This is a genomic window from Actinomadura atramentaria DSM 43919 (genome assembly GCF_000381885.1).
GTDB classification, from domain to species: Bacteria; Actinomycetota; Actinomycetes; order Streptosporangiales; family Streptosporangiaceae; genus Spirillospora; species Spirillospora atramentaria.
Map to the genome: position 1 here is coordinate 112,090 of NZ_KB907219.1, position 107,765 is coordinate 219,854.

Here is a 107,765-nt window from a genome sequence, read left to right on the forward strand (position 1 = left end):
GTCAACGCGGTCGCGCCCGGCCCGTTCGAGTCCAAGATGATGGCGGCGACGCTCGACGCGTTCGGCGAGGTCATCGCCGACACCGTGCCGCTGAAGCGGATCGGGCGGCCCGACGACATGGCGGGCGTGGCGGTGTTCCTGGCCAGCCGCGCGGGCGCGTACGTCAACGGCGCGGTGATCCCGGTCGACGGCGGTCTGACGACGCTCTGACGCCGACCCGCCGGAGACGGCGGGCCGCGGGGGCCGGCGCACCCCGCGGCTCCGGCGGACGTCGCTCGTCCGGACGGCGCTCATCCGGCGCTCATTCGAACAGCGTGTGGTGCTCGCCCCGGCGGCGGCGCCGCACGACGCGCCGCGCGACGACCGCGAGGTCCACGGCCGCGACGACGGCCAGCACGCACATCGCCGCGCCGAGCCAGACCAGGCCCGCCACGAAGCACAGCGCGGCCAGCGCGCCGCACGCCACCAGTCCGAAGACGGCGAGGCCGAGCCGCAGGTTGAGCGGGCTGCGGCCGAGGGGCGCGCCCGCCAGGGTCCGGCCGCGCTCGACCTGCTCCGGCCGCTCGTCGTTCTCGTGCTCGTCGCCCGCGTGCCGGCGGGCGTCGCGTTCGGTCCGCATCGGGTTCCTCCTTCGCGGCAGGGGCCGTCCGGCAGCGCCGCCCCTGCCCGCTCCCGGCCGCCTGACACCTCCGGGTCCGCCCCGACACGCCCGACTCTCCCGTGGCACGCATGATCGCCGCCGGACGGGTACCAACGTGCGGGACGGGTCGCGGCACGGGCCGCGGCCGCCACGCGGGAGGCCGGATGGACACGCGCGCCGCCGCGGCCGTGGGCGCGGCCGCCGCCGCATGTTTCGCCCTGTACTGGGCGCTGCTCTCGGCGACCACTGGGCCGCAGCTCGTCGTCGGCGCGGGCGTCGCGGTCGCCGCCGCGCTCGCGGGGCGCGCCGCCGCGCGGGCGCTGACCGGGCCCGCGCCCCGCCCGGCCGGACGGCGGCTCGCCGCCCCGGCACGGGCCGCCGTTGCGCTGCCCGTTCAGATTCTGTGGGACGCGCGGTGGCTGGTGCTGCCGACGCCGCGCGGGGAGCACGCCACGTTCCGTTTCCCCGAGCCGGGCGGCCCCGACCGGACGGGCCTGGTGACGCTGCTGCTGTCGGCCGCGCCCGGCACGTTCGTGACGCGGGTCGACGCCGAGCGCGGCGAGTTCACCGTCCACCGGCTGGCGTCCCGCCCCGACCTGGTGGAACGGGGGCTGCGGCGGTGAGCGGCGGCGTCCGGCCCGAGTGGGCGCTGCCCGCGCTGGTCCTGCTGGCCGGGGGCCTCGCGCCGTGCCTGGCGGCCGTCCTGCGCGGCGGCCCGCTGGCCCGGCTCGCCGCGCTGAGCGCCGCCGGGGCCGACGCCGCGCTGCTGCTCGTCCTGTTGTCGGTCGCGTACGCGCGGCCCGCCTACCTCGACGCGGCGCTGCTGCTGGCGCTGCTGTCCCCGGCGGGCGTGCTGGTGTACGCGCGGTTCTTCGGGAGGATTCCGTGACGGGCCTGGTCCTGGTGTGGGCGGGCGTCGCCGTCGCGGTCGCGGCCGCGCTGCGGGTGGCCTTCGCGGCGCGGCTGCACGCGCGGCTGCACCTGTCCGGCCCCGCCGCCGTCCTCGCCGCGCCGCTGGTGACGGCCGGGCTGCTGCTCGCGCCCGCCGCGCGGACGAGCGGGCACGACGCGGCGAAGATCGCGATCATCGGGGCGCTCGTCATGCTGGGCGGCCCCGCCTGCGTCGTCGCGACGGCCCGCGCCGCGCACCCGCGCCGTCTCGCGGCGCGTGACCGGGAGGGCGGCCGCGATGGATGACGCCCTGATCGTCGCCGCGCTGCTGCTCACCGCCGCGACCGCCACCGCCGTCGTGCTGACCCGCGAGCCGGGGCGGCAGGCGCTCGTCCTGTCGGGGTACGGGCTGGCGCTCGGCGTGCTGTTCGTCGTGCTGCAGGCCCCGGACGTGGCGATGTCGCAGATCGGCGTCGGCACCGTCGCGGTCCCGCTGCTGGTCGTCCTCGCGCTGCGCGCCGCGCGCACGGCGGGCCGGGCGGCGCGGCGGCGCGCGGCCGGGAAGGACGACGGGTGAGCGCCCGCGTCCGGACGGCGGTGTTCCTCGCCGGGGCGGCGGGCCTGCTCGTCCTGCTCGTCGCCGCGCTGGCGGACCTGCCCGCGTTCGGCCGCGACGCGCGCGCGTACGGCGTCCGCGCGGTCCGCGCCGGGCTCGCGCAGGACACCCCGAACATCATCGCGTCGGTGAACTTCGACCAGCGCGCCCTCGACACCGTGGGGGAGGAGCTGATCCTGTTCGCCGCCGCGCTGGGCGCGGTCGTGCTGCTGCGGTCGCTGCGCGACGAGCGGCTGCGCGCGGGCGGCGACCTGCGGCCCGGCCCCGCCGACGCGTTCGACGCGCTGCGCGTCACCGGGGCGCTGCTGCTGCCGGTGACGCTCGTCATCGGCGTGTACGTCGTCGCGAACGGGTTCTCGTCGCCGGGCGGCGGGTTCCAGGGCGGCGTCGTCCTGGCCAGCGGCATCCACCTGGTCTACCTCGCGGGGGACTATCCGGCGCTGCGGCGGCTGCGGCCCGTCCCGCCGTTCGAGGCGGGCGAGGCCGCCGGGGCGGCGCTGTTCGTCGTGCTCGCGCTGTCGGCGGGCGCGATGACGGCGACCGAGCGCGGCGCGCGCACCGTCCCGTGGCTGAACGCGGTCGTCGGCGCGGAGGTCGCGTGCGCGATCGTGCTGGTCCTCGCCCGGTTCTTCGAGCAGGCGATGGAGATCAGGGCGGGGGAGCGGTGAGCTGGGCGCCCTACCTCGCGGCCGCGTGGATTCTGCTCGTCGGGCTGTACGGCGTCGCGACGACGCGGAACCTCGTCCACGCGGTCGTGTGCGTGTCGGTGGCGCAGTCGTCCACCTACGTCCTGCTGCTGCTCGTCGGGTACCGGCGGGGCGGGACGTCGCCGGTGTTCTCCGACACCGCGCCGGGGTCGCGGCCCGTCACCGACCCGGTCGTGCAGGCGATGGCGCTGACCGACATCGTCGTCGGCGCGACCGTCACCGCGCTGCTGCTCGCCCTCGCCGTGCAGGTCGCCAAGCGGCGCGGCACGCTCGACCCGGCGGGGCTGCGGTCGCTGGAGAGCGAGGCGGGGATGCGCGACGAGGGCGCCCGGTGATGCTCCAGCCCGTGATTCTCCAGCCCGTGCTGCTCCAGACCGCCGTCGCGCTGCCGTGCGCGGCGGCCGCGCTGCTCGCCGCGTTCGGCCGCGTGCTGCGCCGCCGGGCCGTGGACGCGCTCGCCGCCGCCGTCGTCCTCGCGCTGTGCGCGCTGCTCACCGCCGTCGTGCTGCGGACGCGGTCCGGGCCGGTCGTGGAGTGGCCGGGCGGCTGGACGCCGCGCGGCGGCGCGCCCGGCATCGCGCTCGTCGCGGACCCGTTCGCGGCGGGCCTCGCGCTGACCGTCGCGGTGCTGACGCTGGCGTCGCTGGTCTACACGTGGCGGTACTTCACCGAGGTGCGGGCGGCGTTCCACGCGCTGGTGCTGCTGTTCGCCGGGGCGATGTGCGGGTTCGTGCTGACGGGCGACCTGTTCGACCAGTTCGTGTTCTACGAGCTGATGAGCGTCGTCGCGGTCGTGCTGACCGGGTACGTGCCGGAGGAGCCCAAGACCGTCCACGGCGCGCTGAACTTCGGGGTCGTGGCGTCGCTGGGCGGGACGCTGACGCTGACCGGTGTCGGGCTGCTGTACGCCAAGACGGGCGAGCTGAACCTGCTGCTGATCGGGGAGCGCGTCCATGCCGCCCCGGACGCCGCCACGACCGCCGGGTTCGTCCTGGTCTGCACCGGCTTCCTGGTGAAGGCGGCGGCGGTCCCGTTCCACTTCTGGCTCGCCGACGCGCACGCCGTCGCGCCGACGCCCGTGTGCGTGCTGTTCTCCGGCGTCATGGTCGAACTCGGCGTGTACGCGGTCGCGCGGCTGTCGTGGACGGTCAGCGGGGCGGGCGTCCCGGCGGCGGGCCGGTCGCTGGCCGTCCTCGGCGCGGCGACGGCGCTGCTCGGCGCCGTCATGTGCGTCACGCAGCGGCACGTCAAACGGCTCCTGGCGTACTCGACGATCAGCCACGCCGGGCTGCTGCTCGTCGCCGTCGGACTGCGCGACGAGCACGCGCTCGGCGGCGCGGCCTGGTACCTCGCCGGGCACGCGGGCGCGAAGGCCGGGCTGTTCCTCGCGGCCGGGACGCTGCTCAACCGGTTCGGGACCGTGGACGAGGACGGCCTGCACGGCCGCGGCCGCGGCATGCGCTACACCGGCCCGGCGTTCCTGCTCGGCGGCCTCGGCCTCGCGGGGCTTCCGCCGTCCGGACTGTGGGCGGGCAAGGCCGTCGTGGAGCACGCCGCGCTGGAGCGCGGCTGGTGGTGGGTCGTCCCGCTCGCGCTCGCCGTGTCGGCGCTGACCGGCGGCGCGGTGCTGCGCGTGTGGCTGCACGTGTTCCGGGGCGCGGGCCGCCCCGCGCGGCACGCCGAGTCGCACGAGGAGCGGGAGACCGGCCGCCGCCTGCCGCGCACGCCGTGGACGATGACCGTCCCGGCGCTGGTCCTGGCGGGCGGCGCGCTGGTGCTCGGCGCGGTCCCCGGGTTCGGCGGGGCCGTCGCGTCGGGTGCGGCGGTGTTCGCCGACGCGGGGGCGCTGCGCGCGGCCGTCCTCGCCGGGACGCCGCACCCCGCGCCGCACGCGGCGGCGACGCCGCTCGGCACGGCCGCCTCGCTCGGCCCCGCGTTCGCGGGCGTCGCGCTGGCCGCGCTCGTCGCGTGGGCGGGCGTCCGGCGGCCCGCCCACGCTGTGGGACGGGCCGCAGGACGGGCCGCCGCACGGGCCGCAGCACGGGTCCTGCGGCCGCTGCACGCCGTCCACTCCGGCCACGCCGGGGACTACGCGGCGTGGCTCGCAGCGGGGACGGCCGTGTTCGCGGCGCTGCGCTTCTTCGCGTGACCGGGGGCCGCGCCGGAGGCGGGCGCGGCCCCCGGTCACGCGTAGAGCGCGTCGATGACGTCGGTGTACTTGCCGTGGACGATCCGCCGCCGCAGCTTGAGCGTCGGGGTCAGCTCCTCGCTCTCGGCCGTCCACTCGGCGGGCAGCACCCGCCACTTCTTGACCTGCTGGACGCGGGCCAGCCGCTCGTTGGCGTCCGCGACGGCCTTCTCGACCTCGGCCAGCACGAGCGGGTGCGCGGCGAGCGCCGTCAGGCCCGTGTCGGAGAGGCCGTGCGCGGCGGCCCACACCGGGGCGACCTCGCCGTCCAGGGTGATGAGCGCGACGACGTAGGGCCGCCGGTCGCCGAACGCGAGCGCCTGCCCGATCAGCGGGTGCTCCTTGAGGTGGTTCTCGATGAGCGACGGCGCGATGTTCTCGCCGCCCGCGGTGATGATGATCTCCTTCTTGCGGTCCACGACGCTGAGGAACCCGTCGTCGTCCAGGACGCCGATGTCTCCGGTGTGGACCCAGCCGTCGGCGTCCAGCAGCTCGGCGGTGGCCTCGGGCCGGTTGCGGTAGCCGGGGGTGCAGGTCGCGCCGCGCACGAGGATCTCGCCGTCGCCCGCGATCCGCAGTTCGACGCCCGCGAGCGCGCGCCCGACCGTGCCCAGTTTGAAGTGGTCGGGGAGGTTCGCGGTGATCGCGCCCGTCGTCTCGGTCATGCCGTACGCGTCGAAGATCTTCAGGCCGAGCCCGGCGAAGAACCGCGCGACGTCCTCGGGCAGCGGCGCGGACGCGCTGGACGCCTGCACGACGCGGTCCAGGCCGAGCAGCGCCCGCATCGGCGCGAGGACGGCCGCGTCGGCGCGGGCGAACGCCTCCTCGACCTCCGGGGTGAGCGAGTTGCCCAGCTCCTGGCCCGTCACGTACGCGCGGCCCGCCGCGAGCGCGCCCTCGACGGCGGCCTTCTTCGCCGCGTCCCGCTCGCCCGCCAGGACCGCCTGGACGCCCGCCATGATCTTCTCCCAGACGCGCGGGACGCCGAAGAACCCGTGCGGCCGCACCTCCCGCAGGACGGTCGTGAGCTGCGTCGGGTCCGGGCAGAAGTGGATGTGCGAGGCCCGGCGGATCGGCAGGTAGTAGCTGAGGACGCGGTCCGCGATGTGCGCGAACGGCAGGTAGGAGATCCCGGCGTTGTGCTCGGGCAGGCCGGGGGAGCTGCCGTTGACCAGCTCGACCTCGTTCAGCGCCATCGCGTGCGTGATGATCACGCCCTTGGGGTCGCCGGTGGTGCCGGAGGTGTAGAGCAGCGTGAGCGTGTCGTCGGGGCGCAGCGCGGTCCAGCGGCCGTCGACGGCGGCGGCGTCGGTGCCGAGCCGTTCGCGGCCGAGGTCCAGCAGCGCGTCGAAGGACAGGAAGCGGTCGTCGCCCTCGGGGACGGCGGCGGGGTCCACCACGACGACGCGGCGCAGCGCGGGCAGCCGGTCCAGCACCGGCAGCCAGCGGGCGAGCTGGTCGGCCCCGTCCAGGACGGCGAACGCGGCCGCGCAGTCGCCCGCGACGAACGCGATCTGCTCGGGCGCGAGCGTGGCGTAGACCGTCGTCGGGACGCCGCCCGCGTGGACCGCGCCGAGGTCGGCCAGGACGTGCTCGGTGCGGTTGGGCATCATCAGCGCGACGACCTCGCCGGGCGACAGGCCCAGCTCGACGAACCCGGCGGCGACGGTGAGCGCGTCGCGGCGCAGCTCCGCCCAGGTGCGGGTCGTCCAGCCGTCCGGCCCGCGGTCGGAGTAGGCGGGCCGGTCCCCGTGCTCGGCCGCCGTCGCGGCGAGCCGGGTGGGGACCGTCTGTCCCGCGAGCGCCCGCGCCAGGTCCGCCCGCACCGCCGCCGCCCCGCGCTCCTCAGCCATGCCGTGCCCCTCTTCCGGAACCGATGTCAGTGAACACTTGCAGACCGCCATCGCACCATGCCGAACGAGGTTCGGACAAGGTTTTCGCCACATCCGGGCGGCCGAACGCCTGGTCGAGGCGGTCCGGACCCCTTCGTGATCATGCGAGTACCGCCTGTTTGTTGAGGGTTTGGCGGGGTTATGGAATAACTGCGCTGGTGATCGCCACCCCCCGCCTCACCCGGTACGCGCGCGCGGCGGGCGGCGCCGGCAAGCTCCCGCCCGCCGAACTCGAACGCCTGGTCGACGGACTCGTCGGACCGCCCGGCGCCGCGCTGCTCACCGGCGGCCGGGACGGCGCCGACGCGGCCGTCCTGCGCCTGGACCCCGCGGCGGGCGGCCGGGCCGTGGTGTCGGCCGCCGGGTTCTCCGCGCCCGTCGTCGACGACCCCTACGACTGGGGCCGGATCGCCGCCGCCGACGCGCTCTCCCACGTCTACGCCGTCGGCGGGACGCCGCTGATGGCCCTCAACCTGCTCGGCTGGCCGCGCGACGCCCTCGGCACCGACGTCGCCCGCGAGGTCCTGCGCGGCGGCCGCGACGCCGCCGCCGCGGCGGGCTGCCTCATCGCGGGCGGCCACAGCGTCGACGACCGCGAGCCCAGCTACGGCCTCGCCGTCACCGGCACCGCCGACCCCGACCGGATGCTGCGGCCCGACGCGGGCGCGCCCGGCCTCCCGCTGACCCTCACCAAACCGCTCGGCCTCGGCGTCCTCGGCGCCCGCCACCGCGCGACCGGCGAGGTGTTCCCGGCGGCCGTCGCGGCGATGACGCGGCTCAACGCGGCCGCGTCCGGGCTCGCGCTGGCGCGCGGCCACACCTGCGCGACCGCCGTGGGCGGGACCGGGCTGCTCGGGCAGCTCCTGCGGATCGCGCGGGCCAGCGGCGTCACCGCCGTCGTGGACGCCGCCGCCGTCCCCTACCTGGAGGGCGCGCGCGGCTCGGCGCGCGACGGGTTCGTGCCGAGCGGCACCCACCACAACCTCGCCTGGGTCGCGGACCGCACCGACTTCGGGCGCATCGCCGAGGAGGAGCGGCTGCTGCTCGCGGACGCGCAGACGTCCGGCGGGCTGGTCGTCGCGGGCGAGATCCCCGGCGCGCCGGTGATCGGGGAGCTCGTCCCGCCCGGCGACACCGCGCTGGTCGTCCGCTGACCCCGGCGTTTCAGGGGGCGGGGCGCAGGACGGGCCGCAGCGCCTCCAGCACCGCCGGGTCCTCGATCGTGGACGGCACCGGGACCTCCCGCCCGTCCGCGATCCCGCGCATCACCCCGCGCAGGATCTTCCCCGAGCGCGTCTTCGGCAGCGCCGGGACCACCGCGACCTCGCGCAGCGCCGCCACCGGCCCGACCTGCGCGCGCACCAGCGCCACCAGCTCGCGCGCCAGCTCCGCCGGCTCCGGCTCCGCGCCCGCCTTCAGCACGACCAGGCCGCGCGGCACCTGGCCCTTCAGCGCGTCCGCGACGCCGATCACCGCGCACTCCGCGACCGCCGGATGGCCCGCCAGGGCCTCCTCCATCGCGCCGGTGGACAGCCGGTGCCCGGCGACGTTCACGACGTCGTCGGTGCGGCCCATGATCCACACGTAGCCGTCCTCGTCCAGGTGGCCGCCGTCGCCCGTCAGGTAGTGGCCCGGATGGCGGGTCAGGTACGACTCCACGAACCGCTCGTCGTCCTGCCACAGCGTCGGCAGCGTGCCGGGCGGCAGCGGCAGCCGCAGCACGACGTCGCCGTCCGCGCCCGGCGGGACCGGCGCGCCGTCCGGGCCGAGGACCCGCACGTCGTACCCCGGCACCGGCACCGACGGCGACCCCGGCTTGACCGGCAGCGGCTCCAGCCCGCGCGGGTTCGCCACGATCGGCCAGCCCGTCTCGGTCTGCCACCAGTGGTCCACCACCGGGCGGCGCAGCACCGCCTCCGCCCACCGCTGCGTGTCGGGGTCCAGCCGCTCCCCGGCCAGGAACAGCGCGTCCAGCGCCGACAGGTCGCACCCGGCCGCCAGCCGCCCGTGCGGGTCCTCCCGGCGGATCGCGCGGATCGCGGTCGGCGCGGCCAGCAGCGCCTTCACCCGGTGCCGCGCGGCGACGCGCCAGAACGCGCCCGCGTCCGGCGTCCCGACCGGCTTGCCCTCGTACAGGACGGTCGTGCAGCCCGTCAGCAGCGGCCCGTACACGATGTAGGAGTGCCCGACGACCCACCCGACGTCGGACGCCGCCCAGAACACCTCGCCCGGCCCGACCCCGTACACGTTCTCCATCGACCACCGCAGCGCCACCGCGTGGCCGCCGTTGTCGCGCACGACGCCCTTCGGCCGCCCCGTCGTCCCCGACGTGTAGAGGATGTAGAGCGGATCGGTCGCGGCGACCGGGACGCACCCGGCGGGCTCGGCGCGCGCGACCGCCTCGGCCCAGTCCACGTCGCGCGGCCGGACCAGGTCGGCGCGCAGCTCGTCGCGCTGGTGGACGACGCAGCGCGGCACCTTGTGCGCCGCCAGCTCCAGCGCCTCGTCCAGCAGCGGCTTGTACGGGACGACCCGCGCGCCCTCGATCCCGCACGACGCCGTCACGACCGCCTTCGGCCGCGCGTCGTCGATCCGCAGCGCCAGCTCCCGCGCCGCGAACCCGCCGAACACCACCGAGTGGACGGCCCCGATCCGCGCGCACGCCAGCATCGCCACGACCGCCTCGGGGATCATCGGCATGTAGAGCACGACGCGGTCGCCGGTCTCGACGCCCTGGTCGCGCAGCGCGCCCGCGAACCGGGCGGTCAGGTCCGTCAGCTCCCGGTAGGTGTACGTCCGCTCCGCGCCCGTGACGGGGCTGTCGTAGATCAGGGCGGCCTGCCCGCCGCGCCCCTCGGCGACGTGCCGGTCCAGCGCGTTCTCGCACGTGTTCAGCTCGCCGCCGGTGAACCACCGGTAGAACGGCGGCGCGCCGTCGTCCAGGACGCGGTCCGGCGGGACGAGCCAGCGGACGTCCCGCGCGGCCAGGCCCCAGAACCGGGTCGGGTCGGCGATGCTGCGTTCGTACGCGGCCGCGTAGGCGCCCATGTCGTCCTCCCGTGGGGGTCGCGCGCCCCGCCTCGGTTCGGGACGCCTCCCTATAGGGCCGCAGGGACGCGCTCCCGTCAAGAGGCCGGACCGGTCGGATGACAGCGCGAGTCAGGCGGACGTTCCCCCCGCGACCGGCCGCTGAAAATTTCATCCCGTGCGCGGACCGCCTTCCGCCGCGGCCCCGGCGCTCCATAGGGTTGGTCCCCACGACCGCCGGCCGGCCCGCGCCGCCCCGCAGGCACGCCGTCACCCCCCGCCGCGCGGTCGCCGCTCCGCCTCCGCACCGTCCTCGCTCGGAAGGGCTCTGATGCAGGTCGCCGTCACCGCCGGGCACGCGGGCCACGGCAAGTCCGCGCTGGTGCGGGCGCTCGCCGGCCGCGCCCCCGTCCCGCTCGCCGCGGGGCCCGGACCGGGCGTCGGCGTCGCCGCCGCCTGGACCGACCTGCCGTCCGGCGCGCGGCTGGCGTTCGTGGACGCCCCCGGCGGGCCCGACGCGCTGCCCGCCGCGGCCGTCGCCGCCGGGTCCGCGACCGCCGCCCTCGTCGCCGTCGCCGCCGACGAGGGGTGGCGCGAGCAGACCGCCGAGCACCTGGCCGTCCTGGACGCGCTCGGCGTGCGGCACGCCGTCCTGGCCGTCACCCGCGCCGACCTGGCCGACCCCGGCCTCGCCCTCCGGCAGGCCCGCGACCGGCTCGCCGCCACCGCGCTGCGCGGCGCGGAGACCGTCGCCGTCTCCACCGCGACCGGCGCCGGGCTCACCGACCTCACCGCCGCGCTGGACCGGCTCGCCGCGCGGCTGCCGGTGCCCGACCCGGCCGCGCCCGTCCGGTTCTGGATCGACGGGGCGTGCCCCGCCGCCGACCTCGGCGTCCCCGGCGGCGGCGCGGACGCGCTGCTGGTCACCGGGACGCTCGGCGCGGGCGCGGTCCAGCCCGGCGACGACCTGCTGCTGATGCCCGCCGGGGACCGGGTGCGGGTCCGCGCCGTCCGCTGCGGCGGCGCGCCCTGCGACCGCGTCCGGGGCGTCGCCCGCGTCTCGCTGCTGCTGCCCCCGACCGCCCGCGCCGCGCCCGGCATGGCGCTGGTGACGCCCGGCGCGTGGACGCCGACGACGGCCGTGGACGTCCGCACCCGGTCCGAGGCGGCCGCCGGGCGGCTCGCGCGCCGGATGGTCCTGCACACCGGGTCGGCGTCGGTCCGCGTCCGGCTGCACCCGCTCGGCCCCGACACCGCCCGGCTCACCCTGAACGCGCGGCTGCCGCTGCACGCGGGCGACGCCGCCGTCCTGCGCGACCCCGAGCGCCGCACGCTCGCCGGGGCGCACGTGCTGGACGTCGTCCCGCCGCCGCTGGTCGGGCGCGGCGCGGCCGCCGCCCGCGCCCGCGAGCTGGCGTCCTGGCCGGACCGCCCGGACGGCGCGGCGCTGCTGCGGCGGCACGGCGTGCTGCGCCCCGCCGACCTGGCCGCGATGGGCTGCGCGGTGCCCGCCGACGCCGTCCGCCCCGGCCCCGGGTGGGTCGCGGACCGCGCGCGGTGGGCGGAGCTGCGCGCCCGGCTCGCCGCCGAGGCCGCCCGGCACGCGGCGCGCAGCCCGCTCGCGCCGGGCCTGCCGGTGGAGACCGCGCGGCTGCGGCTGGGGCTGCGCGCCGGGGAGCTGGTCGCGGCGCTGGCCGCCGTGCCGGGAGACCCGCCGCTGCGGGTCGCGGGCGGCCGCGTCCACGGGCCGCCGCCCCCGCTGCCGCCCGGCGTCGCGGCGGCCGTCGAGCGGCTGGCCGGGGACCTGGCGCCCGCGCCGTTCGAGGCGCCGCCCGCCGAGCGCCTCGCCGAACTCGGGCTGACCGACGGCGCGCTCGCCGTCGCGGAGCGCGCCGGGGCGGTGCTGCGGCTCGCCGGGGACGTCGTGCTGCTGCCCGGCGCGGACCGCGCGGCGCTGCGCATCCTGTCCGGACTGCCGCAGCCGTTCACGTCCGGGCAGGCGGGCCGGGCGCTGACGGCGTCGCGGCGGGTGGTCGTCGCGCTGCTGGACCACCTGGACCGGCTGGGGCTGACGCGGCGCGTCCGGACGGCGGCCGGGACGGTCCGGCGCGCGGCCGGGGACCGGAAAACCGGTTGATCTTCCCGGTGCCGGTCTGGCGTCATGGAACCCGGAAACAGCAACGTTCCGGATAGTTCCGACACCGAGGGGATTGTTTCGTGCCTTACCAGACGATCGAGGGCGGCCGCGTCCCGATCCGCATGTGGACGGACCCGGCGTCCGTCGAGGACGTGGCGCGCGACCAGCTCCGCAACGTGTCGGGGCTGCCGTGGATCGAGGGCCTGGCCGTCATGCCCGACGTCCACTACGGCAAGGGCGCGACCGTCGGCTCCGTCATCGCCATGCGCGACGCGGTGTCCCCGGCCGCCGTCGGCGTCGACATCGGCTGCGGGATGACCGCCGCCCGCTCCACGCTCACCGTCGAGGACCTGCCCGACGACCTGTCCGGGCTCCGCCACCGGCTGGAGAACGCGATCCCGGTCGGACGCGGGTCGCACCGCGAGCCCGTCGACCCGTCCGCGCTGCCCGGCCTGAAGCTGCGCGGCTGGTACGACTTCTGGGCGGAGTTCGACGGCCTGCACCGGGGCGTCCGCGACAAGCTCGGCCGCGCCCGCCAGCAGATGGGCACCCTGGGCGGCGGCAACCACTTCCTGGAGCTGTGCGCCGACGACGGGGGGCGGATCTGGCTCGTCCTGCACTCGGGGTCGCGCGGCATCGGCAACGAGCTCGCCGTCCGGCACATCGAGGCGGCCGTGAAGCTGCCGCACAACCAGGACCTGCCCGACCGGGACCTCGCGGCGTTCGTCGCGGGCACCCCGGAGATGGACGCCTACCGCAACGACCTGTTCTGGGCGCAGGAGTACGCGCGCCGCAACCGCGCCGTCATGATGGCGCTCGCGCAGAACGTCGTCGCGCGGCGGTTCGGCGAGAACCGGTGCCGCTTCGACCAGGTCATCTCCTGCCACCACAACTACGTGGCGGAGGAGACCTACGGCGGCGTGGACCTGCTCGTCACCCGCAAGGGCGCGATCCGGGCGGGCGCGGGGGACCTCGGCATCATCCCGGGGTCGATGGCGACCGGCACCTACATCGTGCGGGGCCTCGGCAACGAGGCGGCGTTCAACTCCGCGTCGCACGGCGCGGGCCGCCGGATGAGCCGCAACAAGGCGCGCAAGGCGTTCACGCTGGAGGACCTGGAGGCCCAGACCAAGGGCGTCGAGTGCCGCAAGGACGGCGGCGTCCTCGACGAGATCCCCGGGGCCTACAAGGACCTGGAGACGGTCATGGAGCAGCAGTCCGACCTCGTCGAGGTCGTCGCGCGGCTCCGCCAGCTCGTCTGCGTGAAGGGCGGCTGACCCGGGCCCCGGCCGAACGGCCGGGGCCCGTCCGCCTTCCCCACCGCCCCGTACCGGAGACCCGCCGATGACCCGAACCACCCCGCCGCGCCCCGTCGACATCGCGGCGGTCTTCCCCGACCTGGCACCGCTCGCCCGCACCGCGACCCGGCTGCACCCGCGCTCCGGCGCGCCCGGCGTCCGCGACTCCTCGGTCGGCGGGCCGCTGCTGTGGCCCGCCGACGAGCCGTGGCCGACGTGCTCCGACGAGCACTACGAGCCCGGGGACCTCGTCCGTCCGGCGGACGTGCGCGCCCGCCGGGCGATCCTGTCCGCCGCGTGGGGCCGCACCCCGCTGGGGGCGGAGTTCGCGATCACCCGCGCCGAGCGCGCCGAACTCGACCGCATCGAGGCGCGGCGCTTCGCCGGAACCCCCGATGGCCCGATCCCGCTGCTGCCCGTCGCGCAGCTCTTCGCCCGCGACGTTCCGGACCTGCCGACTCCGCCCGGCGCGGACCTGCTCCAGGTCCTGTGGTGCCCCTTCCACCACGCGGACAGGCTGTACTGCCCCGCCGTCACGCTCCGCTGGCGGAACGCCGCCGACGTCCGCGCCGTCCTGGCCGGGCCGCCGGAGCCGCCCGCCATCGAAACGGACGACTACCTGCCCGCCCCGTGCGTCCTGCACCCCGAGCGGGTCACCGAGTATCCCTACGTCGACCTCCTCCCCCGTGACCTGCGCGACCGATTGGAGCGCTGGGAGGAAGAGACCGGGCACGACTACTTCGGCGCGCTCTCGGTCGCGGACGGCTGGAAGGTCGGCGGCCACGCGAACTGGAACCTCACCGACCCGTACCCGATGACCTGCGACTGCGGGACCGAGCGGGAACTGCTCCTGCGGATCGACAGCGGCGAGTGGGACAGCGACGCGAGCTGGCGGCCCGTCGAGGACGCCTGGGAGAGCGATTTCCACGAGATGCCGCACCGGCGCGGCGCGACGGAGGTCGTGATCGGCCGCGGCTACTCGCTCTGGGTCTTCCGGTGCCCGGCGTCGTTCGACCACCCGCTCGGGTTCAGCATGGAGTGACGCCCGCCGGGCACGGGGCGCCGAACCGGGCGACCGGCGCTTTAGGCTGGTCACGATCGCGCTCGCCCCGGCGGCGAGAGGAGAGGGGTGTCCCGTGCTGGCCGACGACCACGGCAGGATCGCCACGGACCTGCGGGTCTCCCTGACGGACCGGTGCAACCTGCGCTGCTCGTACTGCATGCCGCCCGAGGGGTTGGACTGGCTGCCCAAGCCGGAACTGCTGACCGATGACGAGATCGTCCGGCTCGTCCGGATCGGCGTCGCGGACCTCGGCATCACCGAGGTCCGGTTCACCGGCGGCGAGCCGCTGCTGCGGCGCGGCCTGCCCGACCTCGTCGCCCGCACCGCCGCGCTGGCGCCCCGCCCGGAGATCTCCCTCACCACCAACGCCATCGGCCTCGCCCGGCTCGCCGCGCCGCTCGCCGCCGCCGGGCTGGACCGCGTCAACGTCTCCCTCGACACCCTCGACGCCGCGACGTTCCGCCGCCTGGCGCACCGCGACCGCCTCGCGGACGTCCTGCGCGGCCTCGCCGCCGCCCGCGCCGCCGGGCTCGCCCCGGTGAAGGTCAACGCGGTGCTCATGCGCGGCGTCAACGACCACGAGGCCGTCCCGCTGCTGCGGTACTGCCTCGACCACGGCTACCGGCTCCGGTTCATCGAGCAGATGCCGCTGGACGCCCAGCACGGCTGGCAGCGCGCCGGGATGGTCACCGCCGAGGAGATCCTCGACCGGCTCGGCGCTGCGTTCGCGCTGACGCCCGACGCGGGGGACGAGCGCGGCAGCGCGCCCGCCGAGTCGTTCCTGGTGGACGGCGGCCCGGCGCGCGTCGGCGTCATCGGGTCGGTGACGCGGCCGTTCTGCGGCGCGTGCGACCGGGTGCGGCTCACCGCGGACGGCCAGATCCGCAACTGCCTGTTCGCCACCGAGGAGTCCGACCTGCGGGCCGCGCTGCGCGGCGGCGCGTCCGACGCGGAGCTGGCGGAGCGCTGGCGGGCGGCGGTGCGCGGCAAGCGCCCCGGTCACGGCATCGACGACCCGGGCTTCCTGCAGCCCGCCCGCCCGATGTCCGCGATCGGCGGCTGACGGTGCCGGACGCGGGGTTCGACGCGGTCGTCCTGGCGGGCGGCGGCGCGCGGCGCCTCGGCGGCCGCGACAAGCCCGCGGCCCCGGTGGGCGGCCGCTCCCTGCTGGCCCGCGTGGCGGACGCGGTGGCGGACGCCCGGACGCTCGTCGTCGTCGGCCCGCCGCGCCCGGACGTCCCGAACGCCCGCGCGGTCCGCGAGGACCCGCCCGGCGCGGGCCCGGTCCCGGCCCTGCGCACGGGCCTGGCGGCCCTGACGTCCCCGGCCCCGACCCTGGCGCTGCTGGCGGCGGACCTGCCGTTCCTGGACGCGACGCACGTCGATGCCCTGCGCGCGGCGGCCCGCGCGGGCTCGGGCGCGGTCCTCGTCGATGAGAACGGCCGCGAACAGTGGCTGGCGGGGCACTGGAGCACCGAGGCCCTGAGCGAAGCGCTGGGAACCTACGAAGGCGCGTCCCTCCACGGCCTCCTGAGCCCGCTGAACCCGGTGAAACTGAAACTGGAGCCCGGCCCCCGCGCACCGTGGTTCGACTGCGACACCCCAGAGGAATTGGCCGAAGCGAACGCGCTGCTCAACCAGAACCGATGAACGACGGGAGATCGTGGGGGTGACCACCCCCAAGCGACGGACCACCGAAGGGGGTTGCCCGGCGGGCGCACGGCCGCGATCCGCCAGGCGAGCGGCCGGGCGCGCGCAGCGCGAAGGGTCGCACCGCAGCGGAGCGAGGATGCGGCGCTTCGCGCCGCGGGGGGCGTGGGGGGTCGACCCCCCACAATGAAACGGTGAACACACTGGAAGAGTGGCTGGAAGCCGCCTGTCTCGAACTGGATCTCGACCGCGCCGACCTCGACCGGGACCTGATCCTGGACCTCGCCCGCGACGTCGCGCACGGTGTGGCGCGGCCGGGCGCGCCGCTCACGGCGTTCCTGCTGGGGCTGGCCGTGGGGCGCGGGGCGCCCGCGAAGGAGTCGGCGGACCGGCTGGCGGCGCTCGCGGCGGCCTGGGCGGACCGCTGAGCGGGCGGTAAAGCGCGCGACAAGGCGCGGTCCGGCCCCGTTTGGCCATTGATCTGCGGGAGAGGACCACGCCATGCCCGAGGAGTCCGCGCCCACCCGCGAGCAGGCCGGCGAGCAGGCCGGGCGCGGCGGGGGCGCCCGCCGCTGGCGCGCGCTCGCCGTCTGCCTGGTCGCCGCGTTCATGACGCTGCTGGACGTCAGCATCGTCAACGTCGCGCTGCCGTCGATCCGGGAGGGCCTGCACGCGTCCGAGGCGGGCCTGCAGTGGATCCTGTCGGGGTACGCGCTGACGTTCGGGCTGGTGCTGGTCCCGGCGGGCCGGCTGGGCGACGCGCGCAGCCGCCGCGCGGTGTTCCTGGCGGGCCTGGGCCTGTTCACGCTGGCGAGCGCGGGCGCGGGCCTCGCGCCGGGCATCGGCTGGCTGGTCGCGGCGCGGCTGGTGCAGGGCGTCGCGGGCGGCGTGCTGACGCCGCAGGTCGCGGGCATCATCCAGCAGCTCTTCCAGGGCGAGGCGCGCGGCCGCGCGTTCGGCGCCCTCGGCTCGGTGATCGGCATCGCGACGGCGGCGGGGCCGCTGACCGGCGGCGCGCTGATCGCGCTGGCGGGCCCGGACGAGGGCTGGCGCTGGGTCTTCTACGTCAACGTCCCGGTCGGCGCGGTCGCGCTGCCGCTGGCGTGGCGGCTGCTGCCCGCCCCGGTGCGCGGCGATCGGGAGGGCCAGGACGTCCCCGGCCTGCTGCTGCTCGGCGCGGGCGTGCTGGTGTTCATGCTGCCGTTCGTCCAGGAGCGCCAGTGGACGGGCGCGCTGAAGTGGCTGCTGGTCCCGGCGGGCCTCGCGCTGCTCGTCGCGTTCGTGCTGTGGGAGCGGCGGGCGCGTGCGCCGATGGTGAACCTCGCCCTGTTCCGCTTCCGCTCGTACGCGCTCGGCGCGACGATCGCGCTGCTGTACTTCGCCGGGTTCACCGGCATCTTCTTCATCTTCACGCTGTACCTGCAGAACGGCCTCGGCTACAGCGCGCTCGGCGCGGGCCTGGCGATCACGCCGTTCGCGATCGGGTCCGGGTCGGGCGCGGCGGCCGGGGGACGGCTCGTGAACCGCTACGGCCGTCCGCTCGTCGCGGGCGGCCTGGTGCTGGTCGCGGTCGGGCTGGCCGGGGCGTGGATCGCGGTCGAGCAGCACCCGGGCAAGGGCGTGGTGTGGCTGACGGCCGCGCCGCTGCTCCTGGCCGGGATCGGCAGCGGGTTCGTCATCTCCCCGAACCAGACGATCACGCTGTCCGAGGTGCCCTACACCGAGGGCGGCAGCGCGGCGGGCGTCCTGCAGACGGGCCAGCGCGTCGGCACGGCGGTCGGCATCGCGGCGGTCGGGTCGGTGTTCTTCGCGGCGGTGGGCGGCGCGCGGCCGGGCGCGGTCGAGGCGTGGGCGAGCGGGTTCCGGCGCGGCCTGGTGGTGATCCTGGCGTTCGCGGGGTGCGCGCTGGCCGCCGCCGTCGCCGACCTCGTCGCGGGCCGCCGCGCCCGGGCCGCGGCCGCGGCCCGGGACGGATCGGACGCCCCGCCGTGCTGACCGGCCGGGTCAGGGGCCGATCTCGCCCGCCGACACGCGCACCGCCCGCAGCGCGCCGGTGATCGCGGCGGCCTGCTCGGCGGTCAGGCCGGGCAGCCCGAATCCCGCGCCGTGCAGCGCGCCCGTCGCGGTCTCGGCCAGCGCGCGGCCGTCGCCGGTGATCTCCGCGAGGACGACGCGCCGGTCCTCGGGGGAGGGGGCCCGGCGGACGAGCCCGCGCGCCTCCAGCCGCCCGATCACGTTCGTCACCGACGCGGGGTGGACCATCAGCCGCTCGCCCATCTTCCCCATCGGCAGCCGCCCGGCGCGGGTGAAGGCCAGCAGCCGCAGCGCCTCGTAGGCGGCGAACGTGAGCCCGTACGGCTTCAGGACGGCCTCGATCCGGCCGAGCAGGATCTGCTGCGCGCGCATCACCGACGTCACGGCCGCCATCTGGTCGGCGTGCTCGGGCCAGCGGGCGCTCCACTGGCGGTGGGCCTCGCTGATCGGGTCGAGGGGCTGGCTGTTCACGGCCCCACCGTAGGCCACCGGGCGTCCTTGACGAGAGCGCGCACGGAAACTACTTTAGCTTCCAAATATTGGACGTCCAAGTATGGAGGCCGCCGTGACCGCGACGCCGACCGAGCGCCCCCCGCTGCACGTCCCGGCGAACCCCGTCCGGTTCGTCACCGCCGCCGCGCTGTTCGACGGCCACGACGCCGCGATCAACATCATGCGCCGCATCCTGCAGGCGCAGGGCGCGGAGGTCGTCCACCTCGGCCACGACCGCGCCGTCCGCGAGGTCGTGGCCGCCGTGCTGGAGGAGGACGCGCAGGGCGTCGCGATCAGCTCCTACCAGGGCGGCCACGTCGAGTACTTCGAGTACCTGGCGCAGGCGCTCGCCGAGGCCGGGGCCGGGCACGTCCGCGTCTTCGGCGGGGGCGGCGGGGTGATCGTCGCCGAGGAGATCGCCCGCCTCGCCGCCGCCGGGGTGCGGATCTTCTCGCCCGACGACGGGCAGCGCCTCGGCCTCCCCGGCATGATCAACGAGCTGGTCCGCGACTGCGACGCCGACCTCGCCGCCGAACCCGCGCCCGTGGACGCCGTCCTGGCCGGGGACCGCCGCGCCCTCGCCCGCGCCATCACCTGCCTCCAGGCCGGGAAGCTGCCCGCCGCCGACGCCGAGGCGCTGCGGGCCGCCGCCGCGCGCCGCCGCGTCCCCGTCCTCGGCATCACCGGGACCGGCGGGTCCGGCAAGTCCTCGCTCACCGACGAGCTGGTCCGGCGGCTGCGCGTGGACCAGCAGGACAAGGTCCGCGTCGCCGTCCTGGCCGTGGACCCCACCCGGCGGCGCGGCGGCGGCGCGCTGCTCGGCGACCGCATCCGGATGAACTCCCTCGACGGCGAGCATGTCTTCTTCCGGTCCCTGGCCACGCGCGGCGCGCGCGAGCTGCCCGAGGGCATCGAGGGCGTCATCGACGCCTGCAAGGCCGCCGGATACGACCTGGTCGTCCTGGAGACGCCCGGCATCGGGCAGGGCGACGCGGCCGTCGTCCCGCTGTCGGACGCCAGCCTGTACGTGATGACGCCCGAGTTCGGCGCGGCCTCCCAGCTCGAGAAGATCGACATGCTCGACTTCGCCGACGTCGTCGCCATCAACAAGTTCGAGCGGCGCGGCGCCGAGGACGCCCTGCGCGACGTGTCCCGCCAGATGCTCCGCAACCGCGAGGACTTCACCGCCCGCCCCGAGGACATGCCCGTCTTCGGGACCAGCGCCGCCACCTTCGACGACGACGGCGTCACCGCGCTCTACCGCCACCTCGCCGGACTCCTGGCCGAGCACGGCCTGCCCCTCGAACCGGGCACGCTGCCCGCCGTGGAGGGCCGGACGTCCACCCGCGCGGCGCAGGCGCTGCCGCCCGGCCGCGTCCGGTACCTCGCGGAGATCGCCGAGACCGTCCGCCGGTACCACGCCGACACCGAGCGGGCGGCGGCCGCCGCGCGGCGCGTCCAGCGGCTCGCCGAGGTCCGCGCCGAGCTGACCGAGACCGCCGAGGTCGACGCGCTGCTGGACCGCGCCCGCCGCGACCTGCGCCCCGACGACGCCGACCTGCTCGCGGAGTGGCCCGCCGTCGTCGAGGCGTACTCCGGCGACGAGCAGGTCGTGCGCGTCCGCGACAGGGAGCTGCGGACCGCCCTCACCCGCGAGTCGCTGTCGGGCACGCGGGTGCCGCGCGTCGCGCTGCCCCGCCTTACCGACCACGGCGAGCTGCTGCGGTTCCTGCGGAGCGAGAACCTGCCCGGCCGGTTCCCGTTCACCGCCGGGGTGTTCCCGTTCAAACGCGACTCCGAGGACCCGGCCCGCATGTTCGCGGGGGAGGGCGGCCCGTTCCGCACCAACCGCCGCTTCAAGCTGCTGTCGGAGGGGCAGCCCGCGACGCGGCTGTCCACCGCGTTCGACTCGGTGACGCTCTACGGCCGTGACCCCGGCGAGCGCCCCGACGTGTACGGCAAGGTCGGCACGTCCGGCGTGTCCATCGCGACGCTGGAGGACATGAAGGCGCTCTACGCCGGGTTCGACCTGTGCGCGCCCACCACGTCGGTGTCCATGACGATCAACGGCCCGGCCCCGACGATCCTGGCGTTCTTCCTCAACACCGCCATCGACCAGGGCGTGGACGCGTTCCGCGCCGAGCACGGCCGCGAGCCCGGCCCGCAGGAGGCCGCCGAGATCCGCGCCCGCGTCCTGTCCACGGTCCGGGGCACCGTGCAGGCCGACATCCTCAAGGAGGACCAGGGACAGAACACCTGCATCTTCTCCACCGAGTTCTCGCTGCGGATGATGGGCGACGTCCAGCAGTGGTTCATCGAGAACGGCGTCCGGAACTTCTACTCGGTGTCGATCTCCGGGTACCACATCGCCGAGGCCGGGGCGAACCCCATCAGCCAGCTCGCGTTCACGCTCGCGAACGGGTTCACCTACGTCGAGTCGTACCTGGCGCGCGGGATGGACGTGAACGACTTCGCGCCGAACCTGTCGTTCTTCTTCTCCAACGGGATGGACCCCGAGTACACCGTCCTCGGCCGCGTCGCCCGGCGGATCTGGGCCGTCGCCATGCGCGACCGGTACGGCGCGAACGAGCGCGGGCAGAAGCTCAAGTACCACGTGCAGACGTCCGGGCGGTCCCTGCACGCGCAGGAGATGCACTTCAACGACATCCGCACGACGCTGCAGGCCCTCATCGCGATCTACGACAACTGCAACAGCCTGCACACCAACGCCTACGACGAGGCCGTCACGACGCCGACCGCCGAGTCCGTCCGCCGCGCCCTGGCGATCCAGCTCGTCATCAACCGCGAGTGGGGCCTGGCGATGAACGAGAACCCGCTCCAGGGGTCGTTCGTCGTGGACGAGCTGACGGACCTGGTCGAGGCGGCCGTCCTCGCGGAGTTCGACCGGATCAGCGAGCGCGGCGGCGTCCTCGGCGCGATGGAGACCGGCTACCAGCGCGGCCGCATCCAGGACGAGTCGATGCTGTACGAGCGGCGCAAGCACGACGGCTCGCTCCCGATCATCGGCGTGAACACGTTCCTGCCCGCCGAGGACGAGAAGGCGGAGCGGCGCGTCGAGCTGGCCCGCGCCACCGAGGCGGAGAAGAGGTCGCAGCTCGACCGGGTGCGCGCGTTCCAGGACGCGCACCGGGAGGAGTCGGCGGCGGCGCTCGCCGCGCTGAAGGACGCCGCGCGCTCCGGCGAGAACGTGTTCGCGGTGCTGATGGACGCGGCCCGCGTGTGCAGCCTCCAGCAGGTCACCGAGGCGTTCTTCGAGGTCGGCGGCCAGTACCGGCGGAACGTGTGACGGCCCGCGACGACACCGGGGCGCCCGTGCCGGTCCGCGGGCCGGTCCGCGGGCCGGTGCGCCGGGTCGTGTCGCTGGTCCCGTCGCTCACCGAGTCCCTGGCGGCCACCGCGCCGGGGCTGCTCGTCGGCGCGACGGACTGGTGCAGCCACCCCGCCGGGCTCGACGTCGTCCGGGTCCGGGGCACCAAGAACCCCGATCTCGACGCGATCCGCGCGCTGGAACCCGACCTCGTCGTCGGCAACACCGAAGAGAACCGCGCGTCTGACGTCGAGGCGCTGCGCAAGTCCGGCGTCCCGGTGTGGATGACGGAGATCACCACCGTGGACGGCGCGCTCGCGTCCCTGCGCCGGATGCTCACCGAGGGCTGCGGGCTGCCCGCCCCCGGCTGGCTGGACGACGCCGCGCGGGCGTGGGCGGCGGTCCGGCCGGGGCCGCTGCGCCGCGCGATCGTGCCGGTGTGGCGGCGGCCGTGGATGGTCGCGGGCCGCGACACCTTCGCCGGGGACGTCCTGGCGCGCCTCGGCGTCGCCAACGTCCACGCGGGCCACGCCGAGCGCTACCCGAAGATCCCCCTCGACGAGCTGAACGCGGCCGGGGCCGACCTCGTCGTCCTGCCCGACGAGCCGTACCGGTTCACCGCGGACGACGGGCCGGAGGCGTTCCCCGGCCTGCCCGCCGCGCTCGTCGGCGGACGGCACCTGACCTGGTACGGCCCGTCGCTCGCCGAGGCCCCGGCCGTGCTCGCGCGCGAACTGGCCGGGGCCCTCGGCTGACCGTCAGACGCCGATGTCCTTGGCGATGATCGTCTTCAGGACCTCGCTGGTGCCGCCGTAGATCCGCGTCACGCGGGCGTCGGCGTACAGCCGGGCGATCGGGTACTCCAGGATGTAGCCGTAGCCGCCGTGGAGCTGCAGGCACTTGTCCACCACGCGGGCCTGCACCTCGGTGCAGAACAGCTTGGCGACGGCGGCGTCGGCGGGCGTCAGCTCGCCCGCGTCCAGCGCCTCGATCGCGCGGTCCACCAGCGACCGGGCCGCCTCGACCTCCGTGGCGCACTCGGCCAGCACGAACTTGGTGTTCTGGAACGTCGACACCGGCTTGCCGAAGACGTTGCGCTCCTTGACGTACCGGCGCGCGAACTCCACGGCGGCCGCCGCCGACGCGTACGAGCTGACCGCGATGCCCAGCCGCTCCTCGGCCAGGTTGTGCGTCAGGTACTCGAACCCGCGCCCCTCCTCGCCCAGCAGGTCCTCCACCGGCACCCGGACGTCGGAGAACGCCAGCTCGGCGGTGTCGGAGCTGTGCAGCCCGATCTTCTCCAGCTTCCGCCCGACCGAGTACCCCTCGCTCTTGGTGTCCACCACCAGGATCGACAGGCCCGCGCGGCGGTTCTCCGGCGTCGCGGGCGACGTGCGCGCGACGATCAGCACCCGGTCGGCCAGCACGCCGCCGGTGATGAACGTCTTCGCGCCGTTCAGGATGTAATGGTCGCCGTCCCGCCGCGCCGTGGTCTGGATGCCCGCCAGGTCCGAGCCGGTGCCCGGCTCCGTCATCGCGATGGCCGTCATCATGTCGCCGGAGATGAACGGCGGCAGCCACCGCCGCTTCTGCTCGTCCGACGCGTACTTCATCAGGTACGGCAGCACCAGGTTGACGTGGACGCCGTAGCCCCCGAAACTCACCCCCGCCCGCGCGCACTCCTCGGAGATGACGGCCTGGTACTTGAAGCTCGTCTCCCCGGCGCCCCCGTACTCCTCCGGCACCTGAATCCCGAAGACGCCCAGCTCACCGAGCTTGCGGTAGAAGTCCCGCGGCGGATGCCCCGCGTGCTCCCACTCGTCGTACACCGGGGCGACCTCCGCCTCGATGAAGTCCCGGATGGTCGACCGGAACGCCTCGTGGTCCTCGTTGTAGAGCGTGCGCCGCATCGGCATGGACAGCCTCCTGGAGAAGAGAGAAGAGCATTCTGGAACAGGATTCTAGTAAAGTGCTGCTTGTGGGGGGACGACCCCCCCACGCCCCCCGCGGCGCGGAGCATGCATCCTCACTCCGCTAGCGCTCCGCTGCGGTGCATCCTCCGCGCTGCGCGCGCCCGGCCACTCGCTAGCGCTCGCGGCCGTGCGCCCGCCGGTGACCCCCCTCGGTTGCTGCTCGTTCGCGGGGGCGCCCTCGCTCGCTTCGCTTCGCCTCGGGGCACCCCCGCGAGCGGTTCTTCTGTCTACGAGCGTCCTTGCGGGTGCCCTTCGAGACTTCCTGCCCAGGGTGCGACCTCGGTGAATCACAGGCTGCGGGAGCGCTCGCCGATGGTCGCGGGTCCGAGTTGCCTCACTCGGCGTTCTTGCAGGTGATCTTCAGGAAGCGGAACCCCGAACTCGCCGTTCCCGCATGTCACGGCGGAAAGGGGACTCCCAGCGTGCGCGGCCCGACCAGTTGAAGATCATTGGCAGGAACCTTAATTAATGCCGTCCGTAACCGCTCCCCGTGGACGCCTCACGCGAGCGCAGCGAGCGCTCGACCCCCGACGACGGCGCGGAACCACAGGGGGTCATCCGGCGGGCGCACGGCCGCGAGCGCTAGCGAGTGGCCGGGCGAGCGCAGCGCGAAGGGCCGCACCGCAGCGGAGCGCCAGCGGAGCGAGGATGCGGCGCTTCGCGCCGCGGGGGGCGTGGGGGGTCGCCCCCCCACAAGTAAAAGGGCGGCGCCGGGTGGATACGGGGGCAATCCACCCGGCGCCGCTTCATCGGTGTTCCGACGGGGGCCCGGAACACCGGCACGGGCGCTCCGACGGGGGACCAGAGCGCCGGTACAAATCGTACACCGAAACCCCCCCGAGTTAGTCAAGAGAATGTCACGACCCGATTTCCGGTCGTCGTCCGGAAACGCGCTTGCGGTGGGGGCCGCGGTCGCCGTCGAGGCGGACGGGCTTCTCGGGGCGGCGTCCGGCGTTGGCGACGACGACGGCGACGTAGGGGAGGAAGACGGCGCCGACGATGAGGACGCCGATGGCCCAGAACGGCGCGCCGGCGAGTCCGGCGGCGACGGCCCCGACGAAGCAGGATGTGCGGATTCCCATCGACACCAGGTAGCGGCGCTGCCGCGCGGTGATGTCCTCGGAGAGCGGGCGCCGCGCTTCGGTGACGACGTGGACGTCCTCGGGACGGCGGGGATTCACCTTCACACCGTCCACGGTAACCCAGGGTCCGGCCTGCGCCGGAGCGGGGCCGGACCAGCCCTGTCACACCTGAACGGCCTGGCTCGGGAGCCCCGGGGGCGGTATGGCCGGGATGTGTCGGAACAGGGCAAAAACCGGGATGAATCGGGCGTGGGGCGGCCGTCGTCCGGCTAGGAGGCGGCGCCGGACCACCATTTCGGACCGCAGAGGAGCCACCGCGATGGCCGTCACCCAAGCGCCGACGATGAGGCGATGCGAGCGCCCGGCCGCCCGGCCGGGGGAACGGAGAGCGCCATGAGCGACCGCACCTACCGGGTCACCGAGATCGTCGGGACCTCGCCCGAGTCCGTGGAGGCCGCGATCCGGAACGGCGTCCGCCGCGCGCACGCCACGCTGCGGCACCTCGACTGGTTCGAGGTGACGCAGGTCCGCGGGCAGCTCGCCGACGGGGAGGTCGCCCACTTCCAGGTGGGCATGCGGGTCGGGTTCCGGCTGGAGGACGCCTGACGGCCGCGCGGTCCCCGGCGGCGCGACCGCCGGGGACCGCGCGCCGCCGTCAGGACGCCTTGGACACCGTCGACATGTTGAAGTCGGGCACCCGCAGCGGCGGCATCGCCGTCCGCGTGAAGTAGTCCGACCACTCGCGCGGCAGCGTCGGGACGGTCGCGCCCGCCTCGGTCACCCGGCCGAGCAGGTCCACCGGGCTCTCGTTGAACCGGAAGTTGTTCACCGCGCCGACGACCTCGCCGCCCTCGACGAGGAACACCCCGTCGCGGGTGAGGCCGGTGAGCAGGAGCCGCTGCGGGTCGACCTCGCGGATGTACCACAGGCACGTCAGCAGCAGGCCGCGCTCGGTGCGGGCGACCAGGTCGTCCAGCGACGCGGCGGCGTCCCCGCCGGTCATCGTGAGGTTGTCGACGGCGGGCGTGACGGGCAGCCCGGTGCGGCGCGCCGAGTCGCGCGTCTGGGTGAGCGCGGCGAGCGTCCCGCCGGAGATCCAGTCGGTCGCGCCGAGCGCGAGCCCGTTGTCGAACACCGACGACTCGCGGCCCGACGCCCGCGCGACGACGAACGGCGCGCACTCCAGCCCGGCCGCGCGCGGATCGCTGGACAGCGTCAGCGGCAGTTCCGCGAGCCGGTCCCCGACGCGGGTGCCGCCGCCGGGCCGGGAGAACACCGTCCGCCCGTCGTGGGCGTCGCGCGCGCCCGCCGACCAGTACAGGTAGATCATCAGGTCCGCGACGGCGCTCGGCGGCAGCAGCGTCTCGTAGCGGCCCGCGGGCAGGTCGACGCGCTTCTCGCCCCAGGCGAGCCGCCGGGCCAGGCCGCCCGCGAGCGCGGCGACGTCCACGTCGGCGAAGTCGCGGGTGCCGGTCCCGGCCCACACCGAGCCGCCCGCGCCCTTGGCGTTCAGCTCCAGCAGCCCGGTCGGCTGGTCGTGGCGGACCCGGACGCCGGTGGACGTGCCGACGAACGTCGAGGTCAGCTCGTGGTTGGCGAACCCGTACAGCCGGTGCCCGGCCGCGTCGGCGCGCGCGAACGCCGCGCCGAGCGCGGGCGCGACGCCCTCGTACACGCCGATGCCGGTGTCGCCGGGCGGGTCCTCCCACGCGGCGGACCCGGCGCCCGCCGCGTCGGGCGCGACGAGCGGGGCGGCGTCCTCGGCGGGGCCCGCGCCCGCCGCGACGGCCTCGGCGGCGCGCACCAGGTCCTCCAGCGCGTCCGCGGTGACGGCCGAGCGCGACACGACCCCGGACGCGACGCCCTCGCCGGTGCGGCGCAGCGCCGCGACGGTCAGCCGCGTCGAGCGGGTGACGCCGTTGGTGGTGAGCGTGTTGCCCGCGAACCGCAGGTTGGCGGTCGTGGACTCCTCCGCGATCACGACGCAGTCGTCGGCGCGCGACAGCGCCAGGGCGCGTTCCACGGCCTCCTGCGGCGCGAGAGTGCCGGTCACTGGCCCGCCTCCTTCAGCGTGTTGAGGATGTTGACGCCGCGGAACAGCGCGGCGGGGCAGCCGTGGCTGACCGGCGCGACCTGCCCCGGCTGGCCCTTGCCGCAGTTGAACGCGCCGCCGAGCACGTACGTCTGCGGGCCGCCGACGGCCTCCATCGACGTCCAGAAGTCGGTCGTGGTCGCCTGGTAGGCGACGTCGCGGAGCTGCCCGGCCAGGCGGCCGTTCTCGATGCGGTAGAACCGCTGCCCGGTGAACTGGAAGTTGTAGCGCTGCATGTCGATCGACCAGCTCTTGTCGCCGACGATGTAGACGCCCCGGTCCACGCCGGAGATCAGCTCGTCCAGGCCCGGCCCGTCCGGCGCGGGTTGCAGCGAGACGTTCGCCATCCGCTGGATCGGCATGCTGGACGCCGAGTCGGCGAACGCGCAGCCGTTGGAGCGGTCGGCGCCGGTGAGGCGGGCGATGCGCCGGTCCGTCTGGTAGCCGGTGAACACGCCGCCGGTGATGATGTCGAACTCCTGCGCGGCGACGCCCTCGTCGTCGTACCCGATCGTCGCCAGGCCGTGCTCGGCGGTGCGGTCGCCGGTGACGTTCATGACCGGCGACCCGTAGCGCAGCGTCCCGAGCAGGTCGGGCGTCGCGAACGACGTCCCCGCGTACGCGGCTTCGTAGCCGAGGGCGCGGTCCAGCTCGGTGGCGTGCCCGATCGACTCGTGGATGGTCAGCCACAGGTTCGACGGGTCCACCACGACGTCGTACGTCCCGGCCTCGACGGACGGCGCGGCCAGCTTCTCGGCGAGCAGCTCGGGGATCGCGGCCAGCTCGCCGTCCCAGTCCCAGTGCTCGCCGGTCAGCCACTCGTAGCCGCGCCCGACCGGCGGCGCGAGCGTCCGCATCGTGTCGAACGCCCCGCCCGCGACCGCGACGGCCTCCACGACCGGGTGCAGGCGGACGCGCTGCTGCGTGGTGACGGTGCCCGCGAGGTCGGCGAAGAACTTGTTCTCGCGGACCTGCAGCAGCGACGCGTCCACGTGGTCGACGCGGGCGTCGCCGATCAGGCGGCGGCTCCAGTCGGCCAGCAGCGCCGTCTTGTCGGCGGTCGCGACGGCGAACGGGTCGGTCTCGTACGCCGACACCCAGGTCCGCTCGCCGTGGGCGGGCTCGGGCGCCAGCTCGATGGGCTCGCGGTTGACGGCGGCGGCGACGCGCGCCACCCCGACCGCCTGCTCGGCGACGCGCGCCGCGCCGTCCGGCGTCAGGTCGACGCCCGCGGCGAAGCCCCAGGTGCCGTCCTTGACGACGCGGACCGACAGCCCGACGTCGTCGGCGTCCAGCGCGGTCTCCAGTTCGGCGTCGTGCAGGCGCAGGGTCTGGCTGCGGACGCGCTCCAGGCGGAAGTCGGCATGCTCGGCGCCCAGCGCGGCGGCCCGGCCGAGGGCCGCGTCGGCGAGGGCGCGCAGCGGCAGCGCGGTGAAGTCCGGATCAATGTCATGCACCTTCCGCAACCTACCCCGTGGGGGGCGGGGCGGCCCCCGCCCGGGGCCGCCGGAACAAAGGCGGGAGCGGCGTTCTTGTCGGGTCGGGACATCGGTCCGGCGACGCGGGACCGCTACGCTCGTCGCCGTTGGAAAGTGGCTGACGAGAGGTACCACATGAGTCGCTCTGTCCTCGTGACCGGCGGTAACCGGGGCATCGGGCTGGCCATCGCGCGGGAGCTGGCGGCCGCCGGCGACCGGGTCGCGGTGACCTACCGGTCCGGCGAGCCCCCCGAGGGCCTGTTCGGCGTCCGGTGCGACGTGACGAGCGCCGAGGACGTCGACGCGGCGTTCGGGAAGGTCGAGGCGGAGCAGGGCCCGGTGCAGGTCCTCGTCGCCAACGCCGGGATCACCAGGGACACCCTGCTGGCGATCATGAGCGAGGAGGCGTTCACCTCCGTGCTCGACACCAACCTCACCGGCGCGTTCCGCGTCGCCAAGCGCGCGGTGAAGCCGATGATGCGGGCGCGCGGCGGCCGCATCGTGCTGGTGTCGTCGGTGGTGGGCCTGTCGGGCTCGGCGGGGCAGGCGAACTACGCGGCGTCCAAGGCGGGCCTGGTCGGGTTCGCGCGGTCGCTGGCGCGGGAGCTGGCGTCCCGCAACATCACGGTCAACGTGGTCGCGCCCGGCTTCGTCGACACCGACATGACGGCCGTGCTCAGCGAGGACCAGCACAAGGCGATCACGTCGGTGATCCCGCTCGGCCGCCAGGCGCGGCCCGAGGAGGTCGCCCGGACCGTGCGGTTCCTGGCGGGCGACGACGCCTCGTACATCACCGGGGCCGTGATCCCGGTGGACGGCGGACTGGGAATGGGGCACTGAGCGGCATGGGAATCCTCGACGGCAAGCGCGTCCTCGTCACCGGCGTCCTCACCGACGCCTCGATCGGCTTCCACGTCGCGCGCGTCGCGCAGCAGGAGGGCGCGGAGGTCGTGCTGACCGCCTACCCGCGCCCGACGCTGACGGCCCGCACCGCCAAGCGGCTCCCGTCCGGGCCGGACAACCCGCCGCCGGTGCTGGAGCTGGACGTGATGAACGCCGAGCAGCTCGGCTCGCTCGCCGACCGGCTGCGCGGCGAGGGCTTCGACCGGCTCGACGGCGTCGTCCACGCGATCGGGTTCGCGCCGCAGACCGCGCTCGGCGGCAACTTCCTCGACACGCCCTGGGAGGACGTCGCCACGGCCGTCCACGCCTCGACGTACTCGCTGAAGGCGCTGACGACGGCGTGCCTGCCGCTGATGAAGGGCGGCGGGTCGGTCGTCGGCCTGGACTTCGACGCGACCAAGGCGTGGCCGGTCTACGACTGGATGGGCGTCGCGAAGGCCGGGCTGGAGTCGTGCTCGCGCTACCTGGCCAAGTACCTCGGGCCGCAGGGCGTCCGGGTGAACCTGGTCGCGGCGGGACCGCTGGCGACGATGGCCGCCAAGAGCATCCCCGGCTTCGAGGGCATGACGGACATGTGGCCGAAGGTCGCGCCGCTCGGCTGGGACATCAAGGACAGCGAGCCGACCGCGCGGGCGTGCGCGGCGCTGCTGTCGGACTGGTTCCCGGCGACGACGGGCGAGATCGTCCACGTGGACGGGGGCCTGCACGCGGTCGGCGGCCCGCCGCAGGACGCCTGAGACGCGAGACGGGGCGGCGGCCCTCCCGGACCGGGAGGGCCGCCGCCCCGTCCTCGTTCCGCGTCAGCGGCGCGACCAGCTCCGCGTCCTGCCGTGCGAACGGCGCGCGAACCCGCGGCTCACGACGCTGATCTGCAGCGCGGCCGCGGCGCCCGCCGCGGCCGCCGCCGCGGCGACCCACAGCAGCATCCCGCGCCGCTGCGGCTCGGCGGCCGCGACGGGCGAGACGAGCCGCATCTGCGGGGCGGCCGTCTGGTTCGCCGTCGTCGCGGCGGCGCCGGGCGCGCCCGCGACCTGCGGGGTCGGCAGCGCGAGCGAGCCGGCGGACGGCGCGCCGGGGGAGTAGGGCTGCGCGCCGGGCCTGCTCAGCTCGGTGACGCCGCCGCCCGCCCCGGCCGCGCCGCCGGGGACCGAGACCGTCGTGCGCGGGGGAGCGGCGGGCCGGTCCTTCGTCGGCTTCGGCTTGGGCTTGGCCGCGGGCGGCTTCGGCTTGGTGGTGGGCTTGCTCGGCTTCGGGGTGGGCGTGGGGCTGGGCTTGGGCTTGAGGCCGTCCGTCCAGTTGTCCCACTGGCACTTCCAGTTCTCCAGCGTGCTCGCCGGATCGGTGCCCTTGGCGCACTCCCTGGGCGCGGCGGCCTGCGCCGACGCGGCGGGAGCGCCGAGGAACACCAGCGCCGCCGCGCCGGCGGACACCGCCGTGGCCGACCCGAGGCGCCGGAAGCGTCGCTGCTGGGGCATCTCACTCCTCATGGCGGGGCGTGCCTGTCGTTGACGTGCCGTTATTGACAATGTGTCCAACATCGTAGCCGCGCGGCCGGACGGCCGCCAGGGTCCGATCCCATGATCGTGCCGCAAAGGCGCGCAGGCGTAAATAGACGAACCGCCGTTTCGCCCGATGCGCCGGGACGAAGTTGTCAGTCAGATGACATCCGGGCGTACGGCCGTCACACGACGACGAGCCCGGCCAGCCGCGTCCGGCGCGGCGCCGGACCCGTCTCCCGGACCGCCCGCGCCAGCGCCGGACCCGCGCCCTGCACCACCGACAGATGCCGCCGCGCCAGCCCGAACGCCGTGGCCGCCACCGGCCGCGACAGCGGCGCGTCCGCCCCGAACACCGCGACCACCGCCGCGCGCGGCGCGAACCGCGCGAGCGCCACCGGCGCCGCCCAGCCGTGCCGCAGCAGCGCCGCGTCCGCCGCCGCGAGCGTCACCGAGCCCGACGCGAACTCGACCGTCAGCCCGTCCGGCCCCGCCGCCGTCACCACGCCCGGCTCGCCCACCGGCGCGGCGGGCAGCGCGGCCGCCGCCAGCACCCGGTCGCCCGCGTCGAACCCGCCGACCGCGCCCGGCCCCGGGTTCAGCCGCTCCTTCAGCGCCCGGTTCAGCGCCGCCGCGCCCGCCGCGCCGCCCGGCGCGGGCGCCACCGCCAGCACGTCCTCCACCGGGATGCCGAGCGCGCGCGGGATCGAGTCCGTGACGAGCTGCACCGCCCGATGCACCGCCTCGCCGTCCGACGCCGCCGGGACCACCACGACCTCCCGGTCCGGGGCGTCCACCGCGACCAGCTCGCCGCCGCGCACCGCCGCGACCAGCGACGCCAGCGGCCCCGGCGGCTCCGCCGGGTCCAGCTCCACCACCGGGACCGTCTGCGACTCCTCCAGGTCGTCCAGCACCCGGCCCGGCCCCGCCGCGGGCGGCGCGCCCGGCGCCGCGCCCAGCACCAGGTGCGCCCCGTCCGGGCACGCCTCGACCAGCACCGCGCAGCCCTCGACGTCGAAGCCCGCCGCGTCCGTCACCACCAGCAGGTCCAGCTCCAGCGGCCGCTGCTCGCCGCGCCCGAACACCACCGCGCCCGGCGGCCCGTCCGGCGCGGCGGACGGCTCCAGCAGCGCGTGGACCGACGCCACCGCGAACCCCGCGCCCGCCGGGACGCGGGCCGCCAGGTCCGCCGCCGCGCGCGCCGTCGGCGCCGCCACCGCCGCCCGCAGGCCCTTCGCCGCCGCCGCGCCCGCGACCGCCAGCGCCGTGTCCTCCACGTCGGCCGCCGCGCCCCGCCACACCGACACGCCCGTGCGCAGCGCCGCCGTCAGCGCCAGCGACCGGTCCTCGGCCAGGCCCGCGCGCAGCGCCCGGACGTCCTCGTCGGGCAGCAGGCCCGTCCCCAGCGCGGTGAGCCGCGCGAACCCCTCGGCCGCCGCCTCCTCCGCGACCGCCCAGCGCGCCGCGCCCACCCGCTCCTCCATCGCGGGCGGCTCGTCCTCCGGATCGGCCTCCGGGTCGAACTCCGGCTCCTCGGTGAGCGGCAGCACCCAGCCCTCGTCCAGCGCGTCCTCGACCGCGCGGGACGCGTCCGCGACGCCCAGCCGCCCCAGCTCCGCCACCACGTCCGCCGCCGCGACGACCGTGTGGCCGCGCCGCGCCGCCGCCGCCACGACGTGCTCGGCCAGCGCCCGGCCGCGCCGCGGGTCGTCCGGCCGCGCCGCGTCGCCGAGCAGCGCCCGCGCGAAGTGGTCGGCCTGCGCGACCGTCACGCCCGGCACCCGCAGCAGCCGCCACGGATCGGCGTCCAGCAGGGCCGCCGCGCCCGCGCCCAGCCGCGCCAGCGCGGGCGCGGCCAGCGCGCGCGGCGCGCCCGCCCGGTCCAGCAGCGCGGCCAGCGCCGCGCCCGGCTCCGTGCTCGTCCCGGTGCCCGTCTCCGCCGTCACGCGTGCGCCCCCGGCATGTCCGAGACGTCGTCCAGCGCCGCCCGGATCTCCTGCGGCAGCGTCAGCTCCTCGCTCTCCAGCGCCTGCGCGAGCTGCGCGGCCGTCCGCGCCCCCACGATCGGCGCGGCCACCCCCGCGCGGTCCCGCACCCAGCTCAGCGCCACCCCGAGGGGGGACGCCCCGAGCCCCTCGGCTGCCGTCACGACCGATTCCACGATCCGCGAACACTCCTCGTCCAGATACGGCTGCACGAAATCGGAGAACCGCGGGTTCGCCGCCCGCGACCCCGCCGGCAGCCCCGTGCGGTACTTCCCCGTCAGCACCCCGCGCCCCAGCGGCGACCACGCCAGCAGGCCCGCGCCCGCGTCCACCGTCGCCGGGACCAGCTCGCGCTCCACCTCGCGGCGCAGCAGCGAGTACTCCACCTGCACCGACACCACCGGGGCGCGGCCCGGCCACGCCCGCTGCCACGCGGCGGCCTTGGCGACCTGCCAGCCCGCGTGGTTGGCGACCCCCACGTACCGGGTGCGGCCCGACGCGACGGCCTCGTCCAGCGCCGACAGCGTCTCCTCCGCCGGGGTCGACGGGTCGTGGACGTGCAGGTGCCACAGGTCCACGTACTCCAGCCCCAGCCGGTCCAGCGAGGCGTCCAGCGCGGCGATCAGGTGCCGCCGCGACCCGTCGTAGCGGCCGTCCGGCAGGATCGCCGACTTGGTCGCGACCACCAGCTCCGACCGGCGCACCTGCTCGCGCAGCAGGTGCCCGAGGATGCGCTCGGCGTCGCCGCCGCAGTACACGTCGGCGGTGTCCACCAGGGTGCCGCCCGCGTCGGCGAACGCCCGGAGCTGCGCCGCGGCCTCGTCGGGCTCGGTGTCCTGGCCCCAGGTCATGGTGCCCAGACCGAGACGGGACACCCGCAGGCCGCTCCGCCCGACGTGACGCTCTTCCATAGGCGGTCAATGTAGCGCTCCCGGGGGACGGACCACCCCGGCCCGCCCGGCCGCGCCGCCCCCGGAACGCTCCCCGAAGACCGGAAAACGACACGAGTGGGCGGTCAATCGCGCACCGACGACGAAACGAGCGCCGCCGCCGCGCACCGCACGCCGTTCCCCCGGCGCGGCCGGACGGTTAAAGTGCGCAGGCATGGCGCCGCCCCCGCAGTTCTCGATGTACTCGCCGACACCGCCCGACGACGGCGATGACGGAGGCGGCGCGCCCGTCCCCGTGCTGACCGCCGCCGACGACCCCGGGTTCGCGGCGTCGATCCGGACCCGGACCCTGCTCGGGCAGTGGCGCTTCACCGCCGTCGCGCTCATGGTCGCGCCCGTCCTCATCCTCGTCGTGTCGCCGCTCATCGTCCGCGAGGGGCCGAGCCTGCTCGCCGGATCGCTGGCGTGGGTGCCGTGGACGCCGCCCGTCCTGGCCGCGCTCGCCGCCGCGCTCGTCGGGCCCCGGCTGCCCCGGCCGCTGCCGCCCGGCCTCGCGCCCGCCCGCGCCGCGCGGCTGGCGACGCTGCAGGCCCGGCAGGCGACGCTCGTGCGGTTCGCGCTCACCGAGGGCGTGATCCTGTGCGGGCTGCCGCTGGCGATGATCGCCCGCGAGGAACTGGTGTTCGTGCTGGCGTTCGTCCTCGGCTACCCGCAGCTCGTCTGGCAGATCCTGCCGACGACCGCCGCCGTCGAGCGGCTCCGCCGGCGGCTGGAGGCGGGCGACGCCGAGTCGTACCTGTGGTCGGGGCTGCTCGCGCCGGTCCCGCGCCCCAGCGACGAGGACGCCGACGAGGACGCCGGCGACGACGCGGAGTGAAGATCTCGTAGAGTGCCCGTGTGACGACCCTCCTCCTGGTCCGCCACGGACTGACCGAGCTGACCGGCCCCGTCCTGGCCGGCTGGACCCCCGGCCTCGGCCTCGACGAGCGGGGCCGCGCCCAGGCCCGCGCCGTCGGCGCCCGCCTCGCGCCCGTCCCGCTCGCCGCGCTGGTCTCCAGCCCGCTGGACCGCTGCCTGCAGACCGCCGGGGAGATCGCCGCCGCGCCGGACGCCGCCGCCCGCCCCGCCGGGATCGAGGTCGACGAGCGGTTCGGCGAGGTCCGCTACGGCGACTGGACCGGCCGCCCGCTCAAGGAGCTGGCCGAGGAACCGCTGTGGCGGGTCGTCCAGGCCCACCCGAGCGCCGCCGTGTTCCCGGGACCGGACGGCGAGGGCCTCGCCGCCGCGCAGCACCGCGCCGTCGCGGCCGTCCGCGCCTGGAACGCCCGCGTCGCCGCCGACCACGGCCCCTCCGCCGTCTACGCCGTCTGCACGCACGGCGACATCATCAAGGCGGTCGTCGCCGACGCGCTCGGCCTGCACCTCGACCAGTTCCAGCGCATCCACGCCGACCCGGCGTCGGTCACCGCGATCCGCTACACCGAGACCCGGCCGTTCCTCGTCCGGCTCAACGACACCGGCGGCGAGGTCGCCGCGCTGGTCCCGCGGCCCGACGAGGCCGAGGGCGCGGCGGCGGGCGACGCGCCGGTCGGCGGCGGCGCGTAGGGTTCGGGTCATGCCGGTCATCTCGTTTGAACAGCCCGACAGGTTCGTGGCGGGGGCCGTCGGGGAGCCCGGCGACCGCGCCTTCTACCTGCAGGCCCGCGCCGGCCGCCGCGTCACCAGCGTCGGCCTGGAGAAGTTTCAGGTGACGCTGCTCGCCGAGCGGCTGGAGGAGCTGCTGGACGAGGTCCTGCGGCGCGGCGGCGCCCCGGCCGTCCCGGCGGCCGCGCCCGCCGAGCTGCGCGACGACGGACCCCTCGACCAGCCCGTCGACGAGGAGTTCCGGGTCGGCGCGATGTCGCTGTCCTGGGACCCCGAGGACGAGCGCGTCGTCGTGGAGGCCCAGGAGGCCACCGACGACCCCGCCGACGAGACCGACCTCGGCGCCGCCGACCCGGCCGTCGCCGTGCTGCGCGTCCGGATCACCGCCGCGCAGGCCCGCGCGTTCGCCGAGCGGGCGCTGCGGCTGGTCGCGGCGGGCCGCCCGCCGTGCCCGCTGTGCGGCCGCCCGCTGGACGCCGCCGGGCACGTCTGCCCGCGCCAGAACGGATATCTCGGCTGAGCCCGCGATGCGCTGGATCATGACGTGCGGGGCCGGGAGAATGGCCCCATGACTCCCTCGCCCGGCGACGCGACGCCGGGGCGCACCGCGCCGATCCCGCCGCCCGACCCGTCCTCCCCCCGCGAGGTCCGCGCGGCCGAGCGGCTGCTGCTCGACGGCCGCCTGACGGTCGAGGGCCGGCTCGTGCAGGCGTCCAACGCGACGCTGTACTGCGCCGTCGAGAACGGCGGCGTGCGCGCCGCCTGCGTCTACAAGCCGGTCGCGGGGGAGCGGCCGCTGTGGGACTTCCCCGACGGCACCCTCGCCCAGCGGGAGGTCGCCGCGTACGCGGTGTCGCAGGAGATGGGCTGGAACATCGTCCCCCCGACCGTCCACCGCGACGGCCCGTACGGGCCCGGCATGGTGCAGCTCTGGGTCGAGCCGGACCCCGACGTCGACCTGGTGGCGCTGTCGCGCTCCACCGACGAGGCGGTCCGCCGCGTCGCGGTGTTCGACGCCGTCATCAACAACGCCGACCGCAAGATCGGCCACCTGCTGCCGCCCGGCGGCGGCCACGTCTACGGCTGCGACCACGGCGTCTCCTTCTCCGCCGAGTACAAGCTGCGCACCGTCCTGTGGCAGTGGCGCGGGGAGCGGCTCACCGACGAGGCCGTCGCCGCGCTCGCGCGGGTCCGCGACGGCCTGGACGGCGCGCTCGGCGACCGGCTCGCCGGGCTGCTGACGGCCGAGGAGGTCGCCGCGACCCGGCACCGCGCCGAGCTGATGCTCAAGCACCGCGTCCACCCGTTCCCGTCCGAGGACTGGCCCGCCGTCCCCTGGCCGCCGCTGTAGGACCCCGCCCGCCGCCGGAACCGCGCGGGATGCTCCAATACGCCCATGTGTACGGCGATCATCCACGTGGACCCGGCCTCCCCGGTCCCCGTCCTGCTCGCGGGCGTCCGCGACGAGTTCACCGGGCGGCCGTGGGAGCCGCCGGGGCGGCACTGGCCCGACCGGCCCCGGCTCGTCGGCGGCCGCGACCTGCGCGCGGGCGGCACCTGGTTCGCCGTCGACCCCGCCGCGCCGCGCGCCGCGTGCGTCCTCAACGGGCGCGGCGCGCTCCCGCCCGAGGCCGCGCGGATCTCCCGGGGCGGGCTGCCGCTGCTGGCCGCCGCCGGGGACGGGCCGCGGGCGCTCGACCTGCCCCGCTACGAGCCGTTCCACCTGGTCGCCGCCGACCCCGGCGGCGTCACGCTGTGGAGCTGGAACGGCCTCGACCTGCGCGAACGCGTCCTCGCGCCCGGCCTCCACATGATCGTCAACGCGGGCCTGGAAGGCGAGGAGACCGCCGAGGGCGGCGCGGAGGAGGCGAGCATGGCGGCCCGGCTGGCGTTCTTCCGGCCGCGGTTCGCGGCCGCCGCGCGGCCCGTCCCGCGCCCCGGCGGGCCGACCGCCGCCGCGTGGGGCGGCTGGCTGCCGCTACTGGACGGCGGCGGGCTGGCCCGCACGGACGCGCGGGCGCTGCTGCCGCTCGTCGACCTCGGCGACGGGCGGCTGTGGGGGACCGGGTCGGTCAGCCTCGCCGCGCTCGCCCCGGACGGCGTCCGCTACGACTTCACCGGGACGCCCGGCGACCCCGCCGGGTGGACCGAGGTACGGCGTGCTGACTCTGAGTGCTAATTTGACTACCTGATGCGATCTTCGTGGGCCGTCGCGGGGCAGCCACTCCCAGACGGGCCCTCGCGGGGGACGTCGCATAGACGGGGGAGTGCAGATGGCAGTCAGCGGTCGGGGGACGGCGGTCGCCGCCGGGGTCGGGGCGCTCGCGCTGGTCCTCGCGGCGTGCGGGGGATCGGGCGGCGGGGGCGGCAACGGGGGCGGCGGCAGCGGCGGCACGCTCAAGGTCGTCGGGTCCGCGGACGTGGACCACCTCGACACCGCCAGCGGCTACACCACCGTCAGCAGCCTGCTCACCCGCCAGTTCGCGCGGACGCTGTTCAGCTTCAAGGGCAGCGACTCCTTCGACGAGGCGATCAAGGTCCGCCCGGACGTCGCCGCCGAGATCCCCACCCAGCAGAACGGCGGGATCAGCGCGGACGGAAAGACCTACACCGTCAAGCTCAAGCAGGGCGTCCGCTGGAACACCCAGCCGCCCCGCGAGGTGACCGCCGCCGACTTCGTGCGGGGGATCAAGCGGATCTGCAACCCGGCCAAGCCGTCGGGCGGCAAGGCGTACTACACCGAGACGATCCAGGGCATGAGCGCGTTCTGCGACGGCTACGCGGACGTGGACGCCAAGAGCGCCAAGGCGATGGCCGACTACCAGGACTCGCACGACGTCGCGGGCCTGAAGGCGGCCGACGACAAGACGCTCGTCCTCAAGCTCACCGCCCCGGCGAGCGACTTCACCAACATCCTGGGGCTGCAGTTCGCGGCGGCCGCGCCCGCCGAGTACGACAAGTACGTTCCCGACAGCCCGGAGTTCCGGTCCCACACCGTCTCCGACGGGCCGTACCAGATCACGTCGTACAGCCCGAACAAGGAGTACGTCCTCGACCGGAACCCCGCCTGGAGCCAGCAGACCGACGAGCTGCGCGCGCAGAAGCCGCAGCGGATCCAGATCACGATGGGCCAGGACTCGCCGGACGTCGTCCAGCAGCAGATGGAGCAGGGCTCGGCGGACCTGGCGTGGGACCAGACCGTCCCGACGTCGAAGATCCCGAGCCTGAAGGGCAACGCGAACTTCAAGATCATGGACGGGTCGACCAGCAACCCGTACCTGGTCTTCAACACCCTCAGCCCGAACAACGACGGCGCGCTCGGCAAGGCCGCGGTCCGCCAGGCCATCCAGTACGCGATCGACAAGACGGCGCTGGTGCAGATCTACGGCGGCCCGGACGTCAGCGAGATCCTCAACCAGGTGATCCCGCCGCGCAGCGTCGGCTACCAGCAGTTCAACCTTTACCCGACGCCGGGCAACGCGGGCGACCCGAACAAGTGCAAGCAGATGCTGTCGGCGGCGGGCTACCCGAACGGCCTGACGCTGCGGTTCCCGTACCGCGTGTCCAGCAACCACCCGCGCATCGCGCAGTCGGTGCAGGCCAACCTCAAGGCGTGCGGGATCACCGCGAACCTCACGCCCGACACCAACGGCACGTTCTACAACACGACGCTGGTGACCCCCGCCGACGCCAAGGCCGGCAAGTGGGACATCGCGGCGCCCGGCTGGATTCCCGACTGGTACGGCAACAACGGCCGCACCAACATCGTCCCGCTGTTCGACGGCCGCCACTACGGCGCGAACTCCACCGACTACGGCGGCTACGACAACCCGAAGGTCAACAGCCTGATCGACAAGGCGCTGGAGGCCAAGGACGCCAACGCGGCGGCGGGCTTCTGGGCGCAGGCCGACCGGACGATCATGCAGGACGCCGCCGTGGTGCCCTTCATGAACCAGAAGTACCCGATCTTCCACTCGTCCCGGGCGAAGAACACCCTCTACCTGCCGATGTACCAGGGCTTCGACTTCAACCAGGTCGCACTGTCCTGACCCCGCACGCGGGGGCCGGGCCGTGCCCGGGCCCGGCCCCCGCGGCCCACCGCAATCGGACGCGAAGGGGCGCCGATGACACTTCTCGAAGTGACCGACCTGCGGGTCTCCTTCGACACGGCGGACGGCGTGGTGCGCGCCGTCCGCGGCATGTCGTTCAGCGTCGACCGGGGCCGCACGCTCGGCATCGTCGGCGAGTCCGGCTCCGGCAAGAGCGTCGCGACGCAGACGCTGATGCGGCTGACGCCGGGCGCCCGCGTCGCGGGCCGGGCGCTGTTCGAGGGCCAGGACCTGCTGACGGTCTCCGACCGGCGGATGCGCGAGCTGCGCGGCGCGGAGATCGGCATGATCTTCCAGGACCCCCTGTCCAGCCTGCACCCGCTCTACAGGGTCGGCTGGCAGATCGAGGAGATGATCCGCGCGCACGACCGCAAGGTCACCCGCGCGCAGGCCCGCAAACGCGCCGTGGAGATGCTCGGCCTCGTCGGCATCCCCCGGCCCGACCGGCGCGTGGACGACTACCCCCACCAGTTCTCCGGCGGGATGCGGCAGCGCGCGATGATCGCGATGGCGCTCGCGCTGAACCCCAAGCTGATCATCGCCGACGAGCCGACGACCGCGCTCGACGCGACCGTCCAGATGCAGATCCTCGACCTGATGCGCCGCCTCCAGCGCGAGTTCGACACCGCCCTGATCATGATCACCCACGACCTGGGCGTCATCGCCGACACCGCCGACGAGGTCCTGGTCATGTACGGCGGGCGCCCCGCCGAGATCGCGGGCCGCCGCGACCTGTACTACAAACCCCACCACCCCTACACCAAGGGCCTGCTGGAGTCGGTGCCGTCCCCCGGCGGCGGCGACCGGCTCAGGACCATCAGCGGGCAGCCCCCGAGCCTGATCAACCTGCCGACCGGCTGCGTGTTCCATCCGCGCTGCCCGTACGTGATGGACCGCTGCCCGGTGGACGAGCCGCCGCTCGACCCGGCGGGCGAGCCCCGGCTGGACCCGTCCGCCGAGCACGTGTCGGCGTGCTGGCTGCCGCACGACGTCGCCGGGCTCGACGAGCGCACCGAGGAGGCACGCGTCCGCGCCGCCGGACGGCACCGGTCCGCCGCGGGCGCGGACGGCCCCGGGGCGACCGCCGCCGGGGACCGCGACGGGAACGGCGGGGGGAGCCGGTGAGCGGCGAGTCGGACGTCCTGGTCTCCGCCGAGGGCGTCGTCAAGCACTTCCCGATCAAGCAGGGCATCGTCTTCAAGAAGGAGGTCGCCCGCGTCCACGCGGTGGACGGCGTCGACCTGGCGGTCCGGCGCGGCGAGACGCTCGGGATCGTCGGCGAGACCGGTTCGGGCAAGTCCACCCTCGCGCGGTGCGTGACGGGCCTGCACCCGGTCACGGCGGGCAGCATCCGGTTCGAGGGGACCGACATCACCAAGCTGTCGCGGGCGGGCCTGAAGGCGTTCCGCCGCGACGTCCAGATGATCTTCCAGGACCCGTACGGGTCGCTGAACCCGCGCCGCCGCGTCGGGTCGATCATCGGCGACCCGTTCGCCATCCACGGCATCGCCGACGGCGCGGACCGCCGCCGCCGCGTGCAGGAGCTGATGGAGCTGGTCGGGCTGAACCCCGAGCACTACAACCGGTTCCCCGCCGAGTTCTCCGGCGGGCAGCGGCAGCGCATCGGCGTGGCCCGCGCGCTGGCCGTCCGGCCGCGCCTCATCGTCTGCGACGAGCCGGTGTCGGCGCTGGACGTCTCCATCCAGGCGCAGGTCATCAACCTGCTCAAGGACCTCCAGGACGAGCTGGGCCTCACCTACATCTTCATCGCGCACGACCTGTCGGTCGTCCGGTACGTCAGCGACCGGGTCGCGGTGATGTACCTCGGGCGGATCGTGGAGTCCGCGTCGGCCGGCGACCTGTACGGGCGGCCGCGCCACCCGTACTCGGCGGCGCTGCTGTCGGCCGCGTCCATCGCGGACCCCGACGAGGCCGAGCGCGCGGAGCGCATCGTGCTCATCGGGGACGTCCCGTCGCCGATCGACCCGCCGCGGGGCTGCCGGTTCCACCCGCGCTGCCCGAAGGCGCAGGACCGCTGTATCGCCGAGGACCCGCCGTTCGTCCCGCGCGAGGGCGACCCGCCCGACCACCGCACCGCCTGCCACTTCCCGGTCCTGCCGGGCGAGCGCCTGGCGGGCCGCGAGGCGGGCATCGCCCAGGTCTCCACCGAACCCGAACTACCCGAGGCCGACCCGGGGGCGGGGGGCTCCTCATGAGCTATTCGGATCTGCAGGCGGAGGCGGTTCCCGTCGAGCCCGGTCCGGGGGCGGCGGTGCGGGGGCGGTCGCCGTTCCAGCTCGCGTGGGCGCGGTTCCGCCGGGACAAGTTGGCGGTGGTGTCGCTGGTCGTGCTGGCGCTCATCGCGGTGTTCGCGATCCTCGCGCCGCTGTGGGCGTCCTGGACGGGCCACCCCTACGACGCGACGTTCCCGAAGACGGCGCTGAACGTCGACGGGCAGCCGGTCGGGCCGTCGCGCGACTTCTGGCTCGGCGCCGACCAGCTCGGCCGGGACGTGCTGGTCCGCGCCGCGTACGGCGCGCGGATCTCGCTGGTCGTCGGCATCCTGGCGTCGGTGCTGGCGTCGCTGCTCGGCGTCGCGGTCGGCACGCTGGCCGGGTTCGTCGGCGGCTGGCTCGACACCGTCCTCGCGCGCGTGATGGACCTGACGCTCGCGCTGCCGTACCTGCTCGTCGCGATCATGCTGGCGACGACGTTCCAGATCTCGTCGGTGTTCTCCAGCCTCGCGATGACGATCATCGTGATCGCGTTCTTCTCGTTCGCGGCGTTCGGCCGCATCATCCGCGGCCAGGTGCTGTCGCTCAAGGAGAAGGAGTTCGTGGAGGCCGCGCGCTCGCTCGGCGCGGGCAGCGTCCGCATCATGTTCGTCGACGTCCTGCCGAACCTCGTCGCGCAGGTCACCGTCCTGACGTCGCTGCTGATCCCCACCTCCATCGTGTTCGAGGCGACGCTGTCGTTCCTCGGCGTCGGGGTGCGGCTGCCGATGCCGAGCTGGGGCAGCATGCTCGGCGAGGGCAGCGACGTGTTCCAGACGGCGTGGTGGCTGCTGGCCGTCCCGGCGGTCCTCCTGCTGCTGACCACCCTGTCGTTCAACCTGCTCGGCGACGGCATCCGGGACGCCCTCGACCCGCGCAGCGAGCGCCTGATCGGGAAGAAGTGAGCTGACCCATGCTGCGTTTCGTCATCCGCAGGCTCCTCTACGCGGTCCTGGTGCTGCTGCTGGTCTCGACGCTGGTGTTCGTGTTCCTGCACGTCTCCCCGGTGCCGGTCGAGCGGGTCATCGGCGGCCCCCGCGCCACCACCGACACGCTCGTGCAGATCCGCCGCAACCTCGGGCTGGACCAGCCCGCGATCGTCCAGTACGGGCAGTGGCTGGGCCGGCTGGTGCGCGGCGACCTCGGGGACTCCTACGTCAACGGCACGTCGGTGACGTCGCTGATCGCCGACCGCCTCCCGACGACGCTGTGGCTGGTGTTCGGCGCGGGGATCATCTGGTTCGTCGGCGGCGTCGCGACGGGCGTGTTCAGCGCGACGCGGGCGCGCGGCCTCGGGGACCGGGTCGCGACGGTGTTCGTGCTGCTCGGGCTGTCCACGCCGCCGTTCGTGATGGCGCTGGTGCTGCTGTACCTGTTCTCGACCAGGCTGGGGGATGCGGGCGTCCATGTCTTCGAGGCGGGGCCGCCGCTGCAGGAGCACTTCTGGCGGCGGATGGTCCTGCCGTGGATCGCGCTGGCGTTCCTGATGGTCGCGACGTACACGCGGCTGACGCGCGGCGCGATGCTCGACGTCCTCGGCGAGGACTACATCCGCACGGCCCGCGCGAAGGGCCTGTCGGAGCGGCGCGTGGTGTACCGGCACGGGCTGCGGTCCGCGCTGACGCCGGTCGTCACCCAGTTCGGCATCGACCTCGGCGCGCTCATCGGCTCGACGATCGTGACGGAGAAGGTGTTCGGGCTCCAGGGCGTCGGGCAGCTCGTGTACCAGTCGATCGCGCTGGGGGACACGCCGGTGATCATCGGGGTGACGCTGGTCGTGACGTTCTTCGTGGTCGTCGCGAATCTGCTGGTGGACATCGGCTACTCGTTCCTGGACCCGCGCGTCCGGCTGTCGTGACGCGGGCGGCCGGGTGGGCGGCCGGGTGGGCGGTCCGTCCGGGAATCGGTGCGGCGATCTCGGCTTAACGCCGCGAACCGGCCACGGATAAGCTCGGCTCATGCGATCGTGGTCCGCTCCCGAAGTCCCCAGCCTCACCGCCGCCGGGCTGCCCGCGGCGACCGGGCCGCTCCGCCTCTACGACACCGCGGCGGGCGGGGTCCGCGCGACCCGGCCGGGGCCGACGGCGCGGATGTACGTCTGCGGGATCACCCCCTACGACGCGACGCACCTCGGGCACGCCAACACCTATCTGGCGTTCGACCTGGTCAACCGGGTGTGGCGCGACCTCGGGCACGACGTCCTGTACGTCCAGAACGCCACCGACGTCGACGACCCGCTGCTGGAACGTGCCGAGCAGACCGGCGAGGACTGGCGGGCCCTCGCGGACCGCGAGATCGAACTGTTCCGTGACGACATGACGGCGCTGCGGGTCCTGCCGCCCGCGCACTACGTGGGCGCGGTCGAGGCGATCCCGCTGGTCGTGGAGATGATCGAAAAGCTGCGCGGGAAGGACGCCGCGTACACCGTCGACGGCGACGTCTACTACCCCGTCGCCGCCGACCCGTCGTTCGGCGCGGTCAGCCGCCTGGACCGGGCCGCGATGGCGCCGCTGTTCGCCGAGCGCGGCGGCGACCCCGACCGGGCGGGCAAGCGCGACCCGCTGGACGCGCTGCTGTGGCTGGCACGCCGCCCCGGCGAGCCCGGCTGGGAGTCCCCGTTCGGCGAGGGCCGCCCCGGCTGGCACGTGGAGTGCGCCGCGATCTCGCTGGAGCACCTCGGCATGGCGTTCGACGTGGAGGGCGGCGGCTCGGACCTGGCGTTCCCGCACCACGAGATGAGCGCCGCGCACGCCCAGGTCGCGACGGGGGAGGCCCCGCACGCCCGCGCCTACGTCCACGCGGGCATGGTCGCGCTCGACGGCGAGAAGATGTCCAAGTCGCGCGGGAACCTGGTGTTCGTGTCGAAGCTGCGCGCGTCCGGCGCGGACCCGATGGCGATCCGGCTGGCGCTGCTCGCGCACCACTACCGGTCGGACTGGGAGTGGACGGACGGGCAGCTCGCCGCGGCCGCCGAGCGGCTGGCGCGGTGGCGCGCGGCGGTCGAGCGCCCGGTGGGCCCGGACGCGGCCGCGACGGCGGCGCGGGTCCGCGAGCGGCTGGCCGACGACCTGGACGCTCCGGCGGCGGTCGCGGCGGTGGACGCCTGGGCCGACGCGGCGCTGCTCGGCGAGGGCGACGACCCGGCCGCGCCCGCGCACGTCCGCGCCCTCGCCGACGCTCTCCTCGGCGTCGCGCTCTGACCATCCGCTGACCCGCCGCCGATCCCTGCGGCCGGGCGTGCCGCCGCGCCCGCCCGCGCGGATCAGCGGGCCGCCGAGCGGCGGGCGCGGCGGGCGAGGCGCCGGCGGGAGCGCCACAGCAGCAGCGGCGCCCCGGCGCGGCGCAGCGGGCCGGGGACGAGCCGGTACCCGAACGCGCCCGTCCGCAGCAGGAACCACAGGAACCGCTCGCGGCGCGGCCCCCACGGCAGCCCGTACTGCTCGCGGATGCGCGGCGGCAGCAGCCCGGCGGTGATGTACCGGTTGAGCCACAGCGCGGGCCCGAGCCAGCGCAGCTTGCGCGCCCACAGCACGGCGCGGGCGACCTCGCGGCCGGTGTCGGTGACCTCCAGCGACGCGATCATGCCGTCCACGTAGGCGCGGAACGCGGGCAGGTCGGCGGGCTGCGCGCCGGGCGGGCAGCCGAGGACGTCCGCGACGTACCGGGCCTGGTCGACGTACGCGGCCGACAGGTCGCCGCCGGGGGAGCCGAGGACCCGCTCGTGGACGTACAGCGCGGCATCGGTGAGCGTCGCGTTCACCCAGACCTGAAGGTCGGGGTCGTTCCCGGAGTAGCCGGGCCCGGTGATGCGCTCGTGCATGCGGCGGATGCCGCGGCCGAGCCGCTCGGCCTCCTCGGGCGTGCCGAACGCGACGATGGTGAGGAAGTCCAGCGTCCCGAACAGCCGGTCGAGGGGCCGTTCGCGCATGTCGCTGTGGTCGGCGACGCCCTGGGCGACCTTCGGGTGCGCGACCTGCAGCAGCAGCGCGCGGCCCGCCGCGAGCATGACGGCGGGTTCGGCGGCCAGCCGCCGCAGCACGTCCCGCGGCGGCGCGGCGGCCGGGGCCTCGGGGGCTGCGGGCGGCCCGGACGCGGGTCCGGGGGCGGGCGCGGGAGTCTGCGGGGTCAAGACGGTCCTTCCGCCGGTGCGTGCGCCGGGCGCGGCCCCAGCATCGTCGCGCACCGGCGGACGCCCCGCAAGACCCTATTGACAGGATGCCAACAACGGGCCGCGCACTCCGTCGCGGAGTACGGGAACACCGCTCACAGCAGCCCGGCGAGTCGGTACAGCACCAGCGACCCCGCCACCGCGACGTTCAGGCTCGTGCCCGTCCCGACCATCGGGATCTCCACCGCCGCGTCCAGCAGGTCCAGCGCCTCGGCGGGGATGCCGTGCGCCTCGTGGCCGAGCACCGCCACCGTCCGGGTCCGGGCGGCGGGCAGGTCCGCCAGCCGCACCGCCTCGTCCGCCAGCTCGACGCCGACGACGCGGCTGCCCGCGTCCCGCTGGCGGGCGAGCCAGCCCAGCGGGTCGTTGACCCAGTGGACGCACGACCGCCGCCGCAGCGTGTTGCCGCGCGCCAGCGCCTCCGGCACCCACGGGAACCGCGGCACCGCCAGGCACGCGCCGACCGCGTCGCACGTCCGCAGCAGCGTGCCGAGGTTCGCGCCGTGCAGCGGCCACAGCGGCGCGGCGATCAGATGGTCCCAGCAGGCGTGCGCGGCGCGGCGGCGGTCGCGGCGCAGCTCGCGGCGGGGACGGACGCGGATCGCGGGCGCGGCGCCCGCCGGGCGGCTCACCGGCCGCGGGCGGCTCCGCCCGGAACGAGGGAAACGATCATGAGAGGGCGCACTCGTCGGCGTGCGCGGGCCATCGGCGGGGCCGGGGACCGGCCCGTTCCCCGCCATCGTAGCGGCCCCGGCTCAGCCCGCGTCGCGGCGCCGCAGGTAGCGCTCGAAGTCGCGGGCGATGGCGTCGCCGCTGGCCTCGGGCAGGTCGGTGGCGTCCTTCTGCTCCTCCAGCGTCCGCACGTACTCGGCGACCTCGGAGTCCTCCTCGGCCAGCTCGTTGACGCCGTTCTCCCAGGCGCGCGCCTCCTCGGGCAGCTCGCCCAGCGGGACGGTGATGTCCAGCAGGTCCTCCACCCGCCGCACCAGTGCCAGCGTCGCCTTCGGCGACGGCGGCTGCGCGACGTAGTGCGGCACCGCCGCCCACAGCGACACGGTGCTCAGGTCCGCCGCCGCGCACGCCTCCTGCAGCACGCCGAGGATGCCCGTCGGGCCCTCGTAGCGCGTCGGCTCCAGGCTCAGCGCCGCGACCAGCCCCGGCTCGGACGCCGACCCCGTCACCGGCACCGGCCGGGTGTGCGGGGCGTCGGCCAGCAGCGCGCCGAGCAGGACGACCCGCCCCGCGCCGAGGCCGGTCATGAGGTCCACCAGCTCCGCGCAGAACGACCGCCACCGCATGTTCGGCTCGATCCCGTGGACCAGCACCACGTCGCGGCCGCCGGGCAGCCGCGCCCGCGTCACCCGCGTCGTCGGCCAGACGATGCCGCGGCTCTCCCCGTCGGTCAGCTCGACCGTGGGCCGCGTCACCTGGAAGTCGTAGTAGTCCTCGGGGTCCACCTCGGCGACCGGGACCGACTCCCACGCCGCCGCGAGGTGCCGCACGACCCCGCTCGCGGCCTCGCCCGCGTCGTTCCACCCCTCAAAGGCGGCGACGACGACGGGATCGACCAGTTCAGGCACGCTCTCCCGCTCGACCACGCGCTGCCTCCTTCCGACGTCGGGTACAGCGTCACCGGACGGCGCGGTATTTCCGGGAACCCTGGCCCGCGCAAGATCGGTTGAGGGCCAGCCTACGTCCTCGCGGGGAGGCCCACCCCTCCGTCGCGCGGCCGGGCGCCGGACCGGCCCGCGCGGCGGGAGGCGGCCGGCGTCGTCAGCGCTTGCCGCCCTCGGTGGTGTGGACGATCAGGACGTCGCACGGCGACCGGTGCGACAGGTTCGCCGGCACCGACCCGAGCAGCCGCCCGGCGAGGCTGTTGAGCCCCCGGTTCCCGACGACGACGAGGTCGGCGGCGCGGTCCTTGGCGATCCCGGAGATGACGTCCACGGCGTCGCCCTCGACCGCGATCTCCTCGATGTCCTTGGCGCCCGCCGCGACGGCCCGCTCGCGCGCGGCGCGCAGCGCGTCGTCGGCCGGGGTCGAGCCCTGCACCTTGTAGGCCAGGTCGCCGAGCCGGTCGGCGGCGTTCAGCCGCTCCCGCTCGGGCATCGGGCTGTAGGCGGACGCGAGCAGCAGCGTGGCGCCGGTGGCGGCGGCGAGCTGGGCGGCGCGGTCCACCGCCCGGAACGAGGTCGACGAGCCGTCGGTGCCGACGAGGATGGTGCGGTACGCGCTCATGCCGCTCCTTACCGGTAAGTAGTCTGGGAGGGGCACGTTATCGGTCCCATGCCCGGTACGCCACGGTCTGGGCGACATGATCGGGTGACCCGCGTCGCGCTCGCTTCTCAAAGCGTGGACGGCCCGCGAGGACGCGCCGCCGCCCGGCTATGGTGGGGCACCATGAGCACTCCCAGCACCCCGTCTTTGCGTCAGGCCCTGAAACAGCGCGTCGTCGTGGCCGACGGGGGCATGGGAACGATGCTCCAGGACGCCGGGCCCACCCTCGACGACTTCGAGGGCCACGAGGGCTGCAACGAGATCCTCAACGTCACCCGGCCCGACATCGTCCGCTCCGTCCACGCCGCCTACTTCGAGGCGGGCGTCGACTGCGTCGAGACCAACACCTTCGGCGCCAACCTCGGCAACCTCGGCGAGTACGGCATCACCGACCGGATCTACGAGCTGTCGGAGGCGGGCGCGCGGCTGGCCCGCGAGGTCGCCGACTCCTTCGCCACCCCCGACCGGCCCCGGTACGTCATCGGCTCGGTCGGCCCCGGCACCAAACTGCCGACGCTCGGCCACATCACCTTCGCCGAACTGCGCGACGCCTACCAGCGCAACGTCGAGGGCCTGATCGCGGGCGGCGCGGACGCCGTCCTGGTGGAGACCTGCCAGGACCTGCTGCAGGCCAAGGCCGCGCTGATCGGCGCGCGCCGCGCCATCGACGCCGCGGGCGCCGACACCGTCCTCATCGGCCAGGTCACCATCGAGCAGAACGGCGCGATGCTGATGGGCTCGGAGATCGGCGCCGCGCTCACCGCGCTGGAGCCGATGGGCATCGACCTGATCGGGCTGAACTGCGCCACCGGCCCCGCCGAGATGAGCGAGCACCTGCGCTACCTGTCGCGGCACGCGCGCATCGGCCTGTCGTGCATGCCGAACGCGGGCCTGCCGGAGCTGACGTCCGACGGCGCGCGCTACCCGCTGACGCCCGCCGAGCTGGCCGACGCCCACGACACCTTCACCCGCGAGTTCGGGCTGTCGCTGGTCGGCGGCTGCTGCGGGACGACGCCCGAGCACCTGCGGCACGTCGTCGAGCGGGTCCGGGGCCGGGAGATCGCCGAGCGCGACCCGCGCCCGGAGGCGGGCGCGTCGTCGCTGTACCAGCACGTCCCGTTCCGGCAGGACACGTCCTACCTGGCGATCGGGGAGCGCACCAACGCCAACGGCTCCAAGGCGTTCCGCGAGGCGATGCTGGAGCGGCGCTGGGACGACTGCGTCAAGATCGCCCGCGACCAGGCCCGCGACGGCGCGCACATGCTCGACCTGTGCGTCGACTACGTCGGCCGCGACGGCGTCGCGGACATGCGCGAGCTGGGCTTCCGGTTCGCGACGGCGGCGACGCTGCCGATCGTGCTGGACTCCACCGAGGTCGACGTCATCGTCGCCGGGCTGGAGACCCTCGGCGGCCGGGCCGTCATCAACTCGGTGAACCTGGAGGACGGCGACGGCCCCGACTCGCGGATGGCGCGGCTCATGCCCGCCGTCAAGGAGCACGGCGCGGCCGTCATCGCCCTGACCATCGACGAGCAGGGCCAGGCCCGCACCGCCGAGAAGAAGGTCGAGATCGCGTCCCGCATCATCGAGATGCTGACCGGCACCTGGGGGATGCGCGTCGAGGACATCATCGTCGACACCCTCACCTTCACCATCGGCACCGGCCAGGAGGAGTCGCGCCGCGACGCCCTGGAGACCATCGAGGCGATCCGGGGGCTGAAGGCCCGCTACCCCGACGTGCAGACCACCCTCGGCCTGTCCAACGTCTCGTTCGGCCTGAACCCGGCCGCCCGCATCGTGCTGAACTCGGTGTTCCTGCACGAGTGCGCCGAGGCCGGGCTGGACTCGGCCATCGTCCACGCGTCCAAGATCCTGCCGATGGCGCGCATCCCTGAGGAGCAGCGGCAGGTCGCCCTCGACCTGGTGTACGACCGGCGCGGCGACGGCTACGACCCGCTGCACCGCTTCATGGAGCTGTTCGAGGGCGTCGACACGGCCGCGATGAAGGCCGACCGCGCCGCCGAGCTGATGGCCCTCCCGCTGTGGGACCGCCTCAAGCGCCGCATCGTCGACGGCGAGCTCGACGGCCTGGGCGCCGACCTGGACGCGGGCCTGGCCGAGCGCCCCGCCCTCGCCATCGTCAACGAGGTCCTGCTGGACGGCATGAAGACCGTCGGCGAGCTGTTCGGGTCCGGCGAGATGCAGCTCCCGTTCGTCCTGCAGAGCGCCGAGGTCATGAAGACCGCCGTCGCCTACCTCGAACCCCACATGGAGAAGTCCGACGACGGCGGCAAGGGCCGCATCGTCCTGGCGACCGTGAAGGGCGACGTCCACGACATCGGCAAGAACCTCGTGGACATCATCCTGTCCAACAACGGCTACGAGGTCGTGAACATCGGCATCAAGCAGCCGATGAACGCGATCCTGGAGGCCGCCGAGAACGAGCGCGCCGACGTCATCGGCATGTCCGGCCTGCTGGTGAAGTCCACGGTCGTCATGAAGGAGAACCTCCAGGAGCTGAACGCCCGCGGGCTCGCCGGCCGCTGGCCCGTCCTGCTCGGCGGCGCGGCCCTGACCCGCGCCTACGTCGAGCAGGACCTCGCCGAGCTGTACGAGGGCGAGGTCCGCTACGCCCGCGACGCGTTCGAGGGCCTGCGGCTGATGGACGCGTTCATGGCCGTCAAGCGCGGCGAGGAGGGCGCGACCCTGCCGCCGCTGCGCGAGCGGCGCGTCAAGAGGGGCGCGACCCTCAAGGTCACCGAGCCCGAGGAGATGCCCGCCCGCTCCGACGTCGCCCTGGACAACAAGGTCCCCGCGCCGCCGTTCTTCGGCGACCGGATCGTCAAGGGCATCCCCCTCGCCGACTACGCGGCGTTCCTCGACGAGCGCGCCACCTTCATGGGGCAGTGGGGCCTCAAGCCCGCGCGCGGCGGCGACGGCCCGAGCTACGAGGAGCTGGTCGAGACCGAGGGCCGTCCGCGGCTGCGGATGTGGCTGGACCGCGTCCAGACCGACGGCCTGATCGAGGCCGCCGTGGTGTACGGCTACTTCCCGGCCGTCAGCGAGGGCGACGACCTGGTCGTCCTCAACGCCGACGGCTCCGACCGCGAGCGGTTCACCTTCCCGCGCCAGCGCCGCGACCGGCACCTGTGCCTCGCGGACTTCTTCCGGCCCCGCGACTCCGGCGAGACCGACGTCGTGGCGTTCCAGCTCGTCACGGTCGGCTCCCGCATCGCCGAGGCCACCGGCGAGCTGTTCGCCAGGAACGCCTACCGCGACTACCTCGAACTGCACGGGTTGTCGGTGCAGCTCACCGAGGCGCTGATGGAGTACTGGCACGCCCGCATCCGCTCGGAGATCGGGTTCGGCGCGGAGGACTCCGAGGACGTCTCGGACTTCTTCAAGCTCGGCTACCGGGGCGCGCGCTACTCCTTCGGCTACCCCGCCTGCCCGGACCTGGAGGACCGCGCCACCCTCGTGCGGCTGCTGCGGCCCGAGCGGATCGGCGTGACCCTCACCGAGGAGCTGCAGCTCACCCCCGAGCAGTCGGCGGACGCGATCGTCGTCCACCACCCCGAGGCGAAGTACTTCAACACCTGACCGTCGCGAGAGGTGAACCCCGTGCCGCGTTCCACCGGGCCGCAGGCCGTCCTGTTCGACATGGACGGCCTGCTCGTCGACTCCGAGCGGCTGTGGCTGGAGGTCGAGGAGGAGACCGTCGCCCGGCTCGGCGGGACGTGGGGCGAGGAGCACCAGCGGGCGCTCATCGGCGGCTCGCTGGACCGCGCCGCCGTCTACATGCTGGAGCTGACCGGCGCGGACGTCCCGCCCGAGCGGATCGGCGACTGGCTGCTGGAGGGCATGATCACGCGGCTCGGCGCGGGCGTGCCGCTGCTGCCGGGCGCGCGGGAGCTGCTGGCGGAGGTCCGCGCGGCGGGCGTCCCGGCGGGCCTGGTGTCCTCCAGCTACCGGTGCCTGATCGAGGCGGCCCTGGACGTGATCGGCCGCGAGCACTTCGCGGTGACCGTCGCGGGCGACGAGGTCGCGCGCACCAAGCCCGACCCCGAGCCGTACCTGACGGCGGCGGCGCGGCTCGGCGCCGACCCGGCCGCCTGCGTGGCGCTGGAGGACTCGCCGAACGGCCTGGCGGCGGCGGAGGCGGCGGGCTGCGCGGTGGTCGCGGTGCCCTCGGTGCTGCCGATCGCGGCTGCGCCGGGACGGACGGTGGTGGCGTCGCTGCACGACGTGGACCTGGACCTGCTGCGCTCGCTCGTGGCGGACCGCCCGCGCACGCCCGTCTCATGATCGTTTCGTGTCCGGTGCGAGACCGTCCGGTGACCTGACCGTTATTTTTTGGGTTATGTCCTAACTTGCATCCCAGGAGTCCGCTCCGGGACGCATCCCGCCGGAGGATGAGGCCGCGCCGGACGCGAACCGTCCCTCCGGAGGATCATCCCGGCCGCATACGGTGTGAAGATGGGGAGAAGCGGCACCGTACGGAGTGAGGGACCGAAATGAGCCACGCAGCCATCGACGCCGTCTGCTACGGCGTGACGATCCTCGGGCTGGTCATCAGCTGGGCGCTGTACCGCCGCCGGGGCGCGGCGACGGCGCTGCGGGGCGTGTCCCTGTCGCTGGTCCCGGCCGCCGCGGCGCTCACGAACGTCACGGGCTTCTTCCTCGGCCTGGCGTTCAACCCGATCCGCTGGCTGGGCGTCGGCGCGGCCGGGCTGGCCGCGGTGCTGTACCTGACCTCGGGCGCGATGCTCAGCCGCCGCGCGGGCGGCGACGACGCGCCGGCCGGGGGCGGCGGTGGCGGCGGCGGCAAGGAGCGCCGCCGGGAGGGCGGCGGGCGGGCGGTGGAGTCCCCGCGTCAGCAGGCCGCGCCGGTCGACCCCGACCTGGCCGACATCGAGGAGATCCTGCGCAACCGCGGCATCAAGTAGCCGCACGGCCCGTCAAGGGCCCAAGTCAGAGCGCGCTTCCGCCGGGCGGGGGCGCGTTCGGCGTTCCGGGGCGGGGCGCCGCCGCCGGTCCGGTGGGCGGCGCCCGATCGCGTGCTTCTTCCGTCGCAGGTCGCCGGGCAGAGGACGGTTGATATCGGATCGGACTCGGATCGGTAAAGCTTGCTGTCCACGGCCTGCTCACGGCCGAGTGGGGTTCGCGTCGAACGTACTATTCGGGCGATTTGTCTGTGACGCCGCGCATGCGCGTGTGCCCGAGATGACGACGAGATCACAAGTCAGAAACGGGTACTGGCGCCAGTCGTCGCACCGATGGACAGTCGTGCTCGAAGCACTAGGTTTCCCTCCGGCAAACACTGGCGTAACGGGCATGGGCGGCAACGGACGATCTCCGCCGCCGACCGGCCCCCGCCGGCGGCGGCAGGGCCGAACCAGCGGCCGGACGGTAGGAGGTATGGAGCGTGACCGCACCCATGGAGGTGTCCGGTTCGGAGGCCGAGGCGCAGCCCGAAGCCGTCCTGGCCGGAGTCGAGGCGAACAAGATCCAGGGCCGTTCCCTGGGCCAGATCGCCTGGCTGCGGCTCAAGCGCGACAAGGTCGCCCTGGGCGGCGGCGTCGTGGTGGTCCTGCTGATCCTCATGGCGATCTTCGCGCCGTGGATCACCAAGCTGCTCGGCCATCCCCCCAACGAGTTCCACCAGGACCTCATCGACCCGACGCTCGGCGGCCCGCTGAAGCCGTGGGGCGGCGCCAACGGCGACTACCTGTTCGGGCTGGAGCCGGGCAACGGCCGCGACCTGTTCAGCCGCATCGTCTACGGCGCCCGCGTCTCGCTGCTCGTCGGCTTCCTCGCGACGCTGGTGTCGGTGCTGATCGGCACGATCTTCGGCGTCATGGCCGGCTACTTCGGCGGCTGGGTCGACTGGATCATCGCGCGGCTCATGGACGTCTTCCTGGCGTTTCCGCTGCTGATGTTCGCCATCGCGATCGTCGGCGTCCTGCCCGACAAGCTCGCCGGGCTGGAGGGCAACGGCCTGCGCATGGCGATCCTGATCTTCATCATCGGCTTCTTCGGCTGGCCCTACATCGGCCGGATCGTCCGCGGCCAGACGATCTCGCTGCGCGAGCGCGAGTTCGTCGACGCGGCGCGCAGCCTGGGCGCGCGCAGCCCGTACATCCTGTTCCGCGAGCTGCTGCCGAACCTCGTCGCGCCGATCCTGGTCTACGCGACGCTGCTCATCCCGACGAACATCCTCTTCGAGGCGTCGCTGTCGTTCCTCGGCGTCGGCATCAGCCCGCCGACGCCGGCATGGGGGAGCATGCTCACCGACGCGATCCGGACCTACCAGATCGCTCCCTATTTCGTGGTCATCCCGGGTCTGGCGATCTTCGTCACGGTCATGGCCTTCAACCTGTTCGGCGACGGTCTGCGGGACGCTCTCGACCCGCGGAGCAACCGCTGATCCCCCGCTGGAACCTCCCATGCTCAGTAGCGAAAGGGTATTCATGAAAAGCCGTTCGAGAATCCTGGCCGCATCGTCGGCCGGGCTCCTCGCCCTGGGCCTCCTCGCGGCCTGCGGCGGCGACGACAAGGACTCCGGCAGCGGCGGCGCCGGCTTCAACGCCGCCGTCGACAAGGTCGTCAACCCTTCCGACAAGAAGGGGGGCGTGCTGAAGATGGCGATCAGCAGCGACATCGAGTCCACGGACCCGGGCAACATGTACTACGCCTGGTCCACGAACTTCGTGCGGCTGTACTCGCGGATGCTGCTGACCTACCCGTCCAAGCCGGGCGACGAGGGCCGCAAGCCGTCCCCCGACCTCGCCGAGGCGCTGGGCGTGCCGAGCGACGGCAACAAGACCTGGACCTACAAGCTCAAGCACGGCCTCAAGTACGAGGACGGCACGGAGATCAAGGCCAAGGACATCAAGTACGCGGTCGCGCGCACCTTCGACCGCAGCGTCCTGCGCAGCGGCCCGAGCTACTTCGCCGACATGCTCGACGCGTCGGGTTACAAGGGTCCGTTCAAGGACAAGAACCTGGACCACTTCAAGGGCGTCAGCACGCCGGACGACTACACGATCGTCTTCCACCTGAAGAAGCCGTTCGCCGAGTTCAACGAGCTGGTGAACTTCTCCGGCCAGACGGCCCCGGTCCCGCAGGACAAGGACAAGGGCGACCGCTACGGCCTGCACCCGGTCTCGTCGGGCCCGTACAAGTGGCAGGGCGACTACCAGCCCGGCAAGGGCGGCACGCTGGTCCGCAACGACCAGTGGGACCAGAGCACCGACGAGAACCGCAAGCAGCTCCCGGACCAGGTCCAGATGATCTCCGGCCTGAACGCCGAGGAACTCGACAACCAGCTCCTCAAGGGCGAGATCCAGATCGACCTCGCGGGCTCGGGCGTCCAGGACAACGCGCGCAAGACGATCCTGACCGACCCGAACATGAAGGCCCAGTCGGACGACCCGAACGGCGGGTTCCACTGGTACATGCCGATCGACACCACGGTCATCCCCAACATCGAGTGCCGCAAGGCGCTGATCTGGGCGGCGGACCGCGACGCGATGTGGCGCGCCTACGGCGGTGACATCGGCGGCGAGCTGGCGACCTCGATCATGCCGCCGGACGTCACGGGCCGCGAGAAGGGCACGGACTACTACACCAAGGCCGAGACCGGCTACCACGGCGACGTGAACCAGGCCAAGGCCGCCCTCGCCAAGTGCGGCAAGCCCAACGGCTTCGAGACCACGATGATCTACCGCGAGGACCGGCCGAAGGAGAAGGCGACGGCCGTCGCCCTCCAGCAGGCGGAGTCGCGGGTCGGGATCAAGCTGAACCTCAAGGGCTACCCGGCCAACACCTACACCACCGACCAGATCGGGTCCCCGGACTTCAACAAGAAGAACAACGTGGGCCTCGGCACCTTCGGCTGGCTGTCGGACTGGCCGACCGGCTACGGCTTCCTCTGGGCGCTGACCGACTCGCGCGCCATCCTCCCGAGCGGCAACATCAACATCTCGGAGATCAAGGACGCGCAGATCGACAAGTGGTGGGACGAGTCCCTCACCCAGACCGACCCCGCCGCCCGCGCGAAGCTCTACAACCAGATCGACGACCGCTTCCGCGCGGAGGCGGCCGTGATGCCGAACGTGTACGCCAAGTCGCTGCTGTTCCGCCCGAGCGGCCTGACGAACGTGTTCTTCCACAAGGGCTTCGGCATGTACAACTACTCCACTCTCGGCGTGGCCAAGTAGGTCTCCGCCGCCTCGCTCTAGAAGGCAGGTGAAGGCCGTGGGCGGCCGGTCCGGGACCACCCGGTCCCGGACCGGCCGCCCTGGCCGCGCACTGTGATCGCTTTCATTGTTCGCCGGCTCGTGGGTGCGGTGGCGCTGCTGCTGGTCATCAGCGCGGTGACCTTCCTCATCTTCTTCGGGCTCCCGAGGCTGGCCGGTACCAGCTCCGACACGCTCGCCGCGCGCTTCGCGGGCAAGTCCCCGACTCCGGAGACCATCACCGCGATCAAGGAACGGTTCGGCTTCGACGACCCGCTCGTCGTGCAGTACGGGCACTTCCTCCACGATCTGGTCCTCGGCGGCACGTACGACACCGGGACCGACAAGATCCACTGCGCGGCCCCGTGCCTCGGCTACTCGTTCCGGACCAACCAGAACGTGACCGACATGCTGCTGGACCGGCTCCCGATCACCTTCTCGCTGGTCATCGGGGCGGCCGTCATCTGGCTGCTGGTCGGCGTGTCCATCGGCGTCCTCTCGGCGCTGAAGCGCGGGTCGCTGTTCGACCGCGCCGCGATGATGGTCGCGCTCGCCGGCGTCTCGCTGCCGATCTACTTCACCGGCCTGCTGTCCCTGGCGTTCGTCGTCCACGGCTGGGGGCTGCTGCCGCCGGTCAACTACTCCTCGTTCCTCTCCAACCCGTTCTCGTGGGCGGGCGCGCTGATCCTGCCCTGGGTGACGCTCGCGTTCCTGTACGCGGCGATGTACGCGCGGCTCACCAGAGCCGGGATGCTGGAGACGATGAGCGAGGACTACATACGCACGGCGCGGGCCAAGGGCCTGCCCGAGCGGACGGTCATCACCAAGCACGCGCTGCGGGCGTCGCTGACCCCCCTGCTGACGATCTTCGGTCTGGACTTCGGCCTGCTGTTCGGCGGCGCGGTCCTCACCGAGAAGACCTTCTCGCTGAAGGGCCTGGGGTCGCTCGCGCTGGACGGGGTGATCGGCAGCGACCTGCCGGTCGTGCTCGGGACCGTCCTCACGACCGCCGTGTTCGTCGTCGTGGCGAACCTGGTGGTGGACATTCTGTACGGCGTCGTCGACCCGAGGGTGAGGTTCAGCTGATGGGGGACGAGCAGCGGGCCGAACTGCTGGACGGCCCGGCGGGGGAGGACGCGGCGGCGCGCCCGCCGTCGGCGTTCCTGGAGGTCCGGGACCTCAAGATCCACTTCCCGACCGACGACGGCCTGGTGAAGTCGGTGGACGGGCTGTCGTTCACGCTGGAGCGCGGCAGGACGCTCGGGATCGTGGGCGAGTCCGGCTCGGGCAAGAGCGTGACGAGCCTCGGCATCCTCGGCCTGCACAACCGCCGCAACGCGCGGGTCTCGGGGGAGATCTGGCTGGACGGCAAGGAGCTGGTCGGCGCGTCGCCCGACGACGTGCGCCGCCTCCGCGGCCGCGAGATGGCGATGATCTTCCAGGACCCGCTGTCGGCGATGCACCCCTTCTACACGGTGGGGCACCAGATCATCGAGGCGTACCGGGTCCACAACGACGTGTCGAAGAAGGTCGCGCGCAAGCACGCCATCGACATGCTGGGCCGGGTCGGCATCCCCAAGCCGGACCGGCGCGTGGACGACTACCCGCACCAGTTCTCCGGCGGCATGCGGCAGCGCGCGATGATCGCGATGGCGCTGTCGTGCGACCCGGAGCTGCTCATCGCCGACGAGCCGACGACGGCGCTGGACGTCACCGTCCAGGCGCAGATCCTCGACCTGATCCGCGACCTGCAGCAGGAGTTCAACTCCGCGATCATCATGATCACCCACGACCTCGGGGTCGTCGCGGAGCTGTCCGACGACGTCCTGGTCATGTACGCGGGCCGGTGCGTGGAGTACACCTCGGTGGACGACGCGTTCCACCGGCCGCTGCACCCGTACACCTGGGGCCTGCTCGGCTCGATGCCGCGGCTCGACCGGGCGCGGTCCGAGCGCCTCAACCCGATCAAGGGCTCTCCCCCCAGCCTGATCAACGTGCCGCAGGGGTGCGCGTTCAACCCGCGCTGCGCCTACGCGGCGCTGAACGAGGGCCGCAGCGAGTCCGAGCGGCCCGAACTGGTCGAGCTGGAGCCCGGCCACTCCGCCGCGTGCCACCTCCCGCTGGAGAAGCGGCGGGAGATCTGGGACGCCGAGATCCGGCCGACGCTGTGACGAGCACGAGTGGGAAGACAGTGAACACTTCGAAGACCCCGCCCGAGGCGGACACGGTCGCGGACGCGGCGGCCAGCGCGGCCGACACCGTGGCGGACGCCCCCGCCGAGCGCGCCGAGCCGCGCCGCCGGCCGGACCCGTCGGACGAGCCGCTGCTGCGCGTCGAGGGCCTGGGCAAGCACTTCCCGGTGACGTCCGGGCTGCTGCGCCGCCAGGTCGGCGCGGTCCGCGCCGTGGACGGCGTGTCGTTCTCGGTGCGCCGGGGCGAGACGCTGGGCCTGGTGGGGGAGTCGGGCTGCGGGAAGTCCACGACGGGCCGGATGGTCATGCGGCTGCTCGACCCGTCCTTCGGCAAGATCGTCTTCGACGGGCGGGACATCACCGGGCTGTCGCAGCGCAGCCTGCGCCCCCTCCGCCGCGACCTGCAGATGATCTTCCAGGACCCGTACTCGTCGCTGAACCCGCGCCAGACGGTCGGCGCGATCGTCGGCGCGCCGTTCCGGCTGCAGAGCATCCGGACCGAGAACGGCGTCAAGAAGGCCGTGCAGGAGCTGCTGGAGCTCGTCGGCCTCAGCCCCGAGCACTACAACCGGTACCCGCACGAGTTCTCCGGCGGGCAGCGGCAGCGCATCGGCATCGCCCGGACGCTGGCCCTCAAGCCCAAGCTGATCATCGCGGACGAGCCGGTGTCGGCGCTGGACGTGTCGGTGCAGGCGCAGGTCGTCAACCTGCTGGAGGATCTCCAGGACGAGCTGGACCTCACCTACGTCGTCATCGCGCACGACCTGTCGGTCGTCCGGCACATCGCCGACCGCGTCGCGGTCATGTACCTCGGCAAGATCGTCGAGATCGCCGACCGCGACGACCTGTACGAGCGCCCGATGCACCCGTACACGACGGCGCTGCTGTCGGCCGTCCCGGTGCCGGACCCGGCGGCGCGCAAGGGCCGCGAGCGCATCCGGCTGCAGGGCGACGTCCCGAGCCCGCTCGACCCGCCGCCCGCCTGCCGGTTCCACACGCGCTGCTGGAAGGCGCAGGAGATCTGCAAGCAGGTCGAGCCGCCGCTGGTGGAGCTGAGCCCGGGCCACGAGGCCGCGTGCCACTTCCCGGAGAACGCGACCGTCAGCGCCACCGACCTGGTGGAGCGCGCGGGAGTGGACGGCACGGTGGTGGATGGCACGGTGGTGGACGCCGCGGGGGAGACCGCCGCGGACTCCTGACCCCGGCCCGGCGAGCGCATGGCGGCGCCGGACGCGACGATCTCCGCACTCGTCGCGTCCGGCGTCGCTTTTCTGTGTATCACGGCGCGCGTCCCGCCGGTCGCGGAACGGGAAGGGCGGCCCGCGCGGGGAGTGCGCGGGCCGCCCGGGGAGGGGAGCGGGGTCAGTCGGTGGAGATCGCCTTGAGGACGTCCATCCGGCCCGCCCGCCACGCCGGCCACAGCGCCGCCAGGACGCCGATGACCGCCGCGACGACCAGGTAGACCACCAGCGTCCCGTAGGGGATCGACAGCACGCCCAGCCCGTCGTCGGACATCGCCTGCTGCAGCGACGCGCCGAACGCCAGCCCGATCGCCATGCCGAGCAGCGCGCCGAACACCGCGATGACGATCGACTCGGCGCGGATCATCCGGCGGAGCTGGCGGCGGCCCATGCCGATCGCCCGCAGCAGCCCGATCTCCCGCGTCCGCTCGATCACCGACAGCGCGATGGTGTTGATGACGCCGACCGCGGCGATGATCACCGACAGGGCCAGCAGGATCGAGATGATCGCGACGACGCCGTCGATGCCCTTGCTGACCTCGTCCTTGAGGTCGGTCTGGTCCTGCACCTTCAGCGCCGGGTTCGCCTTGACGGCGTTCTCGATGCCCTGCCGGGGCGCCTTCGCGCCGCCGGTGTCGACCGCGACCATCCCGATGACCGGCTGCGGCGTGTGCGCCAGGTGCTCGGCCGCCGCGACGAACCGCGACCCCATCAGGTCGTTCTTCTTGTAGATCCCGACCAGGCGCAGCGGCACGGTCTTTCCGTCGGCGAACGTCACCGGGAGCGTGCCGCCGAGCGCGACGCCGCGCGCCTTGGCGGTGTCCTCGTCCAGCAGGACGCCGTCCTTGCCGGGGTCCTCCGACCCCGACACCATCTCCAGCTTCGACGCGCGGCCGAGGGCGGGCATGTCGCCGGAGGAGTAGCCGACCTTCTTGCCCGCGATCACCGCGTCACCGCTGTACGCGCGGGCGATCGACCGGACGCCCGGCACCTGCGCGATGCGCTGCGCGGCCTCGGCGTCGACGCCGTTGCCCGACGAGCTGACGATGTAGTCCGCGCCGAGCTGCTCGTCGATCTGCGCGTTCACCGACGCCCGGATCGACGCGCCGAGCACGTTCACCGTCGTGATCAGCGCGAGGCCGATCATCAGCGCCGCCGCCGTCGCCGCCGTGCGGCGCGGGTTGCGCAGCGCGTTCTGCTGCGCGAGCCGCCCCGGCACCCGCATCACCCTGGCGAACGGCCAGCCCAGCACCTTCACGACCGGGATGCTGATGAGCGGGGCGAGCATCGTGACGCCGATGAACACCGCGAACGCGCCCGCGCCGACCAGGACCGCGTTGGCCGTCCCGCTCGCCGCGCCGCCCAGGCCGAGGCCGATCAGCACCGCGCCGAGGACGGTCAGGACGCCGCCCAGCGACAGCCGGATGCGCAGCGACCGCTGCGGCATCGCCACGTCGTCGCGCATCGCCGCCACCGGCGGGATCTTCGCGGCGCGCCGCGCCGGGAAGTACGCCGACACGACCGTCACGATGACGCCGACCAGGTACGACACGATGACCGTGCGGGCCGACAGCACCAGGCTGCCGCCGCCGTTCATCGCCTGCAGCAGCGTCGCGAGCCCCGCCCCGGCCGCCAGGCCGAGCGTGGACCCGACGAAGCCGACCGCGACGGCCTCGCCGATCACCGCGCGGGTGACCTGCCCGCGCCCCGCGCCGATGGCGCGCAGCAGCGCCAGCTCGCGGGTGCGCTGCGCCACCAGCATCGTGAACGTGTTGAAGATGATGAACGCGCCGACGAACACCGCGATCAGCGCGAACGCGAGCAGGAACGTGCGGAAGAAGCCCATCACGGCCTCGACGTCGCTCTTGTTCTCGTCGCGCATCTTCGTGCCGGTGATCGCCTCCAGCCCGTCCGGGAGCTTGGCCGCGACCCGGTCGCGCAGGACCGCCTCGCTCGGCCCCGAGGACTGCATCTGGATCTCGGAGAAGTAGCCGGGCTTGAGCAGCAGCCGCTGCGCCGTGGCCGTGTCGAACCCGGTGACGGTCGCGCCCATGAGGTTGCCGGTGTCGATCAGCCCGGTGATCCGCGCCGTCCGCGGCGGCCCGGACAGGACGATCTTGACCGTGTCGCCGATCGCGAAGTGCGCCTTCTTCGCGGTGTCGGTGTCGATCAGCACCTCGCCGGGGCCGCTCGGCGCGCGGCCGCTCGCCAGCTTGAAGCTGCCGTCGTCGCCCGTCCAGTTGACGCCCATCTGCGGCGGACCGCCGCCGCCGACCACCTTGCCGTCGCGGCCCACGACCGCCGCGTACCCGCCGACCTGGCCCTCGGGGTCCTTGACGCCCTCGACGGTCTTCAGCGTGTCCACCAGGGACGCCGGAATCGGCATCGCGTTCATGCCGTCGTCGTCGGAGCCGCCGATCTTCTTCGCGCGGACGTCCACCGCGACGTTCTTGCCGACGCTGCTGAACAGGTCGTCGAACTGCTTGCCCATCGTGTCGGTGAACATCAGCGTCCCCGCCACGAACGCGACCCCGAGCAGGACCGCGACGCCCGTCAGCAGCAACCGCACCTTGTGCGCGGCCAGGTTGCGGAGCGTGACCTTGGTCATCATCGGGCCGTGCCCCCCGGCAGGTCGAAGCCCTTCATGCGCTCAAGGACGCGCTCGGCGGTCGGCTCGCGCATCGTGTCGACGATCCGGCCGTCCGACAGGAACAGCACGTCGTCGGCGTACGCCGCCGCGGACGGGTCGTGGGTCACCATCACGATCGTCTGGCCCATCTCGCGCACCGACGACCGCAGGAAGCCCAGCACCTCCGCGCCCGAGCGCGAGTCCAGGTTCCCGGTCGGCTCGTCGGCGAAGATGATGTCCGGGCGCGACGCCAGCGCCCGCGCGCACGCCACCCGCTGCTGCTGGCCGCCCGACAGCTCCGACGGCCGGTGCTTGAGCCGCGGCCGCAGCCCGACCGTGTCGATGACCCGGTCCAGCCACTCCTGGTCCGGCTTGCGGCCCGCGATGCCCATCGGCAGCGTGATGTTCTCCAGCGCCGTCAGCGTCGGCACCAGGTTGAACGCCTGGAAGATGAACCCGATCTTGTCGCGGCGCAGCCGCGTGAGCTGCTTGTCCTTCAACCGCGTCAGCTCCGTGCCGCCGATCCGGACGACGCCGGAGTCCACCGCGTCCAGCCCGGCCATGCAGTGCATCAGCGTCGACTTGCCCGACCCGGACGGACCCATCACCGCGGTGAACCGGCCCCGCGGGATGCCGACCGTCACGTCGTCGAGCGCGACCACCCGCGCGTCGTCGCGGCCGTAGCCCTTGGAGACGTGCTCGGCCGACGCGGCGAAGTCACCCGCCCCGGGCGCGGGCTGCGCGTCGGCGGTCGATGGGGCGGAGTACGTCACGGTGTGTCCCCTGTTCGTGGTGGAAAGCCATGCGATACGACGATTCGTCGTCCACCACAGAACAGTAGGAGCCGGGACGTCCCGGCGGATGCACCGCAGGAAGGGAATATCGGGTCCACCCACGGCATGAGGACCCGCCGCCGCCGTCGTCCTCGGGGAGTAGACCCGCCTCCCCCGCCTCAGGGAAGGCCCCGGAGACGGCCTCGGGGTCAGCCCTGGCCCGGCCTGCTCAGCCCCGTCTCGTACGCGTACACCACCGCCTGCACCCGGTCCCGCAGCCCCAGCTTCGCCAGCACGTTCCCCACGTGCGTCTTCACCGTCGTCTCGCTCACGACCAGCTCCGCCGCGATCTCCGCGTTCGACTGCCCCCGCGCCACATGCGTCAGCACCTCGCGCTCCCGCTCCGTCAGCGTGTCCAGCCCCGGCGGGGGAGCGGAGTCCCGCACCGCCGGCAGCCGCGTCGCGAACTTGTCCAGCAGCCGCCGCGTCACCGACGGCGCCACGATCGCGTCGCCGTGCGCCACGATCCGGATCGCCGCCACCAGATCCTCCGGCGGCGAGTCCTTCAACAGGAACCCGCTCGCCCCCGCCCGCACCGCCTCGATCACGTACTCGTCCAGATCGAACGTCGTCAGGATCAGCACCCGCGGATCGTGCGACGCCGCGCCGTCCCGCACGATCCGCCGCGTCGCCTCGATCCCGTCCATCCCCGGCATCCGGATGTCCATCAGCACCACGTCCGGCAGCAGCGACCGCGTCAGCTCCACCGCCGCCGCGCCGTCGCCCGCCTCGCCGACCACCGCCAGATCCGGCTCCGCCTCCAGGATCAGCTTGAACCCCGTCCGCAGCAGCGGCTGGTCGTCCACCAGCAGCACCCGTACCGCGTTCACCCGGCAGCCCCGTCCATCGTCATCGACCCGCCCTCACTTCGACCCGTCCAGCCCGGCGCGACCGCCGCACCGCCCAACCTATCCGCCCCCGCCGCGCGGCCCGCCCGCGCCGCCGCGCCCCTCACGGCTCCAACGGGAACCGCGCCCGCACCCCGAACCCGCCGCCCACCCGCGGCCCGATCCGCAGCTCGCCCCCGAACAGCGCCACCCGCTCGTACATCCCCACCAGCCCGTGGCCCGGCCGGTCCTCGTCCTGCGCGCTGATCGTCGCCGTCCCGTGCCCGTCGTCCTCGATCTCCACCGTCAGATCGCGCTCCCCGTAGTTCAACCGCACCCACGCCCGCGCCGCCGGACCCGCGTGCTTCAACGTGTTCGTCAACGCCTCCTGCACCAGCCGGAACGCCGCCACGTCCACGCCCGGCGACGGCGTCCGCGCCTCGCCCTCGATCCACAACTGCACCTGCAGGCCCGTCTCCCGGACGTGCTCCAGCAGCTCGCCCACATCGCCCAGACCCGGCTGCGGCGCCAGCTCCCCGCCGTCGCCCTCGTCCCGGTCCGTCCGCAGCACCCCCACGATCCGCCGCATCTCGCTCAACGCCGTCCGACCGACCTCCTCGATCGTCGACATCGCCTCCCGCGCCCCCGCCGGATTCCGGTCGATCACCCGCCGCGCCGCCCCCGCCTGCACCGTCATCACGCTCACATGGTGCGCCACCACGTCGTGCAGCTCCCGCGCGATCCGCGACCGCTCCTCGATCCGCGCCGCCCGCGCGTCCGTGCCCCGCGCCCGCTCCAGCCGCGCCGCACGGTCCTCCAGCTCCGCGAAGTACACCCGCCGCATCCGCAGGTTCCGGCCCAGCACCCACACGCCCACCACCAGCAGCACGTACGTCAGGGACGCCATCACCCCCGGGCTCTCCGGCGCCAGCACCAGCACCACCGCCAGCGCCGCCACCGCCAGCACCCCGCCCAGCACCCCCTGCGCCAGCGGCCGGTACGCCCCCGCCCCGTACACCGCCACCAGCAGCGCCGCCACGTCCGGGACCGCCGGCGGATACCGCCACACCGTCAACGCCACCAGCGCCGCCACCACCGCCGCCAGCACCAGCAGCGGGAACCGCCGCCGCAGCGCCAGCACCCCCACCGCCGCCACCAGCAGCACCACCTGCCGCGCGTCCGGCCCCGCCCACCCGCCGTCCGCCGGCACGTCGTCCAGCAACGCCTGCGGCAGCCCCACCGCGAGCAGCAGCAGGGCCAGCGCGGCGTCGGCGGCCGTCGGACGCGCCCGGAACCACGCCCGGCCGGCGCGCAGACCACGAATGCGGGGTGACACGCTTCTCACCCTAGAAGCTCGCGACCCGCCCGAACCCCTCCTGAGCGCCGATCCCCCGTCCTCCGCAAGGATGACCCCGCGCACCCCGCCCGGCACTCACGGATCAGCCCGCTCCCGCGCCGCCGACTCCCGGTCCGCCGGGGACTCCCGCGGCAGCGGCACCGCCGGCAGCGGCGGCGGCGTCCCCCCGAACTCCGGACACCGCTCCCGATGGTCGCACCAGTCGCACAACCGGCTCGCGCGCGGCCGCCACTCGCCCGTCTCCGTCGCCCGCCGGATCGCCGCCCACAGCGCCTCCACCTTCCGCTCCGTCGCCCGCAGATCCGCCTCGTCCGGCGCGTACCGCAGCACCTCCCCGTTCCCCAGGTACATCAACTGCAGCAACCGCGGCACCCGCCCCCGCAGCCGCCACAGCACCAGCGCGTAGAACTTCATCTGGAACAGCGCCCGCGCCTCGAACTCCGCGCGCGGCGCCGACCCCGTCTTGTAGTCGACGATCCGCACCTCGCCCGTCGGCGCCACGTCCACCCGGTCGATGAACCCCCGCAACCGCAGGCCCGACTCCAGCACCGTCTCCACGTACAGCTCCCGCTCGGCGGGCTCCAGCCGACGCGGGTCCTCCAGCGTGAAGTACCGCTCCACCTGGCCCTTCGCCTGCTCGAGCCACCGCTCCCGGTCCGCCTCGCCGTCCCCGCCCTCGGCGAACAGCCCCGACAGCTCCGGCTCCTCCGACAGCAGCCGCTCCCACTCCGGGCCGAGCAGCCCCAGCGCCGCCGCCACCGTCCGCTCGCCCGCCGGAAGGTCGTACAGCCGCTCCAGCACCGCGTGGACCAGCGTCCCCCGCGCCGCCGCCGGACTCGGCCGCTCCGGCAGCCGGTCGATCACCCGGAACCGGTACAGCAGCGGGCACGTCATGAAATCGCCCGCCCGCGACGGCGACAACGACCCCGCCGCGCCCCCGCCCGCCTCCGTGATCCGCGTCGTCGTCATGGCACAGCAGCGTAGGCGACCCCTGCGACGAAACCGCGGCCCCGCACCGTCCCCGTCCCCGGCCGCCGCGTCCCGCGCGGGGCCGTAGCATCGGAACCGTGACCCACAGCGCGCCACCGAACCACCGCGAACCCGACCGCGAACCCGGACCGGGCCGCGCCGAGGACGACGGCGACGACGGCGGCGCCCCCGGCCGCCCCCGCGGCAACGGCATCCACGTCGGCCGCGTCCTCGGCGTCCCCGTCTTCGTCTCCCCGAGCTGGTTCGTCGTCGCCGTCATCGTCACCCTGCTCTTCGAGAGCCAGGTCCACGACGTCGTCGCCCGCCCCGGCAGCTACGCCGTCGCCTTCGCCTACGCCCTCCTCCTCTACGGCTCGGTGTTCGTCCACGAACTCAGCCACGCCGTCACCGCCCGCGCCCTCCGCCTCCCCGTCCGCTCCGTCACCCTCCACATCCTCGGCGGCGAGACCTCCATCGGCCGCGAGGCCCGCGGCCCCGGCGGCGAGTTCCTCATCGCCTTCGCCGGACCCCTCACCAACCTCGTCCTCGCCGGACTCGGCGGCCTCGCCTCCGCCTACCTGCCCCTCCCGCCCGTCGCCCGCCTCCTCGTCGACGCCCTCACCTTCGCCAACCTCCTCGTCGGCGTCTTCAACCTCCTGCCCGGCCTGCCCCTGGACGGCGGCCGCCTCGTCCGCGCCGCCGTCTGGAAGATCACCGGCCGCAGCCGCAACGGCGCCCTCGCCGCCGGATGGGTCGGCCGCGGCGTCGCCGTCCTCTGCCTCGTCGCCGGCGCCTACCTCAGCACCCGCACCGCCGACGACGGCGGCGGCGTCGGCTGGCTCTCCCTCCTGTGGTCCGCGCTCGTCGCCTCCTTCATCTGGGTCGGCGCCAGCCAGGCCATCCGCGCCGAGCGGCTCCGCGACCGCATCCCCGGCCTCAGCGCCCGCCGCCTCGCCCGCCGCGCCGCCCTCGTCCCCGCCGACCTCCCCCTCGCCGAAGCCGTCCGCCGCGCCCAGACCGAACACGCCGGCGCCCTCGTCGTCACCGACCACGACGGCCGCCCCCGCGGCCTCGTCAGCGAGAAGGCCGTCACCGCCACCCCCGAGCACCGCCGCCCCTGGATCTCCACCGGCGACGTCTCCCGCGGCCTCGAACCCGGCCTCACCCTCGACGCCGACCTCGCCGGCGAAGCCCTCATCGACGCCATCCGCCGCGCCCCCGCCTCCGAATACCTCCTCCTCGAACCCGGCGGCGCCGTCTACGGCGTCCTCGCCACCGCCGACGTCGACCGCGCCTTCGCCGGCCGCTGACCCCCCGCCGCGCCCAACCGGAACACCGCCCCGCGCCCGCTAGCCTTGTCCGTCATGAGCGAACCTTCCCCGACGACCGCCCCCGCGCCGGTCACCCCGCCGGCCCCGGGCACGACCGGACGCGTCCCGCACGGCCCCTTCCGCCCCGGCGACCAGGTTCAGCTCACCGACCCCAAGGGCCGCATCAACACCATCACGCTGCAGCCCGGCAAGCTCTACCACTCCCACAAGGGCTCCATCCCCCACGACGACATCATCGGCAGCCCCGAAGGCAGCGTCTTCCGCTCCACCGGCGCTGTCGAGTACCTCGCCTTCCGGCCCCTGCTCACCGACTACGCCGTCCGCATGCCGCGCGGCGCCGCCGTCGTCTACCCCAAGGACGCCGCCCAGATCGTCGCGCAGGCCGACATCTTCCCCGGCGCGCGCGTCATCGAGGCGGGCGCGGGCTCGGGCGCGCTGAGCTGCTTCCTGCTGCGCGCCGTCGGCGAGCACGGCACGGTGTCCTCCTACGAGCGCCGCCCCGACTTCGCCGACATCGCCCGCGCCAACGTCGAGAAGTTCTTCGGCGGTCCCCACCCGTCCTGGCGGCTCACCGTCGGGTCCCTGGAGGACGCCCTCGCCGAGACCGAGGTCGACCGCGTCGTCCTCGACATGCTCGCCCCCTGGGAGTGCGTCGACGCCGTCGCCAAGGCCCTCGTCCCCGGCGGCATGGTCTGCGCCTACGTCGCCACCACCACCCAGATGTCCCGCGTCGTCGAGGACCTGCGCGCCCACGGCGCGTTCGCCGAGCCCTACGCCTTCGAGACGCTGCTGCGCTCCTGGCACGTCGAGGGCCTCGCCGTCCGCCCCGACCACCGCATGATCGGCCACACCGGCTTCCTCGTCACCGCCCGCCGCCTCGCCGACGGCGTCACCCCGCCGCAGCGCCGCCGCCGGCCCGCCAAGGGCGCCCACCCCGCCGTCGAGACCGTCGAGACCGCCGAGCCGGACGAGGGCTGACCGCGCCGCCCCGGCATGGTCTAGATCACACTACGCGTCCACGCCGCGCCCGGCCGTCGCCGCACGGCGGCCGGGCGCGCCGCGCCGCGCCCGACGCCGGAGCGATCTTCCCCGCTTCGCGCGGCCGCCGGAGACCGTGTCTGGAATCGGTAAATCCTCCCGTGCCGTGCCACCACGCCGCGCAGGAAACACCGCCCCACCAGGCCCGCACCGCAAACCCCGCGCCCCACCGCCGCCCCCCGCACCCCGCGCCCCACCGGTCCCCCGCGACACGACAACCGAAAGGGCAGGTTACGGAACCGCTCCAGATAGGTAGGGTCTCAATAGGTCGTCGGCTCTCTTCGTGAGGAGGTGACGGGGCGTGGCCGCTCGTGATGATGCTGGGGCGCGCAGCGCGCAGAACGACAAGGAGGTCAAGGACCTCCGGACGCAGGTGTCCTTCCTGGAGGAGGAGATCTCCGTACTGCGCCGCAAGCTCGCGGAATCCCCGCGCCAAGTACGGGTTCTAGAGGAACGTCTCCATGAGGCACAGGCCAACCTGGCCGCCGCCACGGGTCAGAACGAACGTCTCGTATCGACCCTGAAGGAAGCGCGCGAGCAGATCGTCGCGCTCAAGGAGGAAGTCGACCGGCTCGCGCAGCCTCCGTCCGGCTACGGGGTCTTCCTCGAAGCCAGGAGCGATGGAACGGTCGACATCTTCACCGGCGGGCGCAAGCTCCGCGTGAACGTCAGCCCGTCCGTCGACGTCGAGGAACTCAAGCGCGGCCAGGAGGTCATGCTCAACGAGGCCCTCAACGTCGTCGAGGCCCTCGCCTTCGAACAGCAGGGCGAAGTGGTCATGCTCAAGGAACTCCTCGACGACGGCGAGCGCGCGCTCGTGATCGCCCACGCCGACGAGGAGCGCATCATCAAGCTCGCCGAGCCGCTGCGCGGGGTCCCCCTCCGCGCCGGCGACTCGCTGATGCTCGACTCCCGGTCCGGCTACGCCTACGAGAAGATCCACAAGGCCGAGGTCGAGGAACTCGTCCTCGAGGAGGTGCCCGACATCTCCTACGAGGAGATCGGCGGGCTCGGCTCCCAGATCGAACTGATCCGCGACGCCGTCGAACTGCCCTACCTGCACGCCGACCTCTTCCGCGAGCACCAGCTCCGGCCCCCCAAGGGCGTCCTGCTCTACGGCCCCCCGGGCTGCGGCAAGACCCTCATCGCCAAGGCCGTCGCCAACTCCCTCGCCAAGAAGGTCGCCGAGCAGACCGGCCAGGAGGGCAAGAGCTTCTTCCTCAACATCAAGGGCCCCGAACTCCTCAACAAGTACGTCGGCGAGACCGAGCGCCACATCCGGCTCGTGTTCCAGCGCGCCCGAGAGAAGGCCTCCGCCGGAACCCCCGTCATCGTCTTCTTCGACGAGATGGACTCCATCTTCCGCACCCGCGGCTCCGGAGTCTCCTCCGACGTCGAGAACACCATCGTCCCCCAGCTCCTCAGCGAGATCGACGGCGTCGAGGGCCTGGAGAACGTCATCGTCATCGGCGCCTCCAACCGCGAGGACATGATCGACCCGGCGATCCTGCGCCCCGGCCGCCTCGACGTCAAGATCAAGATCGAACGCCCCGACGCCGAGGCCGCCAAGGACATCTTCTCCAAGTACCTCGTCGCCGGACTCCCGCTCCACCCCGAGGACCTCGCCGAACACGGCGACAACGCGCCCGCCGCGATCGACGCCATGATCCAGCGCGTCGTCGAGCGGATGTACACCGAGAGCGAGGAGAACCGCTTCCTCGAGGTCACCTACGCCAACGGCGACAAGGAAGTCCTCTTCTTCAAGGACTTCAACTCCGGCGCCATGATCCAGAACATCGTCGACCGCGCCAAGAAGATGGCCATCAAGCAGTTCCTCGACACCGGCCAGAAGGGACTGCGCGTCCAGCACCTCCTCGCCGCCTGCGTCGACGAGTTCAGCGAGAACGAGGACCTGCCCAACACCACCAACCCCGACGACTGGGCCCGCATCTCCGGCAAGAAGGGCGAACGGATCGTCTACATCCGCACGCTCGTCTCCGGCACCAAGGGCGCCGAGGCCGGCCGCTCCATCGACACCGTCGCCAACACCGGCCAGTACCTCTGACCGGACCCGGCACCGCGCACGGCGCGGCGGACCGCCCACCGGCGGACCGCCGCGCCGTCGCACGTCCGGCCCCGCGGCGTCCCCGCGCAGGTCACGACGGCGCCGCCCGCCACGCCGGCGCCCCGGACGGGCGTCCCGTGGCCTGGCCCCCGCCCTGCCTATAGGCTCGACCATATGAGTGTTCGGCGCGTCATGGGCATCGAAACCGAGTACGGCGTCTCCGTGCCCGGTCAGCCAGGGGCCAACGCGATGGTCACCTCCTCGCAGGTCGTCAACGCCTACCTCGCGGCCTCCGCCGCCCGGGCCAGGCGGGCCCGGTGGGACTTCGAGGAGGAGAACCCGCTCCGCGACGCCCGCGGCTTCGACCTCGCCCGCGAGGTCGCCGACCCCACCCAGCTCACCGACGAGGACCTCGGCCTCGCGAACGTCATCCTCACCAACGGCGCCCGGCTCTACGTCGACCACGCCCACCCCGAGTACTCCGCGCCCGAATGCACCAACCCCCTCGACGCCGTCGTCTGGGACAAGGCCGGCGAACGCGTGATGGCCGACGCCGCCGCCCGCGCCGCCCTCGTCCCCGGCGCCAACCCCATCCAGCTCTACAAGAACAACACCGACAACAAGGGCGCCTCCTACGGCTGCCACGAGAACTACCTCATGCGGCGCCAGACGCCGTTCGCCGACATCGTCCGCCACCTCACGCCGTTCTTCGTCTCCCGCCAGGTCGTCACCGGCGCCGGACGCGTCGGCATCGGCGTCGACGGCCGCGGCTCCGGCTTCCAGATCAGCCAGCGCGCCGACTTCTTCGAGGTCGAGGTCGGCCTGGAGACCACCCTCAAGCGCCCCATCATCAACACCCGCGACGAACCCCACGCCGACCCCGACAAGTACCGGCGCCTCCACGTCATCATCGGCGACGCCAACATGAGCGAGGTCTCCACCTACCTCAAGCTCGGCACCACCGCCATCGTCCTGGCGATGATCGAGGACTCCTTCCTCACCGCCGACCTCAGCGTCGACGCGCCCGTCGCGTCCCTGCGCGCCGTGTCCCACGACCCGGGCTGCAAGCACCTGCTCACCCTGCGCGACGGCCGCCGCATGACCGCCGTCCAGCTCCAGCTCGAATACCTCGAACAGTCCCGCAAGTACGTCGAGGACCGCTACGGCGCCGACGTCGACGACATGACCAAGGACGTCCTCGACCGCTGGGAGTCCGTCCTCGCCCGCCTCGGCGACGACCCCATGCAGCTCTCCCGCGAACTCGACTGGGTCGCCAAGCTCGAACTCCTCGAGGGCTACCGCACCCGCGACGGCCTCGACTGGTCCCACCCCCGGCTCCAGCTCGTCGACCTCCAGTACACCGACGTCCGCCCCGACAAGGGCCTCTACAACCGGCTCGTCGACCGCGGCCGCATCGACCGCGTCGTCACCGAGGACCGGGTCCGCGCCGCCGTCGACGACCCGCCCGAGGACACCCGCGCCTACTTCCGCGGCCGCTGCCTGCGCCAGTACGCCGAGAACGTCGCCGCCGCGTCCTGGGACTCGGTCATCTTCGACGTCCCCGACCGCGAGTCCCTCCAGCGCGTGCCCACCCTCGAACCGCTGCGCGGCACCAAGGACCACGTCGGCGCGCTGCTCGACCAGTGCCGCACCGCCGCCGACCTCGTCGCGACCCTCACCGGCCGCAACGGCTGACCCGCCGCGCCCCGGACGCCGCCGCAGCCGCATGTCGCGGGCGCGGCGGCGCCGTCGTTTCACCGGTCCCCATTCGTGACCGGTTCGCCCGTTTCATCGGTTCGCGGCGGGGCCATAACCCTGCCAGGACTCCCGGCCCGGCCCGGGCGGTGAAACGGATCGCGGTATCCGCTGGCCGTCCATGATCGGGGATAGGCTGGGAGGACCGGCAGAGCGGAGGTACCACATGGCCACGAAGGACACCGGCGGTCAGAAGCAGACCACGCGTCGCTCCGAGGAGACCGAGGAGACGCAGGCCACGACCGGCGAGGACGTCCAGGAGCGGCAGGAGAAGCTCACCGACGACGTCGACGCGATCCTCGACGAAATTGACGAAGTCCTTGAGGAAAATGCGGAGGAATTCATCCGCGGATATGTGCAAAAGGGCGGCCAATAGTATAAATATCGGACATGTCTGATTCGAAGAATTGAGACAGTCCGACTACCATGCCGGGTGGTGTCCCGGAGGGCGGGTGGGGGGTTGCGATGCACGTGAAGACATGCCGCGACTGCGGCGAAACCAAAGCGGCCACCGAATTCTGGAAGCGAAAAGCGTCACCGGACGGCCTGTCGCTTTACTGCAAAAAATGCTTCGGCCTCCGGAATTCGACATCATATCGCGGCAAGCAGGCGGCGCTCGGGAAGAAGACGCGCCCCTACCGTCGCCACTCGGACGTGCCTGACGGCATGAAATACTGCCCCCGGTGTCAGGAGACGAAGCCCGTTTCCGAGTTCGGCGGCAATCGCTCTCAGCCCTCGGGTCTGGCCGCCTACTGCCGCCCGTGCCATAACCGGGTGATGAGCGACAACAAGCAGCGCCTCCACGGCGGCCAGCGCAATTACCTACTGAAACTCCGCTACGGCATCACGGCGGCGCAGGCGGACGACATGCGCGCGCGGCAGGGCCGCGTATGCCTGATCTGCCTGGACGGATCCGCCGTCCATGTCGACCACGACCACGAAACCGGCCTCGTTCGAGGAATTCTCTGTTTCTCCTGCAACGGTGCGCTGGGCCAGTTCGACGACGACGTGCATCGAATGATTGAGGCGGCCGATTACCTGGAGAAGCGCACCTGGTACGTCCGGGCGCTTCAACTCGAACTGGGCACCGACCGGATCAGCGGCGCGGTGCTGCGCGGTTGGCGCGCGGAGCAGGGCGTCGGTTCGGGGCGGCCCGGATTCGACGGCGGCGGGAGACCGCTGGGTCGCGAGGCTCGACGGCATTACCGCCTGCGGCGACGCTACGGTCTCGGCGCCGCCGACGTCGACGCGCTCGCCGCGATCCAGCGTGGTTTCTGCGCGGTGTGCTCCGAGCGTCCGGCGGAGAACGTCGACCACTGCCATCGCACCGGCACCGTCCGGGGTCTGCTGTGCGGTGGCTGCAACACGGGGATGGGGCAGTTCCGGGACGATCCGGCGGTGCTGCGGCGGGCCGCGGAGTACCTGTGCGGGTCGCTCGTCCGAGAGGTTCCGGCCGAGGACGGGGGGACGCGGTTGTCGTTCACGGTGCCGGACGTCGATCCGGCGTCGGTGCCGCCGGGCGGTTGGGGGCCGTACCGGCGGGCGGACGCGGAGCGTCGCCGCGCGGAGCGCGACCGGCAGGGTGTGCGGGAGTCGTGGATCGCCGTTCCGGCGGGTGTCGGCTGAGCGGGGAGGCGCTCCGGGAACCGGGGTCCGGGGCGCAGTGGCGTTGTCATGGTGTGAGCGGGGTTCGCGCTCGGCTGATCGCGGACGTGCGCGGGCGGCATGCGGTGGGGCGTGATGGAACAGTAGGGTCATAAGGTCCGCGCCGGTGTGTCCGGAAGGGCCCCGGCGTCGTGGTGGAGAGGGAAGGAGTCGCGTGGCGTCTCACGATGCGCACACCGGACGGTCGGCCGGGCTGTTCGCGAACCCGGGCACGTCCTCGTTCACGGATTTCCTGGGCGGTTATTCGCCGGATCTGCTGCCGGGCTCACGGTCGTTGCCGGAGGGCGCGTCGGCCGGGGACGAGATCCCGCACGGGACGACGATCGTGGCCGTCACGTTCCCGGGCGGGGTGGTGATGGCGGGCGACCGGCGGGCGACCGCGGGGAACGTGATCGCGCAGCGCGACGTGGAGAAGGTGTTCCGCGCGGACGAGTTCTCGGCGATCGCGGTGGCGGGGACGGCGGGGCTGGGCATGGAGCTGGTCCGGTTGTTCCAGGTCGAGTTGGAGCACTACGAGAAGCGCGAGGGCCGGACCCTGTCGGTGGAGGGCAAGGCGAACCGGCTGGCGACGATGGTGCGCGGGAACCTGGCGATGGCGATGCAGGGTCTGGCGGTGGTGCCGTTGTTCGCGGGGTACGACGAGGCGCGGGCCGAGGGCCGGATCTTCTCCTATGATCCGGCGGGCGGCCGGTACGAGGAGCGTGATTTCCACGCGATCGGGTCGGGGTCGGTCTTCGCGCGGGGTTCGTTGAAGAAGCTGTTCCGGCGTGATCTGTCGGCGGACGACGCGGCGCTGGCGTGTGTTCACGCGCTGTACGACGCGGCGGACGACGATTCGGCGACGGGCGGGCCCGATCTGGCGCGGGGGATCTATCCCGTGGTGGCGGTGGTGACGGCCGAGGGTTATCGCCGGCTGGGTGAGGACGAGGTCGGCGCGGTGGCGCGGGCCGTCGTCGAGGGACGTTACGACGCGCCGGGCGGGCCGACCGCCCCGCTGCGATAGAAGGGATCCAGACCGGTGTCCATGCCGTTCTACGTGTCGCCCGAACAGCAGATGAAGGACAAGGCGGATTACGCGCGGAAGGGGATCGCGCGGGGCCGCAGTGTGGTGGTGCTGCAGTACGCGGACGGGATTCTGTTCGTGGCGGACAATCCGTCGCGCGCGCTGCACAAGATCAGTGAGATTTACGACCGGATCGCGTTCGCGGCGGTGGGGAAGTACAACGAGTTCGAGAACCTGCGGCTCGGCGGTGTGCGGTACGCGGATGTGAACGGGTACCAGTACGACCGGCGGGATGTGACGGCGCGGGGTCTGGCGAACGTGTACGCGCAGTCTCTGGGGACGATTTTCACGGAGACGAACAAGCCGTACGAGGTGGAGCTGGTGGTCGCGGAGGTCGGTGAGGATGCCGAGACGGACCAGATCTACCGGTTGACGTTCGACGGGTCGGTGGCGGACGAGCACGGTTATGTGGCGATGGGCGGTCAGGCGGAGGCCGTGGCGCAGTCGCTGAAGGAGCGGTACGTGGAGGGGGCTCCGCTGGCGGACGCGCTGCGGTCGGCGGTGCGGTCGCTGGAGGCGCAGGACTCGGAGCGGCGGTTGAAGGCGGAGTCGTTGGAGGTGGCGGTGCTGGACCGGAATCGGGAGCATCGGCTGTTCAAGCGGCTGCCGGCGGCGCGGATCGGGGAGTTGCTGGGTCCGGTGGACGACTGATCGTCTGGATCGTCCTGGTTGAGCCCGTCGTGGTCTTTTTGCTGGGCCACGGCGGGTTTTTCCGTCCCGTCGTGTGATCTACGACGTAAAGGGGCGGGCCGGGCTCATGAAACAGGGCGGTCCGAAGACTGCCATGTCGGCGTCCGGGCGCATAGGCTCGAGACGTGGACAGGCGCATCTTCGGGCTTGAGAACGAGTACGGCGTGACGTGTACCTTCCGCGGTCAGCGGCGGTTGTCTCCGGATGAGGTGGCCCGCTATCTGTTCCGCCGGGTGGTCTCGTGGGGCCGGTCCAGCAACGTGTTCCTGCGCAACGGGGCGCGGCTGTACCTCGACGTGGGCAGCCACCCCGAGTACGCGACGCCGGAGTGCGACAGCGTCGTGGATCTGGTGACGCACGACAAGGCGGGCGAGCGGATCCTGGAGGGTCTGCTGGTCGACGCGGAGCGGCGGTTGCGCGAGGAGGGCATCGCCGGGGACATCTACCTGTTCAAGAACAACACCGACTCGGCCGGGAACTCCTACGGCTGCCACGAGAACTACCTGGTGGGTCGGCACGGCGAGTTCGGGCGGCTGGCGGACGTGCTGATCCCGTACCTGGTGACGCGGCAGATCATCTGCGGCGCGGGCAAGGTGCTGCAGACGCCCCGCGGCGCGGTGTACTGCGTGTCGCAGCGGGCGGAGCACATCTGGGAGGGCGTGTCGTCGGCGACGACGCGGTCGCGGCCGATCATCAACACGCGGGACGAGCCGCACGCGGACGCGGAGCGGTTCCGGCGGCTGCACGTGATCGTGGGCGACTCGAACATGAGCGAGACCACGATGCTGCTGAAGGTCGGCGCGACCGACCTGGTGCTGCGGATGATCGAGGCGGGCGTGGTGCTGCGCGACCTGACGCTGGAGAACCCGATCCGGGCGATCCGGGAGGTCAGCCATGACATGACGGGCCGCCGGAAGGTGCGGCTGGCCAACGGCCGCGAGGCGAGTTCGCTGGAGATCCAGAAGGAGTACTTCGGCAAGGCGAAGGACTTCGTGGACCGGCGCGGCGGAGACGAGACGTCCAAGCGCGCGCTGGACCTGTGGGAGCGGACGCTGCGCGCGGTGGAGACCGGCGACCTGGACCTGGTGTCGCGGGAGATCGACTGGGTGACGAAGTACCAGCTCATCGAGCGTTACCGGCGCAAGTACGATCTGCCGCTGTCGTCGCCCCGGGTGGCGCAGCTCGACCTGGCGTACCACGACGTCCATCGGGACCGCGGGCTGTACTACCTGCTGGAGAAGCGGGGTTCGGTGGAGCGGGTGACGCGGGACCTGGAGGTGTTCGAGGCCAAGTCGGTGCCGCCGCAGACGACGCGGGCGCGGCTGCGCGGGGAGTTCATCCGCAAGGCGCAGGAGAAGCGCCGGGACTTCACGGTGGACTGGGTGCATCTGAAGCTGAACGACCAGGCGCAGCGGACGGTGCTGTGCAAGGACCCGTTCCGGTCGGTGGACGAGCGCGTGGACAAGCTGATCGCCGGGATGTGATCATTTTCCGGCTCCCCCGGGGCCGGGGTTTGTCACCTGAGGGGTAGGGTGAGCGCTCAGTTCGCGCTCACCACCCCGAAGGACCCGTATGCGCCGCCGTTTCTCCGTGTCGCGTTCCGTGCCGTTCGCCGCCGGGGGGCGGCGCGTCCGCTGGGCGGCGGGTCCGGCCGCCGTGGTGCTGGGGGTGGCGCTGCTGGCGGGGGGCTGTTTCGGCGGGGACGGCGTGCAGGTCGAGGTGAAGGGCAAGCCGGGGACGAAGCCGACGGTGACGTTCCCGAAGAAGACGGACCCGGACGGCGGGTACGCGGCGAAGACGCTGAGCGACGGCAAGGGCCGGAAGGTCGCCGCGGGCGACCTGGTCGTCGCGGATTACGTGAGCTACCGGTGGAACGGCACGCAGACGCGGCTGCTGGCGAACACCTACCAGTCGGGCGTGCCGATGGCGTTCCAGACGGGGAAGCTCGTCAAGGGTTTGGAGAAGGCGCTGGTGGGCGCGCGGCCGGGTTCGCGCGTGGTGGCGCGGGTTCCGCCGGAGGACGCCTACGGTTCGGCGGGCGATCCGGCGCACGGGGTGAGCGCGGGCGACACGCTGGTGTACGTGCTGGACGTGCGGGCGTCGTTCGGGAAGGACGCGGTGGTGCCGGGCCGGCAGCAGACGCTGGACGACCCGTCGCTGCCGAAGGTGGGCCAGGTGTCGCCGGGCCGCCAGGCGTCGGTGCTGATGCCGCGCACCGCGCCGCCGAAGGCGCTGAAGGTGCAGGCGCTGGTGGACGGTTCGGGTCCGGCCGTGGCGGCGGGCCAGTTGGTGGCGATGCAGTACCAGTTGATGAACTGGCGGGACGGCCGGGTGCTGAGCTCGTCGTGGGCGGACGGCGAGGTCCACACGGCGGTGGCGGGCCGGGAGGAGCTGGTGGCGGGGCTGGACCGGGCGCTGGTGGGCCGCAAGACGGGGAGCCGCCTGCTGGTGGTGGTGCCGCCGTCGCTGGGGAAGGCGCCGTGGCGGAGCCGGTTCCGGTTGGCGGCGTCGGACACGCTGGTGTTCGTGGTGGACGTCCTCGGCGCGTACTGAGCGGTCGCGCGGGCGGCGGGCGTTCCTAGACTGGCGCGTGTGGAGGACATCGAGGCGGTCGGGCTGCTGCAGGACGCGGTGCGGCGGCGGCTGTACGAGTTCGTGGCGGCGCAGGGCCGCGAGGTGAGCCGGAACGAGGCGGCCGAGGCGGTGGGGGTGGCGCGGACGCTGGCGGCGTTCCATCTGGACCGGCTGGCGGCCGCAGGGCTGCTGGAGACGGCGTCGCGGCGGCTGTCGGGCCGGTCGGGTCCGGGCGCGGGCCGGCCCGCGAAGGTGTACCGGCGCGCGGCGGGGGAGCGGGGCGTGTCGCTGCCGCCGCGCGACTACCGGACGGCGGCGGAGCTGCTGGCGGAGGCGGCGGAGGACGCGCGGCTGGACGACGCGGTGCGGGCGGCGGCGCGGCGGCGGGGCGCGGCGGCGGGTCCGTGCCGGGACGAGGCGGAGGCGCGGGCGCGTCTGACGGAGCGCGGTTACGAGCCCTTCGTGGACGCGGACGGCGACGGCGGGGAGGTCGTGCGTCTGCGCAACTGCCCGTTCCACGCGCTGGCCGAGGATTTTCCGCCGCTGGTGTGCGGGATGAACCTGGCGCTGGTGGAGGGCCTGCTGGGGGAGGGTTCGGGGCTGGTGGCGCGGATGGACGCGCGGGCGGGGCTGTGCTGCGTCGCCATCTCTAAAAACAACGAGCATTGACATAGAAGCGGGCCGCGTGCTGCGATGGGCGCATGACGAACTCCCCCGGCCGCCATCTCGCCCAGCTCAACATCGGCACCCTGCTCCACCCGCTGGACGACCCGCGCATCGCGGGCTTCACCAACGCGCTCGACCGGATCAACGCGCTCGCCGACGCCGCGCCCGGCTTCGTCTGGCGGCTCGTGGACGACGGCGGGGCGAACGCGACGGAGCTGCGCCCGTTCGGCGGCGACGTGATCGTCAACCTGTCGGTGTGGGAGTCGCGCGAGGCGCTGTGGAACTTCGCCTACCGCAGCGAGCACCTGGAGCTGCTGCGGGAGCGCCGCGCCTGGTTCCGCAGGCCGGACGGCCCGCACCTGGTGCTGTGGTGGGTGCCCGCGGGCCACGTCCCGACGACGCGGGAGGCGGGGGAGCGGCTGGCGCTGCTGCGCGAGCACGGGCCGTCGCCGCGCGCGTTCACGTTCCGCGACGCGTTCGACCCCGAGTCGGCGCCCGTCTGACGCGCCGGGTCAGAGGAGCGTCGCGGTGTACCGGCCGGCGGCGGCGGCGGTGAGGAAGTAGGGCAGGTCCTCGTCGAGGCGGCGGCCCATCGTGGACATGCGGACGCCCCATTCCTTCTCGGCGGCGCGCAGCTCGTCGGCCAGGCCCTCGACGCCGACGGGGACGAGGGTGTGCCGGTCCCCGAGGACGGCGGCGTCGGCGGCGACGCGCGCGCCGAACTCCCCGCCCAGTTCGGGCACGGGGACGCGGGCGGGCGCGAGCGCGACGCGCCCGTAGGCGGTGAGGCTGTGGTGGGACACGCCGACGTGCCGGTCGCGCCTGTCGCCCTCGCTGACGCGCAGCGACGCGACGGGCCGGCCGGACAGGACGGCCGCCGCGTTCACGGCCTCGCCCGCCGAGACGCCGGAGAAGCCCCATTTCGTCCCGGTGCCGAGGTTGCCCGGCCCCTGCGCGAGGATGATCACCTCGGCGCCCAGGACGAGCCGCGCGGCGAGCAGCCCGGTGTGGACGGTGACGGCCTCCAGGTCGCCGCCGAACGACTGCCCGGTGGTGACGGTCGCGGCGAGCGCGCCCGCCTCCTTGAGCCGGGCGATGGACATGGAGAACCAGGCGGGCAGCGCGCCGCCGTCCGGCAGGACGTAGACGGCGCGGGTGCCGGGCCGGGCGGCGAGCAGCCCGGCGAGGATCGGCGGGAGCGCCGAGTGCAGGTCGGCGACGACGACGGGCGCGCCGTCGAGGGAGTCGGCGTCGCGCAGCACGGCGTGGTGCGGGGAGTCCTGCTCGTCCGCGCCGAGGACGGTGGCCTGCAGCGGCGTGTAGCGGGCCTTGACGAGGTGGCCGGGCCCGGCCGGGTCGGGCGGGAGCCGGTCGGGGATCGCGACGACCATCGCGTAGCCGCCGGTCCCCAGGCCCATCGCCAAGGCCGTAGTGTTGAGCAGGACGGTGTCGCCCGGCTCGGGCCGCCCCACCAGCGCGGGGTAGGCCAGGGCGCGGTGCGCGCCGTCGCCCCCGATCACGACGTCCAGCTCGATCGCCCCCGGCCATTCCCGGCGAACGCCCTCTACCGTGCCTTTGCGCCATCGGATCACACGGAGAACGGTAGCGTCCGACCGGTGGGGCGCGGGGCCGATCCGCGGACTCGCCGTGCGGAGAACGAGCAGAGAAGAGGTGGCACGTGTCGCGGCGCAAGACCGAGCGCCTGCTCAACCTGGTGGTGTGCCTGCTGGCCACCCGGCGCTATCTGACGGCCGAGCAGATCCGCCGCGCGGTGCCCGGGTACCCCGACGGCGACGACGCGTTCAAGCGGATGTTCGAGCGGGACAAGGAGGAGCTGCGCGAGCTGGGCGTCCCGCTGGAGGTCGGCAGCGACCGGACGGGCGGCGGCGGCGAGGAGACGGGTTACCGGATCCCCCCGCAGGACTACGAGCTGCCCGACATGCGGCTGGAGCCGGACGAGGCGGCGGTCCTCGGCCTGGCGGCGCGCGTGTGGCAGCGGGCGAGCATGGCCGACGCGGCGTCCGGGGCGCTGCTGAAGCTGCGCGCGGCCGGGGTGGAGACCGGCGACGCGGGCGCGGCGGTCGGGGTGGAGCCGCGCGTCGGCACCGACCCGGCGTTCCCCGCGCTGTGGGAGGCGGTCCGCGACGGGCGGCCGGTGACGTTCCGGTACCAGGGCGTCGGCCGGACGGAGTCGGCGGTGCGGCACCTGGAGCCGTGGGGCGTGGTGAGCCGCCGGGGCCGCTGGTACGTGGTCGGGCACGACCGGGACCGGCGCGGCACGCGGGTGTTCCGGCTGAGCCGCATCCACGGCGCGGTCGCGCCGGACGGTCCGCCGGGGACGGTCGAGGTGCCGGCCGGCGTGGACGTCCGCAAGATCGCGTTCGACTCGGTCGAGCCCGCCGGGGACCCGCGTCCGGCGACGGTGCGGCTGCGGTCGGGCGCGGCGCAGGGCCCGCGCCGGTGGGCGGCGGAGGTGCGGCCGGGCGGGGACGGCTGGGACGAGGCGGTGCTGACGTTCCGCGACGCCGACCGGTTCGCGCCCTACCTCGCGCGGTTCGGCGGCGACGTCGTCGTCCTGGACCCCCCGGACCTGCGGGAGGCGGTCATCCAGCGGTTGAAGGCGGTCATGGTGGCGAACACGGCGGCGGACGGCGCTGACGGCACAGACGGCGCGGACGAGACGGCGGTGGGCCGGTGAGCGCGGCGGCGGGAGCGGGGACGACGTCCACCGACCGGCTGGGGCGCCTGCTGGCGCTCGTGCCCTACGTGGTGAGCCGGGACACGGTCGCGGTCGAGGAGGCCGCCGCCGCGTTCGGGATCAGCGAGAAGCAGCTCATCGACGACCTGAACCTGCTGTGGTGCGTGGAGCTGCGCGCGCCCGACCCGTACTGCCCGATCGACCTGTCCTACGAGGGCGGGGAGATCACGGTGGCGGAGGCGGAGTCGATCGCGCGGCCGCTGCGGCTGAAGGTGGACGAGGCGGCGGCGCTGCTGGTGGCGCTGCGGATGCTCGCCGACGTCCCCGGGCTGCAGGACCGCGACGCGCTGAGCCGGGTGATCGCCAAGCTGGAGACGGCGGCGGGCGCGGCCGCGCAGGTCGCCGGGCAGGTGTCGGTGGAGGTGGGCGGCGCGGCCGACCGCGAGCACCTGGCGGTGCTGCGGCGGGCGCTGTCGGCGGGCCGCCGCGTCCATCTGACCTATTACGTGCCGGGCCGCGACGAGACCACCGAGCGCGACGTGGACCCGATGCGCCTGCTGGTCGTGGAGGGCAGCACCTATCTGGAGGGCTGGTGCCGCCGCGCGGAGGCGGTGCGGCTGTTCCGGGTGGACCGCATCACCGGGCTGGCCGTGCTGGACGCGGCGGCGGAGGTCCCCGACGGGGCCGAGCCGCGCGACGTGGACGGCGGCCTGTTCCGCCCGTCCCCGCGCGACGAGAGCGTCACGCTGGAGCTGGCCCCGGCGGGCCGGTGGGTCGCCGACAGCTACCCGTGCGAGAGCGTGACGGAGCTGGGCGAGGGCCGGCTGCGGGTGGTGCTGCGCACGCCGGACACCCGGTGGGTGCGGGGTCTGGCGCTGCGGCTGGCCGAGCAGGGCCGGGTCGTCGCGCCGCCGGAGCTGGCGGCGGCGGTCCGCGCGGAGGCGGCGCGCGCGCTGGCCCTGTACGACAACGCGTGAGGGGTCGGATAGCGTGGCGGCCGTGGGATGGACCGGACTCGCCGTCGGCCTCGGCTTCGCGGGGCTCGCCGTGCTCGCGTACTGCTCGTTCCGGGTCTACCTGGGGGTGCGCCGCCTCGGACGTGAACTGGGGAGGGCCCGCGCGCGGCTGGCGCCCAAACATCAGGAGCTGCGCGGCGAACTCCGCGATCTCCAGGACTCCCGGACGCCACAACCGCCGTCCGACGGCGTACGATCAGGCTAAGTAACACCTGCTGAAGAGGGATTCTTTCATGGGGAACATCGGTACTCCCGAGCTGCTGATCATTCTGCTCGTCGTCGTCCTGATCTTCGGGTCCGCGAAGCTCCCGCAGCTCGCCCGTTCCCTGGGCAAGTCGGCGCGCATCCTCAAGGCGGAGACCAAGGGCCTGCGCGACGACGAGGAGCAGCCCGCCGCCGCGGCGGGACCGGCGGCCGAGCCCGCCGCGGCGCCGTCCGCGCCGTCCGCGCGGGACAGGGCGGCGCAGCTCCGCGCCGAGGCCGCCCGGCTGGAGCGCGAGGCCGCCGAGCAGGAGGGCCGCCGCCCCGGCGCGCTGCCGTCCGGCGAGCCGATCGAGGGCGTGCCGGTCAGCGACTACGGCCGCAACCAGCGCTGACCCGCGCCCCCTCACCGGGCGAACCTCCCTCGACCTGACTCGAAGAGCCCATGCTGAAGCTGACGACACGGCGGACCGTCGACCCCGAGGGCCGCATGTCCCTCATGGAGCACCTCCGTGAGCTGCGCAACCGGTTGATCAAGGCCATCCTGGCGCTGGTCGTCGGCGGTGTCATCGGGTGGCTGTTCTTCGACCCCATCTGGGACTTCCTCAAGCAGCCGTACACGAGGATCCCGCCCGAGCACTGCATCGACCACAAGTGCGACCTGGTCGTCCACGGGATCTTCGACGGCTTCTTCATCCACCTCAAGGTCGCGCTGATCGCCGGCGCGGTGATCTCCTCGCCGGTGTGGCTGTACCAGATCTGGGCGTTCGTCGCGCCCGGGCTGTACCGGCGCGAGCGCCGCTGGACGTACACGTTCATGGCGGCGGCGATCCCGCTGTTCCTCGTCGGCGCCGTCCTGGCGTACGTGACGATGGACAAGGGGCTGAAGCTGTTCGTCGGCCTCGCGCCCGGCGACACGATCGTCCTCGTCGGCATCCAGGACTACCTGGGCTACGCGCAGGCGATGCTGCTGATCTTCGGGCTCACCTTCGAGCTGCCGCTGTTCGTGGTGATCCTCAACATGGCCGGGGTGCTGAGCTTCCGGACGCTGATCAGGACCCAGCGCGTCACGATCTTCGCGATCTTCGTGTTCGCGGCGGTCGCGACGCCCAGCGCGGACCCGTTCACGATGCTCGCGCTCGCCGTGCCGACCGTGGTGCTGTACGAGGTCGCGGTGCTGCTGGCGTTCTTCAACGACCGGCGGCGCGCCGCCGCGCCCGACCCCTACGAGGGGCTCTCCGACGACGAGGCGTCCCCGCTGGACCTGGAGCCCCTGGACGCCGAGCCGGAGGGCCGCGGCCGCCGCGGCTGACCCGCCCGCCGGGGCGGCGCCCGGCGCGAACCGGGGGAAGAAACCGGCCCCCGAAGTGGGAATCGGGCCGCGCGAAACCGTAGGCTCGAATCCATGACCGCCCCCGACACGCAGTCGGCCGACCAGTCCCCGGCACAGCGGTACGCGCGCTACCGCGCGCGCACCGCCGGGAACGGTCCCGCGCTGCTCGACTTCCAGACCCTCTACGACTTCGAGCTGGACCGGTTCCAGATCGAGGCGTGCCGCGCCCTGGAGGGCGGCAGCGGCGTGCTGGTCGCCGCGCCCACCGGGTCCGGCAAGACGATCGTCGGGGAGTTCGCCGTCCACCTGGCGCTCGCGGCGGGCGCCAAGTGCTTCTACACCACGCCGATCAAGGCGCTGTCGAACCAGAAGTACGCCGACCTCGTCCGCCGGTACGGGCCGGGCAAGGTCGGGCTGCTCACCGGCGACAACAGCGTCAACGGCGAGGCCCCGATCGTCGTCATGACGACCGAGGTCCTGCGCAACATGCTGTACGCGGGGTCCTCGACGCTGGGCGGCCTGGCGTTCGTGGTGATGGACGAGGTCCACTACCTCGCCGACCGGTTCCGCGGCGCGGTCTGGGAGGAGGTGATCATCCACGTCCCCGACTCGGTGCGGATCGTCGCGCTGTCGGCGACGGTCAGCAACGCCGAGGAGTTCGGCGAGTGGCTGCAGGCCGTCCGCGGCGACACCGCCGTCATCGTGGACGAGCACCGGCCCGTCCCGCTGTTCCAGCACATGCTGGTCGGCACCCGCCTGTACGACCTGTTCGTGGAAACCGGCAAGGGCAAGGACCGGCAGGGCCGCCTCAACCCGCAGCTCCAGCGGATGGCCGTCGAGGAGGTCCGCCGCGCCAAGGTGAACCAGGGCCGCCGCACCGGGCACCGCCGCGCGCCGCGCCCGCAGCGGTTCCGGCCCCCGCCGCGGCCCGACGTCATCTCCCGGCTCGACCGCGCCGGGCTGCTCCCGGCGATCACGTTCATCTTCAGCCGCGCCGGGTGCGACGCGGCCGTCCAGCAGTGCCTCCAGGCGGGGCTGCGGCTGACCTCCAAGGAGGAGGCCGAGGAGATCCGCGCGCACGTCGAGCTGCGCACCGCCGACATCCCGCGCGACGACCTGCGCGTCCTCGGCTACGGCGACTTCCTGGCCGGGCTGGAGCGGGGCGTCGCCGCGCACCACGCCGGGATGCTCCCGACGTTCAAGGAGATCGTCGAGGAGCTGTTCGAGCGCGGCCTGATCCGCGCGGTGTTCGCCACCGAGACTCTCGCGCTCGGCGTGAACATGCCCGCCCGCACCGTGGTGATCGAGAAGCTCGACAAGTGGAACGGCGAGGCGCACGTCAACCTGACGCCGGGGGAGTACACGCAGCTCACCGGCCGCGCGGGGCGGCGCGGGATCGACGTGGAGGGCCACGCCGTCGTGGTGTGGAACCCGAGCGTGGACCCGATGTCGGCGGCGGGCCTGGCGGGCGCGCGGACGTACCCGCTGAACTCCAGCTTCCGGCCGTCCTACAACATGGCCGTCAACCTGGTCGGGGCGGTCGGCGCGGAGCGGGCGCGCAACCTGCTGGAGGAGTCGTTCGCGCAGTTCCAGGCCGACCGGGCCGTCGTCGGCCTGGCCCGGCAGGTCCGCAAGAACGAGGACGCCCTCGCCGGGTACGCCAAGGCCGCCGACTGCGAGCTGGGCGACTTCATGGAGTACGCGGCGATGCGCCGCGCCCTGTCGGACCGGGAGGCCGTCGCGTCCCGGGAGCGGTCGCAGAACCGGCGCGCGGAGGCCGCGAAATCGCTGGAGCGGCTGCGGCCCGGCGACGTCATCCTGGTGCCGTCCGGGCGGCGCTCGGGCGTCGCGGTCGTGCTCGACGCGGGCGTCGGCCGCCGCTCCGACGGGCCCGCGCCGCTCGTGCTGACCGCGTCGCGGTCGGTGCAGCGGCTGTCGGTGCAGGACTTCCCGCGCGCCGTGGAGCCGGTCGGGCGCGTCCGCGTCCCCAAGTCGTTCAGCCCCCGCAACCCGCAGGACCGCCGCGACCTGGCCGCGACGCTGCGCGCCAAGGTCCCCGACGACGCGGCCGAGCGGCGCCGCCGCCGGGACACGCCCGCCGTGGACGACGCCGAGATCGGACGGCTGCGCGCCGAGCTGCGCGCCCACCCCGTCCACGCCTGCCCGGACCGGGAGGACCACGCCCGCTGGGCCGAGCGGTACTTCCGCCTCGAACGCGACACCGAGCAGCTCCGCCGCCGCGTCGAGGGCCGCTCCCAGGTCATCGCCCGCACCTTCGACCGGGTGTGCGCGGTGCTGGAGCAGCTCGGCTACCTGGAGGGCGACACCGTCACCGACGAGGGCCGCCGCCTCGGCCGGATCTACAACGAGCTGGACCTGCTGACCGCCGAGAGCCTGCGCGAGGGCCTGTGGGAGACGCTGGAGCCCGCGGAGCTGGCGGCGTGCGTGTCGGCACTGGTGTTCGAATCGCGGCAGTCCGACGAGGCCGCGCCGCCGCGCGTCCCGTCCGGGCGGGTGCGCGACGCGCTGGAGGCGATGGTCCGGCTGTGGCGGGAGCTGTCGGACGTCGAGCGCGACCACCAGGTGTCGTTCCTGCGCGAGCCCGACCTCGGCCTGGCGTGGACGGCGCACCGGTGGGCGAGCGGCGACGACCTCGACGAGGTCCTGATCGACGCGGGCCTCACCGCGGGCGACTTCGTGCGCGCCGTCAAGCAGCTCCTGGACCTGCTCGGCCAGGTCGCCGACGCGGCCCCCGAGGGCAGCCGCGTCCGGACGACGGCGCGCCGGGCGATGGACGCGATGCGGCGCGGCGTCGTCGCGTACTCGTCGGTCACCTGACGGCCCCGCGCGGCCGCCGCAACCCCCCGAGGAGGCCCCCGTGACCCCCGTTCCGCGCGGCGAGCCCGCGCTGCTGGCCATCAGCGACGTCCACACGGCGTTCGAGGAGAACCGGGCGGTGGTCGACGCGATCCGGCCCGGGCACCCCGGCGACTGGCTGATCGTCGCGGGCGACGTCGCCGAGCGCGCCGCCGACGTCGAGGCGACGCTGGCGCTGCTCGCCGACCGGTTCGCGCACGTGGTCTGGACGCCCGGCAACCACGAGCTGTGGACGCCGCCGGGCGACCCGTGCGCGCTGCGCGGCGAGGAGCGCTACCGGCACCTGGTGGCGGTGTGCCGCCGCCTGGGCGTCAGCACGCCCGAGGACCCGTACCCGGTGTGGACGGGACCGGGCGGCCCCGCGACGGTCGCGCCGCTGTTCGTCCTCTACGACTACTCGTTCCGCCGCGACGGGATCGCCTCCAAGGAGGCGGCGCTGGAGCTGGCGCGCGAGAACGGCGTGGTCTGCACCGACGAGGTGTACCTGCACCCCGAGCCGTTCGCGAGCGCGGACGCCTGGTGCCGGGACCGCCTGGAACGGACCCGGGAACGGCTCGCCGGGCTGGACCCGGCCGCGCCCCCGGTGCTGGTGAACCATTTCCCGCTGGTCCGCGAACCCACCCGGATTCTGCGGTATCCGGATTTCGCGCTCTGGTGCGGGACGGAGGAGACCGCCGACTGGCATGTCCGGTACGGCGCCGCCGCGGTCGTGTACGGGCATCTGCACATTCCCCGGACGACGTGGCACGACGGCGTCCGTTTCGAGGAAGTGTCGCTCGGATACCCGCGCGAATGGCGGACGCGGGCGTCGGGTCCGGCGCGGCCGCGGCAGATCCTGCCCGCGCCCGCGCCGCTCGGGTGAACACGCCCGTACAGTCGCCGTGAAGTAGGGCGAACCGCGCGTCTACCGTCTCCGACGACAAAAAGGAAAACCTACCCCGCCGCCGGGGAAGGGGCAGCGAAAAGGGCCGGGTGATAGCCTCACCCGGCCCTGTTCGGCGTACCGTGCCCGCACCGCCCGGAGTTCTAGACCCGGACCGGTCCGAGAGCGCGCCGGACGATCAGTGCGCGGCCTCGTACTGCTCGATCACCGTGGCGGGAATACGGCCCCGCTCGTTGACCTTGATGCCCTGTGACTTCGCCCACTCGCGAATCTCGGCGGACCGCTCGCGGTTGTTCTGCGTGCGCACCGGGCGCGCGCCCTTCGCCGGCTTCGGCCGCGCCCGCCGGGCGCTCTGCACGAACGGCTCCAGCCCCGCGCGGAGCTGGGCGGCGTTCTTCTTGCTCAGGTCGATCTCGTAGGGGACGCCGTCGAGCGAGAAGCTGACGGTCTCGTCCGCCTCTCCGCCGTCGATGTCATCGACGAGGAGAACCTCGACCTTCTGTGCCATGCGGGGACTCCCTTGCTAAGCATCCGGCTTGGCATCCGGATGGGCCTCGATGAACGCAGCATAGACCTCATCAGAGATTTTGCCACGCTCGGAGACTTCGACGTCGGCGGACTTCGCCCATTCCCGGACGTCGCCGTTGGTGTAGCCCTTGATCTTGGCGGCGGCGGCGCTCTTGCGGCCCTTACCGGCGGCCTTCACCTCGATCGCCTTCGCGAGGAACGCCTCCAGCGTTTCGAGGGCCTCGCGCAGGCGCTTGTCGTTCTCATCGCCGAGGTCGATCGTGAACGTCCGGCCCAGCAGGCCGAAGTCACGCTTGGCGACGTCGCTCCCTTCGGAGCCGTCGATGTCGTCTACCCGAATGACCTTCTCGGCCATGTGCGCTCTGTCTTCCCTTCCGTCGCCGTTGCGGCGGTCCCGACCGTAGCGGATTGCCGGGGCGCGGTGGCGCGTCCCGGGCGCGATCTCCGGAATGGTGGCGTTCTTTACCCTCCGCCGCGGCCATTGCCGCTTAACCCGGGCGCGGCCCGGGGGCCCCGCCATTCTCCCGCCTCCGGGGACCGCGCGCGCCCGACGTCCGCCCGCCCGCGCCGGGGTTAGGCGACCCTTACTAGGGTGGGCGGCGCATCCACCCGCACCGCCCGGACCGCGTCCGGGCGCCGAGACGAGAGGCCGGTGGCCCGTGACCCAGCCCGGCAGCCCCTTCACCGACGACGTCGTCGCCGCGATCGCGCGGCACATGAACGACGACCACCCCGCCGACTGCCTGGAGATCGTCCGCGCGCTCGGCGGCGCGGACGCCGCCGTGTCCGCGCGCATGTCCGGGATGGACCCGGGCGGCATCGAGTTCACCGCCGTCGTGGACGGCGCGGAGGTGCCGGTGCGCGTGCCGTGGGCCGAGCCCGTCACCGAGCGGCCGCAGGTCCGCCGCGAGGTCGTGCGGATGTCGCAAAAGGCGCGGCGCGTCCTGGGCCTCGCGCCGCACGCCGAGCACTGACACGGGCACTGAGCCCGCCCATCTTGTCGTTCCGACGCGGCGTCGGTAACGTAGCCGACGTCACGTCGGAAAAACGGCGAAACCCCCTTCCCTCTGAAGTTAGGTAAGGCTAACCTCAGTTGCGCTTGCCCGGATGGACCGGACAACGCAGGAGGAAACGGGTGCGTGCATGAGCATGGCCGGACACGACGAGGGCTTCGCGGCCGAACTGCGCGCCGCCACCCGGAGCGACCACGGGGAGAACGAGACGTCCGCGTACATGGCGGCCCTGGTCGGGGGCCGGCTCGGCGGCGACGAGTACGCGGCGCTCATCGAGCAGCTCCACCCCGTCTACGAACTGCTGGAGCGCGCCGCCGAGGCGCTCGCGGACGACCCCGTCGCCGGGCCGTTCGCGCTGCCCGGCCTCGCCCGGCTGCGGGCGCTGGAGACCGACCTCGCCCACTTCCGCGGCCCGCGCTGGCGCGAGCGCGTCGCGCTGCTGCCGTCCACCGCGCGCTACTGCGACCGGCTGCGCGACGTCGCGTTCGACTGGCCCGGCGGCTTCGTCGCGCACCACTACACCCGCTACCTCGGGGACCTGTCGGGCGGGCAGTTCATCGGCCGCCAGGTGCGGCGCGTCCTCGGCCTCGGCGAGGACGACCCCGGCGTGCTGTTCTACCGCTTCGAGGGCAAGCCCAAGGACTACAAGGACGCCTACCGCGCCCTGCTGGACGCCGCGCCCTGGGACGCCGCCGAGCGCGCCCGCGTCATCGACGAGGTCCGCACCGCCTACCGGTTCAACGCCGAGATGGCCGCCGACCTCAGCCGGGCGCTGAGCATCGAGCCCGCCGCCTGACCGCGCGACGGCGAGGCCCGGGAGCGTTCCCAACTCCCGGGCCTCTGACAAGGTCGCGCCGTCCTGGTCACGTCCGGACGTCCGGACCGGATCAGTCTCCGTACGCCGCGTGCTGCCGTTGCACCACCGCGCCATGAGGGGGTGCGGGCCGGATTCGAACCGGCATTTCGGCGTCGCTCGTCCGTTCCGTCGTCCGACGTGTGGCGCCATGCTGATTCTGGAGCGAGAGTCTGAGTTTCAACGCGGCCGCCTCTTCCGCTGGGCCACCCCGGCACGAGGGCCGGGGAGGGGATTCGAACCCCCGCCTGTCACCGCGCTCGTCAGTCTGATCGTCTCAGTTTCAGCTTCACGCCCCCGTCGAGGGGGCGCGCCCCCGCGCTCCAGCGGGGGAGTCTCGTGGTTTCCTCTCAGCCGAGCAGGTAGCCGAACACCGCCTCGCCGACGGGCCGGTCGGCCACCTCGAACGCGTTGGCCTCCTCGCGGGCGAACTTGACCGCCTCGGCGAGGCGGTCGAGCCGGTCCACCAGCTCGTTGACGCGCCGCGCGGGCAGCGCCCCGGAGAACTTCACGGTCGTCCACTGGCCGACCGCGACGTCCTCGTAGAACACCTCGACCTGCGCCGGGTGCTTGTCGGTCGCCTCCGCCTTGACGTGGTTGAACGGGACCTTCCTGGTCTTCACCGTCCGGACCGGGTCGGTCTTCCACGCGTCGGTGGAGGGGTCGAACGTCCACGTCTCGGCGGCGTCCAGCACCGGCAGCCGCTCCAGGAACGTCCGCAGCTCCGCGAGCTGCTTCTCCAGGAACAGCAGGTAGGTGACCGGCACGCCGCGCAGCAGCGGGCGGCCGTCCACGACGACGTCGGCGCGGGCCTCGCAGTTCGCGTGGTCCTTGGCGGCGGTGACGTCGAACAGCCGGGTCAGCGCCGCCGCGGTGCCCCGCAGCGCCTCCTCGACCTTCACCTGCACGCGGGTGGACTCGGGCGGGAGCTGGTCGCCGTCCTCGTCCTTCGGCTGGTACACGCGGGAGATCCCCGACAGCAGCGGCTGCTTCTGGACGAGCTGGCGCGCCTCGGCCAGCTCGCGCTGCGCCTTGGCGCGCACGCCCTTCTCGACGGCGATGATCTGGTTCAGCTTCGGCATTCGCGCCTCCCCTCGACGGACGTGGCGACTCTAGGTGATCACCATCGGGCGGCGCATCCGAATTACCGCCGCATGGCCGTCGAAACGGACGTACAACGTCAAGGGCCGGGGTGGGCGAACGCGCGCAGGCGGCCCGGATCGAGGACGGTGATCCGCCGCCAGCCCGTCTCCACCAAGCCGCGGCGGCGCAGCTCGTTCAGCGCCCGCGCCACCGTCTCGCGGGACGCGTCCATCCAGCTCCCCAGCTCCTCCTGCGACAGCGGCGGCGCGATCGTCACCGCGCCGCCGGGCGGACGGGCGCGCGGCCCGGCCGCCGACGGCTCCGACGCCTCCGACAGCGCCGCCAGCTCGGCGAGCAGCAGCGCCAGCCGCTGCGGGCCACGCGCCGACGCCTGCGCGCGCACGCGCCGGTCGGCGGCGTCCAGACGGCCCACGACCGTCCCGCTGACCAGCCGCCACAGCGCCGGGTTGGCGTCCAGGAACGCGGTGAACCGCCCCGCCGGCACCACCAGGCCGCGCAGCGGGCCGAGCGCCGTCACCGTCGCCGACCGCTCCCGCGACCCGAGCACGGCGCTCTCGCACACCAGGTCGCCGGGGCCGCGCACGGCCAGCACGACGTCGCGGCCGTCCGCGGTGGCCGACGTCACCTTCGCCCACCCCGACTCCACGACCACCACGTGGTCGGACGCGTCGCCCTGCACGCACAGCGGCGCGCGCGCCGGGTACGGGCGGGAGCGCCCGGCGGCGCGCAGCGCGGCGCGGCGCGGCTCGTCCAGGGCCGTCCAGAACGGCACGGCGCGCGGCGGGTCTCGGTCGACGGCGGAGATGTCGGTCACGGCGGTCCGTTCCGCGCCCTCGGGACCGGGCGCGCTGCTCGGGCGGGCGCGGGCGGACGCGGCCGGTCCCGGAGGTCCGGCACCCGCGGCGGGGGAGTGGGCCGTCGAAGCCGACCGCCGCGGGTGCCGCACCGTTCCGCCCCGCGCCGGACGCCGCCCGGTCCCGAGTCGGGCGGTGCCCCGGCGCGGGGACGTCCCGCTCCGGCGGTGCCGGGAGACCCGTCGCCGCGGTCCATCGTGCCGCGGCGCGCGTGCGGCGTCTGCGTCACCTGACACACTGGGCGTTCCCGTTGTCGGGAACGCCGTCAGCGGGACGCGAGCGCGGTCAGCAGCCGGTTCACCGGGCTGTCGAGCCCCCACCGGTCGGCCAGCTCCACCAGTGCCGCCGGGTCGCGCGGCCCGGTGGGCAGCCGGTCGTCCAGGACGGTCAGCACCGGGTCGTCGATGTCGGTGACGACCCGCACCACCGTCTCCGCCGCCGCCAGGTAGCCGGCCGCGTCCGCCAGCCGCCTGCGCGCGCCCGCCGGGAAGCCCTCGGCCGACCCCGACTCCAGTGCCGCGCGGATGCCCGCCACCGACCCGAACCGGGTGACCAGCGCGGCGGCGGTCTTGTCCCCGACGCCCGGGACGCCGGGCAGGCCGTCGCTCGGGTCGCCGCGCAGCGTCGCGTAGTCGGCGTAGGCGCGGCCGGGGATCGCGTACTTGTCGGCGACCTCCTTCTCGCCCATGACCTGGAGGTTCTTCACGCCGCGCGCGGTGTAGAGGACGGCGACGGGGCCGCGGTCGTCGGCGAGCTGGAACAGGTCGCGGTCGCCGGTGACGATGTCGACGGGCCCGGCGTCGCGGCCCCGCACGGCGAGGGTGCCGATGACGTCGTCGGCCTCGTAGCCGGGCACGCCCGCGCGGGCGAGGCCGACCGCGTCCAGCACCGCGTCGATCACCGGGAGCTGGACGGCGAGCGCGTCGGGCACCTGGTCGCCGCCGTCGGCCGCGACCCGGTGCGCCTTGTAGGACGGCAGCGCCGCGACGCGGAACTCCGGCCGCCAGTCGGCGTCCATGCAGCACACCAGCCGGTCCGGCGCGCGGTCGCGGACCAGCCGGGCGATCATGTCGACCAGGCCGCGGACGGCGTTGACGGGCGTGCCGTCCGGCGCGGTGACCGACTCGGGCACCCCGAAGAAGGCGCGGAAGTACAGCGACGGCGTGTCCAGCAGCATCAGCCCGCTCATGGCGACCATCGTGGCACGCGCCCTGGCGTGCCGGTGACCTGCCGCGCTTTGGGATGCTGGGACGGGCGGGGCGACCGCCGCGAGGAGAAGGAGACGGATGTGACGACGGAGTTGTATCCGCGGGAGCGGGTCGGCCGGGTGCGGGACGCGGCGGCGGCCGCCGGGCTCGGCGCGGTGCTGCTGACGCCGGGGCCGGACCTGCGGTACGCGACCGGGTACGACGCCAAGCAGCTCGAACGGCTCACCTGCCTGGTCGTGCCCGCGGACGGCGAGCCGTTCCTGGTGGTGCCGCGGCTGGAGCTGCCGGCGGCGCAGGCGTCCCCGGCGGGCGGCCTCGGGATCGAGCTGGTCGCCTGGGACGAGACCGACGACCCGTACGCGCTCGTCGCGTCCCGGCTGCCCGCGGGCGTCGGCCGCGTCGCGCTCGCCGACCGGATGTGGGCGGTGATGGCGCTGCGGTTCCGCGCGGCGCTGCCCGGCGCGGAGCAGGTCGCGGCGGGCGGGGTGCTGCGGGAGCTGCGGATGCGCAAGAGCCCGGCCGAGGTCGAGGCGCTGCGCGCGGCGGGCGCGGCGATCGACCGCGTCCACCGGCGGGTGCCGGAGCTGCTGAAGGCGGGCCGGACCGAGCAGGAGGTCGCGCGCGACATCGCGGCGGCGATCATCGACGAGGGCCACACGAGCGTGGACTTCGTGATCGTCGGCTCGGGCCCCAACGGCGCGAACCCGCACGCCGAGCCGACCGAGCGGGTGATCCGCGCGGGCGAGCCCGTCGTGGTGGACATCGGCGGGCAGATGCCGAGCGGGTACTGCTCGGACTCGACCCGCAACTACTGCGTGGGGGAGCCGCCCGCCGAGTACCGGGAGTACTTCGCGGTGCTGCGCGAGGCGCAGCGGGCGGCGCGCGCGGCGGTGCGGCCGGGCGTGGCGGCGCAGGACGTGGACGCGGCCGCGCGGAACGTGATCGCGGGCGCGGACTACGGCGAGTTCTTCGTCCACCGCACGGGCCACGGCATCGGCCTGGAGACGCACGAGGAGCCGTACGTCGTGGCGGGCAACGCCGAGCCGCTGGAGCCGGGGATGGCGTTCTCGGTCGAGCCGGGCATCTACCCGGGCCCGCACGGAGCGCGGATCGAGGACATCCTGATCTGCACCGAGGACGGGCACGAGAGCGTCAACCACACGCCGCGCGACATAGTCATCGTCGACTGACCCATAGCCATACAAAACGGGCTCCCGACCCTCCGGTCGGGAGCCCGTTCGCACGTCTACACATAACGATATCTGCACCAATAGGGTTACCTGCCCTTGATCACCCTTGCGGGGCGACCTTAGCGCCCTGTAGTGCTTTGAGACATTGTTCCCCCCGGGTTACGAACGCATGTTCGCAAGGTTGCGGGTCCGGTCCGGACGGGTCCGCGCCGGACGCAGAGGAGACGCCGTGGCAGAGGTCGTCCTGACGGGAGTCGGGAAGGTGTACCCCGACGGAACGCGCGCCGTGACCGGTCTGGACCTCACCATCGCCGACGGGGAGTTCCTGGTGCTCGTCGGCCCGTCCGGGTGCGGGAAGACGACGGCGCTGCGGATGGTCGCGGGCCTGGAGGAGATCTCCGAGGGCACCCTGTCCATCGGCGGGCGCGTGGTGAACCGCGTCCCGTCCCGCGACCGCGACGTCGCGATGGTGTTCCAGAGCTACGCCCTGTACCCGCACCTGTCGGTCCGCGACAACATCGGGTTCGGGCTGTCGCTGCGCAAGATGAACAAGAAGGTCATCCGGGAGAAGGTCGAGGAGGCCGCGCGCATCCTCGGCCTGACCGACCACCTGGACCGCAAGCCCCGCAACCTGTCGGGCGGGCAGCGGCAGCGGGTGGCGATGGGGCGCGCGATCGTCCGGGAGCCGCAGGCGTTCCTGATGGACGAGCCGCTGTCGAACCTCGACGCCAAGCTGCGGGTCCAGACCCGCGCCCAGATCGCCCGCCTGCAGCGGGACCTCGGGGTGACCACCCTCTACGTCACCCACGACCAGACCGAGGCGATGACCCTCGGGGACCGGGTCGCGGTGATGAAGCGGGGCGAACTGCAGCAGGTCGCCCCGCCGCAGGAGCTCTACGACCGGCCGGCGAACCTGTTCGTCGCCGGTTTCATCGGATCGCCGGCCATGAACCTGATCCACGGCACGCTGACCGGCACCGCGGCGAACCCGCGGGTCGAGATCGGCGGCCAGACGCTGGAACTGCCGGGCGAGGTCCTCTCGGCCCGGCCCGCGCTGGCGGACCGCCTCGGCCGCGACGTCGTCGTCGGCGTCCGGCCCGAGGACATGGAGGACGCCGAACTGGCCGGCGCGCCCGGCGGCGCGACGCTGACGTCGACCGTCGAGCTCGTCGAGGCGATGGGCTCGGACGTGCTCGTCCACTTCACCGTGGCGGCCGCGCAGGTCGTCACCGAGGACACCCGGGAGCTGGCCCGCGACGCGGGCGCCGACGTTCCCGGCGGGTCCGCGGCGGCGCCCCGCACGGACGTCGTCGGCCGGTTCAGCCCGCGCACCGGCGTCACCGTCGGCGATCCGGTCACCGTCCGCGTGGACACCGGTCGCCTGCACTTCTTCGACATCGAGACCGGCGCGTCGATCTGGGGATCGGCCGCCGGTGCGCCCAGGAAGGACGACGAATGAGGATCAGCAGACGCCTGGTCGCCGCGGCCGCGGCGGCGGGGCTGGTGGCGTCGGCCGCCGCCGCGTGCGGCGGGGACGACGGCGACAAGGGCGGCGCGTCCGGCGGCACCGAGCTGAAGGGCGTGAAGATCGAGGTCGCCGCCAAGTGGACCGGGCCGGAGGAGCAGAACTTCCGCAAGGTCCTCGCGCAGTTCGAGAAGCAGACCGGCGCGACCGTCACCTACGCCTCGACCGGCGAGGACACCGACGCCTACCTCGGCCCGCGCCTGGAGGCCAAGACCCCGCCGGACGTCGCGATCCTGCCGCAGCCGGGCCTGCTGCAGCAGTACGCCGCCAAGGGCCAGCTCAAGCCGCTGGCCGACGACGTCGTGACCGAGGTGCAGAAGAACTTCTCGCCGTACTGGAAGGACCTCGGCTCGGCGGACGGCAAGACCTACGGCGTCCTCGCCAAGGCCGCCTACAAGTCGATCATCTGGTACCGGCCGCAGGCGCTCGCGGACGCGGGCGTGCAGCCGCCCGCCACCTGGGCTGACCTGGTGAAGGACGCCGGGACGCTGCAGGACGCGGGCACCACCCCGTTCGCGCTGGCCGCCGCGTCCAGCGACTCCTGGACGCTGACGGACTGGTTCGAGAACGTCTACCTCTCGCAGGCGGGCCCGGACCTGTACGACAAGCTCGCGGGGCACGAGATCAAGTGGACGGACCCGTCCGTCGCCAAGGCCCTCCAGACGCTCGCGCAGGTGTGGGGCAAGCCGGACTTCCTCGCGGGCGGCCTCGCGCAGGCCACCAAGACCAAGTTCGACGGGTCCGTCACCGACGTGTTCGGCTCGAACAAGGCCGCGATGGTCTACGGCGGCGACTTCGCCGCGGCGAACATCGCCACCACCAAGGCCAAGGTCGGCACCGACGCGAAGGTGTTCGCGTTCCCCAAGGCCGGCGGCACCGCCCCCGCGCTGCTCGGCGGCGACGTCGCGGTGGCGATGAAGGACGGCAAGGGCGCGATGGCGCTGATGAAGTTCCTCGCCTCCCCCGAGGCGGGCAAGACGTGGGCGGGCATCGGCGGCTACCTGTCGCCGAACAAGAACGTCCCGCCGGACTCCTACAGCGACCCGGTCGCCAAGCAGCTCATCGCGCAGATGCAGGCCGCCGGGGACGCCGCCCGCTACGACATGTCGGACCTGGCCCCGGCCGCGTTCGGCGGCAGCCCCGGCAAGGGCGAGTGGGAGGCGCTGCGCTACTTCGTGCAGCACCCCTCCGACGTGAAGGGCACGCAGCAGCGCCTGGAGGACGAGGCCGCCAAGGCCTTCAAGTGACCCGGCGCGGCTGACCCGTCCGGCGGGCGCGCGGCGCGCCGCGCGCCCGCCGGACGGCCCGCGGAACGGCCCACGCAACGGCCCGAGGTGAGGAACCCGCAATGATGGCTCGGCAAGAGGACGCGCCGCCGCCCGCCGCCGCGGCGGACGCCGCGGCCGGCGGGCGGCGCGGTCGGCGCGGCGGCCGGGAGGGGCTGAACCCCCCGTCCTGGCTCGCCGGGGGCTTCCTGCTGCCCGCGCTGCTGCTGCTCGGCTTCCTGGTCGTCTACCCGATCGTGTACTCCGTCGTCCGGAGCTTCTTCGACGCCTCCGGCGACTTCAACGGCCTCGACAACTACACCGGGGTCTTCAAGGGCCACGACAACCTCGTCGCCGTCCGCAACACGGCGGTGTGGGTCGTGGTCGCGCCGACGATCGTCACGATCATCGGCCTGCTGTTCGCCGTGCTCACCGAGCGCATCCGGTGGGCGACGGCGTTCAAGCTCGTGGTGTTCATGCCGATGGCGATCTCGTTCCTCGCCTCCGGCGTGATCTTCCGGCTGGTGTACGAGCAGGACCCGGACAAGGGCGTGGCGAACGCCGCCGTCGTCGCGGTCCACGACACCTTCGCCGGGAAGACCGCCTACCCGGGCGCGGGGCCGCGCGCCGGGCAGGACCAGCCGGTGCGGGCGGAGGGGAGCGGCGACGGCGTCCCCGTCGTCACGACCAAGCCCGTCGAGGCCGGGGGGAGCGCGCTGCTGCCGCTGCTGCGCGTCAAACCCGAGTACCTGCCCGACAAGCCCGTCCCGGCGCGGACGGCGCCGGCGGCGAAGCCCGGCCAGATCACCGGGACCGTCTGGTTCGACTTCACCAAGGGCGGCGGCGGCACGCCGAACGCCGTGGACCCGACCGAGTCCGGACTGCCCGGCGTGACGGTGCAGGCGCTCCGCGGCGGGAAGGTCGTCGCGTCGACCGAGACCCGTGCCGACGGGACGTTCACCCTCGCCGAGGTGCCCCCCGGGTCGTACACGCTGCGGCTCCCCAAGGACAACTTCACCGCCGCCTACGGCGGCGCCGAATGGCTCGGCAGCACCCTCATCACCCCGGCGATCATCGGCGCGTACCTGTGGGTGTGGTCCGGATTCGCGATGGTCCTCATCGCCGCCGGGCTCGCCGCGATCCCGCGCGACGCGCTGGAGGCGGCGCGCGTGGACGGCGCGACCGAGTGGCAGGTGTTCCGGCGCGTCACGATCCCGCTGCTCGCGCCCGTCCTGGCCGTCGTGCTGGTGACGCTCGTCATCAACGTGCTGAAGGTGTTCGACCTGGTCTTCATCATCGGCGGCGGCGATCCCAACGCCAGCGTGCTGGCGCTGCAGATGTGGACGAAGTCGTTCGGCGAGGGCGACCAGGGGACCGGCAGCGCCATCGCCGTGCTGCTGTTCCTGCTGGTGCTGCCCGCCATGCTGTTCAACATCCGGCGTCTCCGGCAGGAGCGGAAATGAGTACCGAGGACTCCCTCACCAAGGACTCCGCCGAGGTCCCGGCGGCGGACGGGGCGGCGGGCGCGCCGCGCCGGAGCGTCGCCGCGCGGGTCGTCGGCCGGGTCGGCGGCGGCGTCGCGCAGGTCGTGCTCGTGCTGGTCGCGCTGTTCTGGCTCGTCCCGACGCTCGGGCTGTTCGTCGCGTCGCTGCGCTCCAACCAGGACAACGGGTCCAGCGGCTGGTGGACGGTGTTCAGCAAACCGTCGCAGCTCACGTTCTCGTCCTACAGTTCGCTGCTGGGCAAGGGCGACTTCGTCGACTCGTTCTGGAACACCGTCCTGATCACGGTGCCCGCGACGGTGCTGGTCGTCGTCATCGCCTCGCTCGCCGCGTACGCGTTCGCGTGGCTGGAGTTCCCCGGCCGCGACTGGCTGTTCCTGGTCGTCGTCGCGCTGCTCGTCGTGCCGGTGCAGGTCGCGCTCGTGCCGGTCGCCAAGCTGTACGGGGAGATCCGCGTCGGCGGGTTCCACATGTTCGGGTCGATCGTCGGGGTCGTGCTCTTCCACGTCGCGTTCGGCCTGCCGTTCGCGATCTTCCTGCTGCGCAACTTCTTCGCCGCGATCCCGCGCGACCTGCTGGAGGCGGCGCGGATGGACGGCGGCTCGGAGTGGACGATCTTCCGGCGGGTGATCTTCCCGCTCGGCGGCCCGGCCATCGCCTCGCTCGGGATCTTCCAGTTCCTGTGGGTGTGGAACGACCTGCTGGTGTCGCTGGTGTTCGCCGACACCGGGTCGCAGCCGATGACCAAGTGGCTGCAGTCGCAGATGCGGCAGTTCTCCGGGAACATCGACATCCTCGCGCCCGGCGCGTTCATCTCGCTGCTCGTCCCGCTGGTGGTGTTCTTCGCCTTCCAGCGCTACTTCGTGCAGGGCGTGCTCGCCGGGTCGGTGAAGTGACGCCCGCCCCGTACTGAGCCCGGACGGGCGAGGACCCCGGATCGCACACTGATCCGGGGTCCTCTTGCGGGGGAGCGGTATTCAGGCGGTCTTCTTCTCCAGGGACGGCGCGTCCCCGGCGGCGTCCTCCGCCGGCTCGGCGCCGTCCGCGTCCTCGTCCTCGGCGACGGGGCCGATCGCCAGACCGGTCGCCGGGTCGAAGAAGTGCAGGCGCCGGGTGTCGACGGCGACCTCGACGGCGTCGCCGGGCCGGACGCGCGAGCGGGAGTTGACGCGGGCCGTCCACAGCGCCTTGTCCTCGGCGAGCGGGATCGCCGCGCCGTCCTCGCCGTCCACGGCGTCGTCGGCGAGGTCGGCGGTGTCCTTGTGCTCGACGGGCGGCGCGTCGATCGTGAAGATCACGTTGATCTCGCTGCCCAGCTCCTCGGTGACGCTCGCGGTGACCCGCATCGGGGCCCAGCCCTCGGCGGCGTGCGCGGCGTCCTCGAAGTCCGAGGGCCGCACCCCGACGATGACGTCCCGGCCGGCGTAGTCGACGAGCGCGGGCCGCTCGGCGATGCGCTCGGCCGGGACGGGGAGCGTGTACCCGGCGAACGAGACCGTCATCCCGTCGTCGGCGGCCGCCAGCCGGGCGGCGGCGAAGTTCATCGCGGGGGAGCCGATGAACCCGGCGACGAACAGGTTCACCGGGTCCTCGAACAGCCGCTGCGGCGTGTCGACCTGCTGGAGGCGGCCCTCGCGCAGCACGCAGACGCGGGTGCCGAGCGTCATCGCCTCGATCTGGTCGTGGGTGACGTAGACGGTGGTGACGCCGAGGCGGGCGTGGAGCTGGCTGAGCGAGGCGCGCATCGACACGCGCAGCTTGGCGTCCAGGTTCGACAGCGGCTCGTCCATCAGGAACGCCTGCGGCTCCCGGACGATCGCGCGGCCCATCGCGACGCGCTGCCGCTGCCCGCCCGACAGCGCGGCGGGCTTGCGCGACAGGTACTGCTCCAGGCCGAGCATCTTGGCGGCCTCCAGCACCTTCTGGCGCCGCTCCTCCTTGGACACGCCGCGCAGCCGGAGCCCGAACTCCAGGTTCTTCTCGACGGTCATGTGCGGGTAGAGCGCGTAGTTCTGGAAGACCATCGCGATGTCGCGGTCCTTGGGGGCCAGGTCGTTGACGACCCGCTCGCCGATGGACACCGTCCCGCCGCTGATCTCCTCCAGGCCCGCGATCATCCGCAGCGCGGTGGACTTGCCGCAGCCCGAGGGGCCGACCAGCACCATGAACTCGCCGTCGCGGATTTCCAGGTCGAGCCCGTCCACGGCCTTCACGCCGCCGGAGTACACCTTGTCGACGCCGCTGAGCACGATTGCGGCCATCCCGCCCCCTCTGTATGGAAACGTTTCCAGTCGCCGGGTGAACCGGTAGGCTCATCTGGCAGAACCTGAGTCAAAACTATGGAAACGTTTTCAGAAAAGGGGTGCGGGGATGGCGGCGACGATCAAGGACGTCGCGGCGGCCGCGGGCGTCGGCATCGCGACCGTCTCCCGCGTGTTCTCCGGCAACGGCCCCGTCGGCGCGGCCACCCGCGAACGCGTGCTCGCCGCCGCCCGCGCGCTGGACTACCGGCCGAGCGCCGCCGCGCGCAGCCTCAAGACGCGCGGCGCGGCCGGGATCGGGCTCGTCCTGCCCGGCCTCGACGACCCGTTCGCCGCCGAACTCGCCGAGGGCGTCCTGGCGGGCGCGCGCGACCACGGCGAGCACGTGCTGCTGGACGTCTCCGGCGGCGATCCCGCGCGCGAGGCGGCCGCCGCCGCCCGGTTCGCCGAGCAGCGGGTCGACGGGATCGTCGCCGTGCCCGCCGCCGCGACGCCCGCCGACGCCGCCGCCTGGGCGGACGTCGCGCGCGCCTGCGGCGTCGTGTTCGCCGACCGGGTGCTGCCCGGCGCGGCCGGAATCCCGTCCGTCCTGGCCGACGACGCCGCCGGGGTGCGGGTCCTGGTGGAGTACCTGGCCGGGCTCGGGCACCGCCGCGTCGCGTTCCTCGGCGCGGCCGCGCCCGGAGCCGCGCCCGGCGTGCGGGAGCGGGCGTTCCGCGCCGCGCTGCGCGAGGCCGGGGCGGACGAGCGGGACGCGGTGGCGGTCCCCGCCCGGCCGAACCGCGACAGCGCCTACGCGGCCGCCGCCGGGCTGCTGCAGAGCCGCGCGGACGTCACCGCCGTCGTCGCGTCCGGGCACCTGCTGGGGGAGGCCGCCGTGCTGGTCGCCCGCGAGCTCGACCTGCGCGTCCCCGGGGACGTGTCCATCGCGATGGTCGACGACGTGCCGTGGGCGGAGCTGTGCGACCCGCCGCTCACCGCCGTCGCCCGGCCCGCCCGCCTGATGGGCCAGCGCGCCTGCGACCTGCTGCTGCGCGACCGCGCGCGCCGTCCGGCCGCGCCCGCGCCGCTGCCCGCGGAACTGGTCGTGCGGGGGAGCTGCGGCCCGCCCCGGCAGGCCCGCGGCCCGCGCTGACGGCCGACGCGACGGCGGTGCCCGCCACCTGCGGGGAAGGCGGACGCGCGGCCGGGCGGGCGAATCGTCCGGAGCGGCGGCGAGATGTCCCGGATCACGCTAGATTCTCCGGGTGGAGGAGACTGATCGCCAGATAATGCGCCTTCTCGCCGATGACGGGCGGATGAGCTTCACCGACCTCGCGCGCGAGACCGGACTGTCGGTGTCGGCGGTTCACCAGCGGGTGCGGCGGCTGCAGAAACGCGGCCTCATCCTGGGGTTCGCGGCCCGGCTCGACCACGAGCAGATCGGGCTGCCCCTCACGGCGTTCGTCTCGATCAAGCCGATCGACCCGGCGGCCCCCGACGACGCGCCCGACCGGCTGGAGCACATCCCCGAGATCGAGGCGTGCCACTCGGTCGCGGGGGACGAGAGCTACATCCTCAAGGTCCGGGTGGCGTCGCCGAACGCGCTGGAGGACCTGCTGCAGCGCATCCGCGCGGCGGCGAACGTCGCCACCCGCACGACCGTCGTCCTCAGCACGCCGTGGGAGGGCCGCCGCCCGCCCGTCTAGCCGGCGTCCGGGGCGAGTTCCGCCAGCGCCGTCCGCGCCCGGTCCAGGGAGCGGCGCGGGTCGGCGTCCGGCGCGGTGATCTCCGGGTCGAAGTTCAGGTCCACGAACAGCTCGGTGACGCCCTGCTCCGCGAGCCGCCCGAAGTCGTCGCGGATCTGGTCGAACGAGCCGGTCAGCGGGGCGCGGTCGCCGCCCGCGCCGTCGCGGACGCGCACCGCGCCCCGGCAGACGAACCGCAGCGCGCCCGGGTCGCGGCCCGCGTCGGCGGCGGCGTCGCGGACGACGCCGACGGACCGGCCGATCGCCGTCAGGTCGGCGCGGCTGGAGCTGATCCAGCCGTCCGCGATCCGGCCCGCGCGGCGCAGCGCGGCGTCGGCGGTGCCGCCGAGCAGCAGCGGCGGGCCGGGGCGCTGCACGGGCGCGGGGCCGACGGCGATCGGCGGGAAGTCGTAGAACCGGCCGTGGAACTCCGCCGTCCCGTGCGCCCACAGCTCGCGCACGACGGCGACGAACTCGTCCGCGCGGGCGCCGCGCCCGGCCATCGGGACGCCCGCCGCCGCGAACTCCTCGGGCATCCACCCGATCCCGAGGCCGAGGTCGAGCCGGCCCGCGCTGACCCGGTCGAGCGTCGCGGCCTGCTGGGCGAGCAGCGGGGGAGCGACGAACGGCAGGTTCACGATCGCGACGCCGAGCCTGATCCGCCCGGTCAGCGCGGCGAGGTACCCGAGCGTGACGAGCGGGTCGGGGACGTCGCGGTAGGTCGTGTCGGTCGAGGCGGCCGGGTTGGCGAGGCGCTGGAGCGTCCACAGGGAGCGGTACCCGGCGGCCTCGGCCTCGCGGGCGAGAGCCGCCTGGTTCTCCGGCGTCGCCCAGGGGCCCGACACCGGGACGGCGAACCCGATCTGCATCCGGGGACCTCCTGCCCGCTGCGCCCGCGCCGTCTTCCCGGCGGGGGACGATCACCCCATCATGCCCGCTTCCCGGACACCGGATCGAACCTTACAATGTCAAGGCCGGGGCTTGAGTGATCATGCGAGCGTGCCGGGAATCACCGGTTCGGCGGCAGGCGGAATCGGTACGCTCAAGCCGTCTTCTCGGTCGGAGGGAGTGTCGATGCGGCGTCCGGTGGAACAGCTCGCCCAGGCGGTCAAGCCGAAACTCCGCGGCTGGCTGCACGCCGGGACCTTCCCGGTGGTGCTCGTCGCCGGGGTGCTGATGGTGGCGCTCGGCCCGACCCAGTCGGCGCGGCTGTGCGCCGCGGTGTACGCGCTGACGTCGGCCCTGCTGTTCGGCGTCTCGGCGTTCTACCACCGCGGCCGGTGGTCGCCGGGCGTGGGCGAGGTCCTGCGGCGCTTCGACCACGCCAACATCTACCTGATCATCGCGGGCACGTACACGCCGTTCGCCTACCTCATCCTCGACGGGATGGCGCGCGCGCTCGTCCTGTCCGTCGTGTGGGGCGGGGCGCTCGCCGGGGTGCTGTTCCGCGTCCTGTGGGTCGGGGCGCCCCGCTGGCTCTACACCGCGCTCTACATCGGGCTCGGCTGGGTCGCGGCGTTCTTCGTCCCGCAGTTCATCGACGGGACGGGCACGGCCGTCGCCGTCCTCGTCACCATCGGCGGCGTGCTCTACAGCGTCGGGGGACTGGTGTACGGGCTGCGGCGGCCCGACCCGTCGCCGCGCTGGTTCGGGTTCCACGAGGTGTTCCACGCGTTCACGATCGCGGCCTACGTGCTGCAGTACATCGCTGTTTCTTTCGTGGTCTACCGCGCTGTGTAAGGATGCCCGGCATGGGTTTCGCTGACCGGTATCTCGCCCCCGACGAATCGCTGGTGCTGGCCACGCGGCGGCACTGGACCGAGATGATCGAAGAGGTGTTCGCGCTCGTGGTCATCTGGGCCGTCGCGGGCGTCCTGGCGTGGTTCATCCCGTTCGGGGAGGACTGGGGGCGGATCGCGGGGTTCGTCGTGCTCGGGCTCGCGGTGCTCGCGTCGGCGTGGCTCTGGCTGATCCCGCTGCTGCGCTGGCGCGCGGAGGTGTACGTCCTCACCACCAAGCGGATCTACGTCCGCAAGGGGTTCCTCACCAAGACCGACCACAGCATCCCGCTCGCGCGCGTCAACGACGTCGCGTTCCGGTCGACGCTGTGGGAGCGGATCATGCGGTACGGGACGCTGGACGTGCAGTCGGCGTCCGAGCACGGGATGCTCCGGCTCAAGCGCGTGCCCGACCCCGAGGGGTTCAAGGCGAAAATCTTCCAGGCGGTGGACGAGGAGCAGGCCCGGCACCGGGCGGGGCCCGGCTACGGCGCCCGCTGACCGCCCGGCGGCTCCCAGGGGCCGCCGCCGGTGAACCGGTCGATCGCCGCGGCGAACGGTGCCGGGTCCAGGCCCTTCGCGGCGCACCACGCGTCGTCGTGGACGGTCTTCAGGTGGCGGGGGTGTGCGTCGCCGAGGACCGCGACGACCGTCCCGCCGCCTGTCCCGCCGTCTTCGCGCAGCAGGCGGGCGGCCAGGTGCAGGGCCGCCCACAGGCACGTCCCGGTGGAGCCGCCGACCGGCAGGCCCGTCGCGGCGCGGGCCGCGCGCGCCGCCGCCGCGCTCGCCGCGTCCGGGACGGGGACGACCAGGTCGTACAGGCCCGGCAGGAAGCCCGGCTCGACGCGGGGGCGGCCGATGCCCTCGATCCGGGACGGCATGCCGGTGGCGTAGTCCGGTGCGCCGAGCGTCCACGCCGGGAAGTACGCGGAGTTCTCCGGGTCCGCGACGGCGAGCCGGGCGGCCAGGCCGCGCGTGCGGATGCGGCGGCCGAGGGACGCGGCCGTCGCGCCCGTCCCGATTCCGGCGACCACCCAGGACGCGTCGGGGGCCTGGTCGAACAGCTCGGCGGCGAGGTCGTCGCCCGCGCGGTCGATCGCGGGTTCGGCGGCGGCGAACTGGTCCAGGAAGCAGCCGCCCGTCTCCGCCGCGAGCCGCCGCGCCGCGTCGTAGATCGCCAGGGGCGGTGTGACGAAGCGGCAGTCCGCGCCGAGATCATGCAGCGGGGCGGCGCGGGCTGGATCGGGTTCGCCGGGGAGCACGGCCGTGTAGGGCAGGCCGAGCCGCTTGGCGAGGGCCGCCTGGGCGTGCGCGGCCCCGCCGCCCGTCGCCTCGACCAGCGGGGTGTTCTCGGTGATCCGGCCGCTGGCGATGGCGTGCCGCAGCATCGCGCGGGCCGCGCGGTGCTTGAGGGTGCCGCCCGGGAGCGCCGACTCGTCCTTCAGCAGAATCCGGACGCCGTCGTGGCCGGTCGGGACGGGACGCAGCGGGGTCGGGGGAGTGGTGTCGCGGTCCGCGTCGAGCAGGCGGAGGGCCGCCGCCGCCCAGCGCGCCGGGGGAGCGGGCTCGGTGTCGGGCATTCCGGTATTCAACCGGATCGACGGTCAGGGGCGGCGGTGCCTCACGGAGCGGCGGTGATGAAGCGCATGTCGCCGAACGCGACCTCGTCGCCCGGCCGCAGCCTCGCCGGGCCCGTCAGCCGGTGCCCGTTCACCCGCGTCCCGTTCATCGACCCCAGATCGTGGACCGTCCAGCGGTCCCCGCCGGGAGACCGGTGGATCTCCGCGTGCATCCGCGACACCGTCGGGTCCGTCAACGTGAGCTGGCAGCCCGGCGCGCGGCCCACCAGCACCCGCGCCAGCCCCGCCGGCGGCAGCGTGAACCTCGGCAGCCGCGGCGCCCGCCACGCCTCCTCCAACCGCGCCGTCACCAGCGACACCTGCGAGATCAACCCCGTCAGACGGCGCGTCACCCGGCTCGTCGGCGGCAGATCGCTGATCAGATCCAGCAGCTCACCGTCACTGCGCGCCCGCAGCGCCCGACCCATCCGGTGCTCGAACGTGTCACTCGACAGGCGACCCTCCGCCACATGGTCGGCGAGCACCCGCAGGACCCGGTCGCGCTCGGCGTCGGAGACCCGCAGGGGAAAGGCGTTCCGACCGTCCATGTCGTGAGTATCCCCTACCACTTGTGGGGGGGCGACCCCCCACTCTTGCCGCCTGTGGGGGGTCGACCCCCCACACCCCCCGCGGCGCGGAGCGCCGCATCCTCGCTCCGCTGGCGCTCCGCTGCGGTGCGGCCCTTCGCGCTGCGCGCGCCCGGCCGCTCGCCTGGCGGCTCGCGGCCGTGCGCCCGCCGGTACCCCCCTTCGGTTACTCGCCGTCCGCGGGGGCGCCCTCGCTCGCTTCGCTTCGCCTCGGGGCACCCCCGCGACTGGGTTCGGCTGTCTACGAGGGGGCCTGCGGGTGCCCTACAAGACCC

The 107,765-nt window shown here is 73.9% G+C and carries 100 protein-coding genes (1 of these 100 running past the window's edge); 70 read left to right on the forward strand and 30 right to left on the reverse strand.

Annotated elements, in window-relative coordinates; translation table 11 throughout:
• Nucleotides 1-210: the end of an SDR family oxidoreductase gene (locus G339_RS0124965; RefSeq protein WP_019633794.1), read on the forward strand. It extends 549 nt beyond the left edge of the window; 210 of the gene's 759 nt are visible here — the last part of the coding sequence; its start codon lies beyond the left edge, outside the window; it ends in the stop codon at nt 208-210.
• Between the two features lie 91 nt (nt 211-301).
• Here G339_RS0124965 and G339_RS0124970 read toward each other — a convergent pair whose 3' ends face one another.
• Nucleotides 302-619 (reverse strand): DUF6343 family protein, encoded by a 318-nt coding sequence (locus tag G339_RS0124970; RefSeq protein WP_019633795.1) that lies wholly within the window; start codon nt 617-619, stop codon nt 302-304.
• A gap of 185 nt (nt 620-804) precedes the next feature.
• Here G339_RS0124970 and G339_RS0124975 point away from each other — a divergent pair, with 185 nt between their 5' ends.
• Genes G339_RS0124975 through G339_RS35250 form a run of 7 tightly spaced genes read left to right on the forward strand, consistent with a single transcriptional unit; the run spans nt 805 to nt 5,003 of the window.
• Nucleotides 805-1,263, forward strand: coding sequence for a Na+/H+ antiporter subunit E (locus G339_RS0124975; protein WP_019633796.1), 459 nt, complete (start codon nt 805-807; stop codon nt 1,261-1,263).
• A complete protein-coding gene (locus G339_RS35245) occupies nt 1,260-1,529 on the forward strand; it encodes a monovalent cation/H+ antiporter complex subunit F (protein ID WP_019633797.1) in 270 nt (89 codons plus the stop codon). Before G339_RS0124975 ends, G339_RS35245 begins: the two co-directional genes overlap by 4 nt.
• On the forward strand, nt 1,526-1,837 hold the full coding sequence (locus G339_RS0124985) for a monovalent cation/H(+) antiporter subunit G (RefSeq protein ID WP_019633798.1): 312 nt from the start codon (nt 1,526-1,528) through the stop codon (nt 1,835-1,837). Before G339_RS35245 ends, G339_RS0124985 begins: the two co-directional genes overlap by 4 nt.
• Complete coding sequence (locus tag G339_RS0124990) at nt 1,830-2,108, forward strand: DUF4040 domain-containing protein (protein WP_019633799.1); 279 nt, start codon at nt 1,830-1,832, stop codon at nt 2,106-2,108. Before G339_RS0124985 ends, G339_RS0124990 begins: the two co-directional genes overlap by 8 nt.
• Entirely contained in the window at nt 2,105-2,815 is a 711-nt protein-coding gene (locus G339_RS0124995; protein WP_019633800.1) for an MnhB domain-containing protein, read from the forward strand. Before G339_RS0124990 ends, G339_RS0124995 begins: the two co-directional genes overlap by 4 nt.
• Nucleotides 2,812-3,189, forward strand: coding sequence for a sodium:proton antiporter (locus tag G339_RS0125000; RefSeq protein ID WP_019633801.1), 378 nt, complete (start codon nt 2,812-2,814; stop codon nt 3,187-3,189). Before G339_RS0124995 ends, G339_RS0125000 begins: the two co-directional genes overlap by 4 nt.
• A gap of 11 nt (nt 3,190-3,200) precedes the next feature.
• Complete coding sequence (locus G339_RS35250; RefSeq protein ID WP_205625632.1) at nt 3,201-5,003, forward strand: complex I subunit 5 family protein; 1,803 nt, start codon at nt 3,201-3,203, stop codon at nt 5,001-5,003.
• Nucleotides 5,004-5,038: 35 nt separating this feature from the next.
• Here G339_RS35250 and G339_RS0125010 read toward each other — a convergent pair whose 3' ends face one another.
• Nucleotides 5,039-6,895, reverse strand: a complete 1,857-nt coding sequence (locus G339_RS0125010; protein WP_019633803.1) for an AMP-dependent synthetase/ligase — start codon at nt 6,893-6,895, stop codon at nt 5,039-5,041.
• Nucleotides 6,896-7,092: 197 nt separating this feature from the next.
• Between G339_RS0125010 and selD the strand changes: the two genes are divergently transcribed.
• Nucleotides 7,093-8,088, forward strand: coding sequence for a selenide, water dikinase SelD (selD, locus tag G339_RS0125015; protein WP_019633804.1), 996 nt, complete (start codon nt 7,093-7,095; stop codon nt 8,086-8,088).
• 10 nt (nt 8,089-8,098) lie between these two features.
• Here selD and G339_RS0125020 read toward each other — a convergent pair whose 3' ends face one another.
• Nucleotides 8,099-9,982: a propionyl-CoA synthetase gene (locus tag G339_RS0125020; RefSeq protein WP_019633805.1), complete on the reverse strand. Its 1,884-nt coding sequence runs from the start codon at nt 9,980-9,982 to the stop codon at nt 8,099-8,101.
• Between the two features lie 310 nt (nt 9,983-10,292).
• Between G339_RS0125020 and G339_RS35255 the strand changes: the two genes are divergently transcribed.
• The 7 genes from G339_RS35255 to G339_RS0125055 all read left to right on the forward strand — a co-directional run bounded on the left by G339_RS35255 (nt 10,293) and on the right by G339_RS0125055 (nt 18,104).
• Nucleotides 10,293-12,098 (forward strand): SelB domain-containing protein, encoded by a 1,806-nt coding sequence (locus tag G339_RS35255; protein ID WP_019633806.1) that lies wholly within the window; start codon nt 10,293-10,295, stop codon nt 12,096-12,098.
• An 80-nt stretch (nt 12,099-12,178) separates the two neighbouring features.
• Complete coding sequence (locus G339_RS0125030) at nt 12,179-13,375, forward strand: RtcB family protein (protein ID WP_019633807.1); 1,197 nt, start codon at nt 12,179-12,181, stop codon at nt 13,373-13,375.
• 67 nt (nt 13,376-13,442) lie between these two features.
• Nucleotides 13,443-14,438 carry a hypothetical protein gene (locus G339_RS0125035; protein WP_019633808.1) on the forward strand — a complete coding sequence of 332 codons (996 nt, stop codon included), beginning with the start codon at nt 13,443-13,445 and terminating at the stop codon, nt 14,436-14,438.
• Between the two features lie 94 nt (nt 14,439-14,532).
• Entirely contained in the window at nt 14,533-15,522 is a 990-nt protein-coding gene (gene moaA, locus G339_RS0125040) for a GTP 3',8-cyclase MoaA (RefSeq protein WP_019633809.1), read from the forward strand.
• A 2-nt stretch (nt 15,523-15,524) separates the two neighbouring features.
• Nucleotides 15,525-16,109, forward strand: a complete 585-nt coding sequence (mobA, locus tag G339_RS0125045; protein ID WP_019633810.1) for an NTP transferase domain-containing protein — start codon at nt 15,525-15,527, stop codon at nt 16,107-16,109.
• Nucleotides 16,110-16,303: 194 nt separating this feature from the next.
• Nucleotides 16,304-16,537, forward strand: a complete 234-nt coding sequence (locus G339_RS0125050; protein WP_019633811.1) for a DUF6457 domain-containing protein — start codon at nt 16,304-16,306, stop codon at nt 16,535-16,537.
• A 73-nt stretch (nt 16,538-16,610) separates the two neighbouring features.
• A complete protein-coding gene (locus G339_RS0125055) occupies nt 16,611-18,104 on the forward strand; it encodes an MFS transporter (RefSeq protein WP_019633812.1) in 1,494 nt (497 codons plus the stop codon).
• 9 nt (nt 18,105-18,113) lie between these two features.
• Here G339_RS0125055 and G339_RS0125060 read toward each other — a convergent pair whose 3' ends face one another.
• Nucleotides 18,114-18,614 (reverse strand): MarR family transcriptional regulator, encoded by a 501-nt coding sequence (locus tag G339_RS0125060; RefSeq protein ID WP_157407995.1) that lies wholly within the window; start codon nt 18,612-18,614, stop codon nt 18,114-18,116.
• 82 nt (nt 18,615-18,696) lie between these two features.
• Here G339_RS0125060 and icmF point away from each other — a divergent pair, with 82 nt between their 5' ends.
• Both icmF and G339_RS0125070 read left to right on the forward strand, forming a co-directional pair.
• Nucleotides 18,697-21,942, forward strand: a complete 3,246-nt coding sequence (gene icmF, locus G339_RS0125065; protein ID WP_019633814.1) for a fused isobutyryl-CoA mutase/GTPase IcmF — start codon at nt 18,697-18,699, stop codon at nt 21,940-21,942.
• Entirely contained in the window at nt 21,939-22,718 is a 780-nt protein-coding gene (locus tag G339_RS0125070) for a helical backbone metal receptor (protein ID WP_019633815.1), read from the forward strand. Before icmF ends, G339_RS0125070 begins: the two co-directional genes overlap by 4 nt.
• Before the next feature lie 3 nt (nt 22,719-22,721).
• Here the strand turns inward: G339_RS0125070 and G339_RS0125075 are convergent, their stop codons facing one another.
• Nucleotides 22,722-23,873, reverse strand: coding sequence for an acyl-CoA dehydrogenase family protein (locus G339_RS0125075; RefSeq protein ID WP_026341756.1), 1,152 nt, complete (start codon nt 23,871-23,873; stop codon nt 22,722-22,724).
• 920 nt (nt 23,874-24,793) lie between these two features.
• A complete protein-coding gene (locus G339_RS0125080; RefSeq protein ID WP_019633817.1) occupies nt 24,794-25,123 on the reverse strand; it encodes a DUF3099 domain-containing protein in 330 nt (109 codons plus the stop codon).
• 288 nt (nt 25,124-25,411) lie between these two features.
• Between G339_RS0125080 and G339_RS0125085 the strand changes: the two genes are divergently transcribed.
• Entirely contained in the window at nt 25,412-25,624 is a 213-nt protein-coding gene (locus tag G339_RS0125085) for a dodecin (protein WP_019633818.1), read from the forward strand.
• A 49-nt stretch (nt 25,625-25,673) separates the two neighbouring features.
• Here G339_RS0125085 and G339_RS0125090 read toward each other — a convergent pair whose 3' ends face one another.
• On the reverse strand, nt 25,674-27,071 hold the full coding sequence (locus tag G339_RS0125090; RefSeq protein ID WP_019633819.1) for a metallopeptidase TldD-related protein: 1,398 nt from the start codon (nt 27,069-27,071) through the stop codon (nt 25,674-25,676).
• A complete protein-coding gene (locus G339_RS0125095) occupies nt 27,068-28,567 on the reverse strand; it encodes a TldD/PmbA family protein (RefSeq protein WP_019633820.1) in 1,500 nt (499 codons plus the stop codon). Before G339_RS0125095 ends, G339_RS0125090 begins: the two co-directional genes overlap by 4 nt.
• Before the next feature lie 156 nt (nt 28,568-28,723).
• Between G339_RS0125095 and fabG the strand changes: the two genes are divergently transcribed.
• Together fabG and fabI are read left to right on the forward strand one after the other, a co-directional pair.
• Nucleotides 28,724-29,428, forward strand: coding sequence for a 3-oxoacyl-[acyl-carrier-protein] reductase (gene fabG, locus G339_RS0125100; protein ID WP_026341757.1), 705 nt, complete (start codon nt 28,724-28,726; stop codon nt 29,426-29,428).
• Between the two features lie 5 nt (nt 29,429-29,433).
• On the forward strand, nt 29,434-30,228 hold the full coding sequence (fabI, locus tag G339_RS0125105) for an enoyl-ACP reductase FabI (protein WP_019633822.1): 795 nt from the start codon (nt 29,434-29,436) through the stop codon (nt 30,226-30,228).
• A gap of 63 nt (nt 30,229-30,291) precedes the next feature.
• Here fabI and G339_RS0125110 read toward each other — a convergent pair whose 3' ends face one another.
• The 3 genes from G339_RS0125110 to G339_RS0125120 all read right to left on the reverse strand — a co-directional run bounded on the left by G339_RS0125110 (nt 30,292) and on the right by G339_RS0125120 (nt 33,883).
• A complete protein-coding gene (locus tag G339_RS0125110; protein WP_019633823.1) occupies nt 30,292-30,966 on the reverse strand; it encodes a hypothetical protein in 675 nt (224 codons plus the stop codon).
• 206 nt (nt 30,967-31,172) lie between these two features.
• Nucleotides 31,173-32,933 (reverse strand): helix-hairpin-helix domain-containing protein, encoded by a 1,761-nt coding sequence (locus tag G339_RS0125115; protein WP_019633824.1) that lies wholly within the window; start codon nt 32,931-32,933, stop codon nt 31,173-31,175.
• On the reverse strand, nt 32,930-33,883 hold the full coding sequence (locus G339_RS0125120; RefSeq protein ID WP_019633825.1) for an aldo/keto reductase: 954 nt from the start codon (nt 33,881-33,883) through the stop codon (nt 32,930-32,932). Before G339_RS0125120 ends, G339_RS0125115 begins: the two co-directional genes overlap by 4 nt.
• A gap of 193 nt (nt 33,884-34,076) precedes the next feature.
• Between G339_RS0125120 and G339_RS0125125 the strand changes: the two genes are divergently transcribed.
• From G339_RS0125125 to mshC, 11 genes are all read left to right on the forward strand, one after another.
• A complete protein-coding gene (locus G339_RS0125125; RefSeq protein ID WP_019633826.1) occupies nt 34,077-34,739 on the forward strand; it encodes a hypothetical protein in 663 nt (220 codons plus the stop codon).
• Between the two features lie 20 nt (nt 34,740-34,759).
• Entirely contained in the window at nt 34,760-35,467 is a 708-nt protein-coding gene (locus tag G339_RS0125130) for an MSMEG_4193 family putative phosphomutase (RefSeq protein WP_019633827.1), read from the forward strand.
• A 10-nt stretch (nt 35,468-35,477) separates the two neighbouring features.
• Nucleotides 35,478-36,026, forward strand: a complete 549-nt coding sequence (locus G339_RS0125135; RefSeq protein ID WP_019633828.1) for a DUF3090 domain-containing protein — start codon at nt 35,478-35,480, stop codon at nt 36,024-36,026.
• 48 nt (nt 36,027-36,074) lie between these two features.
• Nucleotides 36,075-36,857, forward strand: a complete 783-nt coding sequence (locus tag G339_RS0125140; RefSeq protein ID WP_019633829.1) for an SCO1664 family protein — start codon at nt 36,075-36,077, stop codon at nt 36,855-36,857.
• Between the two features lie 45 nt (nt 36,858-36,902).
• Nucleotides 36,903-37,685 (forward strand): NRDE family protein, encoded by a 783-nt coding sequence (locus G339_RS0125145; RefSeq protein WP_026341758.1) that lies wholly within the window; start codon nt 36,903-36,905, stop codon nt 37,683-37,685.
• 94 nt (nt 37,686-37,779) lie between these two features.
• On the forward strand, nt 37,780-39,555 hold the full coding sequence (locus G339_RS0125150; RefSeq protein WP_019633831.1) for an ABC transporter substrate-binding protein: 1,776 nt from the start codon (nt 37,780-37,782) through the stop codon (nt 39,553-39,555).
• Between the two features lie 75 nt (nt 39,556-39,630).
• On the forward strand, nt 39,631-40,740 hold the full coding sequence (locus G339_RS35260; protein ID WP_051107958.1) for an ABC transporter ATP-binding protein: 1,110 nt from the start codon (nt 39,631-39,633) through the stop codon (nt 40,738-40,740).
• Entirely contained in the window at nt 40,737-41,831 is a 1,095-nt protein-coding gene (locus G339_RS0125160; protein ID WP_019633833.1) for an ABC transporter ATP-binding protein, read from the forward strand. Before G339_RS35260 ends, G339_RS0125160 begins: the two co-directional genes overlap by 4 nt.
• Complete coding sequence (locus tag G339_RS0125165; protein ID WP_019633834.1) at nt 41,828-42,793, forward strand: ABC transporter permease; 966 nt, start codon at nt 41,828-41,830, stop codon at nt 42,791-42,793. The genes G339_RS0125160 and G339_RS0125165 overlap by 4 nt, the downstream gene beginning before the upstream one ends.
• Nucleotides 42,794-42,801: 8 nt before the next feature.
• Nucleotides 42,802-43,746 carry an ABC transporter permease gene (locus G339_RS0125170; RefSeq protein WP_019633835.1) on the forward strand — a complete coding sequence of 315 codons (945 nt, stop codon included), beginning with the start codon at nt 42,802-42,804 and terminating at the stop codon, nt 43,744-43,746.
• A 100-nt stretch (nt 43,747-43,846) separates the two neighbouring features.
• Nucleotides 43,847-45,088, forward strand: coding sequence for a cysteine--1-D-myo-inosityl 2-amino-2-deoxy-alpha-D-glucopyranoside ligase (gene mshC, locus G339_RS0125175; RefSeq protein ID WP_019633836.1), 1,242 nt, complete (start codon nt 43,847-43,849; stop codon nt 45,086-45,088).
• A gap of 62 nt (nt 45,089-45,150) precedes the next feature.
• Here the strand turns inward: mshC and G339_RS0125180 are convergent, their stop codons facing one another.
• From G339_RS0125180 to G339_RS0125195, 4 genes are all read right to left on the reverse strand, one after another.
• A complete protein-coding gene (locus G339_RS0125180; RefSeq protein ID WP_019633837.1) occupies nt 45,151-46,017 on the reverse strand; it encodes an oxygenase MpaB family protein in 867 nt (288 codons plus the stop codon).
• A 134-nt stretch (nt 46,018-46,151) separates the two neighbouring features.
• Nucleotides 46,152-46,688, reverse strand: a complete 537-nt coding sequence (locus G339_RS0125185; protein ID WP_019633838.1) for a TrmH family RNA methyltransferase — start codon at nt 46,686-46,688, stop codon at nt 46,152-46,154.
• Nucleotides 46,689-46,811: 123 nt separating this feature from the next.
• Complete coding sequence (locus G339_RS0125190; protein ID WP_019633839.1) at nt 46,812-47,654, reverse strand: PAC2 family protein; 843 nt, start codon at nt 47,652-47,654, stop codon at nt 46,812-46,814.
• 175 nt (nt 47,655-47,829) lie between these two features.
• Nucleotides 47,830-48,294 (reverse strand): universal stress protein, encoded by a 465-nt coding sequence (locus G339_RS0125195; RefSeq protein ID WP_019633840.1) that lies wholly within the window; start codon nt 48,292-48,294, stop codon nt 47,830-47,832.
• Between the two features lie 162 nt (nt 48,295-48,456).
• Between G339_RS0125195 and metH the strand changes: the two genes are divergently transcribed.
• From metH to G339_RS35265, 8 genes are all read left to right on the forward strand, one after another.
• Entirely contained in the window at nt 48,457-51,933 is a 3,477-nt protein-coding gene (gene metH / locus G339_RS0125200) for a methionine synthase (protein ID WP_033324272.1), read from the forward strand.
• Between the two features lie 21 nt (nt 51,934-51,954).
• On the forward strand, nt 51,955-52,638 hold the full coding sequence (locus tag G339_RS0125205) for an HAD family hydrolase (protein WP_019633842.1): 684 nt from the start codon (nt 51,955-51,957) through the stop codon (nt 52,636-52,638).
• A 209-nt stretch (nt 52,639-52,847) separates the two neighbouring features.
• Nucleotides 52,848-53,279 (forward strand): hypothetical protein, encoded by a 432-nt coding sequence (locus G339_RS0125210; protein ID WP_019633843.1) that lies wholly within the window; start codon nt 52,848-52,850, stop codon nt 53,277-53,279.
• 479 nt (nt 53,280-53,758) lie between these two features.
• Entirely contained in the window at nt 53,759-54,760 is a 1,002-nt protein-coding gene (locus G339_RS0125215) for an ABC transporter permease (protein WP_026341760.1), read from the forward strand.
• A gap of 43 nt (nt 54,761-54,803) precedes the next feature.
• On the forward strand, nt 54,804-56,555 hold the full coding sequence (locus tag G339_RS0125220) for an ABC transporter substrate-binding protein (RefSeq protein WP_019633845.1): 1,752 nt from the start codon (nt 54,804-54,806) through the stop codon (nt 56,553-56,555).
• Between the two features lie 93 nt (nt 56,556-56,648).
• Nucleotides 56,649-57,659 (forward strand): ABC transporter permease, encoded by a 1,011-nt coding sequence (locus G339_RS0125225; RefSeq protein WP_026341761.1) that lies wholly within the window; start codon nt 56,649-56,651, stop codon nt 57,657-57,659.
• Nucleotides 57,659-58,744 carry an ABC transporter ATP-binding protein gene (locus G339_RS0125230; protein WP_019633847.1) on the forward strand — a complete coding sequence of 362 codons (1,086 nt, stop codon included), beginning with the start codon at nt 57,659-57,661 and terminating at the stop codon, nt 58,742-58,744. The genes G339_RS0125225 and G339_RS0125230 overlap by 1 nt, the downstream gene beginning before the upstream one ends.
• 20 nt (nt 58,745-58,764) lie before the next feature.
• Nucleotides 58,765-59,964 (forward strand): ABC transporter ATP-binding protein, encoded by a 1,200-nt coding sequence (locus G339_RS35265; RefSeq protein WP_019633848.1) that lies wholly within the window; start codon nt 58,765-58,767, stop codon nt 59,962-59,964.
• Nucleotides 59,965-60,127: 163 nt separating this feature from the next.
• On the opposite strand, the gene G339_RS0125240 is transcribed toward G339_RS35265, so the two are convergent.
• The 5 genes from G339_RS0125240 to G339_RS0125260 all read right to left on the reverse strand — a co-directional run bounded on the left by G339_RS0125240 (nt 60,128) and on the right by G339_RS0125260 (nt 66,621).
• Complete coding sequence (locus G339_RS0125240; RefSeq protein ID WP_019633849.1) at nt 60,128-62,614, reverse strand: ABC transporter permease; 2,487 nt, start codon at nt 62,612-62,614, stop codon at nt 60,128-60,130.
• Nucleotides 62,614-63,408 (reverse strand): ABC transporter ATP-binding protein, encoded by a 795-nt coding sequence (locus G339_RS0125245; protein WP_019633850.1) that lies wholly within the window; start codon nt 63,406-63,408, stop codon nt 62,614-62,616. The genes G339_RS0125240 and G339_RS0125245 overlap by 1 nt, the downstream gene beginning before the upstream one ends.
• A 209-nt stretch (nt 63,409-63,617) precedes the next feature.
• Complete coding sequence (locus G339_RS0125250; protein WP_033324278.1) at nt 63,618-64,298, reverse strand: response regulator; 681 nt, start codon at nt 64,296-64,298, stop codon at nt 63,618-63,620.
• Between the two features lie 121 nt (nt 64,299-64,419).
• Complete coding sequence (locus tag G339_RS40920) at nt 64,420-65,631, reverse strand: sensor histidine kinase (protein ID WP_019633852.1); 1,212 nt, start codon at nt 65,629-65,631, stop codon at nt 64,420-64,422.
• A 96-nt stretch (nt 65,632-65,727) separates the two neighbouring features.
• Entirely contained in the window at nt 65,728-66,621 is an 894-nt protein-coding gene (locus G339_RS0125260; protein ID WP_019633853.1) for a RecB family exonuclease, read from the reverse strand.
• A 98-nt stretch (nt 66,622-66,719) separates the two neighbouring features.
• Between G339_RS0125260 and G339_RS0125265 the strand changes: the two genes are divergently transcribed.
• From G339_RS0125265 to G339_RS0125325, 12 genes are all read left to right on the forward strand, one after another.
• Nucleotides 66,720-67,931, forward strand: coding sequence for a site-2 protease family protein (locus G339_RS0125265; RefSeq protein ID WP_019633854.1), 1,212 nt, complete (start codon nt 66,720-66,722; stop codon nt 67,929-67,931).
• A 54-nt stretch (nt 67,932-67,985) separates the two neighbouring features.
• Nucleotides 67,986-68,930, forward strand: a complete 945-nt coding sequence (locus G339_RS0125270; protein WP_019633855.1) for a tRNA (adenine-N1)-methyltransferase — start codon at nt 67,986-67,988, stop codon at nt 68,928-68,930.
• Between the two features lie 361 nt (nt 68,931-69,291).
• The gene (gene arc / locus G339_RS0125275; protein WP_026341762.1) at nt 69,292-71,055 is read left to right on the forward strand and encodes a proteasome ATPase; all 1,764 of its coding nucleotides are present in this window, start codon (nt 69,292-69,294) and stop codon (nt 71,053-71,055) included.
• Nucleotides 71,056-71,229: 174 nt separating this feature from the next.
• Nucleotides 71,230-72,750: a depupylase/deamidase Dop gene (gene dop, locus G339_RS0125280; RefSeq protein ID WP_026341763.1), complete on the forward strand. Its 1,521-nt coding sequence runs from the start codon at nt 71,230-71,232 to the stop codon at nt 72,748-72,750.
• Nucleotides 72,751-72,976: 226 nt separating this feature from the next.
• Nucleotides 72,977-73,186 (forward strand): ubiquitin-like protein Pup, encoded by a 210-nt coding sequence (locus G339_RS0125285; RefSeq protein WP_019633858.1) that lies wholly within the window; start codon nt 72,977-72,979, stop codon nt 73,184-73,186.
• An 89-nt stretch (nt 73,187-73,275) separates the two neighbouring features.
• Nucleotides 73,276-74,436, forward strand: a complete 1,161-nt coding sequence (locus G339_RS35270; RefSeq protein ID WP_240489893.1) for an endonuclease VII domain-containing protein — start codon at nt 73,276-73,278, stop codon at nt 74,434-74,436.
• A gap of 193 nt (nt 74,437-74,629) precedes the next feature.
• Nucleotides 74,630-75,478 carry a proteasome subunit beta gene (prcB, locus tag G339_RS0125300; protein ID WP_019633860.1) on the forward strand — a complete coding sequence of 283 codons (849 nt, stop codon included), beginning with the start codon at nt 74,630-74,632 and terminating at the stop codon, nt 75,476-75,478.
• A gap of 21 nt (nt 75,479-75,499) precedes the next feature.
• Nucleotides 75,500-76,189, forward strand: coding sequence for a proteasome subunit alpha (prcA, locus tag G339_RS0125305; RefSeq protein WP_019633861.1), 690 nt, complete (start codon nt 75,500-75,502; stop codon nt 76,187-76,189).
• A 164-nt stretch (nt 76,190-76,353) separates the two neighbouring features.
• Entirely contained in the window at nt 76,354-77,712 is a 1,359-nt protein-coding gene (gene pafA / locus G339_RS0125310) for a Pup--protein ligase (RefSeq protein WP_026341764.1), read from the forward strand.
• Nucleotides 77,713-77,818: 106 nt separating this feature from the next.
• Entirely contained in the window at nt 77,819-78,781 is a 963-nt protein-coding gene (locus G339_RS0125315) for an FKBP-type peptidyl-prolyl cis-trans isomerase (protein WP_240489894.1), read from the forward strand.
• A 39-nt stretch (nt 78,782-78,820) separates the two neighbouring features.
• Nucleotides 78,821-79,471, forward strand: a complete 651-nt coding sequence (locus G339_RS0125320) for a helix-turn-helix transcriptional regulator (protein ID WP_019633864.1) — start codon at nt 78,821-78,823, stop codon at nt 79,469-79,471.
• A 32-nt stretch (nt 79,472-79,503) separates the two neighbouring features.
• On the forward strand, nt 79,504-79,971 hold the full coding sequence (locus G339_RS0125325; RefSeq protein ID WP_019633865.1) for a DUF3291 domain-containing protein: 468 nt from the start codon (nt 79,504-79,506) through the stop codon (nt 79,969-79,971).
• A 9-nt stretch (nt 79,972-79,980) separates the two neighbouring features.
• Here the strand turns inward: G339_RS0125325 and G339_RS0125330 are convergent, their stop codons facing one another.
• On the reverse strand, nt 79,981-81,060 hold the full coding sequence (locus tag G339_RS0125330; RefSeq protein WP_240489895.1) for a DUF3866 family protein: 1,080 nt from the start codon (nt 81,058-81,060) through the stop codon (nt 79,981-79,983).
• A gap of 86 nt (nt 81,061-81,146) precedes the next feature.
• On the opposite strand from G339_RS0125330, the gene G339_RS40625 reads away from it, so the two are divergent.
• From G339_RS40625 to G339_RS0125360, 7 genes are all read left to right on the forward strand, one after another.
• The gene (locus G339_RS40625) at nt 81,147-82,166 is read left to right on the forward strand and encodes a helix-turn-helix transcriptional regulator (RefSeq protein ID WP_019633867.1); all 1,020 of its coding nucleotides are present in this window, start codon (nt 81,147-81,149) and stop codon (nt 82,164-82,166) included.
• Nucleotides 82,163-83,143, forward strand: a complete 981-nt coding sequence (locus G339_RS40630; protein WP_019633868.1) for a helix-turn-helix transcriptional regulator — start codon at nt 82,163-82,165, stop codon at nt 83,141-83,143. The genes G339_RS40625 and G339_RS40630 overlap by 4 nt, the downstream gene beginning before the upstream one ends.
• Nucleotides 83,144-83,165: 22 nt before the next feature.
• Complete coding sequence (locus tag G339_RS38170) at nt 83,166-83,387, forward strand: hypothetical protein (RefSeq protein ID WP_240489896.1); 222 nt, start codon at nt 83,166-83,168, stop codon at nt 83,385-83,387.
• A gap of 28 nt (nt 83,388-83,415) precedes the next feature.
• Nucleotides 83,416-83,778, forward strand: coding sequence for a Sec-independent protein translocase subunit TatA (gene tatA / locus G339_RS0125345; protein ID WP_019633869.1), 363 nt, complete (start codon nt 83,416-83,418; stop codon nt 83,776-83,778).
• Between the two features lie 50 nt (nt 83,779-83,828).
• On the forward strand, nt 83,829-84,695 hold the full coding sequence (gene tatC / locus G339_RS0125350) for a twin-arginine translocase subunit TatC (protein ID WP_019633870.1): 867 nt from the start codon (nt 83,829-83,831) through the stop codon (nt 84,693-84,695).
• Nucleotides 84,696-84,788: 93 nt separating this feature from the next.
• Nucleotides 84,789-87,554, forward strand: a complete 2,766-nt coding sequence (locus tag G339_RS0125355; RefSeq protein WP_019633871.1) for a DEAD/DEAH box helicase — start codon at nt 84,789-84,791, stop codon at nt 87,552-87,554.
• 40 nt (nt 87,555-87,594) lie between these two features.
• Nucleotides 87,595-88,455 (forward strand): metallophosphoesterase family protein, encoded by an 861-nt coding sequence (locus tag G339_RS0125360; protein WP_019633872.1) that lies wholly within the window; start codon nt 87,595-87,597, stop codon nt 88,453-88,455.
• 199 nt (nt 88,456-88,654) lie between these two features.
• On the opposite strand, the gene G339_RS0125365 is transcribed toward G339_RS0125360, so the two are convergent.
• Complete coding sequence (locus tag G339_RS0125365) at nt 88,655-88,984, reverse strand: histone-like nucleoid-structuring protein Lsr2 (protein WP_019633873.1); 330 nt, start codon at nt 88,982-88,984, stop codon at nt 88,655-88,657.
• Nucleotides 88,985-88,999: 15 nt separating this feature from the next.
• Complete coding sequence (locus G339_RS0125370; protein ID WP_019633874.1) at nt 89,000-89,359, reverse strand: histone-like nucleoid-structuring protein Lsr2; 360 nt, start codon at nt 89,357-89,359, stop codon at nt 89,000-89,002.
• A 304-nt stretch (nt 89,360-89,663) separates the two neighbouring features.
• Here G339_RS0125370 and G339_RS40045 point away from each other — a divergent pair, with 304 nt between their 5' ends.
• Nucleotides 89,664-89,978, forward strand: a complete 315-nt coding sequence (locus tag G339_RS40045; RefSeq protein WP_019633875.1) for a DUF2470 domain-containing protein — start codon at nt 89,664-89,666, stop codon at nt 89,976-89,978.
• A gap of 169 nt (nt 89,979-90,147) precedes the next feature.
• Entirely contained in the window at nt 90,148-90,813 is a 666-nt protein-coding gene (locus G339_RS0125380; protein ID WP_205625633.1) for a biliverdin-producing heme oxygenase, read from the forward strand.
• A gap of 407 nt (nt 90,814-91,220) precedes the next feature.
• Here the strand turns inward: G339_RS0125380 and G339_RS0125385 are convergent, their stop codons facing one another.
• The 3 genes from G339_RS0125385 to G339_RS0125395 form a co-directional block, all read right to left on the reverse strand.
• Nucleotides 91,221-91,952, reverse strand: a complete 732-nt coding sequence (locus G339_RS0125385; protein ID WP_019633877.1) for a DUF7873 family protein — start codon at nt 91,950-91,952, stop codon at nt 91,221-91,223.
• Between the two features lie 98 nt (nt 91,953-92,050).
• Entirely contained in the window at nt 92,051-92,788 is a 738-nt protein-coding gene (locus G339_RS0125390) for a Crp/Fnr family transcriptional regulator (RefSeq protein ID WP_019633878.1), read from the reverse strand.
• 305 nt (nt 92,789-93,093) lie between these two features.
• Nucleotides 93,094-94,017, reverse strand: coding sequence for a 5'-3' exonuclease (locus G339_RS0125395; protein WP_019633879.1), 924 nt, complete (start codon nt 94,015-94,017; stop codon nt 93,094-93,096).
• A gap of 99 nt (nt 94,018-94,116) precedes the next feature.
• Between G339_RS0125395 and G339_RS0125400 the strand changes: the two genes are divergently transcribed.
• From G339_RS0125400 to G339_RS0125420, 5 genes are all read left to right on the forward strand, one after another.
• Nucleotides 94,117-95,226, forward strand: coding sequence for a M24 family metallopeptidase (locus G339_RS0125400; protein ID WP_019633880.1), 1,110 nt, complete (start codon nt 94,117-94,119; stop codon nt 95,224-95,226).
• Between the two features lie 229 nt (nt 95,227-95,455).
• A complete protein-coding gene (locus tag G339_RS0125405; protein WP_019633881.1) occupies nt 95,456-96,685 on the forward strand; it encodes an ABC transporter ATP-binding protein in 1,230 nt (409 codons plus the stop codon).
• Nucleotides 96,682-97,998, forward strand: a complete 1,317-nt coding sequence (locus G339_RS0125410) for an ABC transporter substrate-binding protein (RefSeq protein ID WP_019633882.1) — start codon at nt 96,682-96,684, stop codon at nt 97,996-97,998. Before G339_RS0125405 ends, G339_RS0125410 begins: the two co-directional genes overlap by 4 nt.
• A 101-nt stretch (nt 97,999-98,099) precedes the next feature.
• Nucleotides 98,100-99,479 carry an ABC transporter permease subunit gene (locus G339_RS0125415; RefSeq protein WP_019633883.1) on the forward strand — a complete coding sequence of 460 codons (1,380 nt, stop codon included), beginning with the start codon at nt 98,100-98,102 and terminating at the stop codon, nt 99,477-99,479.
• Nucleotides 99,476-100,414 (forward strand): carbohydrate ABC transporter permease, encoded by a 939-nt coding sequence (locus tag G339_RS0125420; protein WP_019633884.1) that lies wholly within the window; start codon nt 99,476-99,478, stop codon nt 100,412-100,414. The genes G339_RS0125415 and G339_RS0125420 overlap by 4 nt, the downstream gene beginning before the upstream one ends.
• Nucleotides 100,415-100,495: 81 nt before the next feature.
• On the opposite strand, the gene G339_RS35275 is transcribed toward G339_RS0125420, so the two are convergent.
• On the reverse strand, nt 100,496-101,779 hold the full coding sequence (locus tag G339_RS35275) for an ABC transporter ATP-binding protein (protein WP_033324283.1): 1,284 nt from the start codon (nt 101,777-101,779) through the stop codon (nt 100,496-100,498).
• A gap of 109 nt (nt 101,780-101,888) precedes the next feature.
• Between G339_RS35275 and G339_RS0125430 the strand changes: the two genes are divergently transcribed.
• Nucleotides 101,889-102,914 carry a LacI family DNA-binding transcriptional regulator gene (locus G339_RS0125430; RefSeq protein WP_019633886.1) on the forward strand — a complete coding sequence of 342 codons (1,026 nt, stop codon included), beginning with the start codon at nt 101,889-101,891 and terminating at the stop codon, nt 102,912-102,914.
• Nucleotides 102,915-103,026: 112 nt separating this feature from the next.
• The gene (locus G339_RS0125435) at nt 103,027-103,467 is read left to right on the forward strand and encodes an Lrp/AsnC family transcriptional regulator (protein ID WP_026341766.1); all 441 of its coding nucleotides are present in this window, start codon (nt 103,027-103,029) and stop codon (nt 103,465-103,467) included.
• On the opposite strand, the gene G339_RS0125440 is transcribed toward G339_RS0125435, so the two are convergent.
• Nucleotides 103,464-104,375, reverse strand: a complete 912-nt coding sequence (locus G339_RS0125440; protein ID WP_019633888.1) for a TIGR03619 family F420-dependent LLM class oxidoreductase — start codon at nt 104,373-104,375, stop codon at nt 103,464-103,466. The two genes, G339_RS0125435 and G339_RS0125440, sit on opposite strands and share 4 nt — an antisense overlap.
• 205 nt (nt 104,376-104,580) lie before the next feature.
• Here G339_RS0125440 and trhA point away from each other — a divergent pair, with 205 nt between their 5' ends.
• Both trhA and G339_RS35280 read left to right on the forward strand, forming a co-directional pair.
• Complete coding sequence (gene trhA, locus G339_RS0125445) at nt 104,581-105,246, forward strand: PAQR family membrane homeostasis protein TrhA (protein ID WP_019633889.1); 666 nt, start codon at nt 104,581-104,583, stop codon at nt 105,244-105,246.
• Nucleotides 105,247-105,257: 11 nt separating this feature from the next.
• On the forward strand, nt 105,258-105,785 hold the full coding sequence (locus G339_RS35280) for a PH domain-containing protein (RefSeq protein ID WP_019633890.1): 528 nt from the start codon (nt 105,258-105,260) through the stop codon (nt 105,783-105,785).
• Here G339_RS35280 and G339_RS0125455 read toward each other — a convergent pair.
• Together G339_RS0125455 and G339_RS0125460 are read right to left on the reverse strand one after the other, a co-directional pair.
• Nucleotides 105,770-106,864: a pyridoxal-phosphate dependent enzyme gene (locus tag G339_RS0125455; protein ID WP_019633891.1), complete on the reverse strand. Its 1,095-nt coding sequence runs from the start codon at nt 106,862-106,864 to the stop codon at nt 105,770-105,772. The genes G339_RS35280 and G339_RS0125455 overlap by 16 nt on opposite strands.
• A gap of 41 nt (nt 106,865-106,905) precedes the next feature.
• Nucleotides 106,906-107,451, reverse strand: a complete 546-nt coding sequence (locus G339_RS0125460) for a DUF1707 and FHA domain-containing protein (protein ID WP_019633892.1) — start codon at nt 107,449-107,451, stop codon at nt 106,906-106,908.
• Nucleotides 107,452-107,765: the final 314 nt, after the last annotated feature.

Excerpts from the sequence above, each read along its gene's own strand:
- G339_RS0125140 (WP_019633829.1), top strand. The coding sequence starts at position 36,075 with ATGACTCCCTCGCCCGGCGACGCGACGCCGGGGCGCACCGCGCCGATC.
- tatA (WP_019633869.1), top strand. The coding sequence starts at position 83,416 with ATGGGGAACATCGGTACTCCCGAGCTGCTGATCATTCTGCTCGTCGTC.
- icmF (WP_019633814.1), top strand. The coding sequence starts at position 18,697 with ATGGAGGCCGCCGTGACCGCGACGCCGACCGAGCGCCCCCCGCTGCAC.
- G339_RS0125270 (WP_019633855.1), top strand. The coding sequence starts at position 67,986 with ATGAGCGAACCTTCCCCGACGACCGCCCCCGCGCCGGTCACCCCGCCG.
- trhA (WP_019633889.1), top strand. The coding sequence starts at position 104,581 with ATGCGGCGTCCGGTGGAACAGCTCGCCCAGGCGGTCAAGCCGAAACTC.
- prcA (WP_019633861.1), top strand. The coding sequence starts at position 75,500 with ATGCCGTTCTACGTGTCGCCCGAACAGCAGATGAAGGACAAGGCGGAT.
- G339_RS0125260 (WP_019633853.1), bottom strand. The coding sequence starts at position 66,621 with ATGACGACGACGCGGATCACGGAGGCGGGCGGGGGCGCGGCGGGGTCG.
- G339_RS0124990 (WP_019633799.1), top strand. The coding sequence starts at position 1,830 with ATGGATGACGCCCTGATCGTCGCCGCGCTGCTGCTCACCGCCGCGACC.
- G339_RS0125420 (WP_019633884.1), top strand. The coding sequence starts at position 99,476 with ATGAGTACCGAGGACTCCCTCACCAAGGACTCCGCCGAGGTCCCGGCG.
- G339_RS0125195 (WP_019633840.1), bottom strand. The coding sequence starts at position 48,294 with ATGAGCGCGTACCGCACCATCCTCGTCGGCACCGACGGCTCGTCGACC.
- G339_RS0125135 (WP_019633828.1), top strand. The coding sequence starts at position 35,478 with ATGCCGGTCATCTCGTTTGAACAGCCCGACAGGTTCGTGGCGGGGGCC.
- G339_RS0125210 (WP_019633843.1), top strand. The coding sequence starts at position 52,848 with ATGAGCCACGCAGCCATCGACGCCGTCTGCTACGGCGTGACGATCCTC.
- G339_RS35270 (WP_240489893.1), top strand. The coding sequence starts at position 73,276 with ATGCACGTGAAGACATGCCGCGACTGCGGCGAAACCAAAGCGGCCACC.
- G339_RS0125055 (WP_019633812.1), top strand. The coding sequence starts at position 16,611 with ATGCCCGAGGAGTCCGCGCCCACCCGCGAGCAGGCCGGCGAGCAGGCC.
- G339_RS0125170 (WP_019633835.1), top strand. The coding sequence starts at position 42,802 with ATGCTGCGTTTCGTCATCCGCAGGCTCCTCTACGCGGTCCTGGTGCTG.
- G339_RS0125380 (WP_205625633.1), top strand. The coding sequence starts at position 90,148 with ATGAGCATGGCCGGACACGACGAGGGCTTCGCGGCCGAACTGCGCGCC.
- G339_RS35275 (WP_033324283.1), bottom strand. The coding sequence starts at position 101,779 with ATGGCCGCAATCGTGCTCAGCGGCGTCGACAAGGTGTACTCCGGCGGC.
- G339_RS35280 (WP_019633890.1), top strand. The coding sequence starts at position 105,258 with ATGGGTTTCGCTGACCGGTATCTCGCCCCCGACGAATCGCTGGTGCTG.
- G339_RS0125035 (WP_019633808.1), top strand. The coding sequence starts at position 13,443 with ATGACCCGAACCACCCCGCCGCGCCCCGTCGACATCGCGGCGGTCTTC.
- G339_RS0124970 (WP_019633795.1), bottom strand. The coding sequence starts at position 619 with ATGCGGACCGAACGCGACGCCCGCCGGCACGCGGGCGACGAGCACGAG.
- G339_RS0125325 (WP_019633865.1), top strand. The coding sequence starts at position 79,504 with ATGACGAACTCCCCCGGCCGCCATCTCGCCCAGCTCAACATCGGCACC.
- G339_RS0125285 (WP_019633858.1), top strand. The coding sequence starts at position 72,977 with ATGGCCACGAAGGACACCGGCGGTCAGAAGCAGACCACGCGTCGCTCC.
- G339_RS0125440 (WP_019633888.1), bottom strand. The coding sequence starts at position 104,375 with ATGCAGATCGGGTTCGCCGTCCCGGTGTCGGGCCCCTGGGCGACGCCG.
- G339_RS0125370 (WP_019633874.1), bottom strand. The coding sequence starts at position 89,359 with ATGGCCGAGAAGGTCATTCGGGTAGACGACATCGACGGCTCCGAAGGG.
- G339_RS0125395 (WP_019633879.1), bottom strand. The coding sequence starts at position 94,017 with ATGAGCGGGCTGATGCTGCTGGACACGCCGTCGCTGTACTTCCGCGCC.
- G339_RS0125240 (WP_019633849.1), bottom strand. The coding sequence starts at position 62,614 with ATGACCAAGGTCACGCTCCGCAACCTGGCCGCGCACAAGGTGCGGTTG.
- G339_RS0125385 (WP_019633877.1), bottom strand. The coding sequence starts at position 91,952 with ATGCCGAAGCTGAACCAGATCATCGCCGTCGAGAAGGGCGTGCGCGCC.
- G339_RS0125430 (WP_019633886.1), top strand. The coding sequence starts at position 101,889 with ATGGCGGCGACGATCAAGGACGTCGCGGCGGCCGCGGGCGTCGGCATC.
- mshC (WP_019633836.1), top strand. The coding sequence starts at position 43,847 with ATGCGATCGTGGTCCGCTCCCGAAGTCCCCAGCCTCACCGCCGCCGGG.
- G339_RS0125165 (WP_019633834.1), top strand. The coding sequence starts at position 41,828 with ATGAGCTATTCGGATCTGCAGGCGGAGGCGGTTCCCGTCGAGCCCGGT.
- G339_RS0125460 (WP_019633892.1), bottom strand. The coding sequence starts at position 107,451 with ATGGACGGTCGGAACGCCTTTCCCCTGCGGGTCTCCGACGCCGAGCGC.
- G339_RS0125415 (WP_019633883.1), top strand. The coding sequence starts at position 98,100 with ATGATGGCTCGGCAAGAGGACGCGCCGCCGCCCGCCGCCGCGGCGGAC.
- fabG (WP_026341757.1), top strand. The coding sequence starts at position 28,724 with ATGAGTCGCTCTGTCCTCGTGACCGGCGGTAACCGGGGCATCGGGCTG.
- G339_RS0125075 (WP_026341756.1), bottom strand. The coding sequence starts at position 23,873 with ATGCGGCGCACGCTCTACAACGAGGACCACGAGGCGTTCCGGTCGACC.
- G339_RS0125150 (WP_019633831.1), top strand. The coding sequence starts at position 37,780 with ATGGCAGTCAGCGGTCGGGGGACGGCGGTCGCCGCCGGGGTCGGGGCG.
- G339_RS0125230 (WP_019633847.1), top strand. The coding sequence starts at position 57,659 with ATGGGGGACGAGCAGCGGGCCGAACTGCTGGACGGCCCGGCGGGGGAG.
- G339_RS0125085 (WP_019633818.1), top strand. The coding sequence starts at position 25,412 with ATGAGCGACCGCACCTACCGGGTCACCGAGATCGTCGGGACCTCGCCC.
- G339_RS35255 (WP_019633806.1), top strand. The coding sequence starts at position 10,293 with ATGCAGGTCGCCGTCACCGCCGGGCACGCGGGCCACGGCAAGTCCGCG.
- dop (WP_026341763.1), top strand. The coding sequence starts at position 71,230 with ATGAGTGTTCGGCGCGTCATGGGCATCGAAACCGAGTACGGCGTCTCC.
- G339_RS0125120 (WP_019633825.1), bottom strand. The coding sequence starts at position 33,883 with ATGGAAGAGCGTCACGTCGGGCGGAGCGGCCTGCGGGTGTCCCGTCTC.
- G339_RS0125020 (WP_019633805.1), bottom strand. The coding sequence starts at position 9,982 with ATGGGCGCCTACGCGGCCGCGTACGAACGCAGCATCGCCGACCCGACC.
- metH (WP_033324272.1), top strand. The coding sequence starts at position 48,457 with ATGAGCACTCCCAGCACCCCGTCTTTGCGTCAGGCCCTGAAACAGCGC.
- tatC (WP_019633870.1), top strand. The coding sequence starts at position 83,829 with ATGCTGAAGCTGACGACACGGCGGACCGTCGACCCCGAGGGCCGCATG.
- G339_RS0125110 (WP_019633823.1), bottom strand. The coding sequence starts at position 30,966 with ATGCCCCAGCAGCGACGCTTCCGGCGCCTCGGGTCGGCCACGGCGGTG.
- G339_RS0125365 (WP_019633873.1), bottom strand. The coding sequence starts at position 88,984 with ATGGCACAGAAGGTCGAGGTTCTCCTCGTCGATGACATCGACGGCGGA.
- G339_RS0125125 (WP_019633826.1), top strand. The coding sequence starts at position 34,077 with ATGGCGCCGCCCCCGCAGTTCTCGATGTACTCGCCGACACCGCCCGAC.
- G339_RS0125145 (WP_026341758.1), top strand. The coding sequence starts at position 36,903 with ATGTGTACGGCGATCATCCACGTGGACCCGGCCTCCCCGGTCCCCGTC.
- fabI (WP_019633822.1), top strand. The coding sequence starts at position 29,434 with ATGGGAATCCTCGACGGCAAGCGCGTCCTCGTCACCGGCGTCCTCACC.
- G339_RS0125355 (WP_019633871.1), top strand. The coding sequence starts at position 84,789 with ATGACCGCCCCCGACACGCAGTCGGCCGACCAGTCCCCGGCACAGCGG.
- G339_RS0125220 (WP_019633845.1), top strand. The coding sequence starts at position 54,804 with ATGAAAAGCCGTTCGAGAATCCTGGCCGCATCGTCGGCCGGGCTCCTC.
- G339_RS35260 (WP_051107958.1), top strand. The coding sequence starts at position 39,631 with ATGACACTTCTCGAAGTGACCGACCTGCGGGTCTCCTTCGACACGGCG.
- G339_RS0125410 (WP_019633882.1), top strand. The coding sequence starts at position 96,682 with ATGAGGATCAGCAGACGCCTGGTCGCCGCGGCCGCGGCGGCGGGGCTG.
- G339_RS0124975 (WP_019633796.1), top strand. The coding sequence starts at position 805 with ATGGACACGCGCGCCGCCGCGGCCGTGGGCGCGGCCGCCGCCGCATGT.
- G339_RS0125010 (WP_019633803.1), bottom strand. The coding sequence starts at position 6,895 with ATGGCTGAGGAGCGCGGGGCGGCGGCGGTGCGGGCGGACCTGGCGCGG.
- G339_RS0125455 (WP_019633891.1), bottom strand. The coding sequence starts at position 106,864 with ATGCCCGACACCGAGCCCGCTCCCCCGGCGCGCTGGGCGGCGGCGGCC.